At 69.7% G+C, this 115,343-nt stretch carries 80 protein-coding genes (2 of these 80 only partly in view); 23 read left to right on the top strand and 57 right to left on the bottom strand.

Translation table 11 applies throughout. From position 1 onward, the window contains the following. A protein-coding gene (locus DXT68_RS02805; protein WP_045254886.1) for an AEC family transporter crosses the window boundary here: on the top strand, positions 1 to 398 show its 3' portion. Its footprint begins 523 nt before the window's first position; 398 of the gene's 921 nt are visible here — the last part of the coding sequence; its start codon lies beyond the left edge, outside the window; the stop codon is at positions 396 to 398. On the opposite strand, the gene DXT68_RS02800 is transcribed toward DXT68_RS02805, so the two are convergent. After that, entirely contained in the window at positions 379 to 1,137 is a 759-nt protein-coding gene (locus DXT68_RS02800; protein ID WP_045254887.1) for a DUF2071 domain-containing protein, read from the bottom strand. The two genes, DXT68_RS02805 and DXT68_RS02800, sit on opposite strands and share 20 nt — an antisense overlap. A 67-nt stretch (positions 1,138 to 1,204) precedes the next feature. Here DXT68_RS02800 and DXT68_RS02795 point away from each other — a divergent pair, with 67 nt between their 5' ends. The 6 genes from DXT68_RS02795 (at position 1,205) to DXT68_RS02770 (ending at position 7,061) form a co-directional block, all read left to right on the top strand. Then, positions 1,205 to 1,717 (top strand): hypothetical protein, encoded by a 513-nt coding sequence (locus tag DXT68_RS02795; RefSeq protein WP_052677795.1) that lies wholly within the window; start codon positions 1,205 to 1,207, stop codon positions 1,715 to 1,717. 155 nt (positions 1,718 to 1,872) lie between these two features. Next, positions 1,873 to 3,312: a coiled-coil domain-containing protein gene (locus tag DXT68_RS02790; RefSeq protein ID WP_045254888.1), complete on the top strand. Its 1,440-nt coding sequence runs from the start codon at positions 1,873 to 1,875 to the stop codon at positions 3,310 to 3,312. Positions 3,313 to 3,456: 144 nt separating this feature from the next. Beyond that, positions 3,457 to 4,359, top strand: a complete 903-nt coding sequence (locus tag DXT68_RS02785; RefSeq protein WP_045254889.1) for an ABC transporter ATP-binding protein — start codon at positions 3,457 to 3,459, stop codon at positions 4,357 to 4,359. Further along, positions 4,356 to 5,189, top strand: coding sequence for an ABC transporter permease (locus tag DXT68_RS02780; RefSeq protein WP_045254890.1), 834 nt, complete (start codon positions 4,356 to 4,358; stop codon positions 5,187 to 5,189). The genes DXT68_RS02785 and DXT68_RS02780 overlap by 4 nt, the downstream gene beginning before the upstream one ends. A gap of 55 nt (positions 5,190 to 5,244) precedes the next feature. Next, complete coding sequence (locus tag DXT68_RS02775; protein WP_052677796.1) at positions 5,245 to 6,441, top strand: sensor histidine kinase; 1,197 nt, start codon at positions 5,245 to 5,247, stop codon at positions 6,439 to 6,441. Further along, positions 6,438 to 7,061 carry a response regulator gene (locus DXT68_RS02770; RefSeq protein ID WP_045254891.1) on the top strand — a complete coding sequence of 208 codons (624 nt, stop codon included), beginning with the start codon at positions 6,438 to 6,440 and terminating at the stop codon, positions 7,059 to 7,061. The genes DXT68_RS02775 and DXT68_RS02770 overlap by 4 nt, the downstream gene beginning before the upstream one ends. Positions 7,062 to 7,133: 72 nt before the next feature. Here the strand turns inward: DXT68_RS02770 and DXT68_RS02765 are convergent, their stop codons facing one another. The 4 genes from DXT68_RS02765 to DXT68_RS02750 all read right to left on the bottom strand — a co-directional run bounded on the left by DXT68_RS02765 (position 7,134) and on the right by DXT68_RS02750 (position 11,222). Further along, on the bottom strand, positions 7,134 to 8,252 hold the full coding sequence (locus DXT68_RS02765; RefSeq protein WP_045254892.1) for a fatty acid desaturase family protein: 1,119 nt from the start codon (positions 8,250 to 8,252) through the stop codon (positions 7,134 to 7,136). Positions 8,253 to 8,419: 167 nt separating this feature from the next. Next, positions 8,420 to 8,704 (bottom strand): hypothetical protein, encoded by a 285-nt coding sequence (locus DXT68_RS02760; protein WP_156149304.1) that lies wholly within the window; start codon positions 8,702 to 8,704, stop codon positions 8,420 to 8,422. A gap of 247 nt (positions 8,705 to 8,951) precedes the next feature. After that, positions 8,952 to 9,947, bottom strand: a complete 996-nt coding sequence (locus DXT68_RS02755; protein ID WP_045254894.1) for an intradiol ring-cleavage dioxygenase — start codon at positions 9,945 to 9,947, stop codon at positions 8,952 to 8,954. A 144-nt stretch (positions 9,948 to 10,091) separates the two neighbouring features. Then, positions 10,092 to 11,222, bottom strand: coding sequence for a low temperature requirement protein A (locus DXT68_RS02750; protein WP_045254992.1), 1,131 nt, complete (start codon positions 11,220 to 11,222; stop codon positions 10,092 to 10,094). A gap of 353 nt (positions 11,223 to 11,575) precedes the next feature. Here DXT68_RS02750 and DXT68_RS02745 point away from each other — a divergent pair, with 353 nt between their 5' ends. Genes DXT68_RS02745 through DXT68_RS02735 form a run of 3 tightly spaced genes read left to right on the top strand, consistent with a single transcriptional unit; the run spans position 11,576 to position 15,410 of the window. Next, positions 11,576 to 13,108 carry a sugar transferase gene (locus DXT68_RS02745; RefSeq protein ID WP_045254895.1) on the top strand — a complete coding sequence of 511 codons (1,533 nt, stop codon included), beginning with the start codon at positions 11,576 to 11,578 and terminating at the stop codon, positions 13,106 to 13,108. A 5-nt stretch (positions 13,109 to 13,113) separates the two neighbouring features. Further along, complete coding sequence (locus tag DXT68_RS02740; protein WP_045254896.1) at positions 13,114 to 14,280, top strand: DUF1972 domain-containing protein; 1,167 nt, start codon at positions 13,114 to 13,116, stop codon at positions 14,278 to 14,280. Between the two features lie 17 nt (positions 14,281 to 14,297). Beyond that, the gene (locus tag DXT68_RS02735) at positions 14,298 to 15,410 is read left to right on the top strand and encodes a glycosyltransferase (protein ID WP_244268211.1); all 1,113 of its coding nucleotides are present in this window, start codon (positions 14,298 to 14,300) and stop codon (positions 15,408 to 15,410) included. A gap of 94 nt (positions 15,411 to 15,504) precedes the next feature. On the opposite strand, the gene DXT68_RS02730 is transcribed toward DXT68_RS02735, so the two are convergent. Continuing rightward, positions 15,505 to 18,762, bottom strand: a complete 3,258-nt coding sequence (locus DXT68_RS02730; RefSeq protein ID WP_052677797.1) for a right-handed parallel beta-helix repeat-containing protein — start codon at positions 18,760 to 18,762, stop codon at positions 15,505 to 15,507. Between the two features lie 78 nt (positions 18,763 to 18,840). Continuing rightward, on the bottom strand, positions 18,841 to 20,214 hold the full coding sequence (locus tag DXT68_RS02725) for a tyrosine-protein kinase domain-containing protein (RefSeq protein ID WP_045254898.1): 1,374 nt from the start codon (positions 20,212 to 20,214) through the stop codon (positions 18,841 to 18,843). 261 nt (positions 20,215 to 20,475) lie between these two features. Between DXT68_RS02725 and DXT68_RS02720 the strand changes: the two genes are divergently transcribed. From DXT68_RS02720 to DXT68_RS02710, 3 genes are read left to right on the top strand one after another with little or no spacing between them, the layout of a single operon-like run. Beyond that, complete coding sequence (locus tag DXT68_RS02720) at positions 20,476 to 21,552, top strand: polysaccharide pyruvyl transferase family protein (RefSeq protein ID WP_045254899.1); 1,077 nt, start codon at positions 20,476 to 20,478, stop codon at positions 21,550 to 21,552. Further along, entirely contained in the window at positions 21,549 to 22,760 is a 1,212-nt protein-coding gene (locus tag DXT68_RS02715) for a Coenzyme F420 hydrogenase/dehydrogenase, beta subunit C-terminal domain (RefSeq protein ID WP_045254900.1), read from the top strand. Before DXT68_RS02720 ends, DXT68_RS02715 begins: the two co-directional genes overlap by 4 nt. Next, entirely contained in the window at positions 22,760 to 24,226 is a 1,467-nt protein-coding gene (locus tag DXT68_RS02710; RefSeq protein WP_045254901.1) for a lipopolysaccharide biosynthesis protein, read from the top strand. The genes DXT68_RS02715 and DXT68_RS02710 overlap by 1 nt, the downstream gene beginning before the upstream one ends. Here DXT68_RS02710 and DXT68_RS02705 read toward each other — a convergent pair. The 8 genes from DXT68_RS02705 to DXT68_RS02670 form a co-directional block, all read right to left on the bottom strand. Beyond that, a complete protein-coding gene (locus DXT68_RS02705) occupies positions 24,154 to 25,452 on the bottom strand; it encodes a hypothetical protein (protein WP_045254902.1) in 1,299 nt (432 codons plus the stop codon). The genes DXT68_RS02710 and DXT68_RS02705 overlap by 73 nt on opposite strands. Positions 25,453 to 25,512: 60 nt before the next feature. Further along, positions 25,513 to 30,192: a PKD domain-containing protein gene (locus DXT68_RS02700; RefSeq protein ID WP_052677798.1), complete on the bottom strand. Its 4,680-nt coding sequence runs from the start codon at positions 30,190 to 30,192 to the stop codon at positions 25,513 to 25,515. Positions 30,193 to 30,518: 326 nt separating this feature from the next. Then, the gene (locus DXT68_RS02695; protein ID WP_082068991.1) at positions 30,519 to 35,189 is read right to left on the bottom strand and encodes a PKD domain-containing protein; all 4,671 of its coding nucleotides are present in this window, start codon (positions 35,187 to 35,189) and stop codon (positions 30,519 to 30,521) included. Beyond that, positions 35,189 to 35,734, bottom strand: a complete 546-nt coding sequence (locus tag DXT68_RS02690; RefSeq protein ID WP_052677799.1) for a hypothetical protein — start codon at positions 35,732 to 35,734, stop codon at positions 35,189 to 35,191. Before DXT68_RS02690 ends, DXT68_RS02695 begins: the two co-directional genes overlap by 1 nt. A 256-nt stretch (positions 35,735 to 35,990) precedes the next feature. Next, the gene (locus tag DXT68_RS02685) at positions 35,991 to 39,389 is read right to left on the bottom strand and encodes a PKD domain-containing protein (RefSeq protein WP_156149305.1); all 3,399 of its coding nucleotides are present in this window, start codon (positions 39,387 to 39,389) and stop codon (positions 35,991 to 35,993) included. Between the two features lie 341 nt (positions 39,390 to 39,730). Beyond that, positions 39,731 to 40,360, bottom strand: a complete 630-nt coding sequence (locus DXT68_RS02680; RefSeq protein ID WP_162829099.1) for an arsenate reductase/protein-tyrosine-phosphatase family protein — start codon at positions 40,358 to 40,360, stop codon at positions 39,731 to 39,733. Continuing rightward, positions 40,357 to 41,262 (bottom strand): glycosyltransferase family 2 protein, encoded by a 906-nt coding sequence (locus DXT68_RS02675; protein ID WP_045254903.1) that lies wholly within the window; start codon positions 41,260 to 41,262, stop codon positions 40,357 to 40,359. Before DXT68_RS02675 ends, DXT68_RS02680 begins: the two co-directional genes overlap by 4 nt. A 4-nt stretch (positions 41,263 to 41,266) precedes the next feature. Continuing rightward, positions 41,267 to 42,001 (bottom strand): CDP-alcohol phosphatidyltransferase family protein, encoded by a 735-nt coding sequence (locus DXT68_RS02670; RefSeq protein ID WP_045254904.1) that lies wholly within the window; start codon positions 41,999 to 42,001, stop codon positions 41,267 to 41,269. 92 nt (positions 42,002 to 42,093) lie between these two features. Between DXT68_RS02670 and DXT68_RS02665 the strand changes: the two genes are divergently transcribed. Together DXT68_RS02665 and DXT68_RS02660 are read left to right on the top strand one after the other, a co-directional pair. Beyond that, positions 42,094 to 43,137, top strand: a complete 1,044-nt coding sequence (locus tag DXT68_RS02665; protein ID WP_052677802.1) for a glycosyltransferase — start codon at positions 42,094 to 42,096, stop codon at positions 43,135 to 43,137. After that, a complete protein-coding gene (locus DXT68_RS02660) occupies positions 43,134 to 44,045 on the top strand; it encodes a glycosyltransferase family 2 protein (RefSeq protein WP_045254906.1) in 912 nt (303 codons plus the stop codon). Before DXT68_RS02665 ends, DXT68_RS02660 begins: the two co-directional genes overlap by 4 nt. Before the next feature lie 56 nt (positions 44,046 to 44,101). Here DXT68_RS02660 and DXT68_RS02655 read toward each other — a convergent pair whose 3' ends face one another. Continuing rightward, positions 44,102 to 45,277 carry a glycosyltransferase gene (locus tag DXT68_RS02655; protein WP_045254907.1) on the bottom strand — a complete coding sequence of 392 codons (1,176 nt, stop codon included), beginning with the start codon at positions 45,275 to 45,277 and terminating at the stop codon, positions 44,102 to 44,104. A 172-nt stretch (positions 45,278 to 45,449) separates the two neighbouring features. On the opposite strand from DXT68_RS02655, the gene DXT68_RS02650 reads away from it, so the two are divergent. Continuing rightward, positions 45,450 to 45,911 (top strand): FAD synthase family protein, encoded by a 462-nt coding sequence (locus tag DXT68_RS02650; protein ID WP_045254908.1) that lies wholly within the window; start codon positions 45,450 to 45,452, stop codon positions 45,909 to 45,911. Between the two features lie 67 nt (positions 45,912 to 45,978). Here DXT68_RS02650 and DXT68_RS02645 read toward each other — a convergent pair whose 3' ends face one another. Further along, positions 45,979 to 46,371 carry an SIP domain-containing protein gene (locus DXT68_RS02645; RefSeq protein WP_045254909.1) on the bottom strand — a complete coding sequence of 131 codons (393 nt, stop codon included), beginning with the start codon at positions 46,369 to 46,371 and terminating at the stop codon, positions 45,979 to 45,981. Between the two features lie 110 nt (positions 46,372 to 46,481). Between DXT68_RS02645 and DXT68_RS02640 the strand changes: the two genes are divergently transcribed. From DXT68_RS02640 to DXT68_RS02630, 3 genes are all read left to right on the top strand, one after another. Then, complete coding sequence (locus DXT68_RS02640; protein ID WP_045254910.1) at positions 46,482 to 46,742, top strand: glutaredoxin domain-containing protein; 261 nt, start codon at positions 46,482 to 46,484, stop codon at positions 46,740 to 46,742. Positions 46,743 to 46,809: 67 nt separating this feature from the next. After that, a complete protein-coding gene (locus DXT68_RS02635) occupies positions 46,810 to 48,186 on the top strand; it encodes an MFS transporter (RefSeq protein ID WP_045254911.1) in 1,377 nt (458 codons plus the stop codon). Positions 48,187 to 48,247: 61 nt separating this feature from the next. Continuing rightward, positions 48,248 to 49,999 carry an aldehyde dehydrogenase family protein gene (locus DXT68_RS02630; RefSeq protein ID WP_082068994.1) on the top strand — a complete coding sequence of 584 codons (1,752 nt, stop codon included), beginning with the start codon at positions 48,248 to 48,250 and terminating at the stop codon, positions 49,997 to 49,999. 27 nt (positions 50,000 to 50,026) lie between these two features. On the opposite strand, the gene pip is transcribed toward DXT68_RS02630, so the two are convergent. Beyond that, positions 50,027 to 50,989 (bottom strand): prolyl aminopeptidase, encoded by a 963-nt coding sequence (gene pip, locus DXT68_RS02625; RefSeq protein WP_174233187.1) that lies wholly within the window; start codon positions 50,987 to 50,989, stop codon positions 50,027 to 50,029. A 10-nt stretch (positions 50,990 to 50,999) separates the two neighbouring features. Continuing rightward, positions 51,000 to 51,884 (bottom strand): KPN_02809 family neutral zinc metallopeptidase, encoded by an 885-nt coding sequence (ypfJ, locus tag DXT68_RS02620; RefSeq protein ID WP_045254912.1) that lies wholly within the window; start codon positions 51,882 to 51,884, stop codon positions 51,000 to 51,002. A gap of 91 nt (positions 51,885 to 51,975) precedes the next feature. On the opposite strand from ypfJ, the gene DXT68_RS02615 reads away from it, so the two are divergent. Both DXT68_RS02615 and DXT68_RS02610 read left to right on the top strand, forming a co-directional pair. Further along, a complete protein-coding gene (locus tag DXT68_RS02615) occupies positions 51,976 to 52,965 on the top strand; it encodes a malate dehydrogenase (RefSeq protein ID WP_045254913.1) in 990 nt (329 codons plus the stop codon). 52 nt (positions 52,966 to 53,017) lie between these two features. Then, positions 53,018 to 53,488: a recombinase family protein gene (locus DXT68_RS02610; RefSeq protein WP_052677803.1), complete on the top strand. Its 471-nt coding sequence runs from the start codon at positions 53,018 to 53,020 to the stop codon at positions 53,486 to 53,488. A 109-nt stretch (positions 53,489 to 53,597) separates the two neighbouring features. Here DXT68_RS02610 and DXT68_RS02605 read toward each other — a convergent pair whose 3' ends face one another. The 3 genes from DXT68_RS02605 to DXT68_RS02595 form a co-directional block, all read right to left on the bottom strand. Beyond that, entirely contained in the window at positions 53,598 to 53,888 is a 291-nt protein-coding gene (locus DXT68_RS02605; protein ID WP_045254914.1) for a WXG100 family type VII secretion target, read from the bottom strand. 19 nt (positions 53,889 to 53,907) lie between these two features. Next, a complete protein-coding gene (locus DXT68_RS02600) occupies positions 53,908 to 54,219 on the bottom strand; it encodes a WXG100 family type VII secretion target (protein ID WP_045254915.1) in 312 nt (103 codons plus the stop codon). A 163-nt stretch (positions 54,220 to 54,382) separates the two neighbouring features. Beyond that, the gene (locus tag DXT68_RS02595) at positions 54,383 to 58,372 is read right to left on the bottom strand and encodes a type VII secretion protein EccC (RefSeq protein WP_045254916.1); all 3,990 of its coding nucleotides are present in this window, start codon (positions 58,370 to 58,372) and stop codon (positions 54,383 to 54,385) included. An 84-nt stretch (positions 58,373 to 58,456) separates the two neighbouring features. On the opposite strand from DXT68_RS02595, the gene DXT68_RS02590 reads away from it, so the two are divergent. Both DXT68_RS02590 and DXT68_RS02585 read left to right on the top strand, forming a co-directional pair. Beyond that, positions 58,457 to 59,812 carry a hypothetical protein gene (locus DXT68_RS02590; RefSeq protein WP_045254917.1) on the top strand — a complete coding sequence of 452 codons (1,356 nt, stop codon included), beginning with the start codon at positions 58,457 to 58,459 and terminating at the stop codon, positions 59,810 to 59,812. Continuing rightward, the gene (locus DXT68_RS02585; protein WP_052677804.1) at positions 59,809 to 61,473 is read left to right on the top strand and encodes an FHA domain-containing protein; all 1,665 of its coding nucleotides are present in this window, start codon (positions 59,809 to 59,811) and stop codon (positions 61,471 to 61,473) included. Before DXT68_RS02590 ends, DXT68_RS02585 begins: the two co-directional genes overlap by 4 nt. A gap of 124 nt (positions 61,474 to 61,597) precedes the next feature. Here DXT68_RS02585 and DXT68_RS02580 read toward each other — a convergent pair whose 3' ends face one another. From DXT68_RS02580 to DXT68_RS02410, 35 genes are all read right to left on the bottom strand, one after another. After that, complete coding sequence (locus DXT68_RS02580) at positions 61,598 to 62,566, bottom strand: hypothetical protein (protein ID WP_156149306.1); 969 nt, start codon at positions 62,564 to 62,566, stop codon at positions 61,598 to 61,600. Positions 62,567 to 62,979: 413 nt separating this feature from the next. After that, positions 62,980 to 63,330 carry a hypothetical protein gene (locus tag DXT68_RS16890; protein ID WP_156149307.1) on the bottom strand — a complete coding sequence of 117 codons (351 nt, stop codon included), beginning with the start codon at positions 63,328 to 63,330 and terminating at the stop codon, positions 62,980 to 62,982. A 130-nt stretch (positions 63,331 to 63,460) separates the two neighbouring features. Further along, complete coding sequence (locus DXT68_RS02570) at positions 63,461 to 64,240, bottom strand: DUF2510 domain-containing protein (protein ID WP_115760443.1); 780 nt, start codon at positions 64,238 to 64,240, stop codon at positions 63,461 to 63,463. Between the two features lie 153 nt (positions 64,241 to 64,393). After that, positions 64,394 to 65,158: a DUF2510 domain-containing protein gene (locus tag DXT68_RS02565; RefSeq protein ID WP_052677807.1), complete on the bottom strand. Its 765-nt coding sequence runs from the start codon at positions 65,156 to 65,158 to the stop codon at positions 64,394 to 64,396. Further along, positions 65,158 to 65,877, bottom strand: coding sequence for a DUF2510 domain-containing protein (locus DXT68_RS02560; RefSeq protein WP_082068996.1), 720 nt, complete (start codon positions 65,875 to 65,877; stop codon positions 65,158 to 65,160). Before DXT68_RS02560 ends, DXT68_RS02565 begins: the two co-directional genes overlap by 1 nt. A gap of 48 nt (positions 65,878 to 65,925) precedes the next feature. Further along, positions 65,926 to 66,687: a hypothetical protein gene (locus tag DXT68_RS02555; protein ID WP_156149308.1), complete on the bottom strand. Its 762-nt coding sequence runs from the start codon at positions 66,685 to 66,687 to the stop codon at positions 65,926 to 65,928. Then, on the bottom strand, positions 66,684 to 67,547 hold the full coding sequence (locus tag DXT68_RS02550) for a hypothetical protein (protein WP_045254920.1): 864 nt from the start codon (positions 67,545 to 67,547) through the stop codon (positions 66,684 to 66,686). The genes DXT68_RS02555 and DXT68_RS02550 overlap by 4 nt, the downstream gene beginning before the upstream one ends. A 33-nt stretch (positions 67,548 to 67,580) precedes the next feature. Beyond that, positions 67,581 to 69,308, bottom strand: coding sequence for a type VII secretion target (locus tag DXT68_RS02545; protein WP_045254921.1), 1,728 nt, complete (start codon positions 69,306 to 69,308; stop codon positions 67,581 to 67,583). Positions 69,309 to 69,324: 16 nt separating this feature from the next. Further along, entirely contained in the window at positions 69,325 to 70,068 is a 744-nt protein-coding gene (locus DXT68_RS02540; protein ID WP_156149309.1) for a hypothetical protein, read from the bottom strand. 92 nt (positions 70,069 to 70,160) lie between these two features. Beyond that, the gene (locus tag DXT68_RS02535) at positions 70,161 to 71,450 is read right to left on the bottom strand and encodes a S8 family serine peptidase (protein WP_052677809.1); all 1,290 of its coding nucleotides are present in this window, start codon (positions 71,448 to 71,450) and stop codon (positions 70,161 to 70,163) included. After that, the gene (gene eccB, locus DXT68_RS02530; protein WP_045254923.1) at positions 71,450 to 72,766 is read right to left on the bottom strand and encodes a type VII secretion protein EccB; all 1,317 of its coding nucleotides are present in this window, start codon (positions 72,764 to 72,766) and stop codon (positions 71,450 to 71,452) included. Before eccB ends, DXT68_RS02535 begins: the two co-directional genes overlap by 1 nt. Positions 72,767 to 72,769: 3 nt before the next feature. Continuing rightward, positions 72,770 to 74,122 (bottom strand): type VII secretion integral membrane protein EccD, encoded by a 1,353-nt coding sequence (gene eccD, locus DXT68_RS02525; RefSeq protein WP_045254924.1) that lies wholly within the window; start codon positions 74,120 to 74,122, stop codon positions 72,770 to 72,772. Positions 74,123 to 74,198: 76 nt separating this feature from the next. Continuing rightward, entirely contained in the window at positions 74,199 to 74,915 is a 717-nt protein-coding gene (locus tag DXT68_RS02520) for a hypothetical protein (protein ID WP_045255008.1), read from the bottom strand. Then, positions 74,912 to 76,651 (bottom strand): protein kinase domain-containing protein, encoded by a 1,740-nt coding sequence (locus DXT68_RS02515; RefSeq protein WP_045254925.1) that lies wholly within the window; start codon positions 76,649 to 76,651, stop codon positions 74,912 to 74,914. Before DXT68_RS02515 ends, DXT68_RS02520 begins: the two co-directional genes overlap by 4 nt. Then, positions 76,648 to 78,303, bottom strand: a complete 1,656-nt coding sequence (locus DXT68_RS17135) for an FHA domain-containing protein (RefSeq protein WP_244918554.1) — start codon at positions 78,301 to 78,303, stop codon at positions 76,648 to 76,650. The genes DXT68_RS02515 and DXT68_RS17135 overlap by 4 nt, the downstream gene beginning before the upstream one ends. A 1-nt stretch (position 78,304) precedes the next feature. Beyond that, complete coding sequence (locus DXT68_RS02505; protein WP_045254927.1) at positions 78,305 to 79,117, bottom strand: PP2C family protein-serine/threonine phosphatase; 813 nt, start codon at positions 79,115 to 79,117, stop codon at positions 78,305 to 78,307. Next, positions 79,114 to 80,655, bottom strand: a complete 1,542-nt coding sequence (locus DXT68_RS17305) for an RDD family protein (protein WP_045254928.1) — start codon at positions 80,653 to 80,655, stop codon at positions 79,114 to 79,116. Before DXT68_RS17305 ends, DXT68_RS02505 begins: the two co-directional genes overlap by 4 nt. After that, positions 80,652 to 83,045, bottom strand: coding sequence for a transglutaminaseTgpA domain-containing protein (locus tag DXT68_RS02495; RefSeq protein ID WP_115760441.1), 2,394 nt, complete (start codon positions 83,043 to 83,045; stop codon positions 80,652 to 80,654). Before DXT68_RS02495 ends, DXT68_RS17305 begins: the two co-directional genes overlap by 4 nt. Continuing rightward, positions 83,042 to 84,304, bottom strand: coding sequence for a DUF58 domain-containing protein (locus DXT68_RS02490; protein ID WP_045254929.1), 1,263 nt, complete (start codon positions 84,302 to 84,304; stop codon positions 83,042 to 83,044). Before DXT68_RS02490 ends, DXT68_RS02495 begins: the two co-directional genes overlap by 4 nt. Positions 84,305 to 84,314: 10 nt before the next feature. Continuing rightward, on the bottom strand, positions 84,315 to 85,277 hold the full coding sequence (locus DXT68_RS02485; RefSeq protein WP_045254930.1) for an AAA family ATPase: 963 nt from the start codon (positions 85,275 to 85,277) through the stop codon (positions 84,315 to 84,317). A 63-nt stretch (positions 85,278 to 85,340) separates the two neighbouring features. Further along, entirely contained in the window at positions 85,341 to 91,412 is a 6,072-nt protein-coding gene (locus tag DXT68_RS02480) for an Ig-like domain-containing protein (protein WP_045254931.1), read from the bottom strand. 151 nt (positions 91,413 to 91,563) lie between these two features. After that, positions 91,564 to 92,331, bottom strand: a complete 768-nt coding sequence (locus tag DXT68_RS02475) for a hypothetical protein (protein ID WP_045254932.1) — start codon at positions 92,329 to 92,331, stop codon at positions 91,564 to 91,566. A 1-nt stretch (position 92,332) separates the two neighbouring features. Next, the gene (locus tag DXT68_RS02470) at positions 92,333 to 93,163 is read right to left on the bottom strand and encodes a PP2C family protein-serine/threonine phosphatase (protein ID WP_045254933.1); all 831 of its coding nucleotides are present in this window, start codon (positions 93,161 to 93,163) and stop codon (positions 92,333 to 92,335) included. After that, entirely contained in the window at positions 93,160 to 95,196 is a 2,037-nt protein-coding gene (locus tag DXT68_RS02465; protein ID WP_115760440.1) for a DUF5684 domain-containing protein, read from the bottom strand. The genes DXT68_RS02470 and DXT68_RS02465 overlap by 4 nt, the downstream gene beginning before the upstream one ends. Next, positions 95,193 to 97,742: a transglutaminase domain-containing protein gene (locus DXT68_RS02460; RefSeq protein WP_045254936.1), complete on the bottom strand. Its 2,550-nt coding sequence runs from the start codon at positions 97,740 to 97,742 to the stop codon at positions 95,193 to 95,195. The genes DXT68_RS02465 and DXT68_RS02460 overlap by 4 nt, the downstream gene beginning before the upstream one ends. Next, positions 97,739 to 99,109, bottom strand: a complete 1,371-nt coding sequence (locus DXT68_RS02455; protein ID WP_045254937.1) for a DUF58 domain-containing protein — start codon at positions 99,107 to 99,109, stop codon at positions 97,739 to 97,741. The genes DXT68_RS02460 and DXT68_RS02455 overlap by 4 nt, the downstream gene beginning before the upstream one ends. Further along, a complete protein-coding gene (locus DXT68_RS02450; protein ID WP_045255009.1) occupies positions 99,106 to 100,071 on the bottom strand; it encodes an AAA family ATPase in 966 nt (321 codons plus the stop codon). The genes DXT68_RS02455 and DXT68_RS02450 overlap by 4 nt, the downstream gene beginning before the upstream one ends. Before the next feature lie 133 nt (positions 100,072 to 100,204). Then, entirely contained in the window at positions 100,205 to 106,120 is a 5,916-nt protein-coding gene (locus DXT68_RS02445) for an Ig-like domain-containing protein (protein ID WP_052677810.1), read from the bottom strand. Then, positions 106,120 to 107,247 carry a serine/threonine-protein kinase gene (locus tag DXT68_RS02440; protein ID WP_045254938.1) on the bottom strand — a complete coding sequence of 376 codons (1,128 nt, stop codon included), beginning with the start codon at positions 107,245 to 107,247 and terminating at the stop codon, positions 106,120 to 106,122. Before DXT68_RS02440 ends, DXT68_RS02445 begins: the two co-directional genes overlap by 1 nt. Positions 107,248 to 107,393: 146 nt before the next feature. Further along, entirely contained in the window at positions 107,394 to 107,963 is a 570-nt protein-coding gene (locus tag DXT68_RS02435) for a DNA-3-methyladenine glycosylase I (RefSeq protein ID WP_045254939.1), read from the bottom strand. A 153-nt stretch (positions 107,964 to 108,116) separates the two neighbouring features. Next, positions 108,117 to 109,163 (bottom strand): NAD(P)-dependent alcohol dehydrogenase, encoded by a 1,047-nt coding sequence (locus DXT68_RS02430; protein WP_045255011.1) that lies wholly within the window; start codon positions 109,161 to 109,163, stop codon positions 108,117 to 108,119. 178 nt (positions 109,164 to 109,341) lie between these two features. Then, the gene (locus DXT68_RS02425; RefSeq protein ID WP_045254940.1) at positions 109,342 to 111,411 is read right to left on the bottom strand and encodes an acyl-CoA dehydrogenase family protein; all 2,070 of its coding nucleotides are present in this window, start codon (positions 111,409 to 111,411) and stop codon (positions 109,342 to 109,344) included. A gap of 120 nt (positions 111,412 to 111,531) precedes the next feature. Continuing rightward, entirely contained in the window at positions 111,532 to 112,827 is a 1,296-nt protein-coding gene (locus DXT68_RS02420; RefSeq protein WP_052677811.1) for an HTTM domain-containing protein, read from the bottom strand. Then, positions 112,824 to 113,636, bottom strand: coding sequence for a DUF5819 family protein (locus DXT68_RS02415; protein WP_045255013.1), 813 nt, complete (start codon positions 113,634 to 113,636; stop codon positions 112,824 to 112,826). The genes DXT68_RS02420 and DXT68_RS02415 overlap by 4 nt, the downstream gene beginning before the upstream one ends. An 84-nt stretch (positions 113,637 to 113,720) precedes the next feature. Beyond that, positions 113,721 to 115,343, bottom strand: the final stretch of a protein-coding gene (locus DXT68_RS02410; protein ID WP_156149311.1) for a choice-of-anchor G family protein. 3,858 nt of this gene lie beyond the right edge of the window; 1,623 of the gene's 5,481 nt are visible here — the last part of the coding sequence; its start codon lies off the right edge, out of view; the stop codon is at positions 113,721 to 113,723.

The raw sequence follows: 115,343 nt of genomic DNA, 5'->3' as shown, positions 1-115,343 counted from the left end.
TCTCGGTGCTCGACATCACGGTCCCGCCGATCGTGATGCAGCCCGCTCAGCTGATCGCCGATGCCGCAGTGCCCGTTCTGCTCATCAGCTACGGCATCTCCCTGCACGGTCAGCGCGTGCTGGGCGCCCCGGGCCATCGACGCGACATCATCGTCGCGACCGCGCTGAAGCTGCTCGCGATGCCGCTGATCGCCTGGGTCGTGGCGGAGTTCGTCTTCGGGCTCTCCTCGCCCGAGGTGCTGATCGTGGTGATCCTCGCAGCGCTGCCGACCGCGCAGAACGTCTTCAACTACTCGCAGCGGTATGACATCGGCGAGACGATCTCCCGCGACACCGTCTTCCTCACCACGCTCGGCTGCCTGCCGGTACTCATCGGCATCATGCTCCTGCTGGGCTGATTCCCCCGCGGCCGACTCCTACGGCGATCGGCTCGGTGCGGTCGACACGGGCGTCCGACAGCAGGAGCGGAAGGTCGCGCATCACGACGACGCTGTCGAACACGGCCGCGCCGTCGGGCAGCGCATCGAAGAACGACGACCGGAGGCGATGCAGTCGCGCCGTCTCGACCTTCCACCCGTCGGCCGCGAGCGCGACGGGTTCGACGCTCTGCCCGTCGCGCGCCAGGGACCAGCCCACCCGGCCGGAGCGGTAGAACGCCGATGCGTCCTCGATCGTCGGGAAGAGCGTGCTCGACCACTCCCCTGTGACCTCGACGTCGGCATCGACGCTGTGCGCGCCCGCCGCCATCGTGACGGCGAAGCGATCCTCCGATTCCGCGATCCGGAATCGCGCCCTGCGATGCACTCCGGGGAACAGGCGTCCGCCGAAGAGCACGGGATGCCACGCCGAGCTGTGGCGCTCGAAGATGAACACACCGGTCTCGACTCCGTCCGGCCCGTCCCATTCGACGGCGATCCGGTGCGCGGCGTTCTCCGAACGAAGTCCGATCCGACGACGGACCACCCGCGGGCGGATGTCCTCGAGACCGAGGACGCAGACGCCGGCGACCGCGGAGCCGTCGACGAGCTGCGGGCGGAACCCCTTCGGGAGCAGCGCCGCGGCTGCCGCCGGGTCGACGCGATAGCTGATCAGGAGCCGACGACGCAGCTGCGCGCGGACCTGTCGGATGATCCTCATGATGCGAACATAGCACTGTAGCTAAATTCCTCCAAGGACTGTCGACGGGCGCCCCTAGGGTTGTCTCGTGGACAATCCGCTCATCTTCGTCGCCGTGATCGTCGCACTCATCGTGCTCGCGATGCTGCTGCCGCGATGGGTGCGGGGGGCCGCGGGAGCCGCCGGACGCAAGGCCCAGCGCAGACTCGCCGATGCGCAGCTCGCGCCGATCCTCGACGAGCTCGCCACCACCGTCGTCCTGCACGCACCCGAGACCACGGTGCGTGAGATCGTCGACGGCCTCGTCGTGCAGCAGCCGCGACGCTTCGCGATGCTCGACGGGGGCCGCTACGGCATCCGCTTCGTCGAGCCCGACGACGCGGTCATCCGCCTCGTCGCCGAGGTGCAGGGGACGAGGATGCAGGTCGAGGGGTTCCGAGAGCACCTCGGACGACCCAACACCGCCGAGGCCTGGGCCGACCTGCGCACCCGTACGGCGTCGGCGGCGCGAGCCAGAGGGATCGAGGCGCATCCCGGCCCCCCTCTGTCGCACCGACGAGGAGACGACGGATCATGGGCGGGGTCCGACGGGAGCGCGTGAGTCGCCGGACGCGGATGCCCTGTGCATCTCACAGCCGTCGCAACTAGGCTGTGGTACTGCCGACGGCGCTTTGCGCTGTGCTGCAGTCGGACTGCGACGGCACCTCTTCTCATCACAGATCCCGTGCCTGTGACCTGCGCCGGAAAGGCTGATCAATGAGTGAATCCCCCGACAACAACCGGACTCCCGACTTCTTCGACAAGCTGATCGAAGACAATCCTCGTGAGCAGTCCGGGTTCACCGCCTCGTTCCGCGGCTACGACAAGGCCGAGGTCGACTCCGCGCTCAGCACCCTGCGCAACCAGCTGCAGCAGGCGAAGGCCGATCTCGCCGCCGCCGAGGCACGGCACGAAGACGACGTCGAGTCGCTCCGCGAGCAGGAGCGGATCGCGCGCGAGGATCTGGAGGCCGAGCTCCTCACCGCGAAGGCCAAGGCCGCCGAGACCGAACAGCAGGTCGCGACGCTGACCAACGAGCTCGTCGACACCCCGCGTGCCGATGGGCAGGAGGCGCCCTCTCGCGAGCAGTTCGAAGCCATTCTGCGGGTCGCCGAGGAGCAGGCCAACGTGCTCATCCAGAACGCAGCCGTGCAGGCCGACCGCCTCATGGCCGCCGCCCGCGAAGAGGTCACCACTCAGCGCGCGGATGCCGACGCCGACGTCGAGCGCATCATCGCGCAGGCCCAGCACGACGCCGATCAGGTGCGCCTCAAGATCGACACCGAGTACACCGCCCACGAGGCGACGATCGAGCGCGAGGCGGCGCACGCCGCCGAGAAGGTGCACCAGGCGACGCAGGAGGCCACCGCGATCCGCACCGAGGCGGAGAAGGGCGCCGCGGCTCTGCGCGCGCTCGTCACCCGCGAGACCACGCAACTGCGTGCGGATGCCGAGCGCGAGGTGCGGGAGATGAACGCCCGCGTGCTGGAGTTCGAGGAGACGCTCACCCGCCGCCAGGACGACGCGCAGCAGGAGTTCCTGGTGCTGCACAACCAGGCCGTCGCCCACGCCGAGCGCATCACCACCGACGCGAACGAGCAGGTCGCGGCATCACTGGAGCACGCGCAGCGCATCTCCGGCAAGGCCGACGACTACGAGCGTCTGATGCGCGCACAGGCGCAGACGATCGAAGCCGACGCGCAGGTGCGGGCGCGCGACACGCTCGACCGCGCCAGGGTGAAGTCGCAGAAGATCGTCGACTCCGTCACGAGCCACACCTCCTCGGTGCTGCGCGACGCCGAGGACCATGCGCGTCAGCTGCGCTGGCAGCAGCAGCAGCTCGCCAGCTTCATGGCCGAGGTGCGCGAGCTGATCCGCCCCGACGGCATCTTCAGCGACGAGGCCGGCAAGACCGCGGCATCCTCGACCGCCGCGACGAGCGGTGCCGGTGCCGGTTCGGGCACGGCTCAGGAGGCCGACGACGAGGCCCTCGAGGCGGAGCTGATCGACGACGGTGACGTCGAGATCGACGACGCGCCCGTCTCGGAGTTCCGCGGCGACGAGGCTCTCGACGACGAGTACCTCGACGACGAGGCCGAGACCATCGACGGGAAGATCACGATCGAGGTCGTCGAGTCCGACGACACGGCTCGCTGAGCCCGCTCCACCGACACCTTCGGGGCGCATGCGGATGATCCGCGTGCGCCCCGCGTCGTGATCCCGACATCCTCCGATCGGTGGATGCCGGGCTCCGCCGCTCCACGGCTACCGCTCGGCGGCGCCGAAGGCCACGCTGGAGTCATGACAGACAGCGTGATCGAGGTCCGCGACCTCCGCAAGGAGTACGGCGGCCACGCCGCCGTCGACGGCATCAGCTTCGACATCCGCCGCGGTGAGACGTTCGCGCTGCTCGGACCCAACGGCGCGGGCAAGTCGACGACCATCGAGATCCTCGAGGGATATCGGCACCGCACCTCCGGCGAGGTGCGGGTGCTCGGCGTGGATCCGCAGCGGGGAGGGCTGGACTGGAAGGCGCGCCTCGGCATCGTTCTGCAGTCCACGGGCGAGGCGGGGTCTTTCACCGTCCGTGAGCTGCTCACCGAGTTCGCGGGCTACTACCCCGCTCCCCGCGAGGTCGACGAGGTGATCGCGGCTGTCGGGCTCGAGCAGAAGCAGCGTACGCGCGCGAGCCGACTCTCCGGTGGGCAACAGCGACGTCTCGACGTGGCGCTGGGGATCATCGGACACCCCGAGCTGCTGTTCCTCGACGAACCGACCACCGGGTTCGACCCCGAGGCGCGACGGCAGTTCTGGGGACTCATCCGAACGCTCAAGGCCGAGGGCACCAGCATCCTGCTCACCACGCACTACCTCGACGAAGCGGCGCAGCTCGGCGACCGCGCCGCCGTCATCGTGGGCGGACGCATCGCGGCGATAGGAGCCATCGACGAGATCGGCGGCGAGGACGCCCGCACCCCGATGGTCCGCTGGATCGACTCGACCGGCGCACGCCGCGAGGAGCGCACGTCGTCGCCCGGGGCTCTGGTCGCCGAGCTTCAGCGCACGCACGGCGAGCCCGATGCCCTCGAGATCGTCCGACCGACGCTCGAGGACATCTACCTCGATCTCATCCGCCGGCACGATGCCGCAGCCGCATCCCTTCCCCTCACGACTGCATCCGCCACCGCAGAGGAGCCCGCATGACCGCCGTCACCGCATCCCCGGGATTCACCGCCGCCCGCACGGTGCGGCTCGGCATCCGGCGCATCGGCTTCGAGCTGCGCCAGTACTTCCGGGCCGGCGACCAGGTGTTCTTCACCTTCCTCTTCCCGACGGTGATGTACCTGATCTTCGCCACCATCTTCACCGGTGACGTGGGGCAGGGCCCCGACAGCGTCAGCATGGCCACCTATTACCTGCCAGGGCTGGTCGCCGGCGGCATCTTCCTCTCCGGCGTGCAGGGGCTGTCGATCGAGATCGCCGTCGAGAAGAGCGACGGCACGCTCAAGCGCCTCGGCAGCACGCCGATCTCTCCCGCCACGTACTTCATCGGCAAGATCGGCGAGGTCTTCGTGACCGCGATCCTGCAGATCGCGCTGCTCCTGACCGTCGCGGTGGTGCTCTACGGGGTGCAGCTGCCCGCCGATGCCGAGTCGTGGGGACGCTTCGCGTGGGTCTTCGTGCTCGGCCTCCTCGCGTGCGCGCTTCTGGGGATCGCCCTCTCGTCCGTCCCCCGATCCGGCAAGACGGCATCGGCCGTCGTCATTCCGGTCGTGCTCCTGCTGCAGTTCATCTCGGGCGTCTACATCGCCTTCACCACGCTGCCGGAGTGGCTGCAGAACGTGGCGTCGGTGTTCCCGCTCAAATGGATCGCGCAGGGCATGCGCGCGGCGATCCTGCCGGAGTCCTTCGGGGCGGCGGAGCCGAACGGCAGCTGGGAGCTCGGACTCGTGGCGATCGCGCTCGCGCTGTGGCTCGTCGCCGGGGTGATTCTGAGCCGCGCCACGTTCCGCTGGATCCGACGAAACGGATGACGCGCACGACGGCGCCGGAGATCCGCGCATTCGCAGGGGTGGGAGAGTGGAGGACATGAGCCTCACCATCCGCCGCGAGCGCCTCGGATGGGATCTCGCCGCCACCGCGCTGCTCATCGCGGTCGTCGCTCTCATCTTCGCCGACGGCGAGAGCTTCGCGGGATCCCGTTGGATGCTGATCGGCGTCGCCCTCGCGGTCTACCTGCTCTACGCGCTCGGCGCTCGCCCCTATGTCGGCATCCACGAGGGAGTCGACGATCCCTCCCCTCTGGCCTCCGCGCTCCTGCAGATCGGGCTGGTCGCCGCGCTGGCCGTGGGTACCGCGCTCGAGCCGAGCATGCTCCTGCTGCAGACGCTCGTGCTGCCGCTCATCTGGATGACGTCGCGCTCGACCACCCAGGCCGTGCTCGTCACCATCGGCAACGGCATGGTCCTCGCCCTCGCCTACGCGTACGCCGGCGACTTCGATGCGGATGCCGTGATCGCCGGTGTCATGACCACCGCCCTCTCCGCCGCTTTCAGCCTGGCACTGGGTCTGTGGATCACTCGCATCGCGCAGTGGGGCGTGCAGCGGCAGACCCTGCTGACCGAGCTCACCGCCGCACAGGCGGGCCTCGAGACCGCCAGTCGGGAGGCCGGGGCGCTCGAGGAGCGTGCCCGCCTCGCACGCGACGTGCACGACACGATCGCGCAGAGCCTGACGAGCATCGTGATGCTCGCCGAGCGCGCCCGCGTCGACGGCTCGCCCGCTGCGCTCGAGCTGATCGAGGGCGCGGCACGCGAGGCGTTGCTGGAGGCGAGGACGCTCGTCGCGGTGTCCTCCCCCGCCCCGTCCGCCGATTCTCTGGGCGATGCCCTCCAGCGTCTGGGCGACCGCTTCACCCGTGAGACCGGGGTGCAGGTCGACGTCGCGGTGTCGGATGCCGTGCTGGCGCGGGAGATCGAGGTCGTTCTGCTCCGCTGCGCCCAGGAGGGCCTCGCCAACGTGCGCAAGCACTCCGGGGCGGCTTCCGCGCGCGTGACTCTGATCGTCGGAGACGCCGCCGAGCTCACCGTCCGCGACGACGGCCGCGGCCTGGGCGGGGTGACCATCGACGACGACCGAGGATTCGGACTCGCCGGCATGCGCGACCGGGTCGCCCTCGTCGGCGGCACGCTCACCGTGCAGGACGCACGCGACGACACCGGGGGCGCCGCGGGCACCCGCCTCGCCGTCCGCATCCCCCTGCTTCCGAACGAGGAGACCGCATGATCCGTGTCATCGTCGCCGACGACCATCCCATCGTGCGCTCCGGGATCGTGGGGCTCATCGACCTCGACCCCTCCCTCGAGGTGGTCGGACAGGCGGCGAGCGGGCCCGAGGCTGTCGAGCTCGCGGCGCGACTGCATCCCGATGTCGTGCTCATGGATCTGCGCATGCCGGCTGGATCCGGCATCGAGGCCACCGCGCGCCTCGCGGCCGCGCAGCCGACCGCGCGCGTGCTCGTGCTGACCACCTACGAGAGCGACGACGACATCATCGGCGCGATCGAGGCGGGTGCCAGCGGCTACCTGCTCAAGGCCGCACCGCACGAGGAGATCCTCGCCGGCATCCGCGCGGTCGCCGAGGGGCACACCGTCCTCGCGCCCCGCATCGCCACGACTCTCGTGTCGCGCATGCGCAGCGATCGCCCGAGCAGGCCGCCGCTGAGCCCCCGGGAGCGCGAGGTGCTGCGCCTCGTCGCGGCCGGCCGGAGCAACCCCGAGATCGCCCGCGAACTGCTCATCGGCGAGGCGACCGTGAAGACGCATCTGCTGCATGTCTTCGAGAAGCTCGAGGTCTCGGATCGCACGCGCGCCGTGACCCTCGCCCTGGAACTCGGCCTGCTCTAGACGCCGTATACGCGAAAGGCCCCATCCCGGAGGATGGGGCCCTTCGATCCGACCGCCGTGCGGACGTGGTGATCAGGCGCGACCGAACTGCGCGACTGCGGGGCAGTCGAACGGGTCCGCACCGGCGGCGAGGCCGACGCGGTTCAGGTACTGGATGACGATCGCGTAGGACCGGCCGAGGCTCGTCTCCGTGTACGGCACGTCGTTCGCGGCGCAGTAGTCGCGAACGATCTCGCGAGCCTTCGACAGGTGCGGACGCGGCATGTTGGGGAAGAGGTGGTGCTCGACCTGGTAGTTCAGGCCGCCCATGAGCCAGGTCGCCCACCATCCGCCGCGGATGTTGCGGGAGGTGCGCACCTGCTTCGAGAAGAAGTCGAGGCGGGCGCTCGGGTCGATGATCGGCATGCCCTTGTGGTTCGGCGCGAACGATGCGCCCATGTACACGCCGAAGACGGCGAGCTGCACGCCCATGAAGGCGAACGCCATGCCGAGCGGGAGCATCAGGAACACGGGGACGAGCACGATCGCGAAGCGGAGGGCGATGAGGCCCAGCTCGATCCAGCGGCCCTTGGCCTTCTTGCTCGTGACCAGGTGCTTGACGCCCAGGTAGTGAAGGTTGAGCCCCTCGAGAGTGAGCAGCGGGAAGAACAGCCACCCCTGCTTGCGGGTGATCAGACGGACCAGACCACGGGACTTCGCGGCATCGGTCTCGAGGAACGAGACCGTGTCGACCTCGATGTCGGGGTCCTTGCCCACCTGGTTCGGGTTGCCGTGGTGCTTGGTGTGCTTCGAGTCCCACCAGGAGTAGCTGATGCCGACGACTCCGGCGGCGAGGATGCGGGCGAGACGGAAGTTCGCCGGGCCCGAGGAGAGGATCTGCCGGTGCGCCGCCTCGTGAGCGAGGAAGGCGACCTGCGTGAGGATGATGCCGAGCGCGCCGGCCATCAGGAGCTGGAGCCAGCTGTCACCGAGGAGGATGAAACCCGTCACCACGCCGCCGAGGGCGATGGCGAGGGCGGTTCCGACGAAGATGTAGAACCAGCCTGCGCGTCTCAGCAGTCCGGTTTCCTTGACGACCTGCGACACCTGCTTGTAGGCCTGTGCCATCGGGGGGAACTCTGCGTTGCCGGAGTACGTCTGACGTACGGGTCCGAGCTGGCCTGCGGTCTTTTCGACCTGCGAAATGGAGATGTTGCTCTCCTGTCGATTGGAGCCCTTGGGCTGTGAAAGCCCAAGGCAGATCGCCCAACGCTTACCTCAGGCTAGCCCGCACCGCATGCGCCTTGGGGAATACGTCGGCATCCCCGGAATATTCACAGAACCCGGAGGGGAACCGGTCAGCTTCACCCGTTCCGGGGTCAGGCGCGGGCGCGGCGCGGACGGCGCCGCAGCGCGCGAGGAAGCGAGACGGTGAAGCTCCACGGGCGGCTTTCGACGGGGATCTGTTCTTCGAGAGCGTCGCGCGCATCGCCGAGTGAGGCGAACGAGCCGAGGTCGATGCCGCGGTTGTCGCGAGCGAGGTAGGCGGTGCCGTCGAACTCGACGAAGCCGGCGAACTCCCCGGCGCGGGTCGCGACGTGCACGTCGGTGTCGGCCTGTTTCCAGGTCAAAGGATCGGAGGGCGGAAAAGTGGTCATGGTCATGCTGGTACTCATTGCTGTGCGGCGGGCGCGCGATGTCGCGACCCGCAAGATGTGAGATCGTGGGCGGATGCCGAGCGCATCGATGCGCGTGGTCCGTGATGGCCCTGATCAGTGGCTGCGCGGTGGCCGAGAGGGCGGCCAGAACACACGAAGCTCATCAATCATAGCAGAGTCGACCTCCGGCTGCGACGTCTCGATCCTCGGAGCCGGATGTCGACACCACGACCGCGAGCGACGAGCAGCGCGGTCAGCCGGCCGGCGGCGTGCCCCCGCCCGGGCCTCTGCCGCCCGTTCCGCCATCGCCGCCCGACGGCGCGGATCCCGCGGAGGGCGCCGTGTCGGTGTCGACCCCGACGGTCAGCGTCGCCGCGTACCCGCGGGTCACGTCCCCTGTGAGGGTGGGCAGCTGGAGGGCGGCGGAGTCGTCGCCGAAGACGTTGTCGCCGGCGAGGCTCGTCTGCGACAGGTTCCGCGAGGAGCCGTCGTAGCGCGAGTCCGCGTAGACGGCACTGCAGGCGTCTTCCGGCAGCGCCAGCTGCGAGGTCGCGATCGCGGAGGTCGAGTCGCTGATCGAATCGACATCCGGATAGACCTCGAAATGGATGTGCGGCCACCGGCCGGAGTAGCACCCGGGGAAGATCGATGCGAAGGACACCTTCCCGTGGGCGTCCGCGACCTGCACACCGCGCAGGTAGGTGACGTCCTCGAGGCCGGAGGAGTACATCGAGTACTCCCCCTGGGCGGTGCAGTGCCACGCGTAGACGGCCACGCCCGCGAACGGCACTCCGCCGTTCGCCAGGTCGAGCACCTGGAAGTCGAAGGTGAGGGGGATGCCGTCGGCGGTGGCCGAGCCGTCGATCGAGGTCGTGATGTCCTGACGCACGATGCCCGACTCCTCGAGCACGTCCGGGCCGTTGGACCCGTCGCCCGGATAGGGGCCGGCGGTCTCGTCGGGGATCTCGCCCGCCGCGGTCACGGTGCCGGTCGGTGTGCCTGCGTCGCTGCTCGCCGTCGGGCCGCTGCCGCTGGTGCTCGATGTGCCGGTCGCGATGGGGGCACAGGCGGCGAGGACGAATGCTCCGACGCCGAGACCTGCGAGACCAAGCGCTCCGCGACGGGTCACGAGGGTGCGGATGTCGAAGGCTGCGCCCTGATCGACGACCTCCTCATCCGCCCGGTCGAGCAGGCGCCCTTCATAGGTGGGGCCCTCAGGGGTCTGGACGGGTTCGGGGATGCGGCTCATGATCGTGCTCCTCTCGATGAGTTCGGGATATCGATGTCGATGTCGATGTCGATGTCGATGTCGATGTCGATGTCGATGTCGATGTCGATGTACCCAGGGTCACGGAGGAGGCGATCAGGAGACCATGCGCCGTCTATGTGAAAGCTATGGCCTCTTGTCGACGGGTGGATGCAGCACGAGCACCGCGACGATCGCGACGAGTACCAGCGCGGTGATCGCCACCGGGATCGGCAGGATCGGATCGAGGAGCACGACCAGCGCGCCGAGCGGGACCACGGTGTTGACCAGGCGGTCGGCGTTGGCACGGATGGCGACGACCCAGATGCCGAGCAGGAACACGGCGATCGGGATCGTGACGGTGAAGGACGCCGCGACGTTCGACAGGTGGCTCTCGCCGGTGAGGACGTCGAGCTCGACCTCGATCCCCGCGGAGAACGCCGCAGCGGCGCCGAACACGACATAGTGCGTGTATCCGTACCGGAGCGAACTGCCGAAGCTGGTGATGGCGCGGTGATGCGGCGCCCAGAAGTAGATCCACCACAGCGACGCCGTGACGACCAGCGTCAGCACGGAGATGGAGATGAGGGGCACCAGCGATTCCAGCTCATGGCTGGCGTCGATGATGGCATTCGCCGAGGCCAGCAGGCTCTCGCCGAGCACGATCAGCGTGAACAGCCCATAGCGCTCGGTGATGTGATGCGGATGCCACGGCGTCTGCCTGCGGTACTCGGCGAACACGGGCACGCTGACCTCGATCAGGGCGAACACCACGAAGGCGATCAGCTGGAGCGGTCCCGCCGGGATCAGGAGGAAGAGCACCCAGAGCACCTGCACGGCCGCGATGCCGGCCGCGTAGCGTCTCGTCGCCGCGCGGAGCTCGCCCGCGCCGCGAGAGGCACGCAGCCACTGCGCGACCATCGCGATGCGCATCACGATGTAGCCGAGCACGGAGAGGGTGAAGTCGCCGCGCTCGAACGCCGCAGGGATTCCCGCTGCGAAGACGAGCACACCACCCATCTGCACGATCGTCATGACCCGATAGAGCCAGTCGTCGGTGTCGAACGACGTGGCGAACCAGGTGAAGTTCATCCATGCCCACCACACCGCGAAGAAGACCATCGCGTACGACGTGATGCCGTGCACGAAGTCGCCGTGGCTGAGGGCGTGGTGCAGCTCGGCCGAGGCGATGCTGACGGCGACGACGAAGACGAGATCGAAGAACAGCTCGAGCGTGCTGGCGGTGCGATGCGGCTGCGCAGGATCACGGGGCAGCATGCGCTGCAGCCGGAAACGCGGCTCGGAGGGGGTGGTCACGCGGTCAGAATATCGGCGTCGCGCGACCCGCTGAAACGCGTACCGGAATCTTGGTTCGTCCACTCGCGCGAATTACCTTCCGTTGGACGCCCGCTTCCGCTACAGTGTTCGATGTCTGCAGTTCCTGCTGCCAGAACCACCGTGTGGGACGGTGAGTGCAACCCGTGATGTGGGATCACGAGTGCAGCAGGACCCGAGGGGTCGGGTATGCGGACAATCACCATGGACGTGGGGTCCGTGGTCTGGGGAAAATCTGGGGATTACATGTTGCACTGCGGAATTCTGCGTACATTCGTGACGCACGAGGCACGAGTATGACCTCCGTCGAGGATGCGATGAGCATCACGCGCACGGGTTCGGTCTTCACACCGGTCGCCGCGCCGCGGGCGACGAGATCCGTCATCCAGACCGTCGTCACGCCACGCGTGTCGGCCACGCTGGAGCGACGCAGGCAGTGGGAGCGACGCTACCGGCGACGCCTGGGCGTCACGGATGCCAGCGTCATCCTGCTCGCCGTGGGAGCGACCGCCGCAGTGCAGCTGCTGACCGGCGTGATGGGGGAAGAGGCCCTGCGCAACGGTCTGCTGCTGTCGTTGGCGTGGATCGTCGCGCTGTCCGCGCTGGGCACCAGGGCGGGCACGATCCTCGGATCCGGTGCGACCGAGTACCGCCGTGTCGCTCATGCCGCAGGCCTGGCCTTCGGCGCGATCGCGATCCTCGGCGTTCTCCTGGAGCTGGAAGGACTGCAGCCGCTGTTCTTCATCGCTCTCCCGGTGGGCACGCTGGGACTGCTGTTCGGACGGTGGAGCTGGCGTCGCTGGCTGCAGCACCGCCGTCTGCGCGGCGAGTACGCATCGAGGACCCTGGTCGTCGGCGCGGTAGACGATGTCGAGTACGTGATCAACTCTCTCCAGAAGGGTGGAGAGAACGGGTACAACGTCGTGGGGACGACGCTGTTCGATCGCGAAGCCGGCACGTTGACGCTCGGGGAGAGCACCTACCCGAGCGTGGGCAACCTGAACACCGTCGCTGGGGCGGCGGTGGAACTCGGGGCGGACACCATCATCGTGGCGAGCCGCCCCGAGGGGGACCCCGAATTCGTCAAGCACCTGAGCTGGCAGCTCGAGGGCACCGCTGCGGAGCTCGTGCTCTCCAGTCGCCTGACCGACGTCGCAGGACCGCGTGTCTCGCTGCGTCAGGTCGACGGGCTGCCGCTCATCCAGGTGAAGATCCCGACGTACGAGGGCGGTGTCCACGTGCTCAAGCGCGCACTCGACATCTTCGTCGCTGCCGTCGCGCTGATCCCGATCGCGCTGATCACCCCCGTGCTCGCCGTGCTCGTGAAGCTCGACTCGCCGGGTCCCCTGTTCTTCTCTCAGGAGCGCGTGGGGCGCGACGGGCGGACGTTCAGGATCATGAAGTTCCGCTCGATGAAGACCGACGCCGAGCAGCAGCTCAGTGTCCTCAAGGAGCAGAACCAGGGCGCCGGACTGCTGTTCAAGATGAAGGACGACCCTCGCGTGACCCGCGTCGGTCGGATCCTGCGCAAGCTGTCGCTCGACGAGCTGCCGCAGTTCTGGAACGTCCTCATCGGAGACATGAGCGTCGTCGGCCCGCGTCCTCCGCTGCCTTCGGAGGTCACCTCGTACGACGGCACCGTCTTCCGCCGCCTGTACATCAAGCCGGGCATCACCGGACTGTGGCAGGTCTCCGGCCGCAGTGACCTCTCGTGGGACGAGAGCGTTCGCCTCGACCTGCGCTATGTCGAGAACTGGTCGGTCATGAACGACCTGCAGATCATGTGGCGCACAGCCAAGGTCATGGTGCAGCCCAGCGGGGCATACTGAAAAGTATGAACAAGGGGAACGCCCTCACCATTGCGATGGTGGGGACACGGGGGGTGCCCGCAGCCTATGGCGGATTCGAGACGGCAGTCGAGGAGGTGGGCAGGCGGCTCGCAGAGCGCGGTCACGACGTGGTCGTGTACACACGCGGCTCCGAGAGCCGCGCCACCGAGCACCTCGGCATGCGGGTGGTGCATCTGCCCGCCGTGCCGGTGAAGCAGGTCGAGACGCTGAGCCACACCGGACTCTCGACGCTGCACCTGATGGTGCGCCGCCGTCCTGATGCGGCGTTCGTGTTCAATGCGGCGAACTCGCCATTCCTGCCCTTGCTGCGGCTGCGTCGCGTGCCGACCGCGCTGCATATGGACGGTCTGGAATGGCGTCGATCCAAATGGGGCCCACGCGGCAAGGCGTACTACCGCTGGGCGGAGCAGTTCGGGGTGCGGATGGGCGACGCGCTCATCGCCGACGCCCCGGGCATCGCCGACTACTACTCGCACCAGTTCCAGGTGCCGACAGAGATGATCCGCTACGGCGCGCCCATCCTCGACGACGTCGCCGACGGTCGCATCGAGGAGCTCGGTCTGAAGCCTGAGGGCTATCACCTGGTCGTCGCGCGATTCGAGCCCGAGAACCATGTGCTCGAGATCGTCGAGGGGTACCGCCGGAGCAGCGCGACGCGTCCGCTCGTCGTCGTCGGATCCGCCCCCTACAGCAGCGACTACACGCAGCGGATCCACCACGCAGCGGCGGGAGACGAGCGCATCCGCCTCGTCGGTGGCGTGTACGACCAGGAACTGCTCGACGCGCTGTACTTCCACGCTCTCACCTACGATCACGGCCACTCGGTCGGCGGCACGAACCCCTCGTTGCTGCGCGCGATGGGCGCAGGCACCGCAGTCATCGCCTTCGACGTGCCGTTCAACCGCGAGGTGCTCGACGGGAACGGGTGGTTCTTCTCGACTCCGGCCGACGTCACCACCGCGTTCGAGACCGCGGAGGAAGATGCCGCGGCTGCACGCGAATCCGGCCGTCGTGGCCAGGAGCGTGCACGCGTGGCGTTCCGGTGGGACGACGTCGCCGATGCCTATGAAGACCTCGCCCGACGGCTCGCCGCCGGAGACAGCGTGCACCGCATCGCGCGACGGGCGCGCCGCCAGGCGGAGGAGTGGTGAACCCGCCGAGAAGGACCGTGCTGGTCGCGCATCCGGGTGCCGAGATGTTCGGCTCCGATCGGATGCTCCTCGAGAGCGTGATCGGTTTCGTCGAGTCGGGGGCGCGTGTGGTCGTCGCCCTGCCCAGCCGGGGACTGCTCGACGTCGCGCTCCGCGAAGCCGGCGCCGAGGTCGTCATCATCCCCATGCTGGTGCTCCGCAAGGTCCTGCTCACACCGCGGGGGCTCCCCCGGCTGTTCCGCGACATGTTCCGAGGTCTGGGAGCGGCGTGGCGCCTCATCGGCAGCATCCGCCCCGATGCCGTCTACGTCTCGACCATCATCATCCCTCAGTGGCCGATCATCGCGCGTCTGCGCCGTACGCGCTCGGTGAGCCATGTGCACGAGGCCGAGGCATCCGGCTCTCGAATCGTGAACGCCCTGCTGTACCTGCCGCATCTCGCTTCTCAGCGCACGCTGGTGAACAGTCGGTTCAGCCTCGAGACTCTCGACCGCGCGCTTCCCGCTCTCGCCCGACGCGCCACCGTGGCGTACAACGGCGTGGGCTCCCCCGAGAGTCCGCGTCCCCCGCGATCCGCGATCGACGGACCGTTGCGCGTGCTGTACATCGGTCGACTCTCACCGCGCAAAGGCCCTGACCTCATCGTCGACGCCGCATCGGCACTCAGGACGCAGGGCGTCGAGGTCTCCGTCACCCTGCTCGGCGCCGTCTTCGACGGATACGAGTGGTACGAGCAGCAGCTGCGCGAACAGGCCGAACGCGCGGGAGTGGACGTGGAGTTCGCGGGGTTCGAACCCGATGTCTGGCCATTCCTGGCCGACGCCGACGTACTGGTCGTGCCCTCGCGCATCGACGAACCCTTCGGGAACACCGCCGTAGAGGGGATCCTCGCGCTGCGTCCGGTGATCGCGAGCGACAGCAGCGGTCTCCGTGAGGCGGCCGGCGGTTATGCCACGGCCCAGCTCGTGGCTGCAGGCGATGCCGACGCGATCGCCGCTGGTCTGATCCACGTGCGCGATACATGGAACCGTGTGGTCGACGACACCGAGGACGCGCGTTCCGAGGCCCTGCGGCGCCATGGCCCGGCGATCTATCGGTCCGTGGTGGCCGAGGCCGTCACACCCCTCTGACACAAGAGCATCACGGCTCGGCAGCACCCGCCGGCATGAGTCGAGCGGCCTCCCCGCACGGGGAAGGCCGCTCGACTCACGAGGGCACCCGAACTCAGCGCGGCTGGGCTCCCAGCACCTTCGCGCCGGACGCGAGGTGCGTCTCTGCCGCGATGCTCGACGGAATCGACTGCGCGATCGTCGAGACGCTCCGCAGGGTACCGGCAGCACGGTCGATCGATCCGTCGCTCACCACCCGGTATGAATCGTCGACGACCGACCGGCCCTCGACGAGCACGGAGTTCGCATCCTGCTTCGTCGCCCCAGTGAACTCCGAAAGCGTGTTCGTGACGGCGGGGTTGCCGCCCGAGCCCCGCGACCAGACGCCGAACCACACGGGCGAGGCGGCCGATACCCGCGAATAGAGATTGCCGTCACTGCGGGACACGAGCTGCGCCCCGGTGAACTCCTTCGAGAAGTCCTCCACACAGATCAGGCAGTTGCCGACCGCATCGCCGATGACGTTGTTGACGATCACGGTCTTGCGTGTGACCCATGGCATGGTGGGGTCCGGGAGCTGCTGGCGCGGATCATGTCCTGCCGCGCTCTTGTCCGACGCTCGACGTTTGTCCTGCACGATCGCGATGTTCCGCTGATTGCCGACCGCGGTGTTGTTCCAGATCTGGACGTTGCCGGTTCCGATGACGTAGATGCCGTTCAGAGCGTTGTCGGACACGATGTTGTCGGCGATGATCGCCTTCTCGGAAAGCTCGAGAACGAGTCCGTTGCCGGTGTTGCCGACCACATCGTTTCCGGTGAAGGTGATGTCGTAGACGGACTCGTCGAACCACGGCCCCTGGCCCAGGTTGTCGAGGAACGCACTGTCTTTCACCTCGACATCGCGCGATCTGGTCACCTTGAACGCGCCGGAGACCGGAGCGCGGTTGAACCGCTGGGCGTTGTTGCCCGTCGACAACAGATGGCTCACCCGGAGACCGTCTGCTGTCGACGCGCCCGCGCCGAGCAGGCCGTTGTCGATCACCGAGACACGGGTGAACGTCGTCCGCAGAGCCCAGGAATACAGACCTGTGGTCGAGTTGTCACGCACCGTGACGTCAGCGACGGTGACGTCGGGGGCCGCCACCACGACCGTGCCCATCTGCGGGACGCTCGTGGCGTAGCGGCGTACGCCGATGCCCTGGAGCACCGATCCCGCCGAACGGATCGAGAGCGCCTGCGTCAACGTGCTGGCTTCCACGGACTTGCCGGACGGGTCCGACCCCATGACCAGCTGCGACCGGGAGCCGTCGACATAGAACGTGTTGGGCGTGACCTGATCCCGTCGCGCGACCTCGGTGAGCTGCACGCCGCCGACCCAGAGCTGATCGGGGTGGGCGGCCATCGGGAACTCGGGGTTCACGAACTGCCAGCCCGCGGATCCGCCGTCGGACGCGCCCTTCGTGTACGTGGGGCTCGAGTCCAGCGCGAGATTCCACCCGTCCTTGACCCACACGCCCGCTTCTGCGCGCCAGCCGGTCACGGCCTCGGCGCCGTCGAGCCAGACCTCGTCGCCGGGAGCCGGCTGGATCGTGACGCGCTTCTGGGGCGGCACCACGATCTCCTCGTGGTACGACCCCTCGTGGACGACGATGGTTCCGCCGCTGGGCACCTTGCGCAGCGCCGCAGTGATGGTCTGCACCGGCTGAGCGGCCGTGCCGCCGGCGGCGTCCGACCCCGTGCGGGCGACGTGCACCGCGGTCGTCGGTGCGGAGTACGAGAAGGATCCGGGTGCTGCAGCGCCGGCACCGCCGCGCGGGAACTCCTGATCCGGGTTCGGGACCGTCGGCTCGGTCGGCTCGGTCGGCTCGGTCGGCTCCGTCGGCTCCGTCGGCTCCGTCGGCTCCGTCGGCTCCGTCGGCTCCGTCGGCTCGGTCGGCTCGGTCGGCTCCTCGGGGGCTTGTGCGGCGCGGGCGGCGATCGCCTCGATCGCGACCTGCGGCGTGTTACCGCCGTTCGCCGAATACAGGGCCACACCGATGCGTCCTGCGTCTGCGATGCGCTCCTTCGACGCGTCGGTCGCAGAGACGGTCCACTCCGCAGGCTCCGTGCCACTGGGCTCCCAGAGCTTGGCGGCGAGTGCCACGGTCTTCGTCCCCGTGGTCTCGAAGGCGATGCGCACCTCGTCTCCGGCGTCGACCGTGCTCGCCAGACGGACGGAACCGAGGATGTCGGCGCTCGTCAGATTCTTGAGCCGAACCAGCTGGAGCTCGGACACTCCGTCGGGCATGACCCTCAGCCGCACGGCATAGGAGGAGTCGCCCACGACACGGGTCGCGATGCTCAGGTAGATGCCCGAGCCCGCCGTCGGCAGAGTGCGGATCCCGATGTCCGTGGTCACACGGGCGTCGGCGGGCACGGCCGCTGCCAGCACAGCGGTCGAGGATCGTCCGGCCGCAGGACTGGAGATGACGCCCGCGGATCCGTCGACCGTGAGCACGGCGGCGCCGGATCCTGTCCACGCCCCACCCCGATCGGCAGCGCCCCAGACGGTGTCGGTGCTGCGATCGAACTGATCGCAGGCGATGTCACCGTCGGCGCACGCCTGGGTCGGGTTCTCCTCAGAGAGCACGCCGGGCGTCGCCGACACGTCCTCGATCAGGACGGGGGCGACGGAACCGCCCGTGGAGGCATACGCGCTCCACGCCAGGCCGCCCGCTCTGGTGATGCGCTCCGCTCCCGCGTCCGACGCCTTCACCTGCCAGTCCGGGCGGGTCTCCCCTGTTGCCCACACGCGGGCTCGCAGCTGAACCGGATCCGATCCGACAGCCACGACCTCCACGGAGAACCCGCTGCCGACGGCCGCACCGAGGTCGACGCCCTGCGCTGAGAGCACGGTGGCCGTGAACCCGGTGAAGGAGACCAGCTCGAGATCCGTGCGGCCGTCGCCGAGAAGCCTGAGTCGTGCAGCATACGATCGGTCGCCGGTCTCGCGCACGTGGGTGCTCAGGTACACACCGCTCGAGGCGGGGAGATCGGGCACCGATGCCGTCGTGACCAGATCGACATCGCCGGTCTGGGCGCCGTTCCAGCTCACCTTCGCCGTGCGTCCCGGTCCCGGTGCCGCCAGAGCTGCCGCTCCGTCGGTCACGCTCGTCACTGCCGAGGGCGACGAAGCGTAGGCACCGCCGACCGGCGGCGCTCCCCACCCGGATGCCGATGTGCGATCCATGGTGTCCGTGAGGATCGCGTCGGTGTCCGCATCGGCGCGGGACACACCCGTCAGCATCGCTGCGAGAGCGCTGAGCACGACGAGGAAGGCGAGGAATCCGCGCGAGGCGCGATCACCGAGGAGTCTGAATGGGATGGGAGTCACGTATGAGCCGTTCTGTATGCAACAAGACACACCCATCGCGAGAACGGATGCCCCCATCCGCAGATCAGAGTAGCAGGACTAACCCGGGGAGTCCTCCTGCGTGTAGTACGTGGTGCGTCCACGGGCGAGTCGCACCTTGTTCAGGACGATGCCGATGATCGGCGCGCCGGCCCCTTCGAGCGTGCGGATCGTCGCAGCCAGCTGCGGACGGCTGGTCTTCGAGGCATCGACGACGATGACGACGCCGTCGACGAGCGGCGCGACGAGATTCGTGTCGGCGACGGTCAGAACCGGCGGCGAATCGATCACCACGACATCGTGCCCCTCGCTCGCGGCTCCCAGCACCTCGGCGAACGCATGCGAGGTCAGCACGGATGCCGAGTTGGGCGGAACCTCACCGGAGAGCAGCAGATCGGGTCCTCCCTCACGCCACGGGATCACCGCCTCCGTGAGGGCGGCGGAACCCAGGACGACCGAGGTCAGCCCGACAGAGGCGTCCAATCCGAAGATCTCGCCGATGCGCGGACGGCGGAGGTCGGCATCGATGAGGAGTGTGTTCTCGCCGAGATCGGCCAGGGTCACGGCGAGGTTCGCCGAGAACGTGGACTTGCCCTCGGCCGGTGACGCCGATGTGATCAGGAGGCGCCGCGACTGCCCGTCGATGTTCGCGAAAGCGAGAGCCGACTGCACACGCCGGAAGTCTTCTGCGATGTGGCTGCGCGGTTCGCGCACCACGATCAGCCCGGCAGTCACTCCCCGCTTGGTGCGGGTGATGGATCCGAGATACGGCAGATCCGTGACGCGGGCGAGGGCAGCTTCGTTGCGCACCCGGTTGTCGGCGACGGTCGCGACGAACGCGACGAGTACGCCGAGGATGAGTCCGAGGACCGCGGCGAGGCCGGCATCCTTGGTCTTGTTCGGCAGCGACTGGAACTGAGGGACGACCGCCTCGTCGATGACGGAGGGGATGATCGTCGGCTTCTGATCGACGCCCTTCGCGACGATCTCCTCGACGGCGCTGGACAGCTCCTCGGAGATCGCATTCGCGATGTCGGTCGCGCGCGCCGCGCTGGTCGAGGTCACTTCGACGCCGAGGATCGTGGTGTCCTGCGGGATCGTGATGGCGATGTTCCGGGTCAGCTCCTTGGGCGTCAGCGCGAGGTCGAGGTCCTCGATGACCGGTGCCAGGACACGCGAAGACGTCGCGAGCTGAGCGAAGGAGAGCATCTGCGACTGGGTGTACGTCGAGCCCTGGTTGAGATCAGTGCCCGTCGTGCCCTGGTTCATCGCGAAGTACAGCGTCGCCGTCGACTGGTACTGCGGCGGCGTCGCCGCCGAGACCCCGTACCCGACAGCGCCTCCGATGAGAGCCATGCCCAGGATCACGAACCAGAACTTGCGAACCGCTCCCCATGCGCTGGCGAGAGACCATCCCGTCGCGTCGGCTTTCATCCGTGCCCCCTCCAGTGCCGGCAAGCGTCGCCTCCCCGCGTGACGACATCGCCGATCGAACGCGGCGCGCTCTCATGGTAGCCGACCGTGCACGCCAACCCTGAGCAAAGGGAGGGCGTGATGCTAGGATGAGGCTGCTCAGCCGTATCCTCGAACGACGCGCTGGGCATTCATCTGGGGAGATGTGCGGTCATCTGGACCGCGTCTGAAGGGCAGCGGCTCGATCGTGTACGGGGCACGACGGAGTCGAGGGGGTTTCACGTGCGCGTTCTCATTGCTTGGGCGAACGATTCCAGCGTCAATCTCGGGGTCCGCGCGCTCGCGCGCGGTTCCGAAGACCTGGTCAGATCGGTCTGGCCCGATGCGGAATTCACCTATCTCAACTACGGCCGACGGCAGCCGGAGGTCCCGTGGACTCCGCGCGCCCTGGTGCGCGAGCGGGTCACCGGTCGTCTCGGTATGCAGCGCTGGCTCAGCGGCTTCGATCTCGTCTGGGACACCCGCTCGGGCGACAGCTTCGCCGACATCTACGGCCTCACACGACACACTACGATGTCGCTGCTGCACGAGTTCGCGACCCAGGCGGGGGTCCCCTCCGTCATGGCACCGCAGACGATCGGCCCGTTCCACACCCGCCGCGGACGCGCGCTGGCCCGACGCAACCTGCGTCGCAGCAGCCTGGTCTTCGCCCGCGACATCGTCAGTGCGACAGCCTCGGCCGAGTTGGGACGTCCGGTCGCCGCCGTCACGAGCGACCTCGTGTTCGGCATCGACCAGCCGACGCCCTCGACGGTGAAGCGCGACGTGCTGCTGAACGTGTCCGGTCTGCTCTGGAACGAGAATCCGCATGTCGACGCCGCCCGCTACCGCGAAGCAATCCGCCGCATCATCGACGAGCTGCTGACGTCGGGCCGGTCGGTCACGATCTTCCCGCACGTGCTCGACTCGCAGAGCCACGACAACGACGTGCCCGTGAGCCGCGACCTCGCCGACGAGTACGACGCACGGGTCGACCTGGTCGTCCCCGCCGACCTCGAGGATGCGCGGTCGATCATCGCGGCGAGCGCGCTCGTGATCGGGGCGCGCATGCACGCGTGCCTCAATGCGCTCTCGACCGGCACCCCCGCGATCGCCATGGCCTACTCCCGCAAGTTCGCACCGCTGATGGATGCCGTCGGATGGACCAGGGTCGTCTCGATCACCGAGAGCGGCGACTGGGCGGGCCAGGTTCTCGCGCACGCCGCGGCACCCGACCTGCGCAGCGGCGCAGAGGACGCACGCGACAAGGGTCGCGCTCTGCTCGAGCCCCTGGTGGCCGGCCTGAAGCAGTCGCTGTGACCGCGCTGCAGGAGCGCATCGCCGACGTGCTCGATCGCGACGCGTGCTCCGGCTGCGGACTGTGCCCCCGCCTCGACCCCGGCGTGACCATGCGCCTCGACGACCGCGGCTACCTGCGGCCCGTCCAGGAAGGAGCGTCGACGCCGATCGACGGAGCGGTCGATGTCTTCGACCGCTCGTGCCCAGGCATGCGCATCACCGCTCCGGCTGCGCCCGAAGGAGCCGAGCACGATCCACTGCTCGGACCGAACGTCGGTCTCTGGCAGGCCTGGGCGACCGACGACGAGATCCGTCGTGCGGGCAGCAGCGGTGGTGCGCTGACCGCGCTGCACACCTGGCTGCTCGCCACGGGGCGCGCCGCCCGCATCACCGGCGCCGCCGCAGAACGCACCTCGCCGCGACGCACGGTGCCGGTGACGATCACGACGCGGGAGCAGGCCCTCGCTGCCGCGGGCTCGCGCTACGCCCCCGTCGGCGCGCTCGAGAACCCCGATGCCTTCCGCAGCGACAGCGCGGTGGCGGCCAAACCCTGCGAGGTGGCGGCGCTCCGCGCGTCGGCACCGCAGCTGGTCGACGGAGAAGCTCCGTTGCTGCTCTCGTTCTTCTGCGCAGGCACACCGAGCCAGCACGCGACCGAATCGCTGCTCACGGAGCTCGGCATCTCGGCCGAGCAGCGTGTCGACGCACTCCGTTATCGCGGCAACGGATGGCCGGGCCGCTTCACCGCGCGCAGCGGCGAGCTCGAGGTCTCCGCCGACTACGACGAGTCCTGGGGCAGAGTCCTCGGTCCTACCACTCAGTGGCGCTGCAAGATATGCCCGGACGGCGTCGGACAGGCCGCCGACATCGTGTGCGCCGACTCCTGGGAGACCGACGATCGCGGGTATCCGACCTTCGCCGAAGGAGACGGCTTCAGCGCACTCGTCGCCCGCACCCCGCGAGGGCGGGAGGTGATCCTCGCCGCGATCGACGCCGGCGTGATCGCCGTGCGACCGCTCCAGGGTGCGCACCTGCGTGACGCCCAACCATTGCAGACGGCCCGACGCCGGTTTCTCTTCGCGCGGCTCCTCGGCTCTCGTCTCGCCGGCCGCCGTCCTCCCCGCTACCGCGGTTTCGCCCTGATCCGACTGACCGCGGCCGCGCCGCGCGAAGCCATCAGGGTGCTGCGCGGAACGTTCCGCCGGGTCCGTGCGGCGCAGAGGCGCTGATGGCCTCCTCTCTCGCGCACTCCGCAGCCCGCGGCGCGTACTTCACCCTCGCCGCACAGGCAGCGAGAATCCTCCTGCAGCTGCTGTCGGTCGTCGTCCTCGCGCGGATACTGTCTCCGCACGACTACGGACTCCTGGCGATCGTCCTGGTCGTCGTCGGGCTCGGCGAGATCTTCCGCGACTTCGGACTCACCTCGGCATCCATCCAGGCACCCGAGCTGTCCACGGGCCAGCGCGACAACCTATTCTGGATCAACGCCGCGATCGGGGTGCTGCTCACAGCGATCATGTACTCGCTGTCGTGGGCCATCGGCGCCGTCACCGGCGAGCCGGATCTCGTGGGCATCTCGCAATGGCTCGCGTTGACCTTCCTGCTCAACGGACTCGCCACCCAGCACAGAGCCAACCTGATGCGCGACCTCAAACTGCGACCGCTCGCGGTCATCGACGTCGCATCGTCGGCCATCGCCCTCGCGGTCGCGATCATCGCCGCGGTGGCCGGCATGGGGTACTGGGCGCTGGTGATCCAGCAGCTCGTGACCGGAGCGATCCTGCTCGTCGGCGTCGTCGCGGCCGGGCGCTGGTGGCCGCGCCGGTACTCCCGCGCGCACCCGGTCAAGCAGCTCGTGAACTTCGGGTGGACCCTCGTGGCCACGAACCTGATCGGCTACGCCTCCCGTCAGATCGACACCGTGCTGATCAGCTTCCGGTTCGGGACCGCTCCCCTGGGGCTCTACAACCGCGCCTTCCAGCTGATCATGACGCCGCTGACCCAGGTGCGCTCACCGCTCCAGTCCGTCGCGCTTCCCGTGTTGTCGCGCGTGCAGCAGGATCAGCCCCGATTCGAGGCGTACGTCACCGCAGCACAGCTCGCGCTGGGATTCCTTTTCGGCATCCCGGTCGCGATCGTGGCGGGCCTCGCCGAACCGGCCGTCGACATCATGCTCGGCAGTCGATGGGCGGAGGCGGCACCGATGCTGCGCATGTTCGCGATCGCCGGCATCCTGACCACCGTCTCCTTCGTGGGGTACTGGGTGTATCTCGCGCGCGGTCTGGGCGCCGACCTGCTGCGCTACTCGATTGTCACAGCCCTCATCAAGGTGGTCTGCGTCGTGATCGGTTCCTTCTTCGGGGTCCTGGGTGTCGCGATCGCCTTCGCGGTGCACCCCGCCATCGCCTGGCCCATCTCGCTCGCGTGGCTCTCGCGGATCACGCCGATGCCGCGCCGACAGCTGTACCAGGGTGCGGGGCGGATCATCGCGGTCTCCGCAGCCGCCGGTCTCGCAGCCTGGGGCGTCGCTCAGGCTCTCGCGGCGACGGACGCCTGGGTGCAGCTCGGCGTCGGGCTCGCGGCGGGCCTCGCAGTCTCCGCCGTCGCTCTGACGATCCCCGTCTACCGGCGTGATGCGAAGACGCTGGCGTCGTTCGTGCGGCTCATGCTGAAGAGAGACGGCCGCTCCGACTGATCGGCAGCCGCATCGGCGTCGTGCCCCCGCTGCGCCCAGGCGACCGCGAGGCCGGCGAGGAACCACAGGTACGAACCCGCCTGGGTGATCAGCGCGACGGCGAAGATCGCCGGCAGCTGCGACGCCACCGCGATCGAGGGCGGTGACACCGTGGCGCGGCGGAGGATGTAGGTCGCGGCGAGCACGAGAACGGCGACCAGGAGCAGAGACGGGATCCAGCCGAACCGCAGCGCGAAGACGAGGAACGCGTTGTCGACCGACTTCGCGTAGGCGCCGAGGTACTCGCCCCCGACGGTGAGTCCGCTCCAATCGCCCGCGCTGCCGAACAGCTGCACCTGGGAGACCAACGAGAACAGTCCGGACCGGTAGTCGGCACTGCCGCCCGCCTCGTCGCCCGCCTCGAGGAACACCTCGCCGAGGAACGGGATGATGACGAGCATCGCGACCACCGCGAGCACGGCGACCGACCAGCGCATGGCTTTGGCGAGTCCGGGGAGGAGCAGGACGGAGAGCACGACGCTGAAGGCGAGCGTGAGGATGCCGATACGGCTGATGGTGGTCACCGTCGCGGCGGTGATCAGGCCGAGCGCGACCAGCCGCACGGCCACAGGCCAGCGAGCCGCGACGACGAAGACCGAGGACATCGCGAACGCGGCGCCCATCGCGATCGAGTGGCCCCAGGCGCCCTCCACCCGCAAGCGATCAGCACGAACCTGCAACGGTCCCCAGGTGGCGTAGAGGTCTGCGCCCATGGCGGGCAGCGAGACGAAGAAGTTCGTCCCGCTCGCGAACTCCACGAGGCCGAGCACCGCTGCCGCCGTCACGACGGCGGCGATGACCGCCGTGACGAACGAGCGCGTCACACGCGCGAGCACCAGTCGTCCCCAGACGTACGGCAGGACCCACTCGAGCAGCGCGATCACGGTCGCCGACAGTCCGGTCATCTTCAACGCGAACTGGGTGGCCGCCATCAACGCGAACACCGCCATCAGCAGGTCGATCCCGTTGAGCCGGATGTCGGAGATGTTGGTCACCACCGCCACGAGGGTGAGCAGGGTGATCGCCGACCAGAAGAACCCGACGTTGACGCCGATCCACACGGGAACGAAGAACAGCACGAGAGCCCAGACCACGAAAGTGAGGCGCGGGCTGGCTCGGAACAGCAGGATGCCGATCACGCCCGCGCCGGCGGCGATCGCCGCGAGCAGGATGGTGCTCCCGTTCACGGCGATCGGCGCTTCGACTGTATGGACATCAGCACGAGCCTATGGCACGTGCCATGGGAATCACCCGTTGTCTGTGACCCGGAAATTGTCCACCTTCACGACGACCGGGCCGGTGGCGGAACTCGTACGATTCGCGTGCGCGCCGACGGCGCCGGCCGCGTCGATCCCCGTGGTGTCGACGAACGATGTCTGCCACGCGGCGGGCTCGGCGGTTCCCTGCTTCCACAGCTTCGCCGAGATCGTCGTCGAGGCTCCACCCGCCACGTCGACCTTCAGAGTGAAGGCGTCGCCGGCACCGCGGGTGATGCCCGGAACCACGTATGTGGAGAGCACCGCGGATCCCTGCTGGGTCACGATCGAGACGGTGCCGTTGGCATTCAGCCAGGCCCGCACCAGATAGTTGTCCGTCGCACTCGATCGAGCGATCAGCCCGACGTACGCCTGCCCCGTCGACGGCGCGGCATCCGCACTGAAGTCCATGGACATCGTGACGTTCTTCGCCGACACCGAGTTGAGCAGCATGTTGCGCGTGCTGCCTGCGGCGAGCGTGAGCACACCGGTGCCGTCCGCCACGGATGCCGCGGAGGCCGCACCGCCGGCGAGCGTCCACGCCCCGCCGACACCTGCCGTGGACCAGCCACCGGTCGCCGTCCGTGCGAAGTCGTCGCTGGCGACGACAGCGCCGGGCTGCGGTTCCACGGGCGGTGACGTCGCGACCACCTGGCGCGTGGCGGTTCCGGTGGCGCCATCGTCGTCCGTGACCGTCAGGGTGACGGTGTACGTGCCCGCTGCGGCATACGTGTGCGTCGCGGCCGCCCCGGTGCCCGCGGGGGTGCCGTCTCCCCAGTTCCAGGAGTGTCCGACGACGGTGCCGTCGCTGTCAGACGAGGTCGACCCATCCACCGCGACACCGAGGTTCGTCACCGTGCTGGTGAATGCCGCCGTCGGCGCCACGTTCGGCACGGGCCCGACCGGCGCCTTGAGGTCGGTGACCCGCAGCGAGTCGAACGAGAAGACCGCGGTCGATGTCGCGCTGCCGGCGCGGTTCGCATGCACGCTCGTCCAGCCACTGCCCTGCAGGCTCGCGGTCGCATCGGTCGTCGAGAGCTGCCAGTCGGCGGGCTCCGCGGTGCCGTCCTTCCAGGTCTTCGCCTGGATGGTGGTCGGCGACGCACCCGAGACCTTGACCGAGAGGCGGAACACATCGCCCGCCGCCCACGTGGTCGTCAGCGCCTTGGAGACCAGGACGGTGCTGTCGCGCTGGATCACCAGCCACAGCTTGCCGTCGTTGCGCATCCACACACGAGTGAGGTACTCGGACGACGCCGACTTGCGCGCACTCACCCCCACATAGGAGCCGCCGGTGGCGGGTCCCTGATCAGACGAGTACATCAGCGTCGTGAGAGTGTCGGCGAGCGACGTGCTCTGCAGGGCCACATTGCGCGTCTGCCCCGCAGCGAGCGTCAGCTTCGCCGCGCCACCGGAGACGGATGCCGCGGATGCGGCCCCGTTCATCACGGTGTAGGCGCCGCCGAGCTCGGCGGATCCCCATCCGGAGGCAGTGGTGCGCTCGAAGTCATCCCTGATCGCGAAGGCCTGATCGGCCACCGTGACGGCGCGAGTGGCCGTGGCGGTCGCGCCGACGCTGTCGGTCAACGTGAGGGTGATCGTGAAGTCGCCGGCGGTCGCGTACACGTGCGAGGCGGTGCCGCCGCTGCCCGCGGGGCTGCCGTCTCCCCAGTTCCACGAGTACGCCAGTGTCGCGGCATCCGATGCGGTCGACGCCGCTCCATCGACCGAGACCGTGAGCGCGTTGGCCGTGGCCGTGAAGCTCGCCACCGGCGCCGCGTGGGTCACGATGACGTTCGCGGTCTTGGTCGCCTGCCCGCCGCGATCGTCGGTCACCGTCAGCGTCACCGCGTACGTGCCCGGCGCTGCATAGGCGTGCGTCGCCGTGGCGCCCGTGCCCGCCGCGGAGCCGTCGCCCCAGTTCCAGGAATACGCCGCGATCGTGCCGTCGGAGTCGACCGACGTCGTGCCGTTCACCGACGCGGTGAGACCGGAGGCCGTCGACGTGAAGTCCGCGGTAGGCAGAGCGTTGGGGCCGGTGACGGTGACCGGGTGGCTGACCGTGCCGGTGAGGCCGCGGCTGTCGGTGACGTTCAGCACGACGTCGTACGTGCCGGAGGCGCTGTAGACGTGGGTCGGGGTCGCCCCTGTTCCGGTATGGCCGTCGCCGAAGTCCCACGAGTAGCCGGTGAGCGTCTGCCCCGCATCGACCGTGCTGGCGGTCGCGTCGAACGCCACCGTCAGGTTCGTCGGGGTCGCATCGAACGCGGCCGTCGGGGCATGGATGCCGGCTCCCACCGCGTAGTGCGTGGCGACCTGAGCCGCACTCAGAGCGCTCGGGTAGACCGCGAACTCGTCGACGGTGCCGTCGAACTCCCAGCGCGCCGGGCCGTCGGGCCAGCCACCGAGGCTGTCTCCGCCCACCCGCCAATAGCCGTTGTAGCCTTGCGCATCGGTGACCGCGGCATCCTGCGCGACGAGCACGCCGTCGACGTAGAGCTCCATGCCGGCCGAGCCCAACGATGCCACCGCGTGGTGCCATCTGCCGTCGTTGTACGACGTGGTCGAGCTCACGGTGCGGACCGCCCCGGGGTACACCCCGAACGTGAGTCGGCCGTTGTTCTGCATATACAGATGGCGGTCGTAACTGCCCGAGAAGCTCGTCTGCTGATCACCGAAGCCGAAGATCTTGCCACCGTTGTCGGTGGTCGTCTTGAACCACGTCTCGGCCGAGAAGTCGGTCGGTCCACTGACAGCCGCCCCCGAGGAGATGAGCCCCGAGGTGGTGCCGTCGAGCTTCGACGCCGTCGTGCCCGTTGCTCCCTCGACGGCTCCGGGGGAGGCCACGCTCACACCGCTGCCGTACGACGGGGATGCCCCGCCTGCCCAGTTGGTCGTGGTGCTGCCGAGCGGATAGTAGAGCTGGGCTCCGTCATCGAGCACGGCGTTGGCGTAGTCCGACGTCACGCCGCTGGTAGCGGTGGCCGTGACGGGCTGACTGGTCGTCGCGTTGCCGTTCCCGTCGACCGCTCGCACCGTATAGGTGTAGGTCGCCCCAGGAGTGACCGTCTTGTCGGTGAGAGAGGCCTGCGCCGTGCTCCACCATCCGGACGACACGACCTTCTGGTCGATCACGCCGGCCGTACCGGTGCGCAGAAGCTGGTAGGTGAGGTCGCGGTCATCCCGATCCCAGTTCACGGGGATCGATACTCGCACGCGTCCTGGCGAAGCGGTGGTCGCGGTCGGGGCGCTCCAACTCGCGCCGGTGAGCCGTGGCCCCTGTTTCGCGCCGCCGCTCGGCGTGGTCGAGAATCGCACGATGCCCTGATAGCGCTGTCCGTTCACGCTCGTGAACTCGCCGGCCACGGAGATGTAGTCGCCCGCACCGGTGATCGAGAGGCCGGCCTGGCCGAGCCCCGATGCCGTTCCGACGGTGAAGTCGGGGTACCAGGCGTACGCGGACGGGGAGGGCGTGCCGCTCCAGTCCTTGTAGATGGAGCCGACCGACGCCGAACGGCTCAGGGTTCCCTCCGCCGTCGTGGTGAAGGCCTCCATGTAGCGGTACTGACGCACCGACTGCTCTGGCCAGAGACTCACGGTCTCGCACTGATGGGTGTGGCTCGTGGCGTACACGACCTTGCCCGTGGAGTACACGCCGTAGTGGTCTCCGTGGCAGTCGGCCACCCAGCGGATGGCACCGCTTCCGGCATCCGCGGCGAAGACACCCTCGAGGTTTCCCGTCGCGACATCGGCGAAGACCCACCCGGTGCCGTAGACGCCGGTGGCGTCGGTGGAGAGGGCGAAGATGCCGGCCTTTCCGGATGTCGCGCCGTTCATGACGGTGCTGTTCGCCTGCCACCCGGTGTTCACGATGCCCGAGACCGGGTCGATGGCCGAGAGGCCGCGTTGCGTGGCGAGGCCGTTGACCATCGAGAACCGTCCGCCCGCGATGACCTGCGAGCCGTCAGGGTCGGTGACGAGTGCGTCGACCTGCAGATCGGACGTCGGAGCCCAGCTCCGCAGCGCCCCGTTCGACGTCGCGAACGCGGCGAAGTTCTTGCGCGCGGTTCCGTTGGCCTGAGTGAAGTTGCCGGCGACGTAGACCGAGTCGCCGAGCAGCGTGATGCCGAATACACCGACACCTCCGACCGACGGGGCGAAGCCTGCGATCAGCTGCCCCGTCTGCGCGTCGAGCGCGGCGAAGTTGAACCGCGCCGTGCCGTTGACCTGAGTGAACGACCCTCCGATGTAGATGCGCGAACCGTCGTTCGAGCGCGCGATCGACTTGATCACGCCATTGACCGTGGGGGCGAAGGGAAGGAGGTTACCGGTCGCGATGTCGTACGCGAGGATGTTGCTGCGGGGAGTCAGGCTCGTACCGGGAGACGCGAGCGCGGCCCGGGCGTTCGAGAAGCTGCCCGCCGCATACACGGTGTTGCCCACCGTCGTCTGGGCCCAGACATACCCGGAGTCGATCTGCACCGTCGGCAGGGCGTCAGCCGTCGCGACGTCGGCGGTTCGCTGGAGGAAGGGCGCCTTGGCGGCCGGGACGGCAGCGGATGCCGCGACAGGAGCGACCAGCGCTGCACTGAACACGAGGACGACGCCGACGATCGCGGCGAATGCCGCGCGCCAGCGTGGGGACCTGCGACTCACAACCTGAATGCTCATCAGGTGACCTTTCCAAAGTTTGCTGCCGCGGACTCCCCGACGGCATGACTGACGGAGGCTGTGGCGGAAAGGCCAGACGCAGAGATTGCAGGCTGCGCCGAGATGCTTTCTCGACGCATGCACCGATGACTGTTCACGTGATCCCCAGTTCCCCAATACTGCGATCACTCCCCCAGTGGCCGCAGCAATATACTACCTCTCCCCACGCGCTGCGTCGAGAGCTTTTTTGCCTGATCCGAGCGTATTTCGCGCGCGAAAACGGTCACGTCGCGCGGACGGTGTCCGCGCAACGTGACCGCCTCTCGGCCGCGGGATCCGCTTCGGCGTCAGCCGTTGTCGAGCACCCGGAAGTTGTCGACGGCGATGACCGCCGGAGCAGTCGCCGAGCTCACCCGGTTGCCGTGCACTCCGACAGCGCCCGCGGCGTCGATTCCGGTGGTGTCGACGAACGAGGTCTGCCAGGTGGCAGGCTCTGCCGTGCCCTGACGCCACAGCTTCGCCGAGATCGTCGTGGACGCTCCGCCGGAGACATCGACCTTGAGCGTGAAGGCATCGCCGGCACCGCGAGTGATTCCCGGAACCACAGACGACGAGAGCACCGCGGATCCCTGCTGGATCACGATCGACACCGTACCGTTGGCGTTCAGCCACGCGCGCACCAGATAATTGTCCGTCGCGCTCGACCGGGCGATCAGGCCGACGTAGGCCGCCCCCGTGGACGGCGCCGCATCGACGCTGAAGTCAGCCGACATCGTGACGTTCTTCACCGATGACGCGTTCAGGAGCATGTTGCGCGTTCCGCCCGCCGCGAGAGTGAGCCTGCCGACGCCGTCCGCCACCGATGCGGCCGACGCCGCGCCTCCTGCGAGAGTCCACGCCCCTCCCAGGTCGGAGGATCCCCACCCCGATGTCGCGGTGCGCGCGAACGCGTCACGAGCAATGGCCGGGTCGACGACCGGCGGGTCCGTGGCGACGACCTGATGGGTGACCGCACTCGAGGCGCCATCGTCGTCCGTGATGGTCAGGGTGACGTCATAGGTGCCTGCCGCCGCGTAGGCGTGGGTCGCAGTCGCCCCCGTGCCCGCGGCTGTGCCGTCTCCCCAGTTCCAGGAGTATCCGGCGACCGCGCCATCGCTGTCCGTCGACGTGGAACCGTCCACCGCGACATCGCGGTTCGACACGGTGCTGGTGAACACCGCTGTCGGGGCCACGTTCGGCGGCGGCGCCTTGAGGTCGGTGACCCGCAGCGAGTCGAACGAGAAGACCGCGGTCGAGGTCGCCGTGGAGCCGCGAGAAGCGTGCACGCTGCTCCACCCCGCACCCTGGAGGTCGGTCGTCGCATCGGTCACGGTCAGCTGCCAGTCGGTCGGTTCGATCGCACCGTCCTTCCAGGTCTTGACCTGGATGGTCGTCGGCGACGCGCCACTGACGTTCACCGCGAGACGGAACACGTCTCCTGCGGCCCACGTCGTGGTGAGCGCCTGCGTGGCGATGACGGTGCTGCCGCGCTGGACGGTGAGCCACAGCTTGCCGTCGGTGCGCATCCAGACGCGGGCCAGATACTCATTCGTCGCAGATTTGCGAGCGCTCACTCCGACATAGGAGCCGCCGGTGGTGGGCGCCTGATCGAGCGAATACGAGAGTGTCGTGAGCGTGTCGGCGAGTGCCGTGCCCTGCAGAGCCAGGTTGCGGGTCTGGCCGGTCGCGAGCGTCAGCAGTCCGCGCCCACCCGACACGGATGCCGCCGCTGCCGAGCCGTTCATCACGGAGTAGGCGCCGCCGGTCTCCGCCGAACCCCACCCCGAGGCCGAGGAGCGATCGAAGTCGTCACGGATCGCAAACGGCTTGTCGGCCACGGTCGCGGTGCGCGCCGTCGTAGCGGTCGCTCCGAGGCTGTCTGTGACCGTGAGGGTGACCGTGTAGTTTCCGGCCGCGGCGTAGTGGTGCGATGCGGTCACGCCGCTGCCCGCTGCAGAGGAGTCCCCCCAGTTCCAGGAGTACGTCAGGGTCGCGGCATCCGATGCGGTCGACGCCGAGGCGTTCACGTTCACATCGAGCACGTTGGTGCTCGCCTCGAACGCTGCCACCGGTGCTGCGTGGGTCACGACGACATCGGCCGTCGTGGTCGCCTGCCCGCCGCGGTCATCGGTCGCCGTGAGCGTCACGGTGTAGGTTCCGGCGGCGCCGTACAGGTGGCTGGCGGTGACTCCGCTGCCCGCCGCGGTGCCGTCGCCCCAGTTCCAGGAATATCCGGTGATCGTGCCGTCGGCGTCGGTCGACGTCATGCCGTTCACCGCGGCGGTGAGGCCGGAGGCGGTCGAGGTGAAGGCTGCCGTCGGAACGACGTTCGGGGCGAGGGCGGTGACCTGCTGCGTCGATACGCCGATGATGCCTCGACTGTCCGTCGCGGTGAGAGTGACGGTGTAGGTACCCGACGCGGCGTACTCATGCACGGGCGTCGCACCGGTGGCGGATTGGCCGTCGCCGAAGTTCCACGAGTACCCGACGATGCTCTGGCCGGTGTCGGCGATCGCCGTGCCGGTGAAGGCCACCGAGAGATCGGTCGCGGCGCTCGTGAACGACGCCGTCGGAGCCTTGAACCCCATGCCGGTCGCGTAGTGCTGCGCGACCTGCGCCGCGCTCAGGGCGTCGGGATACACGGCGAACTCGTCGATGCCGCCCGCGAAGGAGGCCGATGTCGGAGCGTTGGGCCAGCCACTCAGGCTGTCGTATCCCACCCGCCAATATCCGAGGTAGTTGTCCTGCGCAGAGACGACCGAGGCGTCCTGCGCGACGACCTTCCCGTCGACGTAGAGCACCATCCCGCCCGGGCTCAGCGTCGAGACGACATGATGCCACTTGTTGTCGTTGTACGACCCCGTCGTGGTCACGGTCTTGGTCGAACCGGGGTACACCCCGTACGTCAGGCGCCCGTTGTTCAGCATGTAGACGTTGCGATCGTTGGTTCCGGAACCGCTGGTCTGGGCGCTGCCGTAGCCGAAGATCTTCCCGCCCCTGGTGGTGCTGGTCTTGAACCAGGCCTCAGCGGCGTAATTGTCGTCGCCCTTCGCCGACGCGGCCGACGACACACGCCCGGAGGTCGATCCGCTGAAGGTGGAGGCGCTGGCACCCGTGGTGCCCTGCACGGCCCCCGGCGAGGTGTTGCTCACGCCACTGCCGACGACCGGATTCGCCCCGCCCGCCCAGTTGCCCCCGAGGCTGCCGAGCGGGTAGTACAGCTCGGCACGGTCGCCGAGAACCATGTTCGCGTAGTCGGAGCCGGTGCCGCCGGCCGCGGTCACCGAGACCGGCTGACTCGACGCGGAGTTTCCATCGGAATCGACGGCTCTGACGGTATAGGTGTAGTTCGTGCCGGGCACGGCCGTCGCGTCGTTGAGCACGACAGCACCGGTCTGCCACCACACGGACTGCGTGGTCACCTGGTCGATCGGCGCGGCGGAGTCGGAGCGGATCAGCTGGTAGGTGAGATCGCGGTTGTCGCGGTCCCAGTTGGTCGTCGTCGTCACTCGCACACGGCCGGACTGGGTCGACGTCGCCGTCGGAGCCGTCCAGTCCGTGCCGGACAGGCGCGGGCCCTGCTTGGCGCCGCCCGCGGGCTTGGTCGAGAAACGCACGATGCCCTGGAACTGCTTGTTGTTGACGCTGGTGAACTCGCCCGCCACAGCGACGTAGTCGCCCGCACCGGTGATCGAGAGCCCGGCCTGGCCGAGACCGGTCGCGGTTCCGACCGTGTAGTCGGGTGTCACCGCATACGCGGAAGGCGACGGAGTGCCGTTCCAGTCGGCGTAGGTGGAACCCGCCGTGAGGCTGCGCGTGAGCGATCCCTCGGCTGTCGCCGTGAACGCGAGCATGTAGCGCCACGTGCGCGTGCTCTGCTCGGGCCACAGATTGGCCGTCTCGCACGCGTGGGTGTGGCTCGTGGTGTAGACGACCTTGCCGGTCGAGTAGACGCCGTAGTTGTCGCCGTGGCAGTCGGCGACCCAGCGGATCGCTCCGCTGCCTGCCTCGGCCGCGAACGCGCCTTCGAGGTTGCCGGATGCCGCGTTCGCGAACACCCAACCGGTTCCGTAGACACCTGTCTGGTCGACCGAGAGTCCGAAGATGCCGGTCTTGCCCGCATAGCTCGAGCCCAGCGCAGCGCCGTTCTTCACGGTGTTGGGCGCGGCCCACCCGGTGTCGATGCCGCCCGTCGTCGGGTCGAGAGCGACGAGGCCCCGCTGGACGGCACTGTTGATCAGGTAGAAGCGGCCTCCGGCGATCACGCGCTGTCCGCCGGGTTCCATCACCAGCGCATCGACCTGCTGGTCGGAGGTCGGAGCCCACTCGCGCAGCGCGCCGTTGGAGGTCGCGAAGGCAGCGAAGTTCTTGCGTGCGACGGTGTTCGCCTGGGTGAAGTTGCCCGCGACGTAGACCGAGTCGGCGCTCACCGCGATGCCGTAGACGCCCGCACCTCCGACAGACGGGGCGACGCCGGCGATCAGCTGCCCGGTCTGCGCGTCGAGCGCGGCGAAGTTGTAGCGTGCGGTGCCGTTGACCTGAGTGAACGAGCCGCCGATGTAGATGCGCGTGCCGTCGGGAGACGCCGCGACTGCTTTGATCACACCGTTGACGGCCGGGGCGAAGCCCTGCAGCTCACCGGTGGTGATGTCATATGCCAATATATTGTTACGAGGCGTGAGACTCGTCCCCGCGGCAGCGAGCGAAGCCCGAGCATTCGAGAAACTCCCCGCGGCGTAGACGATGTTTCCGATGGTGGCCTGAGCCCACACGTATCCCGAATCGATCTGCACCGTCGGCAACGGGTCGGATGTGATCACATCGGCCGTGCGCTCGAGCAGCGGGGCCTTGGCCGCGGGCACGGCTGCGGACGCGCCGAGCGGAACGGCGACGATGGCGGCCGAGGCGAGCGCGAGACAGACCGCGAGACCGAGGGTCGCGCGCAGACGGGAACGGGAGGATCCCCCGCGAACGCCCATCAGGAGATCTTCCCGGTGAAGATCGCGACGGGTTCGCCTGCCGCGTAGTTGACCGACACCGACACGTCACGGCCTGCGGCTGATCCGAGCATGAAGACGTAGCGTCCGGTGGCGCTCTTTCCCGGCTCGAGCGAACCGGCCAAGGGAGCAGGGTCGCCGGCAGTGGTTCCGATGCCGACCTCGCCGTCTTGCGCGTCGAGGGTGACGACGGCCGAGTCGAGGCTCTGCGTGTCGGCGGTGCCGTTGTCGGCCGCCACCGTGACGACCACGGCGGATCCGGAGACCTCGCCCGGCGTCTGCGCCTCGACGTCGATGACCTCCACCTTCTCGATCTTCACGGAGATGCCCGTGTCGAAGGCGACGGCCTCACCGATCGTCGCCTCCTGCGTCGGAAGCGGCGCCGCAGTCTGCGGACCCTCTCCGGCATCCGGCGCAGCGGTCGCGTCGGGCGGCAGAATCTGAGTCGCACTCGGCGACGGTGCGGGCGATGGCGACGCCGCGGCACTGCCCGACTCGGCAGGCGCGCAGGCGGCGAGGGTGAGCATCGTCGCGATGACGACGGCTCCCCCGAGAGTTTTTGACAGCGCCGAATGTCCATCTCGACGCGCGCACCAATGAAGGTTCACGTTTCCCCAGTTTCCCCAAAAAAGCGACATCCCCTGAAGTCGCCTGAAATGCGGCTTCCCAAGCCGCACAGGGGCACTCTACTCGACCTTGCCGTCGCTTGTCGAGAGGCAATCTCGTGCTCGTGCTCCGGAGGCGCAGCAGCCCGTTCCGCTTCTGCGCCCCCGCACCAGGGACTCAGCCGTTGTCGATGACGCGGAACGCGTCGACGGAGACGACGCCCGTGCCCGAGGCCGAAGCCGCGCGACTGCCGTGCACGCCGACCGCCCCCGCGCTGTCGATGCCGTTGGCGTCGGTGAACGACGTCTGCCAGTCGGCCGGCTCCGGCGAGCCCTTCTTCCAGAGCTTCGCCGAGATCTTCGTCGACGCATCACCCGACACATCCACCTTCAGGGTGAACGCGTCGCCTGCGCCCCTCGTGATGCCCGGAACCTGATAGCTGGAGAGCACGGTCGTCCCTCGCTGGATGACGATCGACACTCTCCCGTTGGCGTTGAGCCACGCGCGGGTCGTGTAGTTTCCGGACGCACTCGACCTCGCGATGAGACCGGCGTACGTGGAACCCTGCGCGGGCGGGGTGTCGAGGCTGAAGTCCATCGACATCGTCACGTTCTTCGCCGACACCGCGTTCACCGTCAGGTTGCGCGTGCTCCCTGCGCCGAGCGTCAGCGTGCCGGCTCCGCCGGAGACGGCCGCCGCCGAGGCCGCGCCGCCCGCCAGAGTCCAGGCTCCGCCGATGTCGGCGGCACCCCACCCGGACGTCGCCGTGCGCTCGAAGGCGTCCTCGGCGAGCGCTGCCGCTGCTGCCACCGTCACATCGGCGGCCTTCGTCGCAGCGCCACCGCGGTCATCCGTGATGGTGAGCGTGATCCGATAGGTACCGGCCGCCGCGTAGGTGTGCGTCGCCGCTGCTCCGCTCCCTGCCGCCGTGCCGTCGCCCCACTCCCACGAATACGCCGCGATCGTGCCGTCGGCATCCGTCGATCCGGCGGCGTCGACCGACGCGGTCAGCTCGGAGACCGACGACGCGAAGTCCGCCACGGGAGCGACGTTGGGTGCCGTGACGACAGCCTGCTTCTTCACGGTTCCGGTGAGTCCTCGACTGTCGGTCACCGTGAGGGTCACGGTATAGGTCCCGGCTGCGGTGTAGGTGTGCGTGGCCGTCGGCAGCCCGGTCCCTGTCGAGCCGTCACCGAAGTCCCACGCGGCGCTGACGATCTTCTGCCCGGCGTCCACGAAGGTCGCCTCCCCGGTGAAGGTCATATCCGGACCGGGGCTCGATGTCGACCACGACGCGACCGGAGCCTTGTACCCCTTGCCCGCGGCGTAGTGCCGCATGACCTGATCGGCATTAAGCGCCGAGGGGTACGCGGCGAACTCATCGATGCTGCCCGAGAACGCGTCGGACGCGGGGGCTGAGGGCCAGGAAGAGAGGCGTCCGTCCCAGCCGAGACGCCAGAAGCCGTTGTAGCTCTTCTGCGCCGCCGTCATGGATTCGTCCGCTGCCGCGGCTTTGCCATCGACGTAGATCGTCGTCCCCCGGGGACTCATGGTCGCGACGACATGATGCCATTGACCGTCGTTGTACGCCGAGGTGGTGGCGACAGACCTGACGGGGCTCCCCGCGTACGGATACACGCCGAACCGCAGCCGCCCGTCGTTCTGCATGTAGAGATCACGGTCGTTGCTGGCGGAGCTCCCCGTCTGCGACGAACCGGCCCCGAAGATCTTCCCGCCCTGACGAGTGGTCGTCTTGAACCAGACCTCTGCCGAGAAGTTGTCGTCGAGAGCCACCGCCGCGGCGGAGGAGACGCGCCCGTCCGGCGTCCCGTTGAAGACCGATCCTGCGGGTGTCGCTCCCCCCACCGCACCGGAGGCGGTCACCGTGACACCCGGCCCGACGTTGAGGGCGCCGGCGCTGACGTAGTCGGTCCTGGCATTGCCGAGCGGGAAGTACGCATCCGCGCCGTCTCGCCGCACGACCTTCGAATAACCGGCGATGTCGGCTCCCGAGGCCGTCGTGTTCACGGGCAGGCTCACGGCGGAGTTGCCGTCGGCGTCCACCGCTTTCACCGTGTAGGTGTACGTCGCTCCCGCCACCGCGGTCGGGTCTTCCAACGTCACCGTGCCCTTGTCCCACCAGAGCGAGGTGGCGACGGTCTGCGACACGGGCTGCGTCTGGTCGCTACGCATCAGCTGATACGTGAGGTCGCGATTGTCCCGATCCCAGTTCGTCTCGATCGTCACGCGCACGGGGACATCCGATGCCACCTGGGGCGTCGCCCAGGCGGCGTCCTTCCGATAGGGGCCCTGCGCTGCGCCGCCGTCCGGCTTCGTCGAGAAGCGCACGATCCCCTGGAAGCGCCTGTTGTTGACGCTCGTGAATTCCCCGGCGACGGCGATGAAGTCGCCGGAACCGGTGATCGAGAGCCCGGCCTGGCCGAGACCGGTCGCCGTGCCGACAGCGAAGTCAGGCGTGACGGCGTAGGCCGAGGGCGACGGCGTTCCACCCCAGTCGCTGTACGTGCCGTTGGTGAACTGACTCGAAGCGAGCGTTCCTTCCGCCGTGGCGGTGAAAGCGGAGAAGTAGCGCCAGGTGCGCTGCTTCTGCTCGGGCCAGAGGTTGGCGCTCTCGCACGTGTGGGTGTGATTGGTCGTGTACACCGTCTTTCCGGTGGAGTAGACCCCGTAGCTGTCTCCGTGGCAGTCGGCGACCCAGCGGATCGCGCCGCTGCCCACCTCTGCAGCGAATGCGCCTTCGAGGTTGCCACGGGTCGCTGCCGTATCGCCCATCGACCATCCCGTGCCGTATACCGCGGTGGCATCGGCCGTGAGACCGAAGATGCCGGAGTAGCCGTTGCGGTTCACCGCCGCGGGTGTGGAGTTCTTCACGGTCTTCGGCGCCGCCCAGGAGGCGTCCGTGCCTCCGCTGACCGGATCCAACGCGACGAGGCCTCGCTGAATCGCGCCGTTGACGCTGTCGAACCGCCCACCGGCGATCACGCGCGCGGCACCGGGCTCGACGATCATCGAGTCGACCTGCCGGTCGCTGGTGGGCGCCCAGGGAAGCAGCGCCCCGTTCTTGGTCGAGAAGGCCGCGAAGTTCTTGCGAGCCACCGTGTTGGCCTGGGTGAAGAGACCGCCGACGTAGACGGCGTCGGCCGTCGCCGCGACAGCGTAGACGCCGGTGCCGCCGACGGCAGGAGCGAAGCCGGGCACGAGTGCGCCGGTGCGCGCATCGAGCGCGGCGAAGTTGTGGCGCGATGCTCCATTGACCTGTGTGAACGTGCCGCCGATGTAGATCCGACTGCCGTCAGGAGAGGCCGCGACCGCCTTGATGAGGCCGTTCACCTGCGGCGCGAACGGCAGCAGGGCGCCGGTGGTGATGTCGAACGCCAGGATGTTGCTTCGCGGCGTCAGGTTCGTTCCCGGATCGGCGAGAGCCGCGCGGGCATTCGAGAAGCTGCCACCGGCATAGACGGTCGTGCCGACGGTGGCCTGCGACCAGACGTACCCGCTGTCGATCTGCACGGTGGGCAACGGATCGGAGGTCACGACATCGGAAGTGCGCTCCAACAGGGGCGCCTTCGTCTGAGGGACGGCAGCGGACCCGGATGCAGGGAACGCGACGATGGCGGAGGACGCCAGGACGACGCCGATGAGAAACGCGAGTCCGGACCGCTTCCGTCCCGAGCTCTTGCTCTCGGTACCCCCCGACGGTGTGATCCCGCCTGACGGCGGTGACGTCATGTGTGTGCGCGCGCGCCGATTGATCCCCAAAGGTTCCCCCAGTTTTTCCCCAGAATGCGATTCCCCACGAATCGCCTTGGTCACCGTAACCGGCATCCGTTCGTCGATTCATGAATTCACCCGGAATATCACCAAGTGATCGCCGGGGTCACACTCGAACTCGACGGTCAGCGCCGGTCGCCCGCCAAGAAGGGCAGCGTCGGATCCGCGGTCATCGCGCCCACCAGCTGTGAGACCGCCTTCTCGACCTGTGCGACAGCCTCGACATGGGCGTGGTGCCCGCCGGTGTGCCCGTCCGCGATGTCGAACGGATGCGATGCCCGTCGCCAGCGAGACCCGCGCGTCGTCGGAAGCGACTGGAGGCCCCTCCGCGAATCCAGGTGCGCGGTGAAGTCACGCACCAGGTCATCGCCGGCAGCTCCCGTCGAGGGGATGAACCCGGACGCCGACGACACGGCTTCCCGAAGCGTGAAGACGCGACGCCGCGCACTCGGAACCAGGGATACGACCGAGGCGCGCGTGCTGATCGTCGCCGTGAGGATGAGGTCGGCCTCCTCGATCGCCGCGACATCCAACTGTGCGGACTGGTGCTTGCGTGCGCGCGACCTCCACGCCTCATCGTCACGGAGATCCTCGACGAGTCGACAGGCGGAGTGCGCAGGCAGCGCCTGCGCACCGCGGCTCTGCACCTGTATCCCCGCCGCAGCGAGGTGCCGCGAGAACTGCTCCGTGAGCAGGAGCTCGGCGGCGACCGAGCGGCACACGTTCGCGTCGCAGACGGTGAGGATGCCGCTCATCGCGCCTCCGCCTTCCCGCGACTCACGCGGTACCCGTCGCGGATTCCGCGCGCATAGGCACGCCATGGCGCCGCAGACAGCAGTTGACGCCGCCCTCCCTGAAGGAGGATGCCGTAGCCGACGCGCAGCGACGATCGGCGCCAGCGACGGACGTCGCTCCGATTCAGGTGCTTGCGGGCGTACAGCATCCGGTTTCGGATGTTGAAGTAGTAGTACGTCGACGACTTCGCACGATCGCTGGCCACGCCGTCGTGAGTGCCGCCCTCGTCGTGCACGACGATCGCATCGCTCAGGATCAGCGAGCCCCCGGCGTCGAGCACCCGGTGCGAGAGATCGATGTCCTCCCAGTACAGGAAGTAGTCCTCGTCGAGGCCCCCGAGTCGCTGCCAGACGTCGGCGGACAGCGCGAAGCATGCACCCGTCGCCCACTCGCGTCGAGGCCTGCCCTCGTGCCGGGCCCTGGCCGCCCGCCCGGCCGTGGTGCCGTCGTCGAGGTACAGGTCGGCTCCCGCGAACCAGGTCGCGCCCGCGCCGGTGACGATACGAGGCGATACGAGATCACGCGTGCCGTGCGCGGCGTCGACGAGCGTCTGCAGGTCGGCGATCGCGATGCTCGCATCCGGATTGAGCGGCACGATCACCTCGGCCCCGAGCTCGAGGGCCCGTGCCGCTCCGGCATTGGTCCCTCCCCCGTACCCGAGGTTCTCGTCGAGCAGCACGCACTCGGCGCCGAGTTCGCCGGCCACGATGCGGACGGCCTCGCGTTCGGCGGTCGAGCTGAAGCTGTCGACGATGATGAGGCGGCCCTGCGGCGGAAGCGCGAGGCCTCCGAAATTCTCGGCGATCAGCGCACTGGAACCGTAGTTGACCGTGACGACCGCGAACGACGGCGAGACGGCCACGATCTCAGCCGACCTCGCGGTCGAGGGCGCTGATCTCACGGAACCACTTCGCCGCGGCGAGCGCGAGGAAGAGTGCGTTGATCAGGGCGAGCACCGCGTAGACGGCGAGGAAGCCGGCGGTCCACCCCCAGAGGGCGAACACGAGGCACAGCACGCCGAAGTCCGTCGGCAGCAGGATCATCGACCGGAGGAAGGTCCCGCCTCCGCGGGAGTGCGTCGACTGCACGCCCTTCTTCTGCTTCAGCAGGTCGTTGAGCAGCATGCCGAAGAAGGTCACGACGTCGACGACCGAGAAGGCGAGAGGGATGAGCAGCCACGGCGTGCCGGCCAACGGCGTGTGCAGGTGCAGGGCGAGCAGGACGACGAGATGCAGCGAGGCGATCTTGAGGGCGTCGACGAAGTGGTCCAGCCACTCTCCGGCGAGGCTGCCCCCGCCGCGCAGCCGCGCGATCTGACCGTCGGCAGAATCCCAGGCGTAGCCGAGTGCGAGCAGCAGCGCGACGAGGATCCCCGTCCACCAGGCCGCCGGAAGGATGAGCAGCAGCGCGAGGGCGGAGAACGTGTGCAGGGCGCTGATCACGGTCGCCTGGTTCGGCGTGATGCCGACGCGGAAGGCGAAGGCCGCGAGCATCCGCCCGATGCGACGGTTCACGTAGACCGAGTATCCGGGCGCTCCGCGCGCATGCCCCTTCTGCGCCGCTGAGAGCTGCCGATATGCGGCAGCGAAGGATACGGACATGTCGACTCCCCTAGGTCACGACCTCTCGGGCACCCCACATGCCCAGGTCGTTCCCGACCAGTGTAGAGCCCGACTGCTGGCACACTGGACCCATGGGGAACAAATCAGGGGGTTCTGCGCGCCCGATCAGGGTCATGCAGTCGTTCGGGGCGCCGCGCCCCACATCGAATCCGTACGTGCACATGCTCGACGACGCGCTCGCGGCGACGCCGGGGGTGGAGCATGTGCGCTTCGACCGGCGACAGGCGCTGTTCGGTCGGCTGGACGCCATCCAGTTCCATTGGCCGGAGACGCTGTTCGGCGCGGGCACGGGTGCGAAGGCACTTGCACGCCGGGCATTCGCGGTCGCGCTGCGCGCGCGCATCTCTCTGGGCCGCGTCGCGATCATCCGCACCGTGCACAACGTCGAGCTCCCGAACGACGTGGCACCCTGGCAGCGCCGATACCTGGAGTGGGTGGAGCGGCGCACCGACCACCGCATCGTGCTCAACGACCTCACGGAGCTGCCGGAGGGCGCGGAATCCACTCTGATCCCGCACGGCCACTACCGTGAGTGGTTCGCGGACGTCGAGAAGACGGATGCCGCTCCCGGAACGCTCGGTTTCGTCGGCCTCGTGCGGCGCTACAAGGGCGTCGAAGACCTGATCCGCGTCTTCCGGGACACGGCGGATGTCGCCCCCGACCTGCGACTGCACATCGCCGGCAACCCGACGAGCGCGGGGATCGCCGACGAGGTGCGGGAGAGTGCGAAGGCAGACGGCCGCATCGAGCTCGATCTGCGCTACCTGTCCGAGCCGGATTTCGCCCGTGCCGTCATGGGCAGCTCCGGCATCGTGCTGCCGTACCGGTTCATGCACAACTCCGGCACCGTGCTCGCGGCGCTGTCGCTGAATCGCCCGGTGCTGGTTCCCCGCACCGCCGTGAACGACGCCCTGTCGGCCGAGGTCGGCCGCGGCTGGATCACGATGTTCGACGACGAACTCGCCGACTCGGACCTCCTGGCGTTCGCCGAGGCCATCCGCACTCTCCCCGAGGGAGAACCCGATCTGTCGGCGCGCGACTGGGACCGTGCGGGAGTCGCCCACCGCGACGCGTTCCGGCGCGCCATCGCGCACCGCCGGGCGGGGGCGCGGTGACCGAGTCGGTCCTGATCGCCGTGCCGACGTATCGCCGCACGGCCCTGCTGCCGCCTCTGGTCGAGGCGATCCGCGCGCAGACCGAGGGAGTGCGCACACGCATCCTGCTCGTCGACAACGACCCCGGGAGATCGGCGGAGTCCGTCGCGTCCGACCTCGGGGTCGAGTACCTCTCCGAGAAGACACCGGGCATCGCCGCCGTCCGGCAGGCGGCGCTGGACGCGGCGTCCGACGGGGAGCTCACGGTCATGATCGACGACGACGTGTTCCCCGAAGAAGGGTGGCTGCACGGTCTGGTCGCCGTCTGGCGCGAGACCCGCGCTGCCGTCGTGATGGGCTTCGTGCGCTACGTGTGGCCCGAGGGAACCGATCCGTGGATCGCCGCGGGAGGCTTCATGCGCCGCACGCGCTTCCCGAACGGAAAGCGGCTGGAGTCGCTGGCGACGGGCAACGTGCTCATCGACACCGCCCAGGTTCGCGCTCTCGGGGTGCGTTTCGACGTCTCGCTCGGCCTGATCGGCGGCGAGGACAACGTGTTCGGCCGCACGGTCGTCGCCCGGGGCGGCTCGATCGTCGCATCCGCGGATTCCGTGGCCCGCGACGACATCGCGCCGGAACGCGCGACACGGGTGTTCGTGCACCGGCGAGCGATCGCGCACGGACAGGCCCGTGTGCGGCTGCTGATCCGCGAGGCACCGGCGTGGAGGCGTCCGCTCCTCCACCTCGCGCACCTGGCCGGCGGCGCGGTGCGCTGGGTCGCGTTCACCGGCGGCCGTGCGATCTCCGCCCTACGACGAGACACCGCAGCGAACGCCGTCTTCCAGCGCCGGGCGTGGTTCGCCCAGGGTCGGATGCTGGCGGCCCTCGGCATCGTGCGCGGCGAGTACGCCCGGCCGAAGAAGAGCTAGGCGAGCCGCTCGCGACGCCCGCCCGGATGGCGGGCCTGCGCGCACGCGCGCATCGCCTACAGCTCGCCCGGCTTCATCGCCTCGGAGTCGATCGCGCGGATGATGCGGATCGTCGCGGTGTCGGGCTTCGGCTCGGCGTCGGCATCAGTCGAGCGCGGTCTCCGGGGCGCGTAGACGACCAGGGAATGGAAGAGGAACCTCGCGACGAAGGCGACGATGAGCGACAGCCCCGTGGCCAGCACGCTGGAGATGTGCCAGGTCTCGACCATCAGCGCCATCACCGGGATGCGCAGAGCGGCCTCGGCGTTGTTGAAGGCGAACGAGGCCGCGAACCGACCGCCGATGCCGCGCGCGTCGGTGCGCATGTCGGCGAAGACGAAGCGCTCCTGCAGCAGGAAATTGCCGATGATGGTGACTTCGGCGCCGATGATCGCCGCCCAGATGTAGGGCACCCCGGTCAGGGTCAGCAGCCACATGATGCCCAGGTTCGCGATGGCGCCGATCAGACCGATCAGAGCGAACAGCGACATCTTGCCGAAGCGCAGTCTGGCGAGGTGGGCGATGAAGGTGCCGCCCTGGCGCAGGCTCGCCTTCGACGTGCCGTGCCTGCGCTCGCCGAACTCCATCGGCACCTCGGCGATGCGCAGATCCGTGCGCGCGAGGATCTCGAGGAGGATCTTGAATCCCTGCGGCTTGAGCGCCGCCAGGTCGAGCCGGCTCCGATCGACGAGGAAGAACCCGGTCATCGGATCGGTGCTGCGAGCGAGACGGATCGGGAACATGGCTCGGGTCAGCCAGGTCGCCACGCGCGACACGCCGAAGCGCACCGCCGTGCCGAGACCGCTGGTGTCACCGCCGCCCACGTACCGCGAGGCGGCGACGACATCGGCGTCGCCCTCCGCATGACGTTCCAGGAGCACGGAGAGGAGCTCGGGCGGATGCTGCAGGTCGCCGTCCATGACGATGCAGAGGTCGGCGGCGGCGGCCTCGAGCCCGACCAGCACGGCCCCGCCGAGGCCGCCGGTGTTGTGCTCACGGTGGATGACGCGCACGGGCAGCGGGGCGTCGGCCGCGACCCTGGCGATCTCGGACGCGGTGTCGTCGCCGCTGTCGTCGACGAACAGGATCTCCGCGTCGTACGCGGCGAGCGCGGTCGCGGTGCGCGCGACGAGCTCGGCGACGTTGTCGCGCTCGTTGTAGGTCGGCACGATGACCGTGACCGGTGTCGCCACGAGCCTTTCCCTTCCCCCTGTGCAGACCGAGGGGCCCGCGTTGCGGGGTCCATCGTTCCACGGGTTCCTGTGCGGGGCGAAACCGAGACCTGCTACACTCGCTCCGGTGCGGCTGTGGGAGTCGCTGGCGGATGGGGATCCGCTTCTGGGGAATTACTGATCTGGGGAGATCATGGGGACGCGCATCGGCTATGCCGTGGGTGCTTTCGACCTGTTTCACGTCGGGCATCTCAACCTTCTTCGTCACGCGAAGCAGCACTGCGACGTCCTCGTCGCCGGTGTCGTCAGCGATGAGATGCTGCGGCAGGTGAAGGGCATCGAGCCCGTCATCCCGACGGCCGAGCGCGCGGAGATCGTGCGCCACATCTCGTTCGTCGACGACGTGTACGTCGAGACGACTCCGTCGAAGATGGACTCCTGGCACGACGTGGGGTTCACGCACTTCTTCAAGGGAGACGACTGGCGCGGCACCGAGAAGGGCCTGCGCCTCGAGCGCGACTTCGCCGAGGTGGGTGTCGAGGTCGTCTACTTCCCGTACACCGCGCACACGTCGAGCTCGTCGTTGCGGCGCGCGCTCGATGCGATCTCGGCGGGCGCCACGGTCGGTGGCACGCCCGTGCTCGCGACGCGCTGACACACGGATCCGGCGCTGTCGCGCCCGCTCCCCCGACGATGCGGGTGGGGACGCGACGGCGTCGCCGTCAGTTCGCGACGCCGAGCAGGCTCCGCGCCATCCGTGCGACGTGGGCCGGCGTGTGCGCACCGAGCCAGACCGTCCACTGCAGCGGCGGCTCCGCGCATGTCCATTCGACGCACCATGAGTGCACGGCGTTGGCCAGTCGTTCGCCCTTGGCATGCTGCCGTGCACCGTCGCCTCGGAGGAGCCAGCGCACCGAGACCCCTTCGGGCACATCGATGTGGCGGAACTGCACACGTGCCGCCGCCTCGATCAGCACCACGCCCTCCGCATCCCACGGCAGCCGCGCGGTGACGGCGGCGATGGCGGCGGCATCCGACGAGTCGCCCGCGATGAGCACCACCCCTTCGATGGTCTCCCAGTCCGGATCCTCGAGGTGCTCACAGGCGGTGGTCATGGATCCAGCATAGGTAAGGGTACCCTTAGTTTGCAATGGCCGTCCTGTGATCGCGGTGACCGGGGCCCGTATCGGCGCCCGCTCAGCCGCGCGGACGTACGCTGGAGGACATGACCTCCGCAGAATCCACCATCACCCTCTTCGGCGCCGACTGGTGCCGCGACTGCATCCGCACCAAGAAGCAGCTCGACTCGCTCGGCATCGAGTACACCTACGTCGACCTCGTCGCGGAGCCGTCGGCCGCAGATGTCGCCAAGGAGATCTCGGGGCGCACCAACATCCCCGTGGTGGTCTACCCGGACTCCTCGCACCACGTCGAGCCGTCGAACGCCGACGTCGAGGCGAAGCTGCGCGAGCTCTCCCTCATCTGACCGAGCTCTCCCTCATCTGACCGAGATTCCCCTCCGGCGGGGAGTCTCCCGCCGCTACACTGGCGCGATGAGCTCCGTGGCTCGGCCGGAACACGCCCCCGCCCACCTCTCCCCGCGCACGATCGCGCTGTACGCGGTGGGGTCGCTCGGCACCGGTGGCTATGCGACCCTTCCCGGGTTGGTGCTCACCTACTTCCTCACCGACAATCTCGGTGTCGCGGCCCTCGTGGCCGGCGTCATCGTGACGGCGGCGAAGGTCTGGGACGTCGTGATCGATCCGCTCATCGGCGCCGCGTCGGACCGCCAGTACGCGCGCACCGGTTCACGTCGCGGCCTCATGGTCGTGGGGGCGCTCACGCTTCCTCTCTTCTTCGCGCTGACCTTCGCGGTGCCGCCGTCGTGGGGGCCGACCGCCGGGGCGATCTGCGTGCTCCTGGCCTTTCTCGCCACCGCCACCTCGTTCAGCCTGTTCCAGGTGCCCTACGTGGCGCTGCCCGCCGAACTCACCCGCGGCTACGACGAGCGCACCCGTCTGCTGGGATGGCGGGTGGTCGTGCTCACCGCCGCGATCCTGCTCTTCGGCGCCGGCGGACCCGAGCTGCGCCGCGCCGGGTCGGACCCGGTCGCCGGATACCTGCTGATGGGCGTCGTCGCAGGCGTCGCGATCGGGATCGGGATGCTCATCGCCTCCCGCACCGCGGATGCCGCCCCCGTCGCCGGCGCAGCGGCACCGCGCGAGGACCTCGCCGCCACCGGGTTCCGAGCCCCGTACACCGCCGGTCTGCAGACGCTGCGGCGCAGTCAGCCCTTCCGCGCACTTCTGGGCACCTTCCTCCTGCAGGCTCTCGCGACCGGCACGATGCTCGCCGCCGCACAGTACGTCGCCACCTGGGTGCTGCGCAGCGAGGCTGCCGTCACCCTCGTGTTCCTGTCGCTGGTCGGGCCCGCCCTCGTCGCGACCCCCGTGTGGACCGCGATCGCGCGACGGATCGGCAAGGAGCGGGCGTTCGCCGTCGCGAGCGGCCTGTTCACGGTGGCCGCCGCCACGCTCGTGATCGCCGCCTGGCTTCCCGGCGGCTGGATGTACGGCTCGATAGCGATGGCGGGCATCGCGTACGCCGGACTCCAGTCCCTGCCGATGGCGATGCTGCCGGATGTGATCTCGCACGACGAGCAGCGCAGCGGTGCGGGACACGCCGGCACCTTCACGGGGGTGTGGACCGCGGGCGAGACCATCGGCTTCGCCCTCGGCGCCACGGCCGTCTCGCTCACGCTCGCGGCCACCGGGTACATCTCGACCGTCGCCGGCACGACCGCGCAGCAGCCGGACGAGGCCCTCACGGGCATCGTGCTCAGCTTCAGCATCCTGCCCGCGGTGCTCATGCTCGCGAGCCTGCTGACGCTGCGCCGATACCGGCTGCGCCGCTCTGACATCGAGGCGTGAGGCATCGCCGCGTGAGGCTCGCGGGCGGCCTAAGCTGGGATCCCGCCAGAAGGAGACGCCGATGACTTCCGCGACCACACCCACCGGATCGATGACCTCGGATCTGGGCGACGGAGATCGGGCCCGCCTCGACGAGGCGATCGGCGAGCTGCAGGTGGGCGGCCGCACCTGGGCGGCGCTGACACTGGCGCAGCGCGTCACCCTGCTGCACGGCGTGCGCACCGGCGTGGCTGCCGCCGCCGAGGACTGGGCCCGCACCGCCGCCGCCTCGAAGGGTCTCGACGCACGCCATCCGCTGCGCGGCGAGGAGTGGCTCAGTGGGCCGTACAGCGTTCTGGGTGCCCTCGACGCCTACATCGAGACGCTCTCCCGCCTCGCACGGGGAACGAACCCGCTCGACGGCGTGCGCGTCGACCGTGCGCCCGGCGGCCGCACCCGCGTGCACGCATTCCCGCTGACCGGCATCGACCGTCTGCTGCTCTCGGGCTACACCGGCGAGGTGTGGCTGAAGCCCGGCACCACCCCGAACCGCGCCAGGGCCGCAGCCGGGCTCGCGCAGCGCACGCCGTCGGAATCGGCGGGCGTCGCCCTCGTGCTCGGCGCGGGCAACATCACCTCGATCCCCGTGCTGGACGTGCTGTACGAGCTGCTCGCCCACAACCGCGTCGCCCTGCTGAAGGTCAACCCGACGCAAGACGCTCTCGTGCCGATCTACAAGCGCGCGCTCGCCCCGCTGATCGGCCTCGGACTGCTGCGCATCGTGCGGGGCGGCCCGTCCGTCGGCGCCTACCTGACCGAGCATCCCGATCCGGCGCACGTGCACATCACGGGTTCGGCGGCGACCTTCGACGCGATCGTCTGGGGAACCGGCACGGACGCAGCCGAGCGCCGCCGCGCGCACACCCCCCGACTGCAGAAGCCCATCACGGCGGAGCTCGGCGGCGTCTCGCCGATCATCATCGTGCCGGGCGAGTGGACGGACGCCGACCTCGCCTATCAGGCGGAGCACGTCGCCACCATGCGCCTGCAGAACAGCGGCCACAACTGCATCGCCGGCCAGGTGGTGATCCTGTCGTCCGACTGGGCTCAGGCCGACGACTTCCGTGCGGCACTCCGACGGGCCTACGCGAACGCCCCCGAGCGACCGACCTGGTACCCGGGAGCGGCGTCGCGGATGGACCTCGCGGCCGACTCCTACCCTGACGCTCTCGTCCTCGGCGACCGGCTGCTGGTCGAGATCGCGGAGGACGACGACGCGACGGCGCTGCAGGGCACCGAGTACTTCGCACCCGTGCTCGGCGTCGTCTCGGTGCCCGGCACCGGGCAGGAGTTCCTCGACACCGCCGTGGCCTACGCGAACGAGCAGCTGCAGGGCACGCTCGGTGCGAACCTGCTGATCGACCCGGCCACCGAGAAGAAGCTCGGCGCAGGATTCGACCGATCCGTGGCAGCGCTGCACTACGGCTCCATCGCCATCAACGGCTGGACGGCCTTCGGCTTCATCACGCCGACCCTCACCTGGGGTGCGTTCCCCGGAAGCACGATCGACGACGTCGGCAGCGGGATCGGCGTCGTGCACAATGCGCTGCTGCTCGACGATGTCGAGCGGTCGGTCGTCCGCGGACCGTTCCGGCCGTTCCCCCGCTCGCTGCCGATCGCCAACGGCGGCGGACACCTCACGATCCTGCCGAAGCCCCCGTGGTTCGTGTCGTCGCGCTCCGGGGCGACGGTCAGCGAAGGGCTGACGCGCTTCCGCGCCGACGGCGGCGTCCTCGGACTCCTGAAGACGCTGACGGCGGCGCTGCGCGCCTGACGATCGGGTTCAGCGGGCGACGTCGTGTCAGCCCGCGAACCGGTCGGTGGCTGCACGCAGCGCGCGCTGGATGCCCGGCTCGGCGGCCGAGTGACCGGCGTCGTCGACGACCACGAAGTCCGCCTCGGGCCAGGCCGTGTGCAGATCCCATGCGGTCATCATCGGCGTGCAGACGTCATGGCGCCCCTGCACGATGACGGCGGGGATGTGCCGGATGCCGTCGACGCCGGCGATCAGCTGCCCCTCGGTCCACCAGCCGCGATTCACGAAGAAGTGGTTCTCGATGCGGGCGAACGCGGTCGCGGTACGCGGGTCCGACATCGCCGCGATCTGCGCGGCATCCGGGCGCAGCGTGACCGTCGACGCCTCCCACCGCGACCACGCGAGGGCGGCGGGCTCGTGCACGGCGGGATCGGGATCGAAGAGCCGCCGGTGGTACGCCCGGATCAGGTGCGAGCGCTCCAACACCGGGATGGGGGCGAGGTACTCCTCCCACAGATCGGGGAACAGCGCCGCCGCGCCACCCTCGTAGAACCACTCGAGCTCCTCGCGACGCAACGTGAAGATGCCGCGCAGGACGAGTTCGCTGACAGCCTCCGGATGCGCCTGCGCATAGGCGAGCGCGAGCGCGCTCCCCCACGACCCGCCGAACACCTGCCACTGCTCGACCCCGAGGTTCCGGCGCAGCAGCTCGATGTCGGCGATCAGATGCGCGGTGGTGATGAAGCGCAGATCGGCATCCGGCGCGCTCGCATGCGGAGTGCTGCGTCCGCAGCCGCGCTGGTCGAACAGCACGATCCGATACGCGGCGGGGTCGAAGAACCGCCGCTGCCAGGGCGAGGTGCCGCTGCCGGGTCCACCGTGCAGGAACACCACGGGCTTGCCCTCGGGGTTGCCGCTGACCTCCCAGTACAGCCGATGACCGTCGCCGACCAGCAGCTCGCCGGTCTCGTACGGCTCGATCGGCGGATACAGCGCGTCCAGGTCCATCGTCGTCACCCTAGAGCTCTGCGCCGGACACGGTCAGCGGATCGGCGCACATGTCGAGTCCGTACCTGTACCCGCTGGCGAACCACCCCTGCCTCTGCGCGCTGGTGCCGTGCGTGAAGCTCTCGGGGTTCACCGACCCGGACGACTGCTGCTGGATGTTGTCGTCACCGACCGTGTTCGCCGCGTTCAGGGCGTCCGTGATCTCGGCCTCGGTCGGCGCCTGCAGGTAGGGGACGCCGTTCTTGTCCTCCTCCTCGGTCATCCGCCCGATCCACGCTCCCGCGTAGCAGTCGGCCTGCAGTTCGATGCGCGCGCCGTTGCTGTCCGGGCCCGTGCCGTTGTTCGGGTACCGGTCCATCACACCGGTGATGTACTGGATGTGGTGGCCCCACTCATGGCCCACGATGTAGAGCTGCGCGAGCTCGCCCGCGGATGCTCCGAACTGCTGCTGCATGAGATCGAAGAACGTCGGGTCGACGTAGACCGTCTCCTCGGGCGGGCAGTAGAACGGCCCGACCGCGTTCGAGGCGGTGCCGCAGGCGGTCGAGGTCGCTCCGTCGACGATGATCAGCTGCGGCGCCCGGTACTGGTCGATGCGGTCCTCCCAGAACCCGTCGAGCGCGAGCTGTGCGCTCGCCACCCGGCAGTCGACGTCCTCGTTCGCGTCTTCCCCGGTGAGGCAGTTCTCGATCACGCTGCCGCCCTCGGGCTCGGAGCCGCCGCCGGTGGCGCCCCCGCCGCCGAGCAGGCCGGTCAGATCGATGCCCAGAAGGGGCCCGGCGATGAGGGCGATGATGCCGAGCAGTCCGACCCCGCCCGCCCCGGCGACGACGGCTCCGCGGCCCCGTCGGCGAGCGGTGTTGCCGGAGACGTCGGCGTCTGGGTTGAAGGTCATGCCATGAGGGTACTCCGCACGACGCCCCTCCCGGACCGCCCCTCCCGGACCGCCCCTCCCGGACCGCGCCGCACGGACGTAGGCTCGGATCATGACGACCACGATCACACTGACCGGTGCCGGCGGACAGATCGGATACGCGCTGCTGTTCCGCATCGCCGCCGGTGACCTCCTCGGGCCGGAGGAGAAGGTGCGGCTGCGACTGCTGGAGATCCCTCAGGGGCTGGGTGCGGCCGAGGGGGCGGCGCTCGAGCTGCAGGACGGCGCCTTCGGCCTCCTCGAGCAGGTCGAGGTGACCGACGACCCCGCCGTGGGATTCGACGGCGCCGACCTGGCGCTGCTGGTGGGCGCTCGTCCTCGCGGCCCCGGCATGGAGCGCGGTGACCTCCTCGCCGCGAACGCGGGCATCTTCGGCCCGCAGGGTGCCGCGATCGCCGCGCACGCGGCCGACGGTGTGCGTGTCACGGTCGTGGGGAACCCGGCCAACACGAACGCGCTCATCGCCGCGGCCTCGGCCGACGGCGTTCCCGCCGAACGCTTCAGCGCGCTGACCAGGCTCGACGAGAACCGCGCGAGGGCGCAGCTGGCGCAGACACTCGCGGTGCCCGTCGACACCGTGCGCCGGGTCCCGATCTGGGGCAATCACTCCGCGACGCAGTTCCCCGACGTGTCGCACGCGACGGTCGCCGGACGGCCGGTGACGGAGGCGCTCGAGACCATCGTCGGCGACGTCTCGGTCTGGCTCGACGAGACCTTCATCCCCCGCGTAGCGAAGCGCGGGGCCGAGATCATCGCGGTGCGCGGATCGTCTTCGGTGGCGTCGGCCGCGAACGCGACGATCGAGCACGTGCGCGACTGGGTGCACGGCACCGACGACTGGACGTCGGCGGGCGTGGTCTCCCACGGCGAGTATGGCGTGCCCGAGGGCCTGATCTCGTCGTTCCCGGTGCGGGCGGTCGACGGAGAATGGCGGATCGTCGAGGGCCTCGAGGTCAGCGAGTGGGCGCGATCGCGCATCGACGCATCCGTCGCCGAGCTGACCGAGGAACGCGAGGCCGTCCGCGCCCTCGGGATGCTCTGAACGGTCGCCACGGGCGGCTCCGACAGGGCAGAATGGACCCCGGAGGTGCGCGATGAGCGAGACGATCGATCCGATGAAGGCGACGGCATCCGTCGACGAGGCCCTGACGAGTCCGCTGCACCTGCCGCACGCGGCCGCGGAGTGCCCGAAGTGCTTCACCGAGCTGCAGCAGAACCGCGATTTCTGGGTCGCGCGCCCGGACGGATCGCGCCTGGTCGGGCTCGTCGTCTCGCGAGAGGGCATGCCCTCGGTCGTCGAGCAGCGTGAGGACCTCACCCGGTTCGGGGTGCCGATCGAGGGATTCCGTCATCCGGCCCCCGACATCCTCGAGTCCTGGAGCGACCGGCTCTCGCGCCTGATCGCGACGTTGAAGCCCGGCGACGTCCTCGTCGTGGCGAACATCAACGCCCTCGGGCGTGACGCCGAAGAGGGCGCGCGCACCGCCAAGGAGCTGCGCAGCCACGGCATCATCGTCAAGGTGCTGAGCCACAACGCTCGCCACCTGGCCGACGCCACCCGCTGAGCCGCTCTCGCGGTCGCACCGCGCGGTACCCACGCAGACACCCGGACACAGAGAGAGCCGGCTGTCACCCCCGAAGGGGCGACAGCCGGCTCGAACTCTCACCGCGTGATCACCAGCGGTTCATGTTCCTGTTCTCGTTCGCCTGACCGTCCTGCGAGTCCTGCGAGACCTGACGCCCGATGTCGTTCAGAAGCGCCTTCATCTCGGTCAGGGCCGCGTTCCACTTGGCCTTCGCCTGGATGTACGCCTCGGATGCCGAACCGGTCCAGTCCGCCTGAAGCGGCTTGAGCGCGTCTTCCATCTGAGAGAGCTTGTTGTCGATGTTGTTCGCGCCGCGAACGAGATCGGCACCCGCCGTGTCGACGGCGCCGAACTGCATCTTGTATCCGTTACCACTCATGATCTTTTTCCCTCCGGTCTCAGCCGAGACGGCCCATGAACTTGTTCTGCGACTGCGCAGACGTGTCGTCGGTCTGCGTGTAGGCCGACTGCGAGTCGCGCAGGTTCTGCTCGAACTCGTCCAGAGCGTTCGTGATGCGGCGGGACTTCTCCTGCCACGCCTGGAACGTCTGTGTGAACGCCGCGGCCCCCGCGCCCTGCCACGACGATCCGATGCTTGACAGCTGAGACTGAATCGAGTTCAGTTCGCCGATGATGTCCTGCTTCGAGCTGCTGACGATACCGGCGCCCCGCTGCAGGGCTCCATCCGCTGCAGAGATCTCTCCGCTCACGGTCACCTCCTGGTCGTATGGGCGAAACCGCCCTGTCTGAGTCAGCCCCGGAGGGCCGTGTCACCGATGTTTCGGTGACAAGTAACACCATACGGCGCTCGTGCGCGTATGCCCATGGGTAGCTCTGCCCACCCTGCTCTGCGACACCTCTGCGACGCCGCTCCTACGGGTGCGACGACGGGGCGAAGGCGAGCTGCATGGTCTGGAGTCCGCGTTCGCGAGTGATCACCCTGGCACGCCCCGGCACGGCGGGCGTGGCCTTCACGTTGCCGATCAGCGGCCCCTCGTCGGGGCTGCCCGAGAGCAGGATGCCGGGAGCCGCGAGGTCGCGCAGCGTCTGCATGACCGGCTCGAACGTCGCCCGCGACGCGCCACCGGAACGGCGGGCGATGATCAGATGCAGCCCGACGTCCGTCGCCTGGGCGAGGAGCGGCTGCAGCGCCGCGATCGGGTTGCCCGATTGCGTGTTGACGAGGTCGTAGTCGTCGACGAGCACGTAGACCTCTGCACCCGTCCACCACGAGCGGTCTCGCAGCTGCTGGGGCGTGATGTCCGGCCCAGGCATGCGGCCTCGCAGGTACTCGGCGAGCCCTCCCAGCTCTTCCGACGCCTGCTGCGCGGTCGTGTAGTACCCGGCGAGGTATTCCTCGGGGATCTCGGACAGCAGGGCGCGCCGGTAGTCGACGACGAAGATCTGCGCCGACTGAGGAGTCGTCGTGCGCATCACCTCGTGCGCGAACGTGCGCAGGAAGCTCGACTTGCCCGACTGGCTGTCGCCGAACAGGTACAGGTGCGGGTTGCGCCGCACATCGAACGCGGAGGGGGCGAGCGCCGCCTCATCGACGCCCAGCAGCACCTGGTTCTGCAGCGGGGTGCCGGCAGCCAGCTGCTGCAGTGCCGAGAGCTCGAGCATCTCGGGCAGCAGACGCAGCTTGGGGCCGCGGGGACCCTTCCACGCCGTGTTCACGCGCTCGATCAGGTGTTCGACGCCCTCGCTGAGCGTGTCGGGATCGCCGGAGCCGTCGACGCGCGGCAGAGCGGTGAGCATGTGGTGCTTCGACGGAGCGAGTCCGCGACCGGGACGGCTCAGCGGCACGTTGACGGCGACCTTGCGGTCGATCTCCGAATCGCTGGTGTCGCCGAGGCGCAGCTCGAGCTTCGAACCGAACGTGTCGCGGATCGCGGTGCGGAAGTCCATCCACCGAGAGGTCGTCGCCACGATGTGCACGCCGAAGGTGAGCGCCCGCCCCGCGAGCGACTGGATCTCGAACTCCATCTCGTCGAACTCGGCCCGGATCGTGGGCCATCCGTCGATGATGAGGAACACGTCGCCGTAGCCGTCGTCGGCCTTCCCCTGCGCGCGCAGACGCCGATAGGTCTCGATCGAGTCGATCGAGTTCGCCGTGAAATAGCGCTCGCGGGCGTTGACGATGCCGACGACCTCCTGGAACATGCGTCGCAGCACGTCGGGCTGGTTGCGACCGGCGACGCCGGCGACGTGGGCCATCTTGGCGAACGGCACGAAGGTTCCCCCGCCGAAGTCCATGACGTAGAACTGCACCTCCTGCGGAGTGTGCGTCAGCGCGATGCCGGTGAGGACGCTGCGGGCGAGCGTGCTCTTGCCGCTGCGCGCGCCGCCGACGATCGCGAGGTGACCGCCCGCACCGGTGAGCGTCAGCGTCAGCCGATCGCGACGCTGCTCGAGCGGTCGGTCCACGGTGCCCAGCGGAATCGTGAGGGGGCCGGCCTGTCGCCAGCGCGGCGAGATCAGTCCGAGCTGCGGGTCTTCGACCAGATCGCCGAGCATCTCGTCGAACGTCGCCGGCACATCGAGCGGAGGCAGCCACACCTGGTGGGCGGGCATGCTGCGACCCTTCATCTGCGCGACGGCGATGTCGAACGTCACCCGCTGCTCGGGCGCCTCGCCCCGCACGACGTCGAGGGCGGGAGCCTGGTCATCGGAGCTCTCCTGCTCGAGCACCGGCGCGGCCGTGAACGACCGGGCCTCGATCGCCCGGACCTCCGCCCCTGAACCGTCTGCCTCAGCCGTCGCGCCCGGCTTGCGCCGGCGGGTCTTGGGAGGGGCCGACACGTACGCGGCGCGGAACTGCGTGAGGGTCTCGGCATCCGATTTCAGGATGCCGTGGCCGCCACCGCCCGGAAGTGTGAACGCGTCGGGGACGCCGATGACCGCGCGCGAGTCGGCACCGGAGAACGTCTTCAGACCGATGCGGTACGACAGGTGGGAGTCGAGTCCGCGCAGCTTGCCCTCTTCCAGACGCTGGGTCGAGAGCAGGAGGTGCACCTGCAGCGATCGGCCGAGTCGGCCGATCGCGACGAACAGCTCGGTGAAGTCGGGTTTCGCGGCGAGCAGCTCGGAGAACTCGTCGGCGACGATCAGCAGCGCGGGCAGCGGCTTGAGGTCGGTGCGACCGCCCCTGCGGGCGGCCTCGTAGTCGGTGACGTTGGCGAAGTTGCCGGCGTCGCGCAGCAGCTCCTGGCGCCGGGTCATCTCCCCCTGGATGGCGTCCTGCATGCGGTCGACCAGAGTGAGGTCGTCACCGAGGTTGGTGATGACGGCGGAGACGTGCGGCATATCCGCCATGCCCGCGAAGGTCGCACCGCCCTTGAAGTCGATCAGCACGAAGTTCAGCGCTTCGGACGAGTGCGTCATCGCCAGGGAGAGGACCAGGGTGCGCAGCACCTCGGACTTTCCCGAGCCGGTGGCGCCGATGAGCATGCCGTGCGGCCCCATGCCCTGCTGGGCGGATTCCTTGATGTCGAGGATCATCGGCTGGCCGGTGCTCGTCAATCCGATCGGGACTCGCAGGCGATCGCGCGCGGAGCGGGGCTTCCAGGCCACATCCGGGTCGAAGTCCCGCACATCGGGGAGGTTCAGCAGATCGGTCAGCTCGGCGCTGATCGTGCGCGCGCCGCCCGCCTCCTCGTCCTGAGCGCTCTCACCGAGGCCGGTGAGACGCCGCGCCACCGCTTCGGCCGAGCTGATCCCGAGGAAGTCGGGGCTCGCCGGGACCATGCCCATGCTGCGGCGGGCGACAGTGAGCTTCTCCCCGTCGGCGCCGTCGAGGATCAGGCGGACGGTGAGCGGGTCGGTGAGCTCCGCCCATTCGCGAGCGATGTCGATGACGGTGACGCCGTCGACGCCGCCCTCCTCGTCGAGGAGGTTGCCCTGGGGCAGTTCGACGCCGTCGAGGATGACCACGATGTGAGGCATCGCGCCCCCGCCGCGACCGCTGACCGGTCCGCGCGAGCGGATGTCGGCGATCAGCGGCTCGACCTCGGCCCACGACGAGCCGATGCGGCGGGCACCGCCGACGGCGTCCTTGCGACTGTCGGACTGCGCGTGCGGCAGCCACTTCGCCCACTCCCAGTACGGCAGGTCGGCCGCCGAGGCGATGACGGCGACCTGCAGATCCTCGGGGGCGGTGAAGGTGGTGAGATGCGAGACCATGGCGCGGGCCAGCCCCCGCCCGCGCACGATGTCGCCGACGACCTCGATGCGCGCACACGTGCTGATGTTGAGTCCGAGCGGCAGGTCGGGCACCTGGTCGTGGGTGAGCACGAAGCGGTGCGCCGCCGATGCGCTCACCGGGTCGAGCTGGGCGAGCGGCGGGATGGGCGCCTCGTCGAGCGTCATGGCGAGCGGCTGAGTGGCCGTGCCCACTCGGGTCACCAGGAACTGCGGGTCACCGGCGGGGCGTTCCCACACGCGGGATCCCTCCTCGGCGACGAAGGGGAGCGAGTCGGGTGCGGGCAGCATCCACTCCTCGTACCGGCGCTGCCGCGAGGCGACCTCGCGCACCGCGTCTCGGGTCTCGGAGAGGTAGGCGAGGTATTCGCGTCGCGTGTTCTCGACGTTCGTCGAGTGCTGCGACTTCTGCCGCCACATCTGCCCGCCCACCATCGACAGGGCCATGAAGAGGAACAGACCGCCCATGATGTACGTGCGGGTCGCATCTCCGCCCTGAGTGAGCGAGAGCACCGCGACCGATCCGAGGCTGCCCACCATCGGCAGGGCCATCATCAGGGTGTTCGACGCACCCTCGGGCTTGGGCAGCTCGGGCGCCTGCTGCAGCGTGAGCTGTCCGCCTGCCGGCGGTTTCGGCGCGCGGCGATTGCTGGTGATGCTCACGACTGGCCCTCCTCGAGTCACCTACTATTGTGTCAGGATGCCGCGCGGAACCGGCATTGTGCGTCGGAACATCGAGAGGCGAGGATGTCAGCGAAGACGATACGCCTCACCGTAGCTGATGCGAACGGGCGCAACGACCTGGTCGTCCCCGCCGATTCGACGGTCGCAGAGCTGCTCACGGTCGGCGGCGTCGACCTGCAGCGGTACGTCGGCACGACCACCTCCGGGGCGGCGATCGACCTCGACAGCGAAGTGTCGGTCATCCCCGGCGACGGCGGCGTGATCTGGCTGTTCGACCGCGCGGCGACGGCGCAGACGACGGGCTCCGAGGCATCCGCGACAGATGTGTCGACCGCGGGGCAGCCTCGCCGGAACACCCTGCTGCTCGCTCTGCTGCTCGCGATCACCATGGTTCTCGTGTCGTGCGCGGTGATCATGCCGTCGGCGACCGTCGTCTCCGTGGCGACAGTGCTGCTGCTCGTCGGCGCGCTGACGTTGCTGGCCCAGCCGGTGCGGGACTCCACCATCTACGTCGCCCTCGTCGCGCCGGTGCTCGGCGGCGCGGCCGGCGCGGTCGCCCTCTCGGTCTTCCACGACACCGGCGCGATGATGGCCGCAGGCTTCGTCACGGGGGCCACGCTCGCCTGCGTGCGTCACGCGCAGGCGCTGATGCGCGGACGGCTGGCCGCCGCGACCACCGCGGTGATCGCGGTGATGTGGTCGGTGCTCGCGGTGCTGAACGCCGCCGCGTTCCTCGCCGGTGTGCCCGCCGTGGCGATCACGGCCGTACAGGTCGCCTGCGCCGTGCCGGTCTTCCATTTCATCCGCGCCGCCGCGCTCGACGTCGACGCGAGCGAGCTCATCGACACGCCCTATGTCATCCGCGACGCGCAGGGTCTTCGACAGACGCCTCCACGGGAGCCGTCCCCCGTCGGAGCCGACACCGCACGTCGGCAGTTCCAACTCGCTCGCCGCAGGTCCGAGGCGGGGATCGTCATCGCCTGCGCACTCGCTCTGCTGTCGACGATCTACACCGTGGTGGTCACGGCCGCGTCGATAGACACCTCCGGACCCTCGGTCGAGACGTGGTGCGTCCTGGGCGGAGCGCTGGGCGTCGGATGCTACTTCCTGCTCACCGCACGGATGCTGCGCGACGGGGTCGCCCGGGCGGCCGCGCTCGTCACGGGAACCGTCGTCGCCGTGACCTCTGCGGCGGCCCTGGTGATCGCACTGCAGCTGAGCGCCCTGCTCGTCGCCGTCGTCGTGATCATCGCCGGCGCGATCGTCGCCTCGCTGACCGTGCCGCTGGCTCGGGATTGGCGTTCCCTCGGCTGGTCCCGCACCGGTGACATCGTCGAGGGCCTGTTCCTCGCCCTGGCCCCCGCGGCGCTGCTGTACGGTTCCGGCATCGCTGGGCAGATCCTGGAGGTCTTCTCATGACCATCGCCCCTCCGGCCGCGCGACTGCGGCCACCGGCATCCCCCGTCCGCACGGCTGCCCCGGGGGTGCGCGCCACCGCAGGCCAGCGCGCAGGCGCCTACCTGATCGACATCGGGATCATCGCGGTCATCGCGACGCTGGTCTGGATGCTCACCGGATCGCTCGTGCTCGTCGCCGTGACCGTGATCGAGCTGTGGGCCATCGGCTGGGTGTGGGAGGGCCACACCGGGGCGACGCCCGGGAACCTGATCTGCGGCCTGCGCACCGTGCAGCGCGACAAGGATGCCAGCGTCGGTGCGCGCGGCCTGTTCCTGCGCAACCTGGTGATGGGCCTCGCGCACGTGATCCCCGTGCTGCTGCCCGTGGGCCTCGCAGCCGCAGGGGTTCTCGACGGCCTGGGGCGCGCCCGCGTCATCGATGTGCGCAAGACCCGCAGCGCCGCGACGGACGGCATGTTCCTCGCGCCGGATCTCGAAGCCAGGGTCACCGGTCCCGATGCGTCAGCAGGGGTCATCGCGGCCGCGCCGGGGGTCATCAGCCAGACGCCGCTGTCGCCGTCGCAGCCGGTCGTCGCGGCACCGGTCTCCGACCCCGTCGATGCCGGCAGCGTGGCCGTGTTCGAGCTCTCGGACGGCACCGTGATCGAGGCCACCGGCCTCGGCTACATCGGCCGCGCGCCCCGCGCTCCGGAGACCATTCCCGACGCGATCCTCGTACGCGTGCCCGACGGCACCCGCTCGCTCTCGCGCACCCACGCCGCCTTCGGCGTGGAGGACGGGAAGCTGTGGGTGCAGGATCTGGGCTCCGCGAACGGGGCGTCGGTACGACACCTCGGCGGCAGCGAGACCGAGCTGAGCGCGCACAACCCGTACTTCCTCGTGCCGGGCGACGTGCTGGTGCTCGGAGGCGATGCGGAGCTCACGTATCGCCGAGTGGCGGGACGCGGCGCCCGACCGTCCGCACTCCCCTCGACACCTGCGACCGAGGGGCCGGCCACGCCGAGTGAGCCTGCGGTGCCGACACCCGCGGTCGTGACACCTGCTGTCGTGACGCCTGCTGTCGTGACGCCGGTGGTCGAATCGACGCCGATGGGATCTCCTTTCCCCGCCGTCGTGGATGCGGTGCCCGCCGCAGCGTCGGCACTGCCTGCGCCCCAGGCGCCCGCAGAGAGGCCCACGACACGATCGGCCGCGCGTCTGACGCAGGCGGGCGCTCCCGCCGCCCAGGCGCCCGCTGGTCCGGGCGCCTCCGCCGCTGTTCCCGCTACGCCGACCACGCCGAGCGATGCGCAGCCGACCGCACTCCCCGTGCCCTCGGAGGCGCCGCAGGCGGTCGTCGCCCTGCAGTTCACCGACGGCACGACCGTGCCGATCACCGGGCTGGGGTACATCGGACGCGCGCCGCGTGTGCCCGAGGGAGAGCATGCCGAGGCCGTGCTCGTCGCAGTGCCCGACGGAGACCGCTCGGTGTCGCGCACGCACGGTCGCTTCGGGGTGGTCGACGGTGAGCCCTGGTTCGAGGACCTCGGCTCGGGCAACGGCTCGTCGCTGCGCACGGCCGACGGACGGTCGGGGCCGATGACTCCGCACCAGCGATTCGGGCTGACATCGGGCATGACGCTGCAGGTCGGCGACTGCCTGATCCAGATCGTCGCGGTCTGACACGACGACGACATCCGCTCACGCTCCGACGGATCTGCTCACGCTCTGACGCCAGAAAGCCGCTCACCCTGAGGGGTGAGCGGCTTTCTCTGTAGGACGTGAAGCCCCGGTCGAGAGTCCTTCGTTACCAGCCGAGCTCTTCGCGTCCGTCGGACGCCGAGCGACCGGCAGCGCCGGCAGCCCCGAGATCGGGAGCGATCTGGTCGTCATCCGGTTCGACCTCGAAGGCGAGGAGGTCCTGTCCGCGGCGGCGGTTGCGCTTGTCACTGCCGCCCCCGGCCCCGCCGCCGGCCGCCGCGCCGCCGACCATGCCACCGCGTCCGCCGTTCGCGGCACCCGACTGCGCGACGACGCCGCTCGCGCCTGCACCCGTCCCGGTACCGCCGACGCCACCCACTCCGCCGACGCCACCGACGCCGCCGATGAGCCCGCCGCCACCGCCAAGACGTCCGGCGAGGCCCGCGGCCGCGCCGCCGACCACGCCCCCGGCACCGCCGACGAGGCCTCCTGCGCCGCCGACCGACCCGGAGGTTCCGCCGCCACCGCCACCGCCCGTGCCGCCGACCCCACCGGTGAGGCCGGATCCGCCGCCGCCACCGCCGGTCACTCCGTCGATGCCGCCGTCGACACGCGGGGTGTCGTCTCCCCCCGTGCCGTCAGGGTCGGGCCACGTCCGGTCGGGAGGCAGCGGGGGATACACCGGGGGCTCGACCGGAGGGTACACGCGCGGCGGCTCGATGACGCGAGGAGGATCGGTCTTCGAGTCGTCGTCGTCCCCGTCACCGTCTCCGTCTCCGTCGTTCCCCCCGTTGTCGTCGATGCCGGGGCCGATGATTCCGGGGCCTTCGTATTCTCCGCCGCCCGAGCCGCCGCCTGAGCCGCCGCCGGGGTAGTCCACCGGAGGGTTGGCACCGGGGCCGTCGTGATCCATCGGGTCGTCGGCAGGCGGCTTCTCGTCGTATTCGCTTGTCGGCAGACTCTGGATGATCTCATCCAGCCGTGCGTCCAGGGCGGTCGTGACTTTGCGCGCGGCTTCTTCCTGTTCGGCAGCAGCCTGCTCGAGGAAGTACTGCTGCGCCTGGGCAGCAGGCATGGTCACGCCTGGCCGCACCTGCACCGGACTGTCTGTTTTTGCAGCCAGGTCTATGGTGCTCTGCTGAGACGAAGTCAGTGCCGCTTCCGGAAGATCGGCAGTTCCGCTCGCGGCCTCACCCAATGCGTCTGTCGCTCGCGTGACTGCAGATCGCAATGCTGTCTGGTAGTCCGCGAACCGGTTGAGGTCGGCGCGGATCACGGTGAGAGCCTCAGTCACGGTCATGCCGTAGTCGCCCCCGAAGCCCTCGGAGCGTGCGGCCTTCTGGATGTTCTGTGTCGCGTCTTTCGTCGCTGTGCTCGCAGCGAGTTGCAGAATCTGCTGACCTACCCGAAGACCAGCGACAGCAGGGCTCTCGCGGTTGGCGATCAGCCGATCGAGTCGTTCCCGGTTCTCTCCCATGGCGCTCCCCCTCAGGCCTCGCGTGAATTCTGACCGAGCACAGCATCGAGCTGCGCGTAGTAGCGACTCTTCTGAGCCTCGTTCAGCTGGGTGGTCTCGGTGATGGCGAGACGGATGTTCTCCGCCGCGGCTCGCAGGTTCTCCTCGATCGCATCGCGCCACTTCAGCGCTGCACGATACTTGGCCGCGAGTTCGGCAGCCAGTGGAACGGACTTCCCGTCCGATGTCCACACCGTCACAGTCTGCCCATCGGCCAAGTCGGCCAGCGTCCCTCGCGACTGGTTCAATGCGTCATAAGCCTCGGTGATGAGCGCAACCTGATTTTGAGCTGTGTCCCCATCCATCTCGAAGACCCGCTGCATTTTGATTAGCATCGCGCTCCCCCTCCTGCGTTAGTGCGCACGACGATAATAGTCCCAGCCATCTCTGCTTCTCCATGGGGAGAGCTACCCATGGAGAAGCAGAGATGGCGCGCGGTTGCTCCGCGGCAGGCTAGGGCGTCGAGCAGGAGACGGTGGCGTCGGTGCTCACAGTTTTCATCAGGTCGGCTTCCGACCCGGTGATGGTCAATGTGTCGACGTACTCGAGAAGCGCCTCATCGGACAGCTCGGATGCATAGACGAACTCCCCCCAGCAGGCGACGAACTCCGGGTCGTTGTCGTAGTCCGTGATGCCGGTGCGCTGCAGGTCGGCGAGCAGGGCCGCGCCGAGAGCCTCTGCCGAAGGCCGTTCTTCGCCGACGGGCGGTGACGAGGGGGAGGGCTCCGACGACGGCTGCGCGCTGATGCTCGGTGTGGGAGGAGCGACGGTGGGTGTCATCGGACCCGTCGGTCCGACGAGGGCGGCCGCGACGATCACCAGAGTCACGATCGTGCCGATCACACCGCCGATCACCGACAGGACCATGCCCACGATCGACGGCCACTTCGCCGTGTTCTTCGTGAACACCCCCACCAGCGACACCACGAACGCCGCGATCAGCACCACCACGCCGACGACGAACGTCACCGGAATGCACGCGAGGACCGTGCCCAGCACAGCCAGACCGAGACCGACGAAACCCAGCACCGGCGCGACCCGGTCAGGCGACGAGGGCGGCCCCGTCGTGGCCGCCGCGTAGCCATTCGCGCTCGGCGCGGACGGCCCGGTCGGCGGCTGAGCAGCAGCAGAGCCGCCGCTCTGCTCGGGAGCGACATGCTCGCTCCACTTCTCGCCGTCCCACCATCTCTGACGCCCGGAGCCGTCGTCGTACCATCCAGCCGGCATACTCATCAGCGCACCCTCCTCGTCGTCACGGCGACCGCCGTGCGAGCAACCATCTTATGTCGCCGAGATCGACGGGCCTTAGTCCTGTTCTTCATCTCGACGAGACGATCACGCGCCGCTTCCGGTTCCGCGATGGTCGACGTCTTGACATACTCCTCGTCAGGACTGGCACGAGAGAGTCGCCTGCTTGATCGCCTCTCCCGCTATCTCACGCTCCGTTTCAAGCGGATCTTCGCCCTGCACGATGAGCCGGAGGCTCTCATCTGAGACCTCCGAGTCGTACATGAATCTCCCCATACAAGGGTAGAAGTCTGGATCCCCCTCGTATCCGACGATGCCGCCTTCCTTCGCGAGAATCTCGAACTGGGCTGCGATCTCTTCAGGCGTCGGGCGCGCGTCGACGGCGTCGGAGGTCGGAGGGGATGTCGGCTGCGCGGTAGACGTGGCAGGAGGCTCGCTCGTCGGAACGGCAGGGGGAACCGGCCCGACGAGGGTGGCAGCGACGATCACCAGCGTCACGATCGTGCCGATCACACCGCCGATCACCGACAGGACCATGCCCACGATCGACGGCCACTTCGCCGTGTTCTTCGTGAGCACCCCCACCAGCGACACCACGAACGCCGCGATCAGCACCACCACGCCGACGACGAACGTCACCGGAATGCACGCGAGGACCGTGCCCAGCACAGCCAGACCGAGACCGACGAAACCCAGCACCGGCGCGACCCGGTCAGGCGACGAGGGCGGCCCCGTCGTGGCCGCCGCGTAGCCATTCGCGCTCGGCGCGGACGGCCCGGTCGGCGGCTGAGCAGCAGCAGCGCCGCCGCTCTGCTCGGGAGCGACATGCTCGCTCCACTTCTCGCCGTCCCACCATCTCTGACGCCCGGAGCCGTCGTCGTACCATCCAGCCGGCATACTCATCAGAAGGCTCCTTCACCGTCGGGGTCGCAGAAGAGGATCGCGTCGGTGATCGCCTTCTCTGCCGTGACGCGCTCGGCCTCGAGCGGTTCTCCTCCGGTGATCACTGCGGATAGCGTCTCATCCGACATATCCGATGCGTAGAGCTGCTCTCCCATGCACGGGTAGAAATCCGGCATACCGTCGTAGTTCGTCATTCCGTCGCCCTGGAACGTCCGCTGCACCTCGACGGCGATCTGCTCGGGCGAAGGACGCTCGTCGGACGGCTGAGCGCTGGCGGACGGCGTCGGCTGCGCGGTGGACGTGGCAGGAGGCTCGCTCGTCGGAACGCCAGGAGAAACCGGCCCGACGAGGGCGGCCGCGACGATCACCAGAGTCACGATCGTGCCGATCACACCGCCGATCACCGAGAGGACCATGCCGACGATCGACGGCCACTTCGCCGTGTTCTTCGTGAACACTCCGACCAGCGACACCACGAACGCCGCGATCAGCACCACCACGCCGACGACGAACGTCACCGGGATGCACGCGAGGACCGTGCCCAGCACAGCCAGACCGAGACCGACGAAACCCAGCACCGGCGCGACCCGCGATCCGGGCGCAGACCCGGAAGGAGCAGCCGCGCTCCCGTCAGGCGCGAGATGCTCGGTCCACCGCGCGCCGTCCCACCACCTCTGACGCCCGGAACCGTCGTCGTACCATCCAGCCGGCATACTCATGTACGTCTCCCCCCCGGTTCACCGCACGTCGAAGTCTCGACGCGATGATCAGGATCCCACGCCCACCAGCGCGTCCTGCGCGATGAACGCGTCGAGCACTTCGAGATCGTCGGCCGTGACGATGCGCGCGCCCACCGCATGCTCGACGAGACGCGAACGCGCCGAATCCGGCAGTCGCCCCTCCGCGTCGCGCTGCAGGCCTCGGATGCCGCGTCGGGAGAACTTGTCGCACAGACTGCCCACGCGACGTTCGAGCTTCTCGAACGACCAGCGCAGCCGATGCGCCGCCTGGTCGAGATCGGGCAGCTCCGCAGCGCCCGGGACGTTCAGCCGCAGCATGGGCTCGGCGAGAGCCGTCAGCAGGATGCGCTGCATCGGCGAGAGCAGATCAGCGACGCCCGCACCGCCCGACGGCTGAGACCACAGTGTCGAGACCTCGTAGAACGGCGACTCTGCGGTCAACGAGAACTCGTAGGTCGTGGATCCGGCGGTGAACATCACGACCGTGGTCGCGAACACCAGCGGCATCGACGCTCCCGGCGCCAGCCACGACTGCGCCATCCCGTCGGCCGACGCCACGGATGCCGTCAGACCCGACCCGACGTTCGTCAGTCGCCAGATGCCCTCGCGCTGCTCGATCTCGAGGAATCGCCGATGCACGTACTGATTCTCGTCGAACGACAGATCGGCACTGCGACCCAGGACGAAGGTGCTCCCCGCGGGGATCTCCTCGCGTCGATCGCCGAACTGCAGCACCAGTGCACCGCCCACCGCAGCGCCCCCCGACCCTCCCACGTCGACCACGGTCATGCTGCCGTGTGACGGGGCCACGCCCCACCGGGGAACGCGCTGACGGCGCCGAGTTCGGCCGTCACCTGGGTCATGAAGTCGGCAGCAGCCTGGTTGGCCGTCAGGATGATGTTCACCAGGCCGATGACATCGGCGATGAACGCCAGCACCTCGACGATGATCGTCGCCACACCGCCCGGCGCCCCGAACACCGAGACGATCTCAGCGATGCCGAGCGCGACGCCGATCGCCGTGGTGATGGCCGCGATCGAGAAGGCGACCCAGAAGTCGACGATCGCGTCGGCGAACGTGTTCAGCTGCTCGTCGATCATCGTGCACTTGGCGTAGATGCTGTCGGACGCCGGATTCTGCAGCTCCACCCGTGCCGCGTAAGCGTTGTGCGCCGCACCCTCCCAGTGCCCCGTGCTCGGGAGCGCGGAGAGGACGACCGTCGAGGTCGCGACGGTGGCCGGCGTGCCCACGTTCTGCACCCAGCTCACGCCGGTCTGACGCAGCGTGGTGGGGCTGCCGACATAGGCGAAGATCTCGGTGGTCCGCTGGATCGCCTCGTTGACCTTCTCGAACATGCGCTGGATCAGCTGGTTGATCCGGTCGATCAGATCGCCGATGAACGGGATGTGACTCGCGAGCTCGAGCACCTCGTTGATGAGGCCGACGACGGAATCCGCGCCGTCGACGAACTCCTGGAACTTCGAGCGCGAGCGTTCGACGTCGCCGGCGTTGTCGCGACCGCCATGGCTTCCGGAGGAGCCGTGGCTCCCCGACGGGCCGTGGCTTCCCGACGGACCGGGCGACGAGTTGCCGCTGGGGGCGTCAGGACGCGGGCGGGGAGGGGACGGAGGAGAGGGGAGCCTAGCCATGATGTCGTCTTCTTCCAGTCGTGAGGTCGGGGATCAGCTGTTCAGCCGGGTCTGCCAGGACGGTGCCGGTTGCGGCTGGGACTCGGCACGGAACTCATCCGCGTCGAACTCCTTCAGGATCGAGGGACCACCGTCGCCGTCGATCACGGGAGTCGGCGCATCGCCTCCGATGCCGTCGACCACGGGAGTCTCGGTGCCATCCGTGACTCCGGTGCCATCCGCACCATCCGTGACTCCGGTGCCATCGGTGACACCGGAACCGTCGGTGAACCCGGTGCCGTCAGTTCCGTCGGTGCCGTCCGTGACGCCGGTGCCATCCGTGACCCCGGTGCCGTCAGTTCCGTCGGTGCCATCCGTGACGTCGGCGCCGTCGGTGCCGTCGACACTTCCGTCGGTCGTCGGCGTCGAGCCGTCTCCGTCCGTCTCCGAACCGCCGTCGGTGATCACGTCGGAATCGACCTGCGACCCGGTGCCCGTGGAGTCGGTGCCTGCGGCTTCGTCACGAAGCTGCGCGGCCTGGTCGCGCAGGTCGGCCGCCTTGTCACGCAGCTCTGCGGCATCCTCGCGCGCATCGGTCATCTCTTCCATGGCCTCGTCGCGGGTGTCCTCGAGCGTCTCGATCTGCTCGCGGATCTCCGCGGCCTCCGCCCGCTGGGCTGCCGCGTCGGCGCGCACGGCGGCCGACTCGGAGCGACTCTGCAGCGCTCCGGCCGAGTCGCCGGCCTGCTCCTGCTGCGTCGCCTTCAGATCGAGCTCGGTCGCCCGACGCTCGCCGTCCGTGGCGCTGCGGTCGAGCTCTGCAGCCCGGTCCTCGAGCGCGTCGATCTGCTTGTCGATCGTCTCGACCTGCTCCTGAGCCTTCTCGGCGTGCTGATCGGCCTGATCGGCCTGCCGGTCGAGCGCGTCGGCGCGACCGTCGATCCTGTCGGCCTTGGCATCCGCCTCGGCACGGGCCTCGTCGTCGCCGGTCTCACCGTCGGTGTCACCGTCGACTCGCGGGTCATCGATCTGCGGGTTCTCGCCGCCACCGCCGCCGACACTTCCGCCGCCGCCGGTTCCGCCTCCCGGTCCCCCGCCCGTTCCGCCGCCCGAGCTGGCACCGTCTCCGCCAGTCGAACCGCCGTTGGTCGACGGCACCTCGGTGTCGATGGGGCGGTCCTCGGCCCTGGCGGAGTCGATATCGGTCTGTTCGTACGCCTCAGCCGTGAGCCTGAGCGAGGCGGCGAATCCGGCCAGAGCGTCGGGCGCCGTGCCGAGCAGCTGCGCCATGGTCGCCTGGAACGTGTTGTACGCCGCCGATGCCTGGCCTCCGATGAACGAGAAGGCGGATGCCGGGATGGTCAGGCCCTCCGCTGCAGAGGTGATGCTGCCGTACGAGCTCGCTGCGGAATCGAAGGCATTCGCGTCCTTGTGCAGGTACTCCGTCTCGACGTCGACTTCACCCTCGCCGCCGAACGACGACGCACCCGGCTGCGGGGGCGGCTCGGGCAGGATCGATTCGCCCGGGGTGTCGTCGAGCGGAGCGACCGTCGTGGGCTGCTGAATACCGCCGCCCGACGAGACCCCTCCCCCGCTGCCGCCACCGAGCAGGTGGTTCCCCGCGCTGAACATCTCATCGAGCGGAGTACTGGCGTCGATGACGTTGCCGACGGCACCGATGACGTCACCATCGGCGACGTTGCCCGCGAAATCGACGATCTCGTCGATCGGGTTGAGGGCGTCGGCGACGTCGCCCAGTACATCCGGAATTCCGAATCCCATTGTCGTTCTCCCTGACTCAGCGGATAGCGCCCATGCGGCGCATCAGTTCCTGGGGGTTGTGCGCGAGCTGCATGAGCTGCTCGATCGCGGGGAACCCCTCGTACTTGTTCTCACGTTCGCGTGCCGACATGGCCATGACGTTGTTCAGCGCCCGCACGACCTCTTTCTCGATCACTTCGTCGTTCGTGTTGCGCACCCAGCGCTCGTCGACCTTGACCGCGGTGATGGTGTCTCCCTCGCGGGTGACCATCACCGTCTTCGCGGCGTTGACCCCGTCTCGCTCCTGACGCGCGCGCTGCGCACGGTGGGCCAGGAACTCCTGCTGCTGGGCGTCGGCCGCGGCGTACATGTCACGCAGCTGCTCCCGCGCGTCGATGCCCCACGACACGCTCGGGTCGCCGAGCTGCACCGGAGCCGGTTCAGGCAGCGGAGCCGCCTCGCCCTGTTCGGCGGTCTCGGAATAGGCCTTCATCCACTGGCCCGCGCGCTGACCGATCGCGTCCTGGTAGCAGGTGCTGATGACGGGTCCGAGTGCGTCCTCGCCGATCGTGTCGCGCCAGTCCTCATCGAGCGCGAGGGACTGCACAGCGCCGTTCGCCGCGAGAGTGAGTGTGATGGCGCCGGCGTCGTCTGTGACCGTGACCGGGGCCAGCTGCTCTGACGCCGACGCGAGCGAGCGCAGCTCGTGCTGCAGTTCACCCGCCGTCTGGCGCAGTTCCGCCATGAGGCGATTGGCATCCGCCATATCCATGCTGACCATGCGCTCCTCTTCCGTAGACCTTTGACCTCATCCTACGAAGCGAGGCGTCACGACCATAGGGGGAGAAGTCCCCATAGCGTCGCGCTCGCTGCTCACGTCGCGGTGCTGCGGGCCCGTCCTCGCGCCAGCAGGAGCATGATCGCGGAGATCGTCGCGGCGCCTCCGAGCGCCCATCCGACGATCGCACGCGCGGGGTCGAGCGGATCCGCATCCGGCTCGATCGAGATGGTCCTGGTGACCTCGGGTTCCGGCTCGCCCGCCGGGTGCGCCGGGGACGGCGGACCGGGAAGCGTGCCGTCATCGACCAGAGCCAGCGCCTCGGCGGGGCGCACCTCGCCCCACCCGACCGTGTCGGTGGGCTCGGTCGGCGAGACGCGCATCGCCGACTGCAGCAGACGGAACGCCCACTGATCGGGAGTCTCGTCGGGGTAGCGCGCGGCGACGAGAGCCGCGGCCCCAGAGATCACGGCCGTCGCGTAGCTCGACGACGCCGAGTCGCCGTTGAACACGCAGTCACCGCCCGAGATGTATGCCGAGGGCATCGACTGCCCGGGCGCCGCGATGTCGACGTGGGAGCCGGAGTATGACGAGTCCGGATCCCACGTGCCGTCCTTCAGCACCGCCGAGACGGCGAGCGCGCCGGTCAGCTCTCCGGGATAGAAGTGCTCGGGATCGGGGCGGTTGGCGTTCGCGGTGTTGCGGTTTCCCGCGCTCGCGATCACCAGCGCCCCCCGCGCATGGGCGTAGGAGACGGCGCCGGCGTAGAGGTCGGCGGACTGATCGTCGGAGAGCGAGACGTTGATGATCTGCGCACCATGGTCGGCGGCCCAGCGGATGCCGGCGGTCACCGATGCCGCCGACGGTCCGGCGATGTCCCGCGAGGACTGCCCGTCTTCCGGCGCGGCCTGGAACGCGCGGACCGGCATGATCCGCGCCTCGGGCGCGATCCCGACCACGCCCGACCCCTCGACTTGCCGCGCGGCGATGAGGCCCGCGATCGCCGTGCCGTGCCCGAACAGATCGTCATCGGCGGGAGCGGTGCCGTCGCCGAACGTGCTCGCGCCCGGCACGAGGGCTCCCGCGAGGTGTGCGTTGCCCGCCTCGACACCGGAGTCGACGACGGCGACCGTGACGCCCGCGCCGCGACTCAGCGTCCACGCGGCCTCGAGGCCCAGCCGGTCGACGAGATAGCTCGTTCCCGAGACGAGCACGCGGTCACCCGGGGTGCACTGCTCACCCGCATCGATCGACGGCGTCGAGGTCGATGCTGCGGCCGTCGGCATCGATGCCACGGCCGCACCGGGGGCAGCCAGCATCCCCGAGCCCAGCACTGCGGCCACGCCGAGCGCCGCCGCTGCCCTCCGCACGGTGCGCAGACCCATCAGCCGCCCTGCCCCGACGTCCTCTGCGCGATCGTGCGGCTGAGGGTGGGGCCCTGCTCGAGCAGCTGCGTCCAGGCGGCGGGAACGGTGAGCGAGCTCTCGGTCGAATACCCGAGCAGAGCGAGATCCTCAGCGGTCTCCACGGGGAAGTACACGCCGGACTCGGCGACGAAGCCGTACGTGGCTCCCTCGCCGCTCGATCGCGCCGTGATCGCCGCACCCGCACCGGGGGTCACGCTCGTTCCCAGCTCGGTGTCGTCGGGTGTGGCCGTCACCGACACCACGGGGCCGTCGGCGCTCGGCGTCATCTGCAGGCAGGCCGTCTCTCCGCCGTCGGCCGACGACGACGAGACGGTCCGCGGCCAATCGGCCGGGATCGCGTCGGAGTTCACGTCGGCGAGGTCGGTCGCCTCGGCGACCGTCATCACGACCGGCTCCATGCCCACATAGGCGGTGAGGAGCTGCCGGGCGAACGGCGTCGCCGGAACGAGGCGACCGTCGCCGTCGGCGATGTACTCGTTGACGACGTCGCCGTCGGACTGCGTCTGCACGGCCTGGCCCACGACGAGACCGGCAGCGCCGGCATTCTCTCCGAGCTCCGCGCCGAGGTTCACCTCGAGCGGCGACCCCGGGGTGACCAGATTCAGCCACAGGGCCGAGACCGTCGGCACGGAGTCGACGTCGTCGATCCCGAGGAACACGCTCGCCACGACCGCGACGTTGTCGTCGCTGACCGCATAGCGCTTATCCCCCTCGACGAACCAGTAGTCGTCGTCGTCGTCCTTCACGAGGGCCGCCTGGTCGGCCGCACCGACCGGATCGTCGAGCAGTCGCGTCGAGATCTCCAGCGGGCTGTCGCTCGCGACGCAGCTGAGCCATGCGCCCTCGTACTGACGGTCAGGAGCGGGCAGATAGTCGGGCGCCCCGTCGATGCCCACCGGCGAGGGATCGCGGCTGATGCCGTCGAGCTTGTTGGCCGGCACCGAGGTGATCTTCGCCGAGCCCACGAGCAGTCGGGCGCTCGCCAGGTTCTTCACCGGGTAGAGCGTGCCGTCGAGAGCCACATAGCGAGATCCCTCGCCCTGCACGACGATGATCGCGCCCTTCTCCCAGTCCTTCGGCAGGCTTCCGGTGAAGGTGCCGATCAGCAGCGAGACGATGATGGTCAGGACTCCGAGGGCGACGCTGACCACGACACCGCGAAGCGGCTTGCCCGGGGCGAGCTCACGACCGCCGGGCGCGCCGCTGACGAACGCGCGCTGGAGACGACGGCGATTGAAGGCCTGCGCCTGCAGCAGCTCTGACTTGGATGCCATGGATCAGAACCAGCCCCCGGTGATGATGGCGAGCGGGAGCAGCAGCGCGATCGTCCCCCACTCGGCGAAGTCCGCGAACCGGGTGAGGCGGATGCGCGTCTTCGGATTCAGCAGCACGACGACGATGATGCAGACGGCGATCGCGGCCAGCCCGATGACCAGGCCGCCGATCCAGTCGGGGTGACTGAGGATCGCCGTGGTCACGCCGAGCGCGACACCCGCGAGCACACCGGAGGACACCGCGACGATGTCGAAGCGCGAATAGACCTGGCGCGTGCCGAGGAACATCCCGATGAAGGTGACCGCGCACAGCAGGAGACCCCAGAAGCCCGAGGCGACGACGGGAGCGGTCGCGACGAGCACGATCACGCACAGCGAGATGCGCAACGAGACCTGGTAGCGGTGGGCGCGGGCGTACAGCCGCGCCACCTCTTCCGGTGAGATGTGCGAGGGCGCGTCATAGACCTCGGACTCGTCGCGCGCCGACACGACGCGCAGCGGCACCGAGGCGAGAGCCACCCACGGGGCGCCGAGCCCCGCGATGCCGGCGACCGCCATGGCCGCGGCGAGTGTGGCGGCGACCGGGGCGGCGAACCAGGAGATGACGGCGCCGATGACGAGCAGCATGCCCCCCACCGCGACCGGGATGAGACTGTACTCGCGCTGACGCTTCAGCGCGAGCAGCGCGACGGCACCGAACGCCAGCATCGCGCCGCCGCCGATCACGAGCGCGAGGCCCCAGCCGTCGGCGTCGGGAAGCAGGGTGTATCCGGCGGCGCCCGCGTAGACCGACGAGACGAGCGCGAGCGACATGGTCGCCTGCTGCGGGGCCGCGGTGCGATCCATCACGAGCGCGCAGATCAGCAGCACGATCGCGGCGGCACCCGCTCCGGCCGCGGTGACGATCGTGCCGGAGTCGACCCAGGCCCAGACCGCGGGAACGAGACCGAGCAGCAGCAGCACCGAGGCGACGACGGTGGCCGTGGTCACCGAGTTCTGCGCCGACCACGACGGCGCGTTGGTCTCGACGGCATCCGCGACGGCCTCGACGAGGTCGTCGTAGCGTTTGGCGAGCGCGGGCGCCGTGCCCTGCTCGAGCACGAGGAAGTCACCGTCCTGAACGCCCTGGGCTGCCAGCGTGCGGTCGGCCTCCAGCGGCGTGCCGTCGGCGTGCACGAGACGGAACCCTGCGGACGCGGATGCGCCGTCGAGCATGCGCAGACGGCGGGTCAGCGAGGGGAGCACCTCGGCCACCGGGACTCCGCCCGGCACACCGACGTCGATCCGCTCGGACTCCCACTGCACCGAGAGGCGCACGAGCTGCGAGGAAGCGACAGCCGTCGACTGGGGCGACATCAGATCCTGCTTTCGTCAGACACGCGGATTCACACTATCGTGCGTGTGGTCGGCTTGCGGAGGCGGCGCGACCCGCTCACGACTCCTCGTCGTCCTCGAGGTCGTCGATCGGGGCATCGAGCTGCGCCAGGTCGTCGCGGGTCACCAGACGGCTCGAGACCGCGTACTCGACCAGACGCGCCTTGCGGTTCATCGCGAGCTTGCCCTGCCCGCCCCGCATGCCCTGCAGGCCGATGCGGTCGAACTTGTCGCACACGTTGTCGAGCTTGCGGTTGAACTGGGTGCTCGTCCATCCCAGACGCGCGGCGGCCTGCGCCGAGCTGGGGATCTCGCTCGCCCCTGTGCCGTCGCGCTTCAGCGCGGGCTCGGCGAGCGCGAGGATCAGCAGTCGCTGTCGCGCGGTCAGCGGCACGTGCCCGATCGTGGACTGCCCGTCCTCCGCGTTCTCGCGGGGGTCGAGGTGAAAGGTGGGGCCCTTGGAGTGGATCGTGAGCTCGTAGGTCACCGGCCCGGCGGTGAAGACGACGGTGGTCTGCTCGAACACCACGGGCAGCCGGGCGCCGGGGGCGAGCCAGGCGTTCACTCCGCCCGACGAGTCCGTCACCGTCGCGGTCAGACGGGACCCGACGTTCGACAGCCACCACAGGCCGTCCTTGTCGGCGATCTCGAGGAAGTGGCGATGCAGGAAGAGATTGTCGTCGAGTTCGAGGTCACCCTGGCGGCCGACGTAGAACGGCTCCCCCGGTGTCAGCTCGAAGTACTCTCCGGCGAATTCGACAGTGATCTCCATCAGCCCACACACCCCCTGATCGGCTCGGGCGAAGATCGCCCGTCAGCCCGTTTGATGAGCACCTCGATGCAGGTGCGTCCCGAACGATCCCCCTCCAGAGTGACGTCGGTCTGTTCAACGATATGCGCTTCCTGCGGTCCGTCCAGCGTCACCTCGTACCAGATGTACGAGTCGTCGGGCTGCGGGTCGGGATTCGTCCAGGTGAAAGCGACGACTCCGGCCGTGTTCGTCCCCTCGAGATCCTCCGCCTCGGGCACCGGGCCGGAGACGAGCGGATCCTGCGGATCGGGCGCCTGCGCGGTCTGCTCCGGAGTCGGCACGAGCGAACCGGCGAGACTGCTCACGAGGACGACCCCCGCCACCACCGATGCCGCGGCGACCACTCCGAGCACCCAGACCCACCAGGGCATGCGGGAGCGGGGTGCGGCCGGTGCGTCCGCTGCGGTCGACGGCGTCGCGGGCGCATACTGCGGGGTGCCCGGATGCCGCGCGTCGTGGGGTGCCGGGGTGCCCGGGAACGGCGGTGCGCCCGCGCCCGGGGCGGTCTGCGGATGCGGCGACCACGGCGCGTCGGGGGTGACGACGGTCGGACCGCGCACCGCCGTGATGTCGTCGTCGAACGGCGGCGGCGTCATGCCGGGCACAGGCGCGACGGGTGCGGCCGGTGCGGCCTGTACGCGGTGCTGGGTCTCGGCGAGCGCATCCGACGCGGGCGGGCGATCGAACCGCGGCACGTCGACGGCACCCACCGGATGCTTGCGCTGCGTCGTCGCCGACGGACGAGTGGCGGTGGGGCTCTCGGGACTGATCGAGTGCACGTCGCGCACTCTCGTGAGCCCGTCCCCATCGTCGCCCGGCGTCTCGTCGACCGGATGCTCGTCGACGATGTCGATAGTCGTCACCGAGTGCGAGAGCTCGATCTGCACCTTCTGCAGGGCGCGCGCGAACGCGACAGCACTGGGATACCGATCATCCGGGTTCTTCGCCATCGCCCGCTCGAGCACTCGCTGCAGGCTCTCCGGCGAATCCGGGCGGCCGAGCTGCGGCACCGCCGCCCGCTCGATGCGTTCGATGAGATCGGCACCGGTGTTCCGCTCGCCGGGTCGCTCGAACGGCGAGCGTCCGGCCAGCAGGGTGAACAGCGTCGCCCCCAGCGCCCAGACGTCGGTGCGCGGGCCGCTCTTGGGCGGATCGGCGAACGACTCGGGCGGCGACCAGGGGATCGACATCCCCGAGGACTCGGTGGCTGCGGCCGTGGTCGACGCGATGCCGAAATCGGTGAGAGCGGGCCGGTTGTATTCGGTGACGAGGATGTTGGCCGGTTTGATGTCGCGATGCAGAACGCCGGCCCGGTGCGCGGTCTCGACAGCGCCGGCCACCTGGATGCCCACGCGCAGCGTCTCTGCGACCGAGAACTGCTCGCGTCTGGCCCGCACCTGCAGGTTCGGCCGGGGGCAGAACTCCATGACCAGGTACGGCCGGCCGTCGCCGGCGACCCCCGCCTGGTAGATCGTCACGATCGCCGGATGGGTCGACAGCATCGCCATGACGTTCGCCTCGTCGGTGAACTCCTGCGCCGCGCCGGTCTCGAGACGATCGGCCAGCAGGACCTTCACCGCCACCCGGCGGCGGGGCATCTGCTGCTCGTAGAGGAACACGTCGGCGAAGCCGCCGGTTCCGAGGTGCTCGAGATAGCGGAATCCGGGAAGCTGCGGCGGCGGCGACGGCCGGCGGCTCACGGGATGTCCTCGAAGAGGACCGTCACCCCGTCTCCCAGGTCGACGACATCGCCCGACAGCACCAGGGTCTGCTCGCCCGGGTGCAGGCGCATCGGCTCGGCTCCCGGCCGCACGAGGGTGGAGCCGTTCGTCGTGCGCAGGTCGATGACGACGACCGTGCCGGCGTCGGGTCGGATCTCGAGATGATTGCGGGAGATGTCCTGCTGCGGGCTGTCGACCGCGACGAGGTGCGGGAGGTCGTGTCCGCTCGCCCTGGTCGAGCGCGGTCGGCGCCCGATGATGACGGTGCGGTCGAGCTCGACGACCTGCCCCGAGGACACCCGGATGCGGCCGTGACCGGAGGGGACCGCCGCGAGGACCTGCGTGGCGACGTCATCGGAGGCCGCCTGCCGACGCCGGAGATCGTCGAGCTCGGCCGAGGTGATCGTGGCTCCGTCGTGATCGCCCAGAGCGGGCACCGGTGCCACCCTCGCGACGGGAGGCGCCGCCGGGGCAGCGGTCCCTTCGGATCCGCCCTGCAGCGTCTCGTCGAAGAGCTGCTCGATCTCGTCGACGTCGTTCTGCGGCGCGAAGCTCTGCCGCGGCGGCTCCCAGGTGTGTTCGTCGAGGCCGTCCTCGTCCGAGACGGTGTGGCCCGCGACGGTCTCGCCCGCGATGGTCTCGTCGGAGACCTCGTCGTCGGAGACCTCGTCGTCGGAGACGGCCTCGCCGGAGACAGTCTCGCCGGGAAGCGGAGGCGGGGGCAGGACGGGCACGGCCGGGACAGCAGGGATCGCGGGAGGCGGGGAGATGGACCCCGCGCCGCCAGCAGGCTCGGCCGGCGCCGCGACGATGGTCTCCTCAGGGAAGGACTCGTCGTCGGCGGACTCCTCCGACCCGTCCTTCGCGGACTCCTCCGGCTCCTCCGCAGAGGGCTCCTCCGCGGAGGGCTCGACGGCGGCAGGCTCGTCGACGTCCGGCTCCTCCGGCTCGCCCGACTCCTCCGGCGCATCGGTCTCGCCCGACTCGGACTCCGTCTGCTGCGGCTGCGGCGCCGGTGTCGCGACGCCGGGGATGTCGGGGACGCCGTCGACACTCGGCGACGACGGCACGCCGAAGAGCGCCAGCGCGGGCGCCGCGCCTCCGGCGAGCGCGGCGGCGGAGGCACCCGACTCGACCCGATCGATCTGCGGAGTCGCCCCGAGCGCCACCGCGATCGGGGCGTCGTCATCGGCCTCGAGCTCGGCGCTCGCGGCGGCCGCACGCACGATGCCGCTCTGCACGGGCAGCATTGCCGCGGCATCCGTCTGCTCCACCGTGACCTCGATGCGCGTGGCGTCGCCGACGAAGTGCTCGCTCCAGGTCGTCACCTCGGCACCCGACAGCTCGAACGAGGCACCGGTCTCGGAGCTGACCCGGGCCACGACCCCGCCGCGCAGTGCGATGCGCACCGCGGATCCCTCGACGACCGCTGCCGCGAACGGCGGCAGGGCGACGAAGGATCCGCCCGCGGCCGTCGTGAGCACGTCCATGACGCTCGCCAGCGTCTTCTCGGCGGGGAGCCTCTCCCACAGCCGCGAGACCAGGTCGTTGTGCACGTCGGGCGGCAGCGCGACGAGAGCCCCCGGAATCACGATCAGGTACCACTGCCCCGGTCGGTAGATCGTCTGCATGTCAGCGAACCCCTCCTGCTGCGCGTGGCAGCGTGTCGACATCGATGTCGAACTCCTCGGACTCGAGTCCCCCACCCGGCCTGGATGAGACTCGGACCGCGTCGACGATCACGACCGTGATGTTATCGTGCCCGCCCGACTGCAGGGCTTCGGCGATCAGGGCGTCGGCGGCGAGCTGCGGATCCGGCACGCGGGAGAGGATCTCGCTGATCCGCTGATCCGAAAGCTCGGAGGTGATGCCGTCGGAGCACACGAGGATGCGATCCCCCTCTTCGGCGGGGAACAGCCAGTAGTCGGCATCACCGGTGCTGCTCCCCCCGATCGCGCGGGTGATGATGTTGCGCCGACGGTCGGTCGCGGCTTCGGCGGGGGTGAGCTCTCCCGACTCGACGAGCTCCTGCACCACGGAGTGGTCGACGCTGATCTGCTCGAGCTCGCCGTCGGCGAGCCGATAGGTGCGCGAGTCGCCGATGTTGACCGCCAGCCAGTACCCCGTTCCGTCGACGGAGGCCACCATGACGCCACTCAGCGTCGTGCCGGCCCGCCCGTTGCCGCCCGTCGAGAGATCCTCCACCCCGGCCCTCGCGCGGTCGAGAGCGCCGCGAACCTCGCCGAGCGTCAACGAGCTGCGCCCGATGAACGACGAGAACTCCTCGATCACCCTCGCGCTGGCGTGCTCACCGGCCTCGTGGCCGCCCATCCCGTCGGCGACGATGAAGACGGGCGCCTCGGCCAGGAGGGAGTCCTCGTTGAGCGCACGCCGCAGACCGATGTGCGTCGCGGACCCCGACGTGACCACAAGTGCGGACCTCATACGTACCCGCCGATCGTGAGGATCCGGTCACCGATCTCGATCGCATCGCCGAGACGCACGGGAACGCGCTGCCCGGGCGGGCAGTCGATGCGCTCGCCGTCGCGCACGATGGTCATGCCGTTGGTCGAATGCCGGTCGAGAACCCAGCCGCCGGAGACCTCAGCCGCGGCCTCGAAATGGGTCTTCGAGAGCGACAGCGTCTCGTCTCGCACGGTCACCCGCTCCGTGCCGTCCTCATGCGCGGGGTTGCGCCCGAACAGCGTTCGGCGCGAGACGGTCACGCGGGTGCCGTCGTCCCAGGTGAACAGCAGACGATGTCCGGGGATGCTGATGCGCGTCGACTCCAGCTCATCCTCGAGCTGCGCGGGCGTCGAACGCGGCTGCACGATCGTCTCCTCGAAGAGCTCGACGGCGACAGGACCCGAGTCGACGGCGTCGTATGCCCCCGGCGCACCGGGCGTGGCACCTGGGGGATCGACGACCGGAGGCGCGGGGCTCGACGGCACCGCGGAGGCCGCGGCGGTGACGCCGGGGACGAACGCGATCAGCGCGTCGCCTCCGGGCACCGGAGGGGCGGATGCCGGGGTGACGGGCTGACCGGAAGCGTGAGCCTCGGGGCTCACGGGCTCGGGTGCGGGGGACCTCGACGGCAGAGACGGAACCGCGAACGGAGCGCCGCCGGACGGCACGGAGAACGCCGACCCGGTACCCGCCGTCGACGACGCCGACGCGTCACCTGCGAAGGGCGGGGCCGAGACAGCAGGCGGAGTCGAGACAGCGGGCGGAGCCGAGACAGCGGGCGGAGCCGAGAAACCGGAGGTCGCGGGCTCGGCTGACGGAGCCGGCGGAGCCGAGAACGCGGGGGTCGCGGGCCCGGCTGACGGAGACGGCGCGGCCGAGGCCGGGTATCCGGGAGGAGCCGAGACGGTCGCGGCGTATCCGCCGGCCAGCGGAGCCGGAGGGAGCAGCGGCACAGGCGGCGGGCCGACGGTCGTCGGCTGCGCGGGCACGCCGATGCCCCGGCCGGGCGTCGCGGTGCTCTGCGAGGTCCCCGCGCCCGCCTCCGCACGACGGGCCGGCGCAGCCGACGTGCGCGCGTCGAGGACGACCGCCTTCGACACCTTGTCGTGCCATCCCTGGAAGCGCCCGGATCCGTCGAACAGCGGGGTGAAGTACCCGACGACGATGCCGGCCGCCGCCCCGAACACCACGTTGCGCAGCAGCGCCCGGCCGAAGCCGAGCGGGGTGCCGTCGACAGCGGACGCGAGTCGCACGCCCTGCGCACGCATGCCGATCGAGCCGCCGCGCGTCTGCATGAACGTGTAGACGAGGAACCATGCCACCAGCACCAGCAGCACCGCGCCGTACGCGAGGGGCGCCACCACGAGGAGCTCGTCGACGGGCCTCGGTGCGAACGTGATCAGGGCGGCGATCACGACGCCCACCGTGCCGATGGCGCCGGCGATGAGGGCGTCGATCAGGTAGGCGATGGCGCGCCTCGAGACCGGCGCGCTGCTGTCGATCGCGGGCTGGGTCATGATCTCTCGCTCTCGAGGGGGGAGGTGGACGACTGTCGAGTGCTGCGACCGATCGTCTCAGGTCGGTTGCCGCGGCGCGCGATGGCGGCGTCTCGCCACTCGGCGAGCCGTGCGCCGACGGCGGTCCCGCCGAGCAGCGAGCGCAGGCTCAGCCGCGCTCGGAGCCGCCGGAAGAATCCGGCGTCCGCGCCGAGCCCGCCGACGATGACATCGACCTCGGCCCAGAACGCCTCGACGTCTTCGGGTGTGGGATCGTCGGGGCCGAAGATCACGGCATCCGCACGTTCGGCGAGTCGCGCCGCCCGTGGCAGCTCGAGCGTCGCCGCGAGCGTCGCCCCCTCTTCGATCCGCGTGCCGCCCGTGTCGAGCCTCGCGCCGTAGTCGACGGCGCGGTCGGTGACCTCGTCCCAGCCTCCGCTGATGCGATCCGTCGGTTCGGCGGCGTTGCGGCGGGCCCGGCGGGTGGCCGCCTTCCAGGCGCCGACGACGATGAAGGGCGCCGCGACGAGCAGCAGGATGCCCAAGACGATGCCGCCGACGGCGAGGATCACGCCGATCAGCCCCAGGACGTCGAAGGTCTCCTCTTCGCCCTTGCGGTCATCCGGAAGGGTCGGCGGCAGGTCGACCGGCTCCTGCGGAGGAGGCGGCGGCTGCAGCACCTGGGGCTTGGGATCCGCCCTCGGCTTGGTGTTCTGGTCGTTGGGGACCTTGTCTTCAGGGGGCGTCGGGTCGAAGCTCATCCAGCCGATGCCGGCGAAGTTGACCTCCACCCAGGCATGCACGTCGTCGCCGGTGGCGTCGAACGTCGCGTCGCCCGCCCTCTCCTCGTCGGGGTAGTACCCCATGACGACGCGAGCGGGGATGTCGACCTCGCGGGCGAGCAGAGCCATCGCGACCGCGTACTGCTCGTCGTCGCCGATCATCTGGTCGCCGCCGACGAGCGTCGAGATGCGCTCGGCCGTGTGCCCGGCTCGGGAGAGCACCTCACCCTCGAGCCCGTGGCTGAAGAATCCGCCCTCCGCCAGGAAGGTCTCGAGAGCGCGCACCTGCTCGATCGGCGTCTCGGCCCCCGACACGGTCTCGGCCGCGAGCGAGGTGAGCTCCTCCGGCACGTTGCTCTGCGTCGGCAGGGGCACCTTGCCGAAGTCGACGTCTGCGAGCTGCCGGTCTTCGACCGACGCGGGCATGATCGTGTCGACCGTGTAGGTGTCGCCCGAGGCGAGCTTCGAAGTGACCACGGCGGTCCCCGTCGCCGGGTTGTAGAACGCCGACCGGCGCAGCTCATCCGCGCGAGCACCGGTGAATTCGATGTCCGACACCGCACCGGCATCCGGCAGCCAGACACCGGAGTACTCGCCGATATCGAACTTGAGGGTCACCGGCAGGCCCTTCGCATCCGGCGACATGTTCGAGCGCAGCGGAGTGAAGGCACTCGACGAATCGGGGCCGCCGTCGGTGACGTTGTAGACCATCCCGTCGAACTGATCCATGACCCCGATGCGGATCCGCGCGCCCTTGGGCAGCCCCTGCACCGTGAACAGCGTCTCTGCGGACTGGTCGCGCACGTTCTTGCGGAACGACTGCAGCGGGCTCGGGTAGTCCCGCACATCGAACGGCGGGATCACCACATCACGGAACACATGACGGGGCTGCACCGGCTGCGCGACCGCACTCGTCGCGACTCCGGCACCGGCGGCGATCGCGAGCACCGCCGCTCCCGCGAGCAGCCGACGCATCCTCATGCGGGCCGCACGTGCGGGGTTGATCTCGCTCACCGACACGGCGGCGTTGTGCGGGTCCCACAGCTGGCGCAGAGCGAGCCAGGCGATCGCGATCACCGCGAAGACCAGGCCCTGCGCGAGGGGGAACGCCGGTTCCGGTGTTCCGAGCAGGATCACGAGCATCAGCATGGCGCCCGCGGGCAGCAGCGCCCAGGCCACGTTCCGCAGACGCAGAGCGAGGGATGCCGTGAGGACGGTTCCGAAAAGGCCCAGCAGGAACGGAACGAGCAGGTGACCGTCGGACGCGGCCACCGGCGCGACGGTCGTGAGCATCTGCTTCCACGACGTCACCGTGCCCAGCGCGAGGCGCTGCCACGTGTCGAGCGTCGGGATCACCCCGAACAGCGCGGTGTGCGGCAGCGCGAGCGCACCCCCGAGCAGGAAGTAGGCCGCGATCGTGACTCCGGCCGTGAGGAGCATGCCCCAGCCCCGCCACGCGCACACGGCCGCGATCGCGAGCCCGAGCAGGATCCCGCCGACGGCCGCGGGCAGGTAGCTGCCTCCGGCGAACGTCGGCCACATTCCGGCGAGGGCGACACCCCCGAGAACGGCGGCCGCCCCGAGGTCGAGGATCCACCGCCGCAGCGGCAGCGTGACGGCGGCGCTCATGCGAGCACCCGCTGCAGGGCGAGCGGCACCTGCTCGAGCGCACCGACGGTCACGACATCGGCATCGCCGATGCGCCGCAGCGACGGAGCCGTCGCCGCACGATCGGCGACGACGGCGAGAACACGCGCACCGAACGGCAGCCGCGCGCACGCCGAACGCAGGTCCTCACCGCGCACCTTGGATCCGCACACGAGCACCACGATGCTGGCGAGCGGCATGTTGCGGGCGATGACGGCAGAGAGCGCGTCTATGCCGCCGTACCGGGGGCGAGAATGCGTCACGGCCGCCAGCGAGTCGAGAAGCTGCTTGCCGGATCCGGCGGCGAGATCGCGGCCCTGGACCCGCACCTCCACCCTCTGCGAGTCGCGGATCGCCCGCAGACCGATCGAGCCCGCGGCGGAGATCGCCAGCTCGAACTCCTCGTCGTCGGCGTAGTCGGACGCGGCGCGCGACAGGGCGATGACGAAGTGCGAGCGCCGCGTCTCTTCGTACTGCCGCATCATCAGCGTGCCGGTGCGCGCGGTCGAACGCCAGTGCACGTGTCGCAGGTCGTCGCCCGGCTGATACTCCACCAGGGCATGGAACGAGACGTCGTCGCGCGAGAGGTCCGTCGCCGGCATCCCCTCGAGGTCGCGCAGGAATCCGAGCGACTGCCCCTCGAACGCGATGGTGCGGGGGTGCACGTACAGGTCGACGGGGTCGTCACGGCGATGGGCGCGCTCGAACAGTCCGAGGGGATCGCCGCGGACCACGCTCACCGGTCCGACCTTCACGACACCGCGGCGCTGGGTCGGGATGGCGAAGAGCTCTTCGGCCTCCTCCCCCGGCGCGAGGCGCTGGATTCCGAACTCACCGCGACCCGCGCCCACAGGCAGCACGACACGGGAGGGCAGGATCGCACGGCTTCCGTGATTGGCCAGGGTGAGGCCGCCGATCGCGCGCTCGCCGACGACCACCCGGGTGCGCGCGAGGTCGAGCGCGACGTCGTAGGCGGTGCGACCGATGAGGAACAGCGCGCACAGCGCGACGGTGAGCGCGATGACGGCGGCGGCGATCGTGAACTCCGCCCATCCGGCGGACTGTCCGAGGATCCACAGGCCGACCGCCAGCGCCATCAGCACCCAGGCGAGCGGACGGATCGCGTCGGTGACCCTCCGCAGGCGCACGAGCAGGCGCGCGCCGACGACCGCCGCGACGTCACGCCATCGCGCGTCGGCCGTGGGCGGTGCGGGCACCTGAGCGGGAGCCTGGGTGGTCATTCCTGCTGTCCTATCGCGCCTGCGGTGCGGCGATGCGGTCGAGCACGCGGGCGATCACCGTCTCGCCGTTCGTGCCCGAGAACTCCGCCTCGGCGTCGAGCAGCAGCCGGTGCAGCCACACGGGGCGCGCGAGCGTCTTGACGTCGTCGGGCAGCACGTAGTGGCGGCCCTGCGACGCGGCCCACACCTTGGCGATGCGCACCATGGCGAGAGCGCCGCGCACCGAGACTCCGAGTCGGGTCGCCGGGTCGGTTCTCGTCGCCTCCGCGAGCTCGGCGATGTAGCGGAGAACGGCGGGCTCGACGTGCACGGTCGAGGCCAGGTCGGCCATGTCCGCGACCGCCCCGGTGGTGATGACCGGGGTGAGAGCCGCCGACGGGTTGCGCTGGGCGGCACCGGCGAGGATGCTCTCGGTCACCGCCAGGTCGGGGTAGCCGATCGACGACTTGATGAGGAACCGGTCGAGCTGCGCCTCGGGCAGCTTGTAGGTGCCCGCCTGCTCGATCGGGTTCTGCGTCGCGATCACGAGGAACGGTCGACCGGTCTCGTGAGCGGCGCCGTCGACGGTGACGCGCGACTCCTCCATCACTTCGAGCAGTGCGGACTGCGTCTTCGGCGAGGCGCGGTTGATCTCGTCGGCGAGCACGATCGACGCGAAGATCGGGCCCCGGTGGAACTCGAACTTGTGGTTCTGCTGGTCGTAGATCGTCACGCCGGTCACGTCGGACGGCAGCAGATCGGGTGTGAACTGGATGCGCGAGCTCGTGCCCTGCACGGTGGCGGCGAGCGCCTTGGCGAGGCTGGTCTTGCCCGTGCCCGGGGCGTCTTCGAGCAGCACGTGCCCTTCGGCGAGCATCGCCGCCAGAACGAGCGAGACGATCTCGCGCTTGCCCTGCACGGCCCGGTCGACGTTGTCGACCAGGCGGGTGAAGGTGCCGTGGAACCACGCGGCCTGTTCGGAGGTCATTGTCATGCGATGGGGTTTCCTGTGTCTCGTCGGTGATGCAGGTGCTGCGGTGCTGCGGGCGGGCGGGGATCAGTACCAGGTCAAGGCGCTCGCGTGTCTGTCGAGCTCCTTGATGTAGACGCGGATCGTCCCGCCGGGGTAGCCGTAGTAGCAGTTGAGGTCGACGCTGCCGTTCTCGGGGACGTACAGCTTGGAGCTGCCGCCGTACTTGTTGCCGTCGTCGCACTGCAGCGAGTAGTTGCCGGGGCTGCGGAAGTTCTCGACCGTGAGTCGAACCTTCGCGCACGACGAGGTGTTGCAGTCGGACCAGGAGCCCGAGGCGCCCTTCTCGGTGCGCAGCACCTCGGCGGGGGGATCGCTCGTGCGCGCCGAGTCCGATGCCTCGGGCGACCACTGGCCGGCGGCGTCCTGCGCCCTGACCTTGATGTCGTGGTTCTGCTGGTATCCGTCGCCGACGGTGCGGGAACCCGAGATGCCGACGTTCTGCCAGCCGCCGCCGTCGACGCTGATCTGCACGTTCGCGATGTCGCGCCCGTTGGGCGAGCGCGTCGCATCCCAGGTGAGCTCCACCTGGGTGCCGAGGTTCTTCGCCGTGGCGCGCGGCGCCGACGGCACGCCGTAGGGCACCGCGGATGCCGCGTTCGACACCGCTCCCGCGTAGGTGGATCCGTCGACCGACGCGACCGCACGCACCTCGACGCTGTAGTTCGTGCCGTTGGAGAGGCCCGAGAGACGGGTTCCGGGGAGTCCCTGCCATCCGCCGCCGTTGAGACGGAACTGGTACGAGATCTCGTCTGCCCTGGCGCCGTTGCGGGAGCCTGCCGTATACGCGATGTCGATGAAGCCGTCGCCGGGGGCCGCCGTGAGACCGCTCGGGGCGCCGGGTGCGGTGACACCGCGACGCGGCGGGGAGGACGCGCTGAACTCGCCCCAGCCCGCCTTGTTGTGCGCGCGGATGCGGTACGTGTACGCCGTCTCCGAGGTAGGCACCGTCACGGCCTGACTGGTCGCGGCGGCACCGGGGGTGATCGTGCGCACGAGCGTTGAACCCTCGTACACCTCGAGCTGGTAGCTGTCGATCGCGTCGCCGTTGTTGTTCGGGGTCGCCCAGTTCACCTGCATCTGCGCCTGGTTGCCGACCGGCGCGAGCTCCTGGGTGCTCGGTGCCGCTGCCGCGAGCGGCGGGCCCGCCGGGATCTCGGATGCCGACCAGGTGCTCCAGCTCGACGGCTCGGGCGCCTTGTTGTGGGCCTGGACGCGCACCTGGTAGTTCGAGCCGTTCTCGAGACCGTCCCAGACGATCGAGTTGCCCGTGACCTCCTTCTGCGAGATGCCGGACGGCGGGGCGGGCGAGATCTCGAGCGTGTAGCGCTCGACCGGCGACCCCGGGGTCGTCGGGGTGGTCCAGGCGACGGCGAGCGACTTGTCGCCGAACTTCAGCGTCGGGGGGTTCGGTGTGTCGGGCCTGGCGTCGGGACGGGCGACCTGCGAGGCCCCCGACTTCTCGCCTTCGCCGACGCGGTTGGTCGCCGTGACCTGGAAGGTGTACTCGACGTTGTTGGTGAGCCCGTCGAGGGTGCACGTCGTCGACTGGCATTCCTTGCGGTACGCGCTGCCCTGCACCGATGTGACCGTGTACTTCGTGATCTCGGCGCCGTTGTTCGACGGAGCGCCGTACGAGATCACGACCTTGCGGTCCTGCACGCTCGTGACGGTCGGCGTCCCCGGCGCCGCGGGCACGCCCTGCACCGTCACGACGACCTGACCGTTGACCTCGCGATCCGCGTCCTCCGTGGCGTCCTGGATGCGGTACCGCACCACCAGGGATCCGACGTAGTCTGCCGCCGGGGTGACCACGAGACGGTCGCCGTCGAGAGCCACGTCGCCGCCGCCGGACTCGACCACCTGGGAGACGATCTTGAGCGGCGTCTCCGGGAACGGGTTGAAGTCGTTCGCGAGCACGGGCACCGTCACCGGCTTGCCCTGATCGGCCTGTGGGACCGTGTCGGTGTTGGCCACCGGCATCGCCCTCGTCGAGGCGGAGACGACCACCGAGACGGTGCCTTCGACCGGTTCCGTCTCGCCGTCGCTCACCCGCAGCTGCAGTGTGAGCGCTGTGCCCTTCTTGGCGTTCGACGATGCCTCGACGAACAGCGTGCTGCCGTCGGTCCGCGCGCTCACGCCGTTGCCCGCGCCGCCGAGGAGGCTGTACGTATGCTCGTCCTCCGGGTCGGGGTCGGTCGTGAGCGCCGCGAGGTCGAGCGTGCTCGCGTCCTCCCCCGGTGCCACCTGCACCTCGCCGGAGACGAACGTGGGCTGCTGGTTGTCGGGCGGCAGCACCGTGATCGGGATCGTGAGGGTCGCCTTGCGCCCCTCGGGATCGTCGGGGGCCGTGCCGTCGGTGACCTCGAAGGTCAGCGCGTCCTCCCCGAAGTAGCCGGGGGCGGAGGTGTAGGCGAGGGTCGTCTCGTCGGTCACCAGGTCTGCGCCGTCGGCATGGACCGCACTGACCTTGGCGTGCTCGGTGATGCGGGCGGTGCCGCCGCCCGCGACCACGACGTAGTCCGACAGCGGCAGCGAGACGGTCTCGCCGCTCATGACCTCGACGGGCTTGGTACCGTCCTTCAGCGCCGGACGGAGACCGGACACGGCGGGGACGAAGATGAACGCCGAGGCCTCGAGACCGTCGATGTCGGTGAGCGTGTAGCGGATGAGCTGCTGCTCCTCGCCGATGGTCACCCGCACCTTGCCGCCCTCGACGGCTTCGGCGCCGTCACCGAGCACGACGTCGAGGGACTCCCTCGTGCCGTCCGGGTCTTCGTCGTTCTTGAGGATGTCGATGTCGGCCGTGAGCTCGCCGTCGTTCAGGTCTTCGGGGCGCACCCTGTCGTCGCGCGCCACCGGAGCCTGCAGCGGGACGTTCTCATCGACCGTGATCGCCAGCACGGCGGATGCGGTCGCACCTCGCGAATCGCGGATCGTGTACTGCAGTGAGGTCTCGAGCGCACGGTCCGGCGCCTCCACGAGCACGCGATCGCCCGAGACGCGGGCGGAGAGGCCGTCGACGTCGGGCACTTCGAGTCCGTCGTTCTTCTCGCTGACGAGGGTGATCTCCTCGCCTTCGGGGTCGGAGTCGTTGTCGAGCACCGGCACGGCGATCTCGCGGCCGGGGCGCACCACGACGGCATCCTTCACCGCATACGGCGCCTGGTTGACCTGCTCCGGGGGTGCGATCCCGACCCGGATGGTCGCCTCCCCCTCGGTTCCGAGGCGGTCGCGCACGCGGTACTTGAACGTGTCGACCCCTGCCGAGCCTTCGAAGGCCTCGTAGCGGAAGTAGTTCGCTCCCGTCTCGGTGATCCGCCCCTTCGTGGGATTGGACGCGATGTCGAGCAGCTCGACCGAATCCCCGTCGGAGTCGATCCCGTCGAGCGGCACGGGGATGCTGACTGTGGTGCCGGCGAGCGAGCGCGAGACGATGTCCTGCGGGCGCGGTGCCGCGTTCGTCTCCGGGTCTGCCGGCATGATCTGGATCGTGACGAAGCCCGCGGACTTCTGCTGGTGCTCGTCGACGGCCTCATAGGTGAGGTAGACCGTCTTCGCCTCGGGCCCGGCCCTGAAGCGCACCGCGTCCTGCGAGACGAACGCCTCGCCGTCGTCCGGGTCGACGAACGGCTCGATGAGCTCGGGGGCGACGTGCAGCACGTCATCGTTCGGGTGGGTGTCGTTCTCGAGCACCGGGATCGTCACCACGTCTCCCGCCCGCACGTAGGCGGTGTCGGGGCTGGCGGCCGGCTGCAGGATCTCATCGGGCGCGGGGATCGGGATGATCACCACCTCGCCCTGTGCCGACTTGGTGCCGTTGGAGATCGTGTACGTCGCCCGCACGGGCTCGGTGAGCGCTCCCTGGTCGGTGATGCGCAGCGTCTCGTGGTTGATCACCGAGACGGAGACACCCGAGTTCGGCTCGAGAGAGACGGACTGCACGACCAGGATGCCGCCGCCCGGGTCCGAGTCGTTCGCGAGGACGCCCACGAGCACGTCGCCTCCGGAGCGGAGCAGCGCGACATCGCGCACCGCGACGGGAGGCAGGTCGGTCTCGGCGGCATCGAGCACGTCGACGCGCACCAGGCCCTCGCCGTTCTTCGGACCCGCGGTCGCCAGGTACTGCACGTAGTAGGTGTCGGGCGTCGTCGCCGAGAACGTGAACGTCTTGTTCGTGAAGTCCGGGACGACCGATGCCCCGGGCACCTGCTCGTCGACCCTGCCGAGGCGCAGCGGTTCACGGCCGGAGCTCGTGTCGTTCGCGAGCGGAGCGATCGTGACCTGCTCGCCGACGCGGGTGACCACATGATCGGCGTTGGTCTTGGGATCGGTGCTGCCCGGCGGACGCACGTCGAGCGTGAGCGTTGTCGTGCCGATCTCGCCGAACGCGTCCGCGACCGTGACGTCGACGGACTTCTGCCCCTGCAGGCTCGCCGTCGCCTTGTAGGTGAGCTGACCGTCGGTGCTGAAATCGACCTCGTCGCCCGGTGCGGCGATCACGGACTTCAGGTAGATGTCGTCGCCGTCGGGATCGATCCAGTCGGGGAGGATGTTGTACGAGATCGTGCCGCCGCTCTCGACCGTGAGGCTGGTCTTGCGCTTGGGCGTCGGCGCGCCGTTCGTCTCGGGATCGCGCACGGTGAGCGTCACGACCGCGGTGTCGGTGCCCCCACGTCCGTCGCTCGCCTCGTACGTGAAGGAGGACGCGCCGGACGCGTTCTCGTCGACGGCGATCTGCAGGGCACCGCCGTTCTGGATCGGCTGGACGGTGCCGATCGACGGCTGCGCGTCGACGAGCTCGGCCACGAGCACGTCGCCGTCGGTGTCGTTGTCGTTGTCGAGCACCGGCAGCAGCGTCGTGGCGCCGGGACGCACGCCGAAGGAGTCGTCTTCCGCGACCGGCGGGGTGTTCTCCTCCTTGCGATCGGGGAGGGTCGTCTCCACCGTCTCCTGGGTGGTGTCCTCCTCGTTCTCGGTCTCGCCCTCGGGCGGAGTGAGGTCGTTCCAGTTGTCGACCTGCTGCAGGCTCTCGTCCGCGAGCCACGCGGAGCCGTCGACGAGGTCGTTGAGGATGATGACGTCGCGATTGACGCGGAAGGTCAGCGAGGTCGAGTCCTCCGCGCCGTCGATCGTGTCGTTGACGTCGCTCGCGTCTCCCGGGCAGTCCCGGATGAACGCCGCCGACCCCGCCCAGGCACCGTAGAAGCATCCGCGCAACGAGACGGGGGTCGCCGGCACGCCCTCGGACCCGGTGTCGACGGAGACAGGCTCGTCGCCGTCGAGGGGCACGCTCACGAGCGCCGCCCGGGTGGCGAAGACGACATCGTCGCTCGCGGCGGAGGGCTGCTGGAGCACGGCGTCGGCGGCGTTGGAGACGGGGGTGCGGAAGCCTCCGGGCGTCGTGACGACCCCCGCGGCGGCGTCGAGGACGATCGGCGTGCGGCCGACGGCGGTGATGCTGGGCGCCTCCGTGCTGTCGATCTCGCCGACCGATGCCGCCGACGGATCGAGCGGCTGGCCCTCGTTGTCGACAGGGATGGTGACGACCTCGCCTCGCGACGGGGCGAGGCCGAACACGGTGCCGTCCTCGGCGACCGCGATGTCGGCGTCGTCACCGAGCTCGGCCGTGGGCGTCGCACCCTCGATCTTGAAGGCCGCGAGGCTCTTCACCGCCACGACCCACAGGTTGCCCGATGCGGGATCGAGGATCGCCGTGGTCTTGTCGCCGAGCGCGACCTTGGCGGATGCGGGGATCGCGGTCGAGTCGCCCAGAGCGACGCGAGCGGGGTCGACCGCGGTCAGCGTCGCCGCGCTGCGGTCGACCACGAGGACGTTCTTCTCGTCCTGCAGGATGTCGTAGTCGTCGCTGGCCGTGCGGAGGCCGCCGTCGATCAGCGTCGACTCGTGGTTGAAGTGCCCGACCAGGAGATTCGAGCTCTTCGTCAGCCAGACGCCGCCGTCATTGAGATCGACCTGGGTGGTGGGGTTGCCCTCGTAGGCGAATGCCATGGTCGTGAGCGCCACCGCGCCGACGGACAGCACGGCGGCGGACGCCAGCATCTTCGGCCGCGCTCGCATCCACGACAGCACCCTCATGCCGGATCTCTCCCCCGCGCGCTCTCTCATCCGTCCGTCCCGATCGACGGGCAGGGCAGCGCATCACATGAGTCTAACCGGCGTCCGCGTCAGCGCCGATGGGCAGTTCTGCCCACGACGAGGGCGACGACTCCGGTGGACGGCGACGCCGTCAGGTGAAGACGACGAGAGCCAGGGCGACCAGTCCGCACACCGACACCACGCAGGCTGCGGCAAGGGCGGCCAGCACCCGGATGCTGGTGCGTCGCGCGGCGCGCGAGACCGACGCGGCCTCGTCGTCGACCACCCGGGTGGGGGCGGCCCCGCCCTCGACCTTCGGCGGACGCGACGGACGCAGCGGGGCAGGGCGCGGCTTGTAGATGGCGGGCAGCGGCTCCATCTCGACCCGTCGAGCGGGTGCGGCGGGAATCGTCGCGTCGAGGTCTTCGGCATCGGCGTCGTGGCCGACGTGGTGCGTGAGCGGACCGGATGCCGGCGGCCGCAGCGCGCGACCCACCGCGACGGTGTGGTCGTCCGCGTCCTCCGCGTCCTCGACGGGCTCACGGGTGGGCGCAGCCGCATCCGCCGTCCGGTCGACGACCACCGTGTGGTCCTCCAGGTCCTCCGGCCCCGTGGCGGGAGCGGGACCATCGCCCGCAGACCGCCGTCGCGCGACCACGACCGTCTGGTCTTCCACGGCCTGCGCGCGCTCACGGGGAACCGCGATCGTGCGGTCGTCGACGGTGCCGTCTGCCGGATCCGCGCGGGGAACCGCGATCGTGCGGTCGTCGACGGCGTCGTCTGCCGCATCCGCATCCGGTCCCGCGCCCGCGCCCTCGACCGCCGGCGGATCGATCGGCGCCGCAGCCGACCGCCGCGACCGGTGCGCGCGTCGGGTGAGCATGACGGTCTCCTCGACCGGGTCGTCGTGATCGACCATGTCAGCGACGCCCCCTCGCCGGAACCGTCGTGCCTTCGAGCATCGTCTCGGTGTGGATCGACATGGATCGGCGGCTGTCGGTCGAGTCGACGGATCCCCCGCGCAGCCCGCCCGAGACCACGTCGATCACGATCACGGTGATGTTGTCACGTCCACCGGACTGCTTCGCTCGGCGCACGAGCGCGGCGGCCGCCGTCTCGGGGCGCCCCGCCATCGTCAGGGTCGCGCGGATGCTCTCGTCGCCCACCTCTCCGCTCAACCCGTCGGAGCACAGCAGCAGCCGCTCGCCGTCGATCACCGGGACCAGCCAGCTGTCGGCGATGTTGTCGGAGGCTCCGATGGCCCGCGTGATGACGTTGCGCTGGGCGAATCCGGCGAGGTCTTCGGGCCGCATCTCCCCGGCGTCGACCAGCTCCTGCCCCAATGAGTGGTCGACGGTGAGCTGATCGAGCTCGTTGGCGAAGAGCCGGTACACGCGCGAGTCACCCACGTTGAACACGAGCCAGTGCGGCATGCCGTCGTGCTCGACCAGCGCCACGGCGGCGAGGGTGCTTCCCGCGCCGCGCGAGTGCTGAGAGGCGATCGCCTCGACGGTCTCGTTCGCGCGCGCGAGGGCCGCGCCGATCTCGGCGGTGGTCACCTCGGTGCCGACCAGGGGCGCGAACGCCGCGACCACGGCGGCGCTCGCCTTGTCACCCGCGTCGTGGCCGCCCATGCCGTCGGCTACCAGGAACACCGGCGATGCCGCGAGCACGGAATCCTCGTTCATCGCGCGCGTCAGACCGATGTCGGTCAGTGCGGCGACGTTGAGGACGACAGCGGAGGTTGTCACGAATCGGTCCCCACCTCGACGTGCATGCCGACTTCGCCGAGGACGAAACGTCCGGCGCCGATCACGCTCTCACCGGGATCGAGCAGCGTCTCGGCGCCGTCATCCGCGACGACCACCACGCCGTTCGTGGAGTGCAGGTCGGTGAGGCGCCACTCGTCGGCCTGCACGATCAGGCGCGCGTGCGTCTTCGAGAGCGTGCGGGTGCTGTCGGCGATCGCCAGGCGCTGCTCGCCCGGCTCCCCGGTCGGATTGCGACCGATCACGACGCTCGTCGCCGACAGGGCGAACGAGCGGCCGTCGTCGAGCACGAGCACCCGCCGCACGCCGCGTCGACGCGACACGACGACCGTCGCCTCGAAGTCGTCGTCATCGTCGTCGGCATCCGCGCCGGGAGCGGCGAACTCGACCGGAGACGGCGGCTGCGTGAGCGGGGGGGCCGACACCACCGGCACGGGCTGGATGCCGGTTGCGGGGGCCTGTACCGGCGGATCGACCGTGTCGGCGACCGGGGCCGGTCGATCGAACGCGTCCACGACCGGGGCGGGGGCCGGGGCCGGCGGATCGACCGGGTCCGGAACCGGCGGATCGAACGTGTTCACGACCGGAACCGGCGGATCGAACGTGTTCACGACCGGGGCGGGCGAGACCGGGGCGGGCGACAGCGGGGCGTCGCCGGACAGGGTCTGATCGATGTCGATCTCCGCATCGGTGTGCGGATCGATCTCGGCGAACGCGGGTGACGGGCGCGAAGGCTCCGGCACCGGCAGGACGACCGGGACGGGTGCCGGTGCAGTGAATCGCGGTGCGCGAGCGTCGGGCGCGGGGGCCGCTCCCAGACGATCGGGCAGCGAACCGGCGCTGACGTGCGGATCGTCGGAGGTTCCCGCGTGGGTGGTCGGCGCGGCGGGCTCCTCGGCCGCACCCGCTGCTCGCGCGGGCGGCTGAGGAAGCGTCTCCAGAACGGGGTCGGAGGCCTCCTCGGCCGCTCCGGGGAGGCCGTCGACGTCATGCGCCGCGGTCGGAGCGATCGACGGAGAGACCGGGGGCGCAGATGACACCGGGGGCGCAGGAGACACCGGGGGCGCAGAAGACGCCGGAGGCGCAGCGGACTCCGCGGGCTCGGCGCGCTCGACGCCGGGCACCCCGACGATCAGGGAGGCCGGGGCGGCGTCGACGGCAGAGGGAACCGGCGCATCCGGATATGCGGGCGCGGGTGCGGGCGCATCCACGGGAGGGAACCCGGGTGCGACCGACGGGGATGCCGGTGCCGGCGGTGCGAAACTCGGTGCCTGCGTCGCGAGAGTCGGGGCCGCCGGTGGGGCGGCCGGGGCAGCGGGCGGTGCCGGCGGTGCGAACGTCGGCGCAGCCTGCGGGGCGGCCGGCGTGGACGCCGTCGCCGGCCTCTCGAAGTTCGGCATCGCCGGTGGCGGGGAGACGAAGGCGGGGGGAGCCGCAGCCGCCGGAGCAGCCGGGGCGAACGAGGCCGGCTCGCCGTGTGCGCTCTCGCCGCCCGGCGGGAGGATCGGAGGGGCGAGATAGCCCTTCGAGGAATCGTGCGGCGGCGCGTCCTGCGGCTGGCCCTGACGGCGCGGGCCGGGCTGCAGCGCGGCGAGCCTGTCGCCCTCGGGGTAGGGCGGAGCGCCCCAGGCCAGGATCGATGCCCACACCGGCGGCAGCAGCACGGCGAGCACCGTGGATCCTGCCCCTCGCCCGAAGCGGCCGTTGATGCCGTGGACGGCCTGGATCTTCACGATGAGGCCGTAGATCTGCACGATCGGGATGAAGTAGAAGACGACGTTCCACGCGGGCTTGCCGCCGAGCGTGAGGATCGTCGCCTCGTTGAGGATCGGGACCCAGCCCTTCCAGCCCTCGACGCCGAGGCGCGCGAACAGCTTCGACAACGCGAGCGCGTACCAGACGTAGAACGCGAGGCCCAGGAGTGCCCCCACGCCCAGTACGGCGACGAGCGTCGTGAGAACAGCGGGCCCCGCCCCGTCCACCGCCAGCTGCACCCGGTCTGCGACCTCGTTCATCCGTCTTCCTCCTGCCTGCCTGCGCCTGCGCCGGCCACTGCGAGCGTACCGACTGCGAGCCGATCGTCCGAGGATGCGCGCGCGCGTCGAGGCGCCACCCGGGCCAGGAACGAGCGCAGACGCAGGCGCGAGCGCACGTTCTGCCAGCGAGTGCGACGCTCGGCGATCGCCGAGCGCTCCTCATCGACGATCGTCCACGCGGCGTCGGCGTCCGCCTCCGTGGGCGGGTGCGGGGCGAAGACGCCCTGATCGACGAGCTCTGCCAGTCGCGTGGCCGCCTCGCGGTCGACGGCGGCCGCCGCCTGCACGCGGGTTCCGAACCAGGGCGTCGGGCGCTCGTCATCGGCGTACACGTCGACGAGCTCCTCCCATGCGCCCACGAGTCGTGATTCCGGGTCGCCCGCCAGACGGCGCGAGCGCTGGCGGATGTTCTTGGCCACCACCACCACCAGCAACGGCAGCACCAGAAGCAGCAGCGCGAGCAGACTGAGCCCCACGACGCGTGCGATGGCGAGCAGAGAGGCGAAGGTGCCCGAATCGACTTCTTCCGGCGGCGCATCGGTGTTGCGCGAATCGCTCTGCGCCTGAGGCGGATCGAGCGCCTCCGAGCGCAGCTGCTCGGGGACGGTCGGATGCTCGGGGAGCTGCTCCCCCTCGGTGATCGTGCTCGGCAGCAGCGCGAACTGGGGCGTGACGTCGACGGCCGTCCAGTCGCTGCCCGACGACCGCACCTCCACCCATGCGGTCATGTTCGCGCCCGTGCATTCGGTGTCGCAGGCGGGGATGCCGGGGACCTCCTCGGCAGCGGGAAGACGCGCTCCGAGAACGACCCGGGACTCGAGGCCCCAGAGCTCCGCGAGAAGTGCCGCCGCGACGGCGAACTGCTCGTCGTCGCCGACCGCGGCGACCAGCATCTTGGGGTCGGCGTCCTCCCCCGCCCGTCGCTCCTGGTCGACGAGCGATGTGAAGAGCTCCTCGATCCGCGACGCGGAGTGCCCCGCATAGGTGGGGGCGAAGGAGTATCCCCCCGCGCTCTTCAGAGACGAGATCCACCCTGCGGCCTGTTCGTCCTCGAGAAGGGCGTGCGAGAGGTAGCCGCGGGCCCTGAGCCGGTCGATGACCTCGAGATAGCCGGCACCGGTGCGCGGCTGCTCCTGCATGGTCGCCCACTCGGCGAGCGCCGGGTAGGCCTCGCTGTCGAGAAGCGAATCGCCCCCGCGCACGTCGGCCAGCGCCGGCGTCTCGCCGGGTGCGTCCACCAGCACCCCGTAGCGGTCCCCCGGCTCGAGACCCTCGCGCCCGTCGGGCGTCTCGGCGATGGTGATGGCGGTGTCGCCCTCGTCATCGACGTGGAAGCCGTCGGCGAGCTTCTCGGCGCGCTCGCCCTCGAAGGTCGGAGCCTGCGCGAGCCCGCGGGGCGCCGGCACCCAGATGCCGCGGTAGGCCTCGCCCACCGTGAATTCGAGCGAGAGCCGCCCCGCGCCGGGGGCCGCCGTGCGCGGCAGGCGGCTGAACCGGTCGTCGGGCGAGATGTGGAAGTCCTCTCCGTCGTACGCGTCGAGCGTGGCGATGCGGATGCGCTCGAGATCGCCCGTGTCACCCGAGATCGAGACCACGGGCTCGTCGAGCATCGACGTCGTGAACCAGGAGCGGTAGGTGCTGAGCGGGCTGATCTGCCGCTGCACGACCACCATCGGCTCGACGTCATCGCGCAGGACCGTCCGGTCGGACCACTGGGCCGCGGCCGGCACGACGGCGACGCCGGCGACGAGCGCGACGATCAGCAGGATCCCCGAGAGCAGATGGCGACGGATGCCGAGCCACACCGGAGCGGCGCTGCGGGTGACGTTCTGCGCGGCGACGATGCGCAGCGCCTGCGCGCGCCGCAGCCGCGCGCGACCGATGAGCCAGACGAGTCCGGCGAGGAACACGAAGATGCCGAGCAGCCATTCGCGCGGAGCCGGCAGGGCGACACCCCACAGGGTGATCGCCGAGCTCGTGCCGATCAGCCCGAAGGCGATGCCGAACACGCTCATGGTCGACACGACGGCCACCGCCCATGCCGCCCGTCGACCGGCCTCCAGCACGAGCAGCGTGGCCGCGAAGGATCCGAACAGCATGACGACCAGCAGCGGCACCAGGACGGCCTGGTACTCGCCGAGCGGCGGGTTCAGGGTGAGGATCTGCTTCCATCCGAGCGCGACGCCGAGCACCGCGTCGCGGACGCCGAGGAAGAAGGCGGGGATCGACGTCAGGGAGGAGGGCACGGCGAGCGGCGCGGCCGCGACCACGTAGACGCCGGCAGCGACGAGCGCCGACATCAGGAGGTTCCAGCGGAGCACACGCGAGACCACGGCGACGAGCATGCCGAGCAGCCCGCCCGCGATGCCGACGACCAGCGCGCGAGGTGCGGCGTACAGGGGCCAGGCCGCGAAGGTGGCCAGACCGATGCCGAGGAGCACGTAGCCCAGGCCCCAGATGTTGAGGGCGGAGAGGAGCTCGCGAAGACGACGGAGGGCGTCCCGCGCGCTCGCGCCGGCGCTCATCGCAGCGCTCCTCTGGCGAGCATCTGCGGCAGGTCGCCCAGCGCTCCGAGCGTCATCACCGACAGCTCCCGCGCCGTGCGCATGGTCGGCTCCTGACCGAGTTCGGTGCGGACGGCCACGGCCTCGACGGCGGCAGGGAGCGCGATCGCCGAACGGCGGAGCCGATCGACCGGCATCCGCGATCCGGTCACGAGGAACGCGATCGACAGGTCGGGATAGGACTGCACCGTCAGGGCGGTGACCGCCTCGATGCGCATCACGCTGTCGGCGGCGTCGACGGTCGATGTGGCATCGAGCATCGCCTTCGGGGTGAGCGTCGGCAGCGTGCGGATCGCGAGCACCTCGTTGCGCGAGTGCTCGGGGATCTCGTCGCTGACGACGAAGAGCACGTCCCGCCCCTCGCTGACGCCCTGGAGCGCGAGGGATGCGGCGGCGCTCACCGCGGTCTCGAACTCGTCGTCGCTCTCGTAGGAGTCGGTCGCCAGATCGAGGATGATCGCGATGCGGGCGTGCCGCGACTCCTCGTACTGGCGCACCATGAGCGTGCCGGTCTTCGCGGTGGACTTCCAGTGCACGTGCCGCTGCGAATCGCCGACGACGTACTCGCGCACGGCGTGGAACGAGAGGTCGGCGTCGACCAGTCTCGTGCTGGGGGTGCCGTCGAGATCGCGGATCAGGCCGGCGCTCGTGCTGGGGATGCGCACGGTGACGGGGTGCACGTGGATGCGCTGCACCTCGGGCCACCGCTGCTCGCGACGCAGCAGGCCGATCGGGTCGCCGCGCGTGATCGTCATCGGGCCGACGTCGATGATGCCGCGGCGATGCGCGGCGATCGTCAGCTGCTCGGTGTGGTGCCCGTCGGGACGCAGCAGCGGAACGTGCGCCTCGACGAGGCCCTCGCCGACGGGCACGTCGACGACGCCGGGGAGGGCGAGTCTCGTGCCGGTGTTGCGCACGTCGAGCACCGCGCCGATGTCGGAGCCGGCGACGACGCGGTCGCGCCCGAGCTCCAGCCGGATGCTGTAGTCATGGGCACCCAGGATGAAGGGCACGCACGCGATCAGCAGCACCGCCGCGATCGTCCCGACCGCCCACGCCTCGACCCAGCCCAGCAGCAGACCGCCGACGATCCCCAGCACGAGGGCCACGGCGACGAGCAGTCCCGCGGTGGTGACGGTGTCGTTCACCCACGCGAACGTGCCCTTCGCCGCGCGCGCGATGGCGCGCAGCATCCGACGCGCCCCGAACACCGCTCCCCGCACAGGCCCCCGGTGCGTGCGTTCGAAACGCGTCACCGTCGAGGTGCGGGTGGATGTGCTCGTGCGTGCGGCGGTGCGCGTCAGGCGCGATTCGGTGTTGAAGCTCACGCAGAGCCGTTCTCGCGCGGAGGTTCGACGTCGAGGAGGATCTGGCCGATCACCGCGACGGCGGTGACCCCGTCGAACTCGGCCTCGGGCTCGAGCACCAGTCTGTGGGCGAAGGCGACGACGGCGAGATCGCGCACATCGTCGGGCGTCACGAAGGTTCGTCCCGACTTCGCCGCCCAGGCCGTCACGAGGCGCGAGAGCGCGAGGGCGCCACGCACGCTGACGCCCAGGCGCACCTCGGAGGCGCGACGCGTGGCGTCGACGATGCGCATGATGTAGTCGGAGATCAGCGGATTGACGTACACCCCGCGCGCCATCTCCGCCATCGTCAGAAGAGTGTCCGTGCCCACGATCCCGTTCAGCTCGGGCTTCGCGACCGATGCCCCCTGCAGGATGCGCATGGTGGCGGCGCCGTCGGGGTAGCCGATCGACGTCTTGATCATGAAGCGGTCGAGCTGCGCCTCGGGCAGCCGGTACGTGCCCCCCTGCTCGATGGGGTTCTGCGTCGCCATGACGAGGAACGGCGAGCCGACGGGACGCGAGACGCCGTCGACCGTGACCGTTCCCTCTTCCATGACCTCGAGCAGTGCCGACTGGGTCTTCGGGCTCGCGCGGTTGATCTCGTCGGCGAGCACGATGTTCGCGAAGATGGGGCCCGCGTGGAACTCGAACGTGCCCTGCTTCTGGTCGTACACGGTGATGCCCGTGACGTCGCCGGGGAGCAGGTCGGGGGTGAACTGGATGCGGGAGCTCGTGCCGGTGATGGTCTGCCCGATCGCGCGCGCCAGCGCCGTCTTGCCCGTGCCGGGGAAGTCCTCGAGCAGCACGTGTCCGCCGCTGACGGCGGCGGCGAGCACGAGCTCGACCACATGGCGCTTGCCGAGGATGGCCTGCTCGACGTTCCCCGCGAGGATCGAGAAGGTCTCGGCGAACCAGGATGCCTGTTCGGGTGCGATGGTCATGGGAGCGGCGGCAGAAGCGGGCATACGGCAACAGTATTGGGCGTGGGGCCCTGGGTTCGAACCGGCGTGGTCATCGTCGTCCTTCTTCGTGGGGCGGGCAGGGGGTTCGCACTCTCATCACGGCAGCGGCTCATCAGGGCACCGGGCAGGCATCCATCGTGCGCGTGATGGGCTGCAGCGTGGCGAACGCGCCCTTCCAGGTGAGCGCGACCTCGTAGCGCGCGGGCTGCAGAGGGTCGGTCTGGAGCGGCTTGGCGGTGATGGTCGCCGAACCGTTCGCCGCCGTCGAGATCGTCGCGACGTTCTGCGGCTGAGCGGGCACGCACTGCGCGAAGTCGACCGTCACCATGGTCGGGGCGCTGCCGGACGCCGGGGTGAGGGCCACTTCCGGCGAGCACGCCCACGTGAAGGTCTGATGGCACGTCCGCGCCTTCGCATTCGACGGTGCGGAGTTGGGAGAGAGCGAGAAGCCGCCCTCCCAGCTGCCGTATACGCGGAACTGCGGGGAGAAGTTGGGCTGCGCCTCGACCGTCGGAGCCTTGGCGAGCCCGTAGGAGTAGCGGTTGCCGCTCTGTGCGTACGTGTTCGACACCGCCCAGGTCAGATCTCCCCCCGGGCCGCCGATCGACTGGAACACGAAGACCGACGCCGGCGACGACTCGGCGACGCCGTAGCCGTTCGACGCGCACACCTTGACGTTGTAGGTGCTGTACGCCTCGAGTCCGGACAGGGTCGGCGTGTCCGACATGACCTCCGCGTTCGCGGAGAGCGTGCCGTCGGGGTTCGCCGTGCACGTCGCGGTGCCCGAGCGCCAGGCGAGGTACTTCATGGTGATCGGGCGCGCGCTGCCGTTGCCGTTCGCCGACGTCGGGCCGCTGACCGCGATCGACGAGTTCGAGGACGCGGCCGCCGCCGTGCCCGAGCCGATGATCGGCGCTCCGGCGACGGTCACCGACGCCTGGAACGCCCCGCCCTCGTTACCGCCGCCTGTCGGAGGCTGGAACTGGCTGATCGGGACGATCGTGATGGTCTGAGCACCAGGGGGGAGCGTGACATCGACCGTGGTGGTGGCTCCGGATCGCGGGATGACCTGCCCCGAGTTCTCGATGCGGAACGAGGCCGCGTCGTCGCCGGCGGTGATCGACAGCGAGGCGACGCCCTGCGACGTCGTCGTGACACCGGCTCGGTAGACGGGCGCGGCGGCCGCGCCGGAGATCTCCGGGGCCGCATACGCCCACGTCGTGTGGGCCGAGGTCGGCGTCGACGAGCCGACCGCGTTCACCGCGACCGCCGTGTACGCGTGCGGCTCGCCGTTCACGAGACCGCTCACCGTGCAACGGTAGAACCCGGCGTTCGGGGTGCAGGCCGCATTCGCCGGCGCTCCGTCGCGGAGGATCGTCACTCCGGTCACCGCGGGGTGGGCGCGAGCGGCCTCTCCGAGGGGCACGTCGAGGGTGACGGTTGTGCGGGTGTACGCCGCGGTCGTCACGCTCGCGGGCGGCTGCGAGATGCCCTGCAGGTCGAGCGTCATGGTGCCTGTGCCCGTTCGTCCCTGTGCGTCGCTGACGACGAACGGGATGATGCACTGACCGCCGGGGGCGTTTCCACCGCCGGGCCAGCTCACGGCCAGGGAGTTGCCGGCGACGGTGACGCTGGCGACGTCGCACCGCGCTCCGGCGCCGATCGAGGTGAGGGTGAGACCGGCACCCACCTTGCCCTGGAACGGGTCGTACTCGCCGGCGATGCCGACGGCCTCGACCGAGCATCCGGGGGTGGTGACGATGCACTGCTGGGTGAAGGTCGCGCCCCGCGGGGCGTCGGGCGGGGCGATGCCGACGACGAGACGGATGGCCGAGGATGCGCCGCCGTACTCCGCGACGCTCACCGCGATCTCCTCGCGCGTACCGGGCTGCGCATCGGCCCGCGCCTCGATCGTGAGGGCGGCGCCGTCACGGGTGACCGTGAACGCCGATCCCGAATAGTCGATGCCGTACTGCAGCGTCGAGGCGTCGCCCGAGCGGCCGCCCTCCCACGAGACCATGCCCGAGTAGATGTCGATCGTCGCAGCGGCACCCGGCGCGATGGTCTGCGCGATCGGCGCGAGGTTCACCTGCGGCGCGGCGGGGCGGATGCTGATCGGCACCTCGATGTACGACCAGCTCTGCTGACCCTTGAGCCTCACCGGCACGAGACAGGTGTCGGACCAGGGTGCGCCGGTGCCGGACTGGTACGTGCCGGTCTTGCCGGTCGCCGAGCAGATCGCCGAGGCCCGCTGCGCGCTCAGGTCGGTGCCGACGTCGAAGGGATCGGAGCTCGAGAGGTCGACATAGTCGCTGACGTCGAACTGCGCCGTGGCCTCCTCGTCGACCACGACGGGCTCGGCACCGGGGAGGGTCTGCACACGGAGGTCGTCGAAGGCCGGGATGTGCAGGAAGCCGTGCCCCACGATGTCGCGCCCGCCGACGGTGCCGCTGAGCGTGAACGGGACGAGGGCGCCTTCGGGGGGAGCCTGGCCCGTGATCCGGTCGCCGGACACGGAGAATCCCGGCTGGTCGCCCCACAGGCTGAGCGTGAGGGCACCGACGTCGCCCGAGGTCCACTGCACCCGGTCGGTCACAACATCGATCCCGCCGCTGGAGAGCTCTGCCCTGTCGCGGGCGGTGAGCACCGTGTCGGCGACTGTCGGCTGATCGGCGACGTCGTCTTCGGTGACGGTGACGACGATGAGTCCCTGCGAGGTGCTCCCGGTACGTGTGGACTGCACGGTGTAGATGTACGAGTTCGTCCCGGCCACGTCTCCGGCCTGCAGCACGACGCGGCCGTCATCCAGCGAGGTCTGATCGTCGATGAGCCGGTCGAGGCGCGCGTAGAGGGGGTTGCCCGGCGCCGTCGGCGCATTCGGGATGAGTTCGACGAGCTCGAGCTCGCCCTGCGCGGGATCGATGTCGTTGGCGCGCGGATCGAGCACGACCGGCGTGGACGAGTCGACGCGCACCCGCACGTAGTCGCTGAACGTGACAGGGGCCGTGTCGTCTATCGCGGCGTCGAGGACGCCGATCCGCACGGTGCCGGTTCCCTGATCTCCCTGCGTGTCTCTGACGGTGTAGTCGAAGCTCACCTGACCGTCGCGGACTCCGCCCGCCGGAGCACGGTACACGATCGCGTCGCCGGAGGGCGAGATGGTCACGGTGCCCTTGCCCGAGCCGGGCTGCGCGACGCCGGCGAGCGAGACCCTGTCGCCGTCGGCATCCATCCCCGTCGGGGGCACCGTGAGCGAGACCGTCTGACCGCTGAGCACTCGGCCCTCGAGCGTGATCGGCGTCGGCGCCCGGTTGGTGCCGGAGGGCACGACGGTGACGAGCACCGTGCCGTTGTCGGAGAGCGAGGGGTTGCGCTCGAGTGCGACCGAGTAGGTGAGCCGATAGGTGCCGGGGGTCTTCGGGGCCAGATACCGCAGCGCGTTGCCGTCGGCGAAGACGAGCTCGTCGGGCTGGTCCGATCCGGTCACCTCGGGCAGCACGAGGAGGGGTTCGCCGCGGGGCGCGACGTCGTTGGCCGTGACCGCGATGCGGGAGAGGGACCCCGCGCGCACCGTGATGGCATCGGCGAACACGATGGGTCTGGTGACGGTCGACGGCGAGGTGAGGAACACCGTCACCGTGCCCTTCACGGCGCCTCCTGCGCCGTCGGCGATCGTGACGGACGCCGAGCCGATGACGCCGGGCTCGCCGTCGGCGGTCGTGCCGCTGACGCGGATGCTCTCGTTGCCCACGACACCCACGTTGAGCCGGGAGGTCGAGCTCTCGGCACCCGAGACGAGCAGCACGCGACCGGTGTTGTTCTGCACTCCGCGGAGCACATCCACCGTCGTGTCCTGCCCCTCGCGGACGAAGGCCGTGAGGGGTGCCATCGCGAGGGCTGTGGACCCGTCGACGGCGGTGACGCGGATCACGGCCGAACGCTCGGCCTGGGTCACCGCATCCTGCGCGGTGTAGGTGACGACATACTGGCCGGGCTGCGCGACGGTGAGCTCGACCGTGCCCGCTGCCGTGTTCGGTGCCACCTCGAGGCCGTCGGCGGAGGCCGACGTCTGCACGGCGTCGAGCAGGCGGTAGGAGCCGGATCCGCCGGAGAGATGATCCGCGACCTCGATCGACTGCGGCTCGCCGACGAGCGCATTCAGAGCCACCGGGGCGGCGACGAGCGCGGGGTTGGCGGTCACCTGCACGTCGAGGACCTTCTCGGCCGTCGCGCCCTGGGCGTCCTGGACGACGACCGTCACGGAGATCACGGCATCCGCGGCGTTCGGGTCGGTGTGGCGGATCGCGACGCGGCCGTCATCCATCGGCACGACCATGACCGGTGCCGCCGCGTCGGTCTCGTAGGCGTCGCTGAGCACGAACGGGTCACCCTCGGGATCGACCCAGCCCGACAGCGCCGCGACGATCGTGCTGCCTCCCGGCAGCAGCTGCGGTGTCGGCCATTCCTGCTGACACGCCTCGACACCGCACCAGACGGGAGCCGAGTTCGATGCAGGATCGACGACCGTGAGCGTGACGGTCGCAGGTTCCGATACGGCGGACCCGTCGGTGACCGAATAGCTGAAGCTGGCCTGCCCGGACCCCGCGCGCACGGTGACGACGAGCGACTGCCCGTTCGCGACGAGCGAGAGATCGCCGAAGTCGGGATTCGAGAGACCGCCGAGCGACGCCGCATCGACCGAGAGCACGTCTTTGCGGTTCGGGTCGTGGTCGTTGTAGAGCACCGGCAGGATGACCTGCTGACCGCTGCGCACGCCGAATGCATCGTCGACCGCGACCGGCGGCATCTGCTCGGCGATGTCCTCGACGACGACCGTGCCCTCCTCCTGCTCGGTCTCCTTCTCGACCGCCCACTGGTCCAGCGGGATGAGGCGGCCCTCCGGAGCTGTCCAGATCAGCCCTGTGCCCACCTCGGAGAGCACCGCGCGATCGCCGTTGCTGCGGAACACCGGCCGGATCGACCCGGACTCGAGAGCCTTGTCCGGCATGGTGAGATCGACGGACTTCCCGTCGGCCCAGAGGGTTCCCGCGCCCGTGTCGAGCCAGGCGGCGTAGGCCTCCCCGCCGGCGAACGCCGGAACGGCGGGAACGCCGGAGGCCTCGACCGTGCGGGTCGCCTCACCTCCAGCGAGCGGCACCGAGACGAGACCGTCCGAGTCCGCGATGAGCAGGTTCTCCGCCTCGACGGAGCCGGCCTGCAGGACCGCATCGTCGGCGATGTCGAGAGTCTGCGGCTCTCCACCGCCCGTCCACAGCCGTCCGTCGCCAGGCTGCAGCAGCGCCCAGCGATCGCCCACGACGGTCATGGCGACGTCGGTTCCGGCGTCGGGCGCCGAGTCGATCGCCTGCGCGTCGCCGAGGAATGCGTACTCATCGATGTCGAAGCGTCGCACCGCGCCCTCGTCGCCGGAGTACAGCGCGAGGATCCCGTCGGGCGACAGGCCGATCGCATCGGCGGTGTAGGTCGGCGGATCTTCTCCCTCTTCGACCTCGACGTCGGAGAACGGGTCGACGACGGCCGTCGCTGCTCCCGCGCTGAGGGTGGAGACCGAGACCTGCCCGGTGTCGGAGCGGTACGCGACGTAGGGGCCGGCCGAGACGATCTCCCTGGTGCCGGCGGGGGTCGGCTCCGACGCGGACGCGGTGCCCTCCTCGCCGGAGTCGGAGAGGAGGTTCTGGGGCGCCGCGGCGTCGAGATCCCAGCGCTGTCGGGAGCCCTGGCTGTAGAGCACCGCATCGGCGCCGCTCTGCCAGACGGCATCGGGCGCGTCGACGTTGCGCACGGTGTCGATCTCGGCGAGCTCGGTGTTCACCCGCGCGTACTGGCCCGAATCCCGCAGCACCCAGACGGACGACTCGAGGCGGGGCACCTCCTGCGATTCGTAGCCCTGTGCGGTGACGGCCACAGCCACCACCGTCGCGAGGGCGGCGACACCGGCGATCGAGGCGATCAGTCGTCGACGAGAGAGCGGCGGCGTCGCTGTGCGGTTGCGGTCACCGATCGCCATCAGATCACTCCGGTCATCATGAGGACGGTGACCCCGACCGCGCCGAGTGCGACCATGCCGATGCCTGCGCCGATGAGTCCGACGACGAGCGGCGAGCGCTCCCGCTTCGGGACCGGCTGCGCGTCGACCTCACGCGGGCCCGACCCCTTCGCGGCCGCGCGCGCTGCGCGGCGAGAGGCGGGGTCGACGGTGGTGACGACGGGGCCGCGGGAGGCGGCATCCGAGAAGTCGACCGGCGAGGCGGCTGCCCAGTCCGCGGATGCCGCTTCGAAGGCGGTGGGGGCGATGCGCAGCTCGTACTGCGCCCAGCGCAGACGCTCGGCGAACTCGGTCATCGATGCGAACCGACGCTCGGGGTCGCGCTGCATCGCGGTGGAGAGGATCTCGTCGACACCGCGAGGGAACCCGGGGACGGGGACGGGCGTGTACTGCGCCTTCACGATACGGCGGGTCAGGCGGTCGCGGGAGTTCTGCGACCGGTCGTCGACCTCGAACGGCGTGCGGCCGGCGAACAGCGTGTAGAGGGTGGCGGCGAGGCTCCAGATCTCGCTCGCGACGGATCCCGAGACCTTCTCCTGCAGCACTTCGGGGGCGCTCCACGGCACCGACATCGCGATCGTGTCGGACTCTCCCTCATCGAGCACGGCCGCGGCGATGCCGAAGTCGGCGAGCACCGGACTGCCGAGCGAGCTGACGAGGATGTTGGAGGGCTTGATGTCGCGATGCAGGAGCCCGGCACGGTGCACGGTCTCGAGCGCGCCGGCGATGCGCACACCCGTGTCGAGCACGTCGGCGACCGGCAGCGGGCCGCGCTTGTAGCGGGCGCTCATGTTGTCGGGGCAGTACTCCATCGCGATGTAGGGACGGCCGTCCGACGAGATCGAGGCCTGGTAGATCGTCACGATCGCGGGGTGCGCGCTGAGGCGGGCGGAGATGTCGGCCTCCGCGTTGAAGGTGCGGAGGATCTCGGGGTTCACGGCGTCGGCGAGAAGCACCTTGACGGCGGAGACGCGTCGGGGCAGATCCTGTTCGTAGAGGAAGACGTCGGCGAAACCGCCCGAGCCCAGCGGCCGGACATAGCTGTAACCGGAGAGCACCGGTGGCGCAGACATGGTGCGCTTGGCCATGCGCTTCCCTCCCGAAGTGAACAGACAGCGAGAGAACGCCGTACCGCGTCAGCAGAGTGCGCGCATCCCCCCCATCGGATCATAGTCGAGGGGTCGCCCGCACCGCCCCTGTCACCGTCGTTTCGGCGGCCCGTGGAGAGTGCCGGTCATGACCGCCAGCATCCCTCCACATGGTCGTCGACCATTCCGCTCGACTGCATGAGGGCGTACATGGTGGTGGGTCCGACGAACCGGAAGCCGCGGCGACGCAGCTCCTTGCTCATCGCGGTGGATTCGGGGGTGACCGGCGGAACGTCCGACAAGCTCTTCGGCCGGGCGCCCGAGGGGTGCGGCGCGAACGACCACATGAGTCGGTCGAGCTCTCCGTCGGGCATGGTGCGCACGATCTGCGCATTGCCGATGGTGGCCAGCACCTTGGCCCGGTTGCGGATGATGCCGGCATCGCCCATCAGCCGCTCGACATCGGATTCGTCGAACTCCGCCACCGTCTCGATGTCGAAGCCCGCGAACACCTCGCGGAACCGGGGACGCTTGCGCAGGATCGTGATCCACGAGAGGCCCGCCTGGAACCCTTCGAGCGCCATCTTCTCGAACAGCGGACGATCGCCGTGCAGTGCCCTCCCCCATTCTTCGTCGTGATAGCGGACGTACTCGGGGTCGTCGCCCACCCAGGCACAGCGAGCACGTCCGTCGGGTGCGGTGATCAGCGAGGTCATGCGCTCACGCTAGCGGCGACGGCGGACATCTCCCCTCCGGGGGTTCACCGAACCGGATGGCTGAAGAGAAGACGGGATGGCGGGCCGGATGCCGCCATCCCGTCCGCCGACCGGGGAACGGTCAGCCACAATGCGGGGGCAAGGACCCTGCGATCAGTCCGCGAACGTCGAGGCGTCGATCACGAAGCGGTAGCGCACGTCGGAGGCGAGCACACGGTCGTACGCCTCGTTGATCTGCGCGGCGGTGATGACCTCGATCTCCGAGGCGATGCCGTGCTCGGCGCAGAAGTCGAGCATCTCCTGCGTCTCGCGGATGCCGCCGATGTTCGAGCCGGCGAGCGAACGGCGACCGCCGATCAGCGACATCACCTGCACGGGCAGCGGTTCGGCGGGCGCCCCCACGCAGACCATCGAGCCGCCCACATCGAGCAGCCCGAGGTAGGCGCGCAGGTCGACGACCGCGCTCACGGTGTTGAGGATCACGTCGAACGATCCGCCCAGCGACGCGAAGGTCTCGGGGTCGCTCGTGGCGTAGTAGTGGTCGGCGCCGAGGCGCAGCCCGTCATCCTTCTTGTTCAGCGTCTGCGACAGCACGGTGACCTCGGCGCCCAGGGCATGGGCGATCTGCACGGCCATGTGTCCGAGACCTCCGAGACCCACGACGGCCACGCGCGAGCCGGGTCCGACGTTCCAGTGGCGAAGCGGCGAGTAGGTCGTGATGCCCGCGCAGAGCAGCGGAGCGGCGACATCGAGCGCGAGGGCGTCGGGGATGCGGACGGCGAACGACTCGGTCACGACGACCTGCTCCGAGTAGCCGCCCTGCGTGATCGAGCCGTCACGATCGGTGCTGCCATAGGTGAAGACGGCGCCGCGGGAGCAGAACTGCTCGTCGCCGCGCTCGCAGTTGCGGCACTCGCCGCAGGAGTTGACGAGGCATCCCACGCCGACGCGGTCGCCGACGGAGTGCCTGGTCACGTCGGAGCCGACGGCGGCGACGGTTCCCGCGATCTCGTGACCCGGTGCGAGCGGATAGCTCTGCGGGCCCCAATCGCCGCGGACCGTGTGGATGTCGGAGTGGCAGATGCCGGCGAAGGCGATGTCGATCAGGATGTCGTGGGCACCGAGCTCCCTCCTCTCGATGACGGTCTTCTCGAGCGGTGCGGCTTCGCTGGGTGCGGCGTAAGCGTGGACACGGGTCATCACGGGCTCCTCGGGTGGAATCGGGTAGAACCCGTCGACCTTACGGGCCGAACCTGTGTCGATCCCGACCTCGGCCATCGGTCGGCGTGCGCGATTCCGCACGAACGTCGGCCCCGGATGCAGGAACGGCCCCGCACACGGGGTGGGGGGCCGTTCCTGCGGAATTGCGAACGCGAGGTCAGCGCCTGGCGTTCTTCTTCAGCGTCTTCTCCAGCACCGGAGCCTCGCCGGATGCCGCGAGCGCTGCGTAGTACTCGCGCGCCTCGTCCTGACGCCGACGCTCCGCGCCCGAGGCGATCGGTGCCCGCACGTGCTCCGGCTCGTAGCCGAATGCGTCGACGAGGTCGAGAGCGTGCGGACGCAGACGCGTGCACAGGCGGTCGATGTAGCGGGAGACCGCGGCGGCGCGCTGCGTCGACAGCCGCCCGTTGATGAGGTGCCAGGCGAGGTGCTTCTCGATGAGCTGCAGCCCGAACAGGTCGCGCAGCCAGGTGAGCACCTTCTTGGTGTCGGGATCCTCGATGCGCCGCAGCGCGTCGGTGAACGCCTCCCACTGCAGCAGCTCTCCGTGTGCCCTGGCCGCCTCGATCAGCTCGGCCTGGTTCTCGTTGAACAGCTGGGCGCCGAGCACCTTGTCCTTGCCCGCAGGGCGCAGGCGTCCGGCGATGTCGGCCACCATCTGCTGCACGCGCTCGGCGAGCAGCTGGTGCTGCTGCTCCTCGCGCAGTCCGTTCTCGACCGACCGCGACACCTGTCCGAGGTCGACGACCGACTGCCCGAACTGGCGAAGGCCGGCGCCGTGGAACAGCTTGCCCGCGGTCATCCCCACCGCGAACTTGGCCAGGGCCGCCGCATCCTTGCCGGTGAACTGCTTGGCGTAGTCGGTGAGCAGACGCTTGCCCACCAGCTGCAGCAGCACGTTGTTGTCACCCTCGAAGGTCACGTAGATGTCGAGGTCGGCGCGGAGTCCGACGAGACGGTTCTCGAACATGAAGCCGGCACCGCCGCAGGCCTCGCGCGCCTCCTGGAGGGTGTCGAGGGCGTGCCAGGTCGACAGCGGCTTGAGGGCTGCGGCCAGCGTCTCGAGATCCTCGCGGTCCTCGGGGGTGTCGATGCGGCCCGAGAACACGCCGTCGAACTTCTGCAGGAACTCGTCGTGCGCGAAGATCTGCGCGTAGGTCGTGGCCAGACGCGGGAACAGACGGCGCTGGTGCTTGCCGTAGTCGAGCAGCACGACCTCCTGCCCGTCTGCGCCGTCGAACTGGCGACGCTGGGTCGCATAGGTGATCGCGATCTTCAGTCCGAGGGCGGACGCCCAGCAGGCCGCGCCGTCGAGCGACACGCGCCCCTGCACCAGGGTGCCCAGCATCGTGAAGAAGCGTCGACCGGGGCTGTCGATCGCGCTCGAGTACGTGCCGTCGGCGGCCACGTCGCCGTACTTGTTCAGTAGGTTCGTGCGGGGGATGCGGATGTGGTCGAAGCTCAGGCGCCCGTTGTCGATGCCGTTGAGGCCGCCCTTCAGGCCGTCGTCCTCACGGCCGATGCCGGGCAGATCTTTCCCGTCGTCGCCGCGAAGCGGAACGTAGAAGCAGTGCACGCCGTGGTTGACGCCCTTCGTGATCAGCTGCGCGAACACGGTCGCGGCGATGCCGTGCAGCGCCGCGTTGCCGAGGTACTCCTTCGTGGCACCCCGGAACGGGGTGTTGATCACGAACTCCTCCGTCGCGGGGTCGTACGTCGCGGTCGTCCCGACGGCGGCGACATCGGACCCGTGTCCGATCTCGGTCATCGCGAACGCGCCGGGGATCGAGAGGTCCATGACACCGGGCAACCACTTCGCGTGGTGCTCCGCCGTGCCGAGCTGCAGGATGGCCGAGCCGAAGAGCCCCCACTGCACACCCGACTTGATCTGCAGGCTGGGGTCGGCGACGACGAGCTCCTCGAAGCCCGCGATGTTGCCGCCGTTGTTCTCCTCGCCGCCCAGAGCCTTGGGAAAGGCGCGGTGCACGGCCTTCTTCTCCACCAGAAGGTGCAGCTGGCTGAGCACGCGCTCGCGGTGCTCGTCCTTGCCGAGCGCATCGTCACGCCAGAACGCCGAGTCCTTGATCATCTCGCGCGCTTCGCGGCGGGTGTCCGCCCAGGTGCCCATCAGCAGATCGGTGACACGGGCGACGTCGATCCGCAGATTCGCGTCGGCGGTGCGGGGGTGAGGGCGGGTCGTCTTCGGACGGACGGCGGCGTCGACCATGAGCGTTCCTCTCAGAGGGAAGTAGGGATGCCTTCATGGTAGGTCTGCGACAACATCCTCAGAAGTCGCCTGTACCCATCCTCCAAGCCGCACCGATCCGGTGGACCGACACGATTGTGGTCAGCCCACAGACGCGACCCGTGATGCCTCTGACGCCGACGGCTCCACCGCTCCGGGCGGAGGCGACGCCTTCGTCTGCTCCCACCGCCGCCGTGTCCCTGCGCTCAGACGCGCCCAGGTGCGATCGCGGATGAAGATCGAGTCGATCGCGATCATCGTCAGCGAGAACCAGGGCAGCCCCATGAGCACGCCGATACCGATGTGGAAGGAGAGGATGCCGACGAGCCCGATCAGACGCGTGGGTCGTGTCAGCAGCATCAGCGGGAACGCCACCTGCAGGATGATCGATCCCCAGGTCGCCGCGACGACCATCGGCCCCCACGACGTCACCAGATCGCTGAGCACCGGCCAGGTGCCGAACCGTGCGGTATGCAGCGGGTTGTAGACCGCATACCCCTCTTCCCACGGCGCACCGCCGGCCTTGTACAGCGCACCCGAGGCGTACACGAAGCACACCTGCGCCGTGAGGGCCACGAGGGCGAGGTTGTGGAACACCGTGCCCAGCAGCGCCGGCTGACTGCCGGGCCTGAACCATTCACCGCTCTTCGCGCGGCGCTTCGCATCCAGCGACCATCGCGCGGCGGGATCGGCGAAGAACAGCAGCAGCAGCGCGATGCGGAACATGTTGTCGCCCTGGTCGCCCACCATGTCGTTGGCCTCGACGAAGCCGATCCACAGGCAGAAGAACACCGGCAGCACGATGCGGAACCGCCAGCCCAGCACGAACAGCACCGCGAGAACGCCGAGCAGCAGGTAGAGCGCGGTGTAGAGGACGTCGTTGCCCATCGCCGGGTGGAAGGCGCTGAACACCCAGATCTTCGGGAACTCGCTCACGGGCTCGACGAGCTCGCCGTTCCAGGCCGATCCCGACCCGAAGGTGTACAGACGTGTGCCGAAGTTCGCGGCGAGCAGGCCGAGCGCGGTCACGCCGAACAGGATGCGGGTGACGGCGAGACCGTACAGCGCCTTCTTGCCCGAGAAGAGCCAGTCGCCGACGAACGCCGAGATGCGGTCGATGGCAGAGAGCACCATCGACCAGAGTCCGGCGATCATCGACGAGGCGAAGCTCAGCAGGCGGGTGAGGAACGACCGCGGCGGCGTTCCGCCGGGAGCGCCGGACGGTGACGGAGCGGGAACGGGAGCCGCCGGAGCGGGAGCGGGGGGCGCAGGTGCGGTGGTCGTGGCGCGCGTCGATGCCGCACCCTGGGCGGCCGGTGCCTTCTTCTCCGTCTTCGGCGTCTTCCCCGTCTTGGCCGTCTTCGCCGTGGAGGACGCGGTCCTGGTCGGTGCGCTCACGGCTGGATCCTCTCGAACTGGCCGCGGAAGGTGTTCGCGAAGTTCTCGCGGCTCTGCCCTTCCTCTTCTATAGGGAGTCGCCACCCGGTGGTCGAGAACGTCGGATCCGGTCGCTGGGCACCGGGGTCGTTGCGATCCGCGTAGGGGACGACGTTCTGGCGGCTCACCCGGTACTGCACCTTGATGACGGCATCCGCTCCCCAGATCGCGTAGGCGACCTGCGTGGCGTAGGCGGTGGAGAGGTGCTCCTCGGCCATGTACGCCTCGGTCGACGGGTTGTCGCCCTCGAGCTCGTCGAAGGAGCGGACCATCCAGGCCTCCCCGTCGCCCTCGGCGAAGTCGAGCCCGACGATGGCCTTCTGGTCGGCGTTGAGCTTGTTGAAGGCGTTCATCTGGCCGCTGGCGACCTCGCTCGACTGGATGCCGGCGCGCGGCGGCATGAGGTTGTACCGGATCATCGAGAGCTCGACGTCGGTCGCGCTCACCCAGCCGGTCTCGACCTCCTCGCCGTCCTTCTCGATGACGGCTCGGACGTTGAAGTGGTAGTCGCCGTTGATCGGCTCGGGGGCGAACACGCTCCACGACTGACCGAACATCGGCAGCATGTATCCCGACAGCACCTGCTGCGTGGGGATCTCCCGCAGCGCCGAATACGGCGCGATCCACAGGAACGACGCCCCCACGTGCCAGAGCGTGAGCAGACAGGCCGCGAAGGCTATGAGCTTGACCCACCAGGTCGGACGCGGTCGTGCGACGACCGCGTCGGTCCGCTCCGCGGCGTCGTGCTCCGTCGATGAGATACCCGACATCGTGCCATCCACATCTCTCTCGTCACCGAGGGGTCGGGGTCGTCGCTCCGACGACCCCGACCTCTCCGTGATCCGCGCTGCGATCTACTCGGTCTGGACCATCGGCCTGCGGGAGCGCGCGATGCGCGTCGCCCCCAGACCGAGCATCAGCAGCAGCGCCGCCAGTGCGATCCATCCGCCCTGGATCTCGCCACCGGTGGTGGCCAGGCCCGAGGCGACGACCCGGAAGTCGGCCGAGACGCTGCCGGAGGTCGCTCCGGTGAGTGTCACGGCGTGCGTTCCGAGATCCGTCGAGGACGGGACCTTCCAGGTGAAGGTGACCGTGCCCTGCGCGTCGGCGACCTGGGTCCCCAACGCGATCGGGTCGGATGTCATCACACCGGAGACGGTCTCGCCGGGCTGGAACCCGGTGCCCACCGCGGTCTGCAGCGCGCCGCGCTCCAGCACCGGGACCTTGATCGTGATGGCGATCCGTCCGGTCGGATCCGCTGCCGCGTCAGCCGACGCGGATGCAGATGCCGTGGCGTCCGCGGATGCAGATGCCGTGGCCGCCGCCGACGCATCAGCCGCCGCCGAGGCGGATGCCGTCGCAGACGACGAGGCGTTGGCCGCTGCAGCCGCCGACGCGTTCGGGTCGGCGTCGGCCGAAGCCGAGGCGTCAGCCGCACTCGTCGAGGTCGCATCGGCCTGCGCCGCCGCCTGGGCTGCAGCCGCCGTCGAGGCGTTCGCATCCGTGGTGGCCGTGGTCGAGGCATCGGTCGATGCGTCGTCCGTCGCCGCAGCCGCCGCCGAGGCGTCAGCCGTCACGTCGGCCGCCGCCGAGGCGGTGCTGGTCGCGTCGGCGAGTGCCGCAGCGACCGCCGCCGCCTCCACCGAGGCGTTGCTGTCGTCGTCGGCCTGCGCCGATGCCGATGCCGAGGCCGAGGCGTTGGTGTTGACCTCGGCCGACGGGTCGGCAGCCGCAGAGGCGTCCGCCGAGGCGACCGCATCCGAGGAGGCATCGGTCGATGCGCTGGCGATCGCCGCCGCGCTCGAGTTCGATGCCGCACTGGTGCTCGCGTCCGACGCCGCCGAGGCCTCAGCCGCGGTGTCCGTCGACGCGTCTGCCAGCGCCGCCGCCTGTGCCGCGATCGCCGCACCGGCGTTCGCCTCGGAGGTGGCGTCCGCCGTGGCCGCCGTCGACGACGTCGCCGTCGCCGACGATTCGGCCGCCGCCTGCGCCGCCGGGTCGGCCGCAGCCGAACCGTCAGCCGTCGCGTCGGCGAACGCCGCAGCCTGAGCTGCCGCCTCCGCGATCGCATCGGTCGAGGCATCGGCGTTCGCCGACGCGGATGCCGAAGCCGCCGCGTTCGTGTTGGCCGAGGCCTCGGAGGAGGCGTTCGTCGACGAATCCGCCGTCGCCGCCGACTCCGACGAGGCCGCGGAGTTCGCGTCCGCCGCCGTGGAGGCATCAGCGTTCACGTCGTCCGACGCGTCTGCCTGAGCCGCCGCCTGCGCCGCGACCGCCGCCGAGGCGTTGGCCGTGGAGGTGGAGGTGGTCGAGGCATCCGTCGAGGCCGCCGTGAGCGCCGCGGCCTCAGCCGCCGACTCCGCACTGGCATCCGCCGCCGCAGAGGCGACCGCTGTCGCATCCGAGAACGCCGCAGACTCCGCCGCCGCCTGCGCCGACGGGTCGCCGTCTGCGGTCGCGTCGGCCGACGCGGATGC

This window comes from Microbacterium foliorum, from assembly GCF_003367705.1.
In the GTDB taxonomy this organism is placed as follows: Bacteria; Actinomycetota; Actinomycetes; order Actinomycetales; family Microbacteriaceae; genus Microbacterium; species Microbacterium foliorum.
The sequence above is the reverse complement of the archived record's forward strand: the minus strand, read 5'-3'. Positions and strand labels throughout refer to the sequence as shown.

Excerpts from the sequence above, each read along its gene's own strand:
- DXT68_RS02800 (WP_045254887.1), bottom strand. The coding sequence starts at position 1,137 with ATGAGGATCATCCGACAGGTCCGCGCGCAGCTGCGTCGTCGGCTCCTG.
- DXT68_RS02790 (WP_045254888.1), top strand. The coding sequence starts at position 1,873 with ATGAGTGAATCCCCCGACAACAACCGGACTCCCGACTTCTTCGACAAG.
- DXT68_RS02785 (WP_045254889.1), top strand. The coding sequence starts at position 3,457 with ATGACAGACAGCGTGATCGAGGTCCGCGACCTCCGCAAGGAGTACGGC.
- DXT68_RS02780 (WP_045254890.1), top strand. The coding sequence starts at position 4,356 with ATGACCGCCGTCACCGCATCCCCGGGATTCACCGCCGCCCGCACGGTG.
- DXT68_RS02775 (WP_052677796.1), top strand. The coding sequence starts at position 5,245 with ATGAGCCTCACCATCCGCCGCGAGCGCCTCGGATGGGATCTCGCCGCC.
- DXT68_RS02770 (WP_045254891.1), top strand. The coding sequence starts at position 6,438 with ATGATCCGTGTCATCGTCGCCGACGACCATCCCATCGTGCGCTCCGGG.
- DXT68_RS02760 (WP_156149304.1), bottom strand. The coding sequence starts at position 8,704 with ATGACCATGACCACTTTTCCGCCCTCCGATCCTTTGACCTGGAAACAG.
- DXT68_RS02755 (WP_045254894.1), bottom strand. The coding sequence starts at position 9,947 with ATGAGCCGCATCCCCGAACCCGTCCAGACCCCTGAGGGCCCCACCTAT.
- DXT68_RS02750 (WP_045254992.1), bottom strand. The coding sequence starts at position 11,222 with ATGCTGCCCCGTGATCCTGCGCAGCCGCATCGCACCGCCAGCACGCTC.
- DXT68_RS02745 (WP_045254895.1), top strand. The coding sequence starts at position 11,576 with ATGACCTCCGTCGAGGATGCGATGAGCATCACGCGCACGGGTTCGGTC.
- DXT68_RS02740 (WP_045254896.1), top strand. The coding sequence starts at position 13,114 with ATGAACAAGGGGAACGCCCTCACCATTGCGATGGTGGGGACACGGGGG.
- DXT68_RS02725 (WP_045254898.1), bottom strand. The coding sequence starts at position 20,214 with ATGAAAGCCGACGCGACGGGATGGTCTCTCGCCAGCGCATGGGGAGCG.
- DXT68_RS02710 (WP_045254901.1), top strand. The coding sequence starts at position 22,760 with ATGGCCTCCTCTCTCGCGCACTCCGCAGCCCGCGGCGCGTACTTCACC.
- DXT68_RS02700 (WP_052677798.1), bottom strand. The coding sequence starts at position 30,192 with ATGAGCATTCAGGTTGTGAGTCGCAGGTCCCCACGCTGGCGCGCGGCA.
- DXT68_RS02695 (WP_082068991.1), bottom strand. The coding sequence starts at position 35,189 with ATGGGCGTTCGCGGGGGATCCTCCCGTTCCCGTCTGCGCGCGACCCTC.
- DXT68_RS02690 (WP_052677799.1), bottom strand. The coding sequence starts at position 35,734 with ATGCTCACCCTCGCCGCCTGCGCGCCTGCCGAGTCGGGCAGTGCCGCG.
- DXT68_RS02680 (WP_162829099.1), bottom strand. The coding sequence starts at position 40,360 with ATGAGCGGCATCCTCACCGTCTGCGACGCGAACGTGTGCCGCTCGGTC.
- DXT68_RS02670 (WP_045254904.1), bottom strand. The coding sequence starts at position 42,001 with ATGTCCGTATCCTTCGCTGCCGCATATCGGCAGCTCTCAGCGGCGCAG.
- DXT68_RS02665 (WP_052677802.1), top strand. The coding sequence starts at position 42,094 with ATGGGGAACAAATCAGGGGGTTCTGCGCGCCCGATCAGGGTCATGCAG.
- DXT68_RS02650 (WP_045254908.1), top strand. The coding sequence starts at position 45,450 with ATGGGGACGCGCATCGGCTATGCCGTGGGTGCTTTCGACCTGTTTCAC.
- DXT68_RS02645 (WP_045254909.1), bottom strand. The coding sequence starts at position 46,371 with ATGACCACCGCCTGTGAGCACCTCGAGGATCCGGACTGGGAGACCATC.
- DXT68_RS02640 (WP_045254910.1), top strand. The coding sequence starts at position 46,482 with ATGACCTCCGCAGAATCCACCATCACCCTCTTCGGCGCCGACTGGTGC.
- DXT68_RS02635 (WP_045254911.1), top strand. The coding sequence starts at position 46,810 with ATGAGCTCCGTGGCTCGGCCGGAACACGCCCCCGCCCACCTCTCCCCG.
- DXT68_RS02630 (WP_082068994.1), top strand. The coding sequence starts at position 48,248 with ATGACTTCCGCGACCACACCCACCGGATCGATGACCTCGGATCTGGGC.
- pip (WP_174233187.1), bottom strand. The coding sequence starts at position 50,989 with ATGGACCTGGACGCGCTGTATCCGCCGATCGAGCCGTACGAGACCGGC.
- ypfJ (WP_045254912.1), bottom strand. The coding sequence starts at position 51,884 with ATGACCTTCAACCCAGACGCCGACGTCTCCGGCAACACCGCTCGCCGA.
- DXT68_RS02615 (WP_045254913.1), top strand. The coding sequence starts at position 51,976 with ATGACGACCACGATCACACTGACCGGTGCCGGCGGACAGATCGGATAC.
- DXT68_RS02610 (WP_052677803.1), top strand. The coding sequence starts at position 53,018 with ATGAGCGAGACGATCGATCCGATGAAGGCGACGGCATCCGTCGACGAG.
- DXT68_RS02605 (WP_045254914.1), bottom strand. The coding sequence starts at position 53,888 with ATGAGTGGTAACGGATACAAGATGCAGTTCGGCGCCGTCGACACGGCG.
- DXT68_RS02590 (WP_045254917.1), top strand. The coding sequence starts at position 58,457 with ATGTCAGCGAAGACGATACGCCTCACCGTAGCTGATGCGAACGGGCGC.
- DXT68_RS02585 (WP_052677804.1), top strand. The coding sequence starts at position 59,809 with ATGACCATCGCCCCTCCGGCCGCGCGACTGCGGCCACCGGCATCCCCC.
- DXT68_RS02580 (WP_156149306.1), bottom strand. The coding sequence starts at position 62,566 with ATGCCTGCTGCCCAGGCGCAGCAGTACTTCCTCGAGCAGGCTGCTGCC.
- DXT68_RS16890 (WP_156149307.1), bottom strand. The coding sequence starts at position 63,330 with ATGCAGCGGGTCTTCGAGATGGATGGGGACACAGCTCAAAATCAGGTT.
- DXT68_RS02570 (WP_115760443.1), bottom strand. The coding sequence starts at position 64,240 with ATGAGTATGCCGGCTGGATGGTACGACGACGGCTCCGGGCGTCAGAGA.
- DXT68_RS02565 (WP_052677807.1), bottom strand. The coding sequence starts at position 65,158 with ATGAGTATGCCGGCTGGATGGTACGACGACGGCTCCGGGCGTCAGAGA.
- DXT68_RS02560 (WP_082068996.1), bottom strand. The coding sequence starts at position 65,877 with ATGAGTATGCCGGCTGGATGGTACGACGACGGTTCCGGGCGTCAGAGG.
- DXT68_RS02555 (WP_156149308.1), bottom strand. The coding sequence starts at position 66,687 with ATGACCGTGGTCGACGTGGGAGGGTCGGGGGGCGCTGCGGTGGGCGGT.
- DXT68_RS02550 (WP_045254920.1), bottom strand. The coding sequence starts at position 67,547 with ATGGCTAGGCTCCCCTCTCCTCCGTCCCCTCCCCGCCCGCGTCCTGAC.
- DXT68_RS02545 (WP_045254921.1), bottom strand. The coding sequence starts at position 69,308 with ATGGGATTCGGAATTCCGGATGTACTGGGCGACGTCGCCGACGCCCTC.
- DXT68_RS02540 (WP_156149309.1), bottom strand. The coding sequence starts at position 70,068 with ATGGTCAGCATGGATATGGCGGATGCCAATCGCCTCATGGCGGAACTG.
- DXT68_RS02535 (WP_052677809.1), bottom strand. The coding sequence starts at position 71,450 with ATGGGTCTGCGCACCGTGCGGAGGGCAGCGGCGGCGCTCGGCGTGGCC.
- eccB (WP_045254923.1), bottom strand. The coding sequence starts at position 72,766 with ATGGCATCCAAGTCAGAGCTGCTGCAGGCGCAGGCCTTCAATCGCCGT.
- eccD (WP_045254924.1), bottom strand. The coding sequence starts at position 74,122 with ATGTCGCCCCAGTCGACGGCTGTCGCTTCCTCGCAGCTCGTGCGCCTC.
- DXT68_RS17135 (WP_244918554.1), bottom strand. The coding sequence starts at position 78,303 with ATGCAGACGATCTACCGACCGGGGCAGTGGTACCTGATCGTGATTCCG.
- DXT68_RS02505 (WP_045254927.1), bottom strand. The coding sequence starts at position 79,117 with ATGAGGTCCGCACTTGTGGTCACGTCGGGGTCCGCGACGCACATCGGT.
- DXT68_RS17305 (WP_045254928.1), bottom strand. The coding sequence starts at position 80,655 with ATGACCCAGCCCGCGATCGACAGCAGCGCGCCGGTCTCGAGGCGCGCC.
- DXT68_RS02495 (WP_115760441.1), bottom strand. The coding sequence starts at position 83,045 with ATGAGCGCCGCCGTCACGCTGCCGCTGCGGCGGTGGATCCTCGACCTC.
- DXT68_RS02490 (WP_045254929.1), bottom strand. The coding sequence starts at position 84,304 with ATGACCACCCAGGCTCCCGCTCAGGTGCCCGCACCGCCCACGGCCGAC.
- DXT68_RS02485 (WP_045254930.1), bottom strand. The coding sequence starts at position 85,277 with ATGACAATGACCTCCGAACAGGCCGCGTGGTTCCACGGCACCTTCACC.
- DXT68_RS02480 (WP_045254931.1), bottom strand. The coding sequence starts at position 91,412 with ATGAGGGTGCTGTCGTGGATGCGAGCGCGGCCGAAGATGCTGGCGTCC.
- DXT68_RS02475 (WP_045254932.1), bottom strand. The coding sequence starts at position 92,331 with ATGGTCGATCACGACGACCCGGTCGAGGAGACCGTCATGCTCACCCGA.
- DXT68_RS02465 (WP_115760440.1), bottom strand. The coding sequence starts at position 95,196 with ATGAACGAGGTCGCAGACCGGGTGCAGCTGGCGGTGGACGGGGCGGGG.
- DXT68_RS02460 (WP_045254936.1), bottom strand. The coding sequence starts at position 97,742 with ATGAGCGCCGGCGCGAGCGCGCGGGACGCCCTCCGTCGTCTTCGCGAG.
- DXT68_RS02450 (WP_045255009.1), bottom strand. The coding sequence starts at position 100,071 with ATGACCATCGCACCCGAACAGGCATCCTGGTTCGCCGAGACCTTCTCG.
- DXT68_RS02445 (WP_052677810.1), bottom strand. The coding sequence starts at position 106,120 with ATGGCGATCGGTGACCGCAACCGCACAGCGACGCCGCCGCTCTCTCGT.
- DXT68_RS02440 (WP_045254938.1), bottom strand. The coding sequence starts at position 107,247 with ATGGCCAAGCGCACCATGTCTGCGCCACCGGTGCTCTCCGGTTACAGC.
- DXT68_RS02435 (WP_045254939.1), bottom strand. The coding sequence starts at position 107,963 with ATGACCTCGCTGATCACCGCACCCGACGGACGTGCTCGCTGTGCCTGG.
- DXT68_RS02430 (WP_045255011.1), bottom strand. The coding sequence starts at position 109,163 with ATGACCCGTGTCCACGCTTACGCCGCACCCAGCGAAGCCGCACCGCTC.
- DXT68_RS02425 (WP_045254940.1), bottom strand. The coding sequence starts at position 111,411 with ATGGTCGACGCCGCCGTCCGTCCGAAGACGACCCGCCCTCACCCCCGC.
- DXT68_RS02415 (WP_045255013.1), bottom strand. The coding sequence starts at position 113,636 with ATGTCGGGTATCTCATCGACGGAGCACGACGCCGCGGAGCGGACCGAC.